Source organism: Bacteroidia bacterium (assembly GCA_026932145.1).
Taxonomy (GTDB): Bacteria; Bacteroidota; Bacteroidia; order J057; family JAIXKT01; genus JAIXKT01.
Genome location: JAIXKT010000054.1, coordinates 115,344 through 208,184, shown reverse-complemented (window position 1 = coordinate 208,184; position 92,841 = coordinate 115,344). Strand labels below are relative to the sequence as shown.

Annotated in this window: 91 protein-coding genes (1 of these 91 cut by a window edge); 25 read left to right on the top strand and 66 right to left on the bottom strand. The window is 38.9% G+C overall.

Going from position 1 to position 92,841, the window contains the following annotated elements; genetic code table 11:
* The 10 genes from LC115_12720 to LC115_12675 form a co-directional block, all read right to left on the bottom strand.
* Positions 1 to 2,494: PKD domain-containing protein (locus tag LC115_12720; GenBank protein ID MCZ2357530.1), on the bottom strand; the 2,494-nt coding region annotated here is incomplete at its 3' end.
* Position 2,495: 1 nt separating this feature from the next.
* Positions 2,496 to 2,804: a hypothetical protein gene (locus LC115_12715; protein ID MCZ2357529.1), complete on the bottom strand. Its 309-nt coding sequence runs from the start codon at positions 2,802 to 2,804 to the stop codon at positions 2,496 to 2,498.
* A gap of 142 nt (positions 2,805 to 2,946) precedes the next feature.
* Positions 2,947 to 6,117, bottom strand: a complete 3,171-nt coding sequence (locus LC115_12710; GenBank protein MCZ2357528.1) for a hypothetical protein — start codon at positions 6,115 to 6,117, stop codon at positions 2,947 to 2,949.
* 23 nt (positions 6,118 to 6,140) lie between these two features.
* Complete coding sequence (locus LC115_12705) at positions 6,141 to 7,685, bottom strand: NAD(P)H-hydrate dehydratase (protein MCZ2357527.1); 1,545 nt, start codon at positions 7,683 to 7,685, stop codon at positions 6,141 to 6,143.
* Positions 7,686 to 7,712: 27 nt separating this feature from the next.
* On the bottom strand, positions 7,713 to 8,825 hold the full coding sequence (gene mqnC, locus LC115_12700; GenBank protein ID MCZ2357526.1) for a dehypoxanthine futalosine cyclase: 1,113 nt from the start codon (positions 8,823 to 8,825) through the stop codon (positions 7,713 to 7,715).
* 113 nt (positions 8,826 to 8,938) lie between these two features.
* On the bottom strand, positions 8,939 to 9,988 hold the full coding sequence (gene rfbB, locus LC115_12695) for a dTDP-glucose 4,6-dehydratase (GenBank protein MCZ2357525.1): 1,050 nt from the start codon (positions 9,986 to 9,988) through the stop codon (positions 8,939 to 8,941).
* Positions 9,989 to 9,990: 2 nt separating this feature from the next.
* Entirely contained in the window at positions 9,991 to 10,554 is a 564-nt protein-coding gene (gene frr / locus LC115_12690; GenBank protein MCZ2357524.1) for a ribosome recycling factor, read from the bottom strand.
* A 32-nt stretch (positions 10,555 to 10,586) separates the two neighbouring features.
* Positions 10,587 to 11,195, bottom strand: a complete 609-nt coding sequence (locus LC115_12685) for a bifunctional nuclease family protein (GenBank protein MCZ2357523.1) — start codon at positions 11,193 to 11,195, stop codon at positions 10,587 to 10,589.
* An 11-nt stretch (positions 11,196 to 11,206) separates the two neighbouring features.
* Complete coding sequence (locus LC115_12680; protein MCZ2357522.1) at positions 11,207 to 12,178, bottom strand: electron transfer flavoprotein subunit alpha/FixB family protein; 972 nt, start codon at positions 12,176 to 12,178, stop codon at positions 11,207 to 11,209.
* Between the two features lie 14 nt (positions 12,179 to 12,192).
* The gene (locus tag LC115_12675) at positions 12,193 to 12,930 is read right to left on the bottom strand and encodes an electron transfer flavoprotein subunit beta/FixA family protein (GenBank protein ID MCZ2357521.1); all 738 of its coding nucleotides are present in this window, start codon (positions 12,928 to 12,930) and stop codon (positions 12,193 to 12,195) included.
* Positions 12,931 to 13,281: 351 nt separating this feature from the next.
* On the opposite strand from LC115_12675, the gene LC115_12670 reads away from it, so the two are divergent.
* Both LC115_12670 and LC115_12665 read left to right on the top strand, forming a co-directional pair.
* On the top strand, positions 13,282 to 14,856 hold the full coding sequence (locus tag LC115_12670; GenBank protein MCZ2357520.1) for a sodium-dependent transporter: 1,575 nt from the start codon (positions 13,282 to 13,284) through the stop codon (positions 14,854 to 14,856).
* 55 nt (positions 14,857 to 14,911) lie between these two features.
* Positions 14,912 to 15,451 (top strand): NifU family protein, encoded by a 540-nt coding sequence (locus LC115_12665; protein MCZ2357519.1) that lies wholly within the window; start codon positions 14,912 to 14,914, stop codon positions 15,449 to 15,451.
* Between the two features lie 145 nt (positions 15,452 to 15,596).
* Here the strand turns inward: LC115_12665 and LC115_12660 are convergent, their stop codons facing one another.
* From LC115_12660 to LC115_12625, 8 genes are all read right to left on the bottom strand, one after another.
* Entirely contained in the window at positions 15,597 to 16,037 is a 441-nt protein-coding gene (locus tag LC115_12660) for a hypothetical protein (protein MCZ2357518.1), read from the bottom strand.
* A 134-nt stretch (positions 16,038 to 16,171) separates the two neighbouring features.
* Complete coding sequence (locus LC115_12655) at positions 16,172 to 16,624, bottom strand: GNAT family N-acetyltransferase (GenBank protein MCZ2357517.1); 453 nt, start codon at positions 16,622 to 16,624, stop codon at positions 16,172 to 16,174.
* On the bottom strand, positions 16,625 to 20,359 hold the full coding sequence (metH, locus tag LC115_12650) for a methionine synthase (protein MCZ2357516.1): 3,735 nt from the start codon (positions 20,357 to 20,359) through the stop codon (positions 16,625 to 16,627).
* Positions 20,360 to 20,717: 358 nt separating this feature from the next.
* Positions 20,718 to 21,980 carry a PP2C family protein-serine/threonine phosphatase gene (locus LC115_12645; protein ID MCZ2357515.1) on the bottom strand — a complete coding sequence of 421 codons (1,263 nt, stop codon included), beginning with the start codon at positions 21,978 to 21,980 and terminating at the stop codon, positions 20,718 to 20,720.
* A complete protein-coding gene (locus tag LC115_12640; GenBank protein MCZ2357514.1) occupies positions 21,977 to 23,059 on the bottom strand; it encodes an ABC transporter permease in 1,083 nt (360 codons plus the stop codon). The genes LC115_12645 and LC115_12640 overlap by 4 nt, the downstream gene beginning before the upstream one ends.
* Positions 23,046 to 23,897, bottom strand: coding sequence for a transketolase (locus tag LC115_12635; protein ID MCZ2357513.1), 852 nt, complete (start codon positions 23,895 to 23,897; stop codon positions 23,046 to 23,048). The genes LC115_12640 and LC115_12635 overlap by 14 nt, the downstream gene beginning before the upstream one ends.
* A gap of 63 nt (positions 23,898 to 23,960) precedes the next feature.
* On the bottom strand, positions 23,961 to 25,427 hold the full coding sequence (locus LC115_12630; GenBank protein ID MCZ2357512.1) for a sodium:solute symporter: 1,467 nt from the start codon (positions 25,425 to 25,427) through the stop codon (positions 23,961 to 23,963).
* Positions 25,428 to 25,438: 11 nt separating this feature from the next.
* Positions 25,439 to 26,482, bottom strand: a complete 1,044-nt coding sequence (locus LC115_12625; protein MCZ2357511.1) for a DUF4249 domain-containing protein — start codon at positions 26,480 to 26,482, stop codon at positions 25,439 to 25,441.
* A 157-nt stretch (positions 26,483 to 26,639) separates the two neighbouring features.
* Between LC115_12625 and pyrE the strand changes: the two genes are divergently transcribed.
* On the top strand, positions 26,640 to 27,287 hold the full coding sequence (gene pyrE, locus LC115_12620) for an orotate phosphoribosyltransferase (GenBank protein MCZ2357510.1): 648 nt from the start codon (positions 26,640 to 26,642) through the stop codon (positions 27,285 to 27,287).
* An 84-nt stretch (positions 27,288 to 27,371) separates the two neighbouring features.
* On the opposite strand, the gene LC115_12615 is transcribed toward pyrE, so the two are convergent.
* Positions 27,372 to 27,815 carry a thioredoxin family protein gene (locus LC115_12615; protein MCZ2357509.1) on the bottom strand — a complete coding sequence of 148 codons (444 nt, stop codon included), beginning with the start codon at positions 27,813 to 27,815 and terminating at the stop codon, positions 27,372 to 27,374.
* A 369-nt stretch (positions 27,816 to 28,184) separates the two neighbouring features.
* Here LC115_12615 and LC115_12610 point away from each other — a divergent pair, with 369 nt between their 5' ends.
* Positions 28,185 to 30,443, top strand: a complete 2,259-nt coding sequence (locus LC115_12610; protein ID MCZ2357508.1) for a sodium-translocating pyrophosphatase — start codon at positions 28,185 to 28,187, stop codon at positions 30,441 to 30,443.
* A 146-nt stretch (positions 30,444 to 30,589) separates the two neighbouring features.
* Here the strand turns inward: LC115_12610 and LC115_12605 are convergent, their stop codons facing one another.
* Positions 30,590 to 31,897 carry a serine hydrolase gene (locus tag LC115_12605; GenBank protein ID MCZ2357507.1) on the bottom strand — a complete coding sequence of 436 codons (1,308 nt, stop codon included), beginning with the start codon at positions 31,895 to 31,897 and terminating at the stop codon, positions 30,590 to 30,592.
* A gap of 169 nt (positions 31,898 to 32,066) precedes the next feature.
* Positions 32,067 to 32,675 carry a YdcF family protein gene (locus tag LC115_12600; GenBank protein MCZ2357506.1) on the bottom strand — a complete coding sequence of 203 codons (609 nt, stop codon included), beginning with the start codon at positions 32,673 to 32,675 and terminating at the stop codon, positions 32,067 to 32,069.
* A gap of 420 nt (positions 32,676 to 33,095) precedes the next feature.
* On the opposite strand from LC115_12600, the gene LC115_12595 reads away from it, so the two are divergent.
* The 3 genes from LC115_12595 to LC115_12585 all read left to right on the top strand — a co-directional run bounded on the left by LC115_12595 (position 33,096) and on the right by LC115_12585 (position 34,526).
* Positions 33,096 to 33,299, top strand: coding sequence for a hypothetical protein (locus LC115_12595; GenBank protein ID MCZ2357505.1), 204 nt, complete (start codon positions 33,096 to 33,098; stop codon positions 33,297 to 33,299).
* On the top strand, positions 33,253 to 33,549 hold the full coding sequence (locus tag LC115_12590) for a transposase (protein MCZ2357504.1): 297 nt from the start codon (positions 33,253 to 33,255) through the stop codon (positions 33,547 to 33,549). The genes LC115_12595 and LC115_12590 overlap by 47 nt, the downstream gene beginning before the upstream one ends.
* Positions 33,550 to 33,770: 221 nt before the next feature.
* Entirely contained in the window at positions 33,771 to 34,526 is a 756-nt protein-coding gene (locus LC115_12585; GenBank protein MCZ2357503.1) for a DUF6348 family protein, read from the top strand.
* 354 nt (positions 34,527 to 34,880) lie between these two features.
* On the opposite strand, the gene LC115_12580 is transcribed toward LC115_12585, so the two are convergent.
* Both LC115_12580 and LC115_12575 read right to left on the bottom strand, forming a co-directional pair.
* Positions 34,881 to 36,116, bottom strand: a complete 1,236-nt coding sequence (locus LC115_12580; protein ID MCZ2357502.1) for an ATP-binding protein — start codon at positions 36,114 to 36,116, stop codon at positions 34,881 to 34,883.
* A 136-nt stretch (positions 36,117 to 36,252) separates the two neighbouring features.
* Positions 36,253 to 36,396, bottom strand: a complete 144-nt coding sequence (locus LC115_12575) for a hypothetical protein (GenBank protein MCZ2357501.1) — start codon at positions 36,394 to 36,396, stop codon at positions 36,253 to 36,255.
* 81 nt (positions 36,397 to 36,477) lie between these two features.
* Between LC115_12575 and LC115_12570 the strand changes: the two genes are divergently transcribed.
* Positions 36,478 to 36,681 (top strand): hypothetical protein, encoded by a 204-nt coding sequence (locus LC115_12570; GenBank protein MCZ2357500.1) that lies wholly within the window; start codon positions 36,478 to 36,480, stop codon positions 36,679 to 36,681.
* Positions 36,635 to 36,931 (top strand): transposase, encoded by a 297-nt coding sequence (locus LC115_12565; GenBank protein ID MCZ2357499.1) that lies wholly within the window; start codon positions 36,635 to 36,637, stop codon positions 36,929 to 36,931. The genes LC115_12570 and LC115_12565 overlap by 47 nt, the downstream gene beginning before the upstream one ends.
* A 46-nt stretch (positions 36,932 to 36,977) precedes the next feature.
* On the opposite strand, the gene LC115_12560 is transcribed toward LC115_12565, so the two are convergent.
* From LC115_12560 to LC115_12545, 4 genes are all read right to left on the bottom strand, one after another.
* Positions 36,978 to 37,985 carry a YihY/virulence factor BrkB family protein gene (locus LC115_12560; GenBank protein ID MCZ2357498.1) on the bottom strand — a complete coding sequence of 336 codons (1,008 nt, stop codon included), beginning with the start codon at positions 37,983 to 37,985 and terminating at the stop codon, positions 36,978 to 36,980.
* Positions 37,924 to 39,972 (bottom strand): tetratricopeptide repeat protein, encoded by a 2,049-nt coding sequence (locus LC115_12555; GenBank protein MCZ2357497.1) that lies wholly within the window; start codon positions 39,970 to 39,972, stop codon positions 37,924 to 37,926. The genes LC115_12560 and LC115_12555 overlap by 62 nt, the downstream gene beginning before the upstream one ends.
* 353 nt (positions 39,973 to 40,325) lie before the next feature.
* Entirely contained in the window at positions 40,326 to 41,084 is a 759-nt protein-coding gene (gene paaC, locus LC115_12550) for a phenylacetate-CoA oxygenase subunit PaaC (GenBank protein ID MCZ2357496.1), read from the bottom strand.
* Positions 41,081 to 41,569 (bottom strand): hypothetical protein, encoded by a 489-nt coding sequence (locus tag LC115_12545; GenBank protein ID MCZ2357495.1) that lies wholly within the window; start codon positions 41,567 to 41,569, stop codon positions 41,081 to 41,083. Before LC115_12545 ends, paaC begins: the two co-directional genes overlap by 4 nt.
* Before the next feature lie 156 nt (positions 41,570 to 41,725).
* On the opposite strand from LC115_12545, the gene LC115_12540 reads away from it, so the two are divergent.
* The gene (locus LC115_12540) at positions 41,726 to 44,626 is read left to right on the top strand and encodes a class I SAM-dependent DNA methyltransferase (GenBank protein ID MCZ2357494.1); all 2,901 of its coding nucleotides are present in this window, start codon (positions 41,726 to 41,728) and stop codon (positions 44,624 to 44,626) included.
* A gap of 7 nt (positions 44,627 to 44,633) precedes the next feature.
* Here the strand turns inward: LC115_12540 and LC115_12535 are convergent, their stop codons facing one another.
* The 7 genes from LC115_12535 to bioB form a co-directional block, all read right to left on the bottom strand.
* Positions 44,634 to 44,975, bottom strand: coding sequence for a hypothetical protein (locus tag LC115_12535; protein MCZ2357493.1), 342 nt, complete (start codon positions 44,973 to 44,975; stop codon positions 44,634 to 44,636).
* A gap of 16 nt (positions 44,976 to 44,991) precedes the next feature.
* Positions 44,992 to 46,557 (bottom strand): NADH-quinone oxidoreductase subunit M, encoded by a 1,566-nt coding sequence (locus LC115_12530; GenBank protein ID MCZ2357492.1) that lies wholly within the window; start codon positions 46,555 to 46,557, stop codon positions 44,992 to 44,994.
* A 390-nt stretch (positions 46,558 to 46,947) separates the two neighbouring features.
* Entirely contained in the window at positions 46,948 to 47,808 is an 861-nt protein-coding gene (locus LC115_12525) for a 3-hydroxybutyryl-CoA dehydrogenase (GenBank protein MCZ2357491.1), read from the bottom strand.
* Between the two features lie 2 nt (positions 47,809 to 47,810).
* Positions 47,811 to 48,929 (bottom strand): hypothetical protein, encoded by a 1,119-nt coding sequence (locus LC115_12520; protein MCZ2357490.1) that lies wholly within the window; start codon positions 48,927 to 48,929, stop codon positions 47,811 to 47,813.
* A 78-nt stretch (positions 48,930 to 49,007) separates the two neighbouring features.
* Positions 49,008 to 50,972 (bottom strand): T9SS type A sorting domain-containing protein, encoded by a 1,965-nt coding sequence (locus tag LC115_12515; protein MCZ2357489.1) that lies wholly within the window; start codon positions 50,970 to 50,972, stop codon positions 49,008 to 49,010.
* Between the two features lie 87 nt (positions 50,973 to 51,059).
* Positions 51,060 to 52,022, bottom strand: a complete 963-nt coding sequence (locus tag LC115_12510) for a transketolase family protein (GenBank protein MCZ2357488.1) — start codon at positions 52,020 to 52,022, stop codon at positions 51,060 to 51,062.
* 85 nt (positions 52,023 to 52,107) lie between these two features.
* Positions 52,108 to 53,082 (bottom strand): biotin synthase BioB, encoded by a 975-nt coding sequence (bioB, locus tag LC115_12505; GenBank protein ID MCZ2357487.1) that lies wholly within the window; start codon positions 53,080 to 53,082, stop codon positions 52,108 to 52,110.
* Between the two features lie 207 nt (positions 53,083 to 53,289).
* On the opposite strand from bioB, the gene LC115_12500 reads away from it, so the two are divergent.
* Entirely contained in the window at positions 53,290 to 54,885 is a 1,596-nt protein-coding gene (locus LC115_12500) for a glycosyltransferase family 39 protein (protein MCZ2357486.1), read from the top strand.
* 30 nt (positions 54,886 to 54,915) lie between these two features.
* Here the strand turns inward: LC115_12500 and LC115_12495 are convergent, their stop codons facing one another.
* The gene (locus LC115_12495; GenBank protein MCZ2357485.1) at positions 54,916 to 56,556 is read right to left on the bottom strand and encodes a S8 family peptidase; all 1,641 of its coding nucleotides are present in this window, start codon (positions 56,554 to 56,556) and stop codon (positions 54,916 to 54,918) included.
* Between the two features lie 84 nt (positions 56,557 to 56,640).
* Between LC115_12495 and LC115_12490 the strand changes: the two genes are divergently transcribed.
* From LC115_12490 to LC115_12450, 9 genes are all read left to right on the top strand, one after another.
* Positions 56,641 to 57,552: a M23 family metallopeptidase gene (locus LC115_12490; GenBank protein MCZ2357484.1), complete on the top strand. Its 912-nt coding sequence runs from the start codon at positions 56,641 to 56,643 to the stop codon at positions 57,550 to 57,552.
* 7 nt (positions 57,553 to 57,559) lie between these two features.
* Complete coding sequence (locus tag LC115_12485; GenBank protein MCZ2357483.1) at positions 57,560 to 58,195, top strand: MBL fold metallo-hydrolase; 636 nt, start codon at positions 57,560 to 57,562, stop codon at positions 58,193 to 58,195.
* A gap of 69 nt (positions 58,196 to 58,264) precedes the next feature.
* Positions 58,265 to 59,116: a leucine-rich repeat domain-containing protein gene (locus LC115_12480; GenBank protein MCZ2357482.1), complete on the top strand. Its 852-nt coding sequence runs from the start codon at positions 58,265 to 58,267 to the stop codon at positions 59,114 to 59,116.
* A 5-nt stretch (positions 59,117 to 59,121) separates the two neighbouring features.
* Positions 59,122 to 60,603: a cysteine--tRNA ligase gene (gene cysS, locus LC115_12475; GenBank protein MCZ2357481.1), complete on the top strand. Its 1,482-nt coding sequence runs from the start codon at positions 59,122 to 59,124 to the stop codon at positions 60,601 to 60,603.
* Positions 60,600 to 61,667, top strand: coding sequence for a tetratricopeptide repeat protein (locus LC115_12470; protein MCZ2357480.1), 1,068 nt, complete (start codon positions 60,600 to 60,602; stop codon positions 61,665 to 61,667). Before cysS ends, LC115_12470 begins: the two co-directional genes overlap by 4 nt.
* Positions 61,668 to 61,715: 48 nt before the next feature.
* A complete protein-coding gene (gene hydA / locus LC115_12465) occupies positions 61,716 to 63,083 on the top strand; it encodes a dihydropyrimidinase (protein MCZ2357479.1) in 1,368 nt (455 codons plus the stop codon).
* Positions 63,083 to 63,820, top strand: coding sequence for a 4-hydroxy-tetrahydrodipicolinate reductase (locus LC115_12460; GenBank protein MCZ2357478.1), 738 nt, complete (start codon positions 63,083 to 63,085; stop codon positions 63,818 to 63,820). Before hydA ends, LC115_12460 begins: the two co-directional genes overlap by 1 nt.
* Before the next feature lie 127 nt (positions 63,821 to 63,947).
* A complete protein-coding gene (locus LC115_12455; protein MCZ2357477.1) occupies positions 63,948 to 64,712 on the top strand; it encodes an IS5 family transposase in 765 nt (254 codons plus the stop codon).
* A 96-nt stretch (positions 64,713 to 64,808) separates the two neighbouring features.
* Positions 64,809 to 70,595 (top strand): PKD domain-containing protein, encoded by a 5,787-nt coding sequence (locus LC115_12450; protein MCZ2357476.1) that lies wholly within the window; start codon positions 64,809 to 64,811, stop codon positions 70,593 to 70,595.
* A gap of 78 nt (positions 70,596 to 70,673) precedes the next feature.
* Here LC115_12450 and LC115_12445 read toward each other — a convergent pair whose 3' ends face one another.
* Entirely contained in the window at positions 70,674 to 70,976 is a 303-nt protein-coding gene (locus LC115_12445) for a hypothetical protein (protein MCZ2357475.1), read from the bottom strand.
* A gap of 264 nt (positions 70,977 to 71,240) precedes the next feature.
* Here LC115_12445 and phaC point away from each other — a divergent pair, with 264 nt between their 5' ends.
* From phaC to LC115_12420, 5 genes are all read left to right on the top strand, one after another.
* The gene (gene phaC / locus LC115_12440) at positions 71,241 to 72,989 is read left to right on the top strand and encodes a class I poly(R)-hydroxyalkanoic acid synthase (GenBank protein ID MCZ2357474.1); all 1,749 of its coding nucleotides are present in this window, start codon (positions 71,241 to 71,243) and stop codon (positions 72,987 to 72,989) included.
* Between the two features lie 65 nt (positions 72,990 to 73,054).
* Complete coding sequence (purB, locus tag LC115_12435; GenBank protein ID MCZ2357473.1) at positions 73,055 to 74,422, top strand: adenylosuccinate lyase; 1,368 nt, start codon at positions 73,055 to 73,057, stop codon at positions 74,420 to 74,422.
* 57 nt (positions 74,423 to 74,479) lie between these two features.
* Positions 74,480 to 76,003 (top strand): GH3 auxin-responsive promoter family protein, encoded by a 1,524-nt coding sequence (locus LC115_12430; protein MCZ2357472.1) that lies wholly within the window; start codon positions 74,480 to 74,482, stop codon positions 76,001 to 76,003.
* Positions 76,004 to 76,006: 3 nt separating this feature from the next.
* The gene (locus LC115_12425; GenBank protein ID MCZ2357471.1) at positions 76,007 to 76,669 is read left to right on the top strand and encodes a DUF4159 domain-containing protein; all 663 of its coding nucleotides are present in this window, start codon (positions 76,007 to 76,009) and stop codon (positions 76,667 to 76,669) included.
* 4 nt (positions 76,670 to 76,673) lie between these two features.
* Complete coding sequence (locus tag LC115_12420; protein MCZ2357470.1) at positions 76,674 to 77,489, top strand: hypothetical protein; 816 nt, start codon at positions 76,674 to 76,676, stop codon at positions 77,487 to 77,489.
* 30 nt (positions 77,490 to 77,519) lie between these two features.
* Here the strand turns inward: LC115_12420 and LC115_12415 are convergent, their stop codons facing one another.
* The 30 genes from LC115_12415 to rplC all read right to left on the bottom strand — a co-directional run.
* Positions 77,520 to 79,058, bottom strand: a complete 1,539-nt coding sequence (locus LC115_12415) for a GDSL-type esterase/lipase family protein (protein MCZ2357469.1) — start codon at positions 79,056 to 79,058, stop codon at positions 77,520 to 77,522.
* Between the two features lie 76 nt (positions 79,059 to 79,134).
* Positions 79,135 to 79,605 (bottom strand): 50S ribosomal protein L17, encoded by a 471-nt coding sequence (gene rplQ, locus LC115_12410; GenBank protein ID MCZ2357468.1) that lies wholly within the window; start codon positions 79,603 to 79,605, stop codon positions 79,135 to 79,137.
* 2 nt (positions 79,606 to 79,607) lie between these two features.
* Complete coding sequence (locus LC115_12405; GenBank protein MCZ2357467.1) at positions 79,608 to 80,600, bottom strand: DNA-directed RNA polymerase subunit alpha; 993 nt, start codon at positions 80,598 to 80,600, stop codon at positions 79,608 to 79,610.
* A gap of 11 nt (positions 80,601 to 80,611) precedes the next feature.
* On the bottom strand, positions 80,612 to 81,217 hold the full coding sequence (gene rpsD, locus LC115_12400) for a 30S ribosomal protein S4 (GenBank protein ID MCZ2357466.1): 606 nt from the start codon (positions 81,215 to 81,217) through the stop codon (positions 80,612 to 80,614).
* Positions 81,218 to 81,234: 17 nt separating this feature from the next.
* The gene (rpsK, locus tag LC115_12395; GenBank protein ID MCZ2357465.1) at positions 81,235 to 81,618 is read right to left on the bottom strand and encodes a 30S ribosomal protein S11; all 384 of its coding nucleotides are present in this window, start codon (positions 81,616 to 81,618) and stop codon (positions 81,235 to 81,237) included.
* An 11-nt stretch (positions 81,619 to 81,629) separates the two neighbouring features.
* On the bottom strand, positions 81,630 to 82,007 hold the full coding sequence (gene rpsM, locus LC115_12390) for a 30S ribosomal protein S13 (GenBank protein MCZ2357464.1): 378 nt from the start codon (positions 82,005 to 82,007) through the stop codon (positions 81,630 to 81,632).
* A gap of 3 nt (positions 82,008 to 82,010) precedes the next feature.
* Positions 82,011 to 82,127 (bottom strand): 50S ribosomal protein L36, encoded by a 117-nt coding sequence (gene rpmJ, locus LC115_12385; GenBank protein MCZ2357463.1) that lies wholly within the window; start codon positions 82,125 to 82,127, stop codon positions 82,011 to 82,013.
* 4 nt (positions 82,128 to 82,131) lie between these two features.
* Positions 82,132 to 82,353, bottom strand: coding sequence for a translation initiation factor IF-1 (gene infA / locus LC115_12380; GenBank protein MCZ2357462.1), 222 nt, complete (start codon positions 82,351 to 82,353; stop codon positions 82,132 to 82,134).
* A 2-nt stretch (positions 82,354 to 82,355) separates the two neighbouring features.
* A complete protein-coding gene (gene map / locus LC115_12375; GenBank protein ID MCZ2357461.1) occupies positions 82,356 to 83,141 on the bottom strand; it encodes a type I methionyl aminopeptidase in 786 nt (261 codons plus the stop codon).
* A 13-nt stretch (positions 83,142 to 83,154) separates the two neighbouring features.
* Positions 83,155 to 84,495: a preprotein translocase subunit SecY gene (gene secY, locus LC115_12370; protein MCZ2357460.1), complete on the bottom strand. Its 1,341-nt coding sequence runs from the start codon at positions 84,493 to 84,495 to the stop codon at positions 83,155 to 83,157.
* A complete protein-coding gene (rplO, locus tag LC115_12365; protein MCZ2357459.1) occupies positions 84,492 to 84,947 on the bottom strand; it encodes a 50S ribosomal protein L15 in 456 nt (151 codons plus the stop codon). The genes secY and rplO overlap by 4 nt, the downstream gene beginning before the upstream one ends.
* A gap of 3 nt (positions 84,948 to 84,950) precedes the next feature.
* Complete coding sequence (gene rpmD / locus LC115_12360; GenBank protein ID MCZ2357458.1) at positions 84,951 to 85,130, bottom strand: 50S ribosomal protein L30; 180 nt, start codon at positions 85,128 to 85,130, stop codon at positions 84,951 to 84,953.
* A gap of 5 nt (positions 85,131 to 85,135) precedes the next feature.
* On the bottom strand, positions 85,136 to 85,687 hold the full coding sequence (gene rpsE, locus LC115_12355; GenBank protein MCZ2357457.1) for a 30S ribosomal protein S5: 552 nt from the start codon (positions 85,685 to 85,687) through the stop codon (positions 85,136 to 85,138).
* Positions 85,688 to 85,704: 17 nt separating this feature from the next.
* On the bottom strand, positions 85,705 to 86,061 hold the full coding sequence (rplR, locus tag LC115_12350) for a 50S ribosomal protein L18 (protein MCZ2357456.1): 357 nt from the start codon (positions 86,059 to 86,061) through the stop codon (positions 85,705 to 85,707).
* 6 nt (positions 86,062 to 86,067) lie between these two features.
* Positions 86,068 to 86,631: a 50S ribosomal protein L6 gene (rplF, locus tag LC115_12345; protein MCZ2357455.1), complete on the bottom strand. Its 564-nt coding sequence runs from the start codon at positions 86,629 to 86,631 to the stop codon at positions 86,068 to 86,070.
* A gap of 6 nt (positions 86,632 to 86,637) precedes the next feature.
* Positions 86,638 to 87,042: a 30S ribosomal protein S8 gene (gene rpsH / locus LC115_12340; protein ID MCZ2357454.1), complete on the bottom strand. Its 405-nt coding sequence runs from the start codon at positions 87,040 to 87,042 to the stop codon at positions 86,638 to 86,640.
* Positions 87,043 to 87,046: 4 nt separating this feature from the next.
* Complete coding sequence (gene rpsN, locus LC115_12335) at positions 87,047 to 87,316, bottom strand: 30S ribosomal protein S14 (protein ID MCZ2357453.1); 270 nt, start codon at positions 87,314 to 87,316, stop codon at positions 87,047 to 87,049.
* A 1-nt stretch (position 87,317) separates the two neighbouring features.
* Complete coding sequence (rplE, locus tag LC115_12330) at positions 87,318 to 87,872, bottom strand: 50S ribosomal protein L5 (protein MCZ2357452.1); 555 nt, start codon at positions 87,870 to 87,872, stop codon at positions 87,318 to 87,320.
* A 14-nt stretch (positions 87,873 to 87,886) separates the two neighbouring features.
* Positions 87,887 to 88,234 carry a 50S ribosomal protein L24 gene (rplX, locus tag LC115_12325; GenBank protein ID MCZ2357451.1) on the bottom strand — a complete coding sequence of 116 codons (348 nt, stop codon included), beginning with the start codon at positions 88,232 to 88,234 and terminating at the stop codon, positions 87,887 to 87,889.
* 4 nt (positions 88,235 to 88,238) lie between these two features.
* Positions 88,239 to 88,607, bottom strand: coding sequence for a 50S ribosomal protein L14 (gene rplN, locus LC115_12320; GenBank protein MCZ2357450.1), 369 nt, complete (start codon positions 88,605 to 88,607; stop codon positions 88,239 to 88,241).
* Between the two features lie 2 nt (positions 88,608 to 88,609).
* On the bottom strand, positions 88,610 to 88,900 hold the full coding sequence (gene rpsQ / locus LC115_12315) for a 30S ribosomal protein S17 (protein MCZ2357449.1): 291 nt from the start codon (positions 88,898 to 88,900) through the stop codon (positions 88,610 to 88,612).
* Positions 88,901 to 88,904: 4 nt separating this feature from the next.
* Positions 88,905 to 89,102 (bottom strand): 50S ribosomal protein L29, encoded by a 198-nt coding sequence (rpmC, locus tag LC115_12310; GenBank protein MCZ2357448.1) that lies wholly within the window; start codon positions 89,100 to 89,102, stop codon positions 88,905 to 88,907.
* A gap of 2 nt (positions 89,103 to 89,104) precedes the next feature.
* Positions 89,105 to 89,518, bottom strand: coding sequence for a 50S ribosomal protein L16 (rplP, locus tag LC115_12305; protein MCZ2357447.1), 414 nt, complete (start codon positions 89,516 to 89,518; stop codon positions 89,105 to 89,107).
* Positions 89,519 to 89,530: 12 nt separating this feature from the next.
* Positions 89,531 to 90,295, bottom strand: a complete 765-nt coding sequence (rpsC, locus tag LC115_12300) for a 30S ribosomal protein S3 (GenBank protein ID MCZ2357446.1) — start codon at positions 90,293 to 90,295, stop codon at positions 89,531 to 89,533.
* Between the two features lies 1 nt (position 90,296).
* A complete protein-coding gene (gene rplV / locus LC115_12295; protein ID MCZ2357445.1) occupies positions 90,297 to 90,734 on the bottom strand; it encodes a 50S ribosomal protein L22 in 438 nt (145 codons plus the stop codon).
* A 20-nt stretch (positions 90,735 to 90,754) separates the two neighbouring features.
* Positions 90,755 to 91,051, bottom strand: coding sequence for a 30S ribosomal protein S19 (gene rpsS / locus LC115_12290; protein ID MCZ2357444.1), 297 nt, complete (start codon positions 91,049 to 91,051; stop codon positions 90,755 to 90,757).
* Between the two features lie 7 nt (positions 91,052 to 91,058).
* Positions 91,059 to 91,883, bottom strand: a complete 825-nt coding sequence (gene rplB / locus LC115_12285; GenBank protein MCZ2357443.1) for a 50S ribosomal protein L2 — start codon at positions 91,881 to 91,883, stop codon at positions 91,059 to 91,061.
* Positions 91,884 to 91,890: 7 nt separating this feature from the next.
* The gene (gene rplW / locus LC115_12280) at positions 91,891 to 92,184 is read right to left on the bottom strand and encodes a 50S ribosomal protein L23 (GenBank protein ID MCZ2357442.1); all 294 of its coding nucleotides are present in this window, start codon (positions 92,182 to 92,184) and stop codon (positions 91,891 to 91,893) included.
* A 2-nt stretch (positions 92,185 to 92,186) separates the two neighbouring features.
* The gene (gene rplD, locus LC115_12275) at positions 92,187 to 92,813 is read right to left on the bottom strand and encodes a 50S ribosomal protein L4 (GenBank protein MCZ2357441.1); all 627 of its coding nucleotides are present in this window, start codon (positions 92,811 to 92,813) and stop codon (positions 92,187 to 92,189) included.
* 2 nt (positions 92,814 to 92,815) lie between these two features.
* Positions 92,816 to 92,841, bottom strand: the 3' end of a protein-coding gene (gene rplC / locus LC115_12270) for a 50S ribosomal protein L3 (protein MCZ2357440.1). Its footprint extends 592 nt past the window's final position; the window shows 26 of its 618 coding nt (coding positions 593-618); its start codon lies off the right edge, out of view; the stop codon is at positions 92,816 to 92,818.

Below are 92,841 nucleotides of genomic sequence, written 5' to 3'. Positions count from 1 at the left end.
AACTATAACTTGCACCCGCTACCGTAGTAGCCGTCATATTCAACGTACTGCCCGCACATACAGGACTGTTACTGCCTGCCGTAGGACTTGCAGGAATAGCATTAACAACAACGGTAGTCGTACCCACCAAACTCGTACAGCCGGAGGCTACTGTAAAGATGGAGTATATTCCTGCATTTGCAGACGTAGCCCCAGCAATTGAAACTGTATTTGAAGCAGCGGTAAATCCATTTGGGCCTGTCCATGAATAGGTTGTTCCAGAGACAAATGGCACTGATAAAGAGATTGTTCCCCCTTGGCAAACCGGAGAGTTGCTGGTAATGCTGGGTGCTGAAGGAGCACTGGAAATAACTACATTGGTAGATGCTACTAAAGATGTACAACTTCCAACAATCGCTATGCAAGTATAATTACCAGCCATTGCTAACGTTACACTTGGGCGCACCGGATTTTGGTTTGTAGAGGTATAACCAGATGGGCCTGTCCAACTGTATGTAGCTCCGGCAATCGTTGATGCGGTTAGAGTTAAGGTTTGTCCGGGGCACAAAGGACCGTTATTAGCTATGGTAGGAGTTGTAGGAGAAGGAGTTACGGTAATTTTGATAGAATCAGTATTAGAGCAACCTGCCGCATCTGAAACTGTTACAAAATATGTAGTAGTGGACGTGGGGGTAGCCACCGGATTTAAAATATTAGTAGCAGAAAGTCCCGCAGCTGGTGCCCAAGTAGTAGTAGAAATGCTATTGGTGATAGTATTGTTAAATGTAATACTCCAACCTAATAAGGTACCTTGGTCAACACCTACATCATCTCCAACTTCTAACAGCCAAGTACCATTTGCAGTGCAACCATTAAGGCCCCCAAATGTGTTTCCCCCTTCAGTCATAAAAGTTCCGGTAAAAGGGGCTGCTGCTATTGAAATGTCGTTTGTGGCTGTTGGAGATAAACATGTTCCTGTAAAATTATCACCAGATCCCCCAATATCATCAAACAACTTAATTCTTTGCCCAGATGGGCAAATCAAAAATACATCTAAATCATCATCCCATGCGTGTAAAATATCTAAACATACAGATACAATAGAGCTGGAATTAATGATAGTATTATTAATTCCCGAAACGGTTATGGGAGATAATAAAACATTGCCGGTATTAGCTCCACCGTCAGGGATAATCATCGGGGTGTTGTTTACAAAAGTAGGTTGAGAAACTACTGTACTACTGGATGGCGTTGCAGTTGCGTTAATCTGAACACTTTTGCCTGAACATATTGTTGTATTTCCGGGAGAGATCGTTATATTTGGGCCATTCGTAACTGTAACGGTTTTGGTAGCAGGCCTTGCAGGGCATCCTCCGGAGGTAGAGAATGCATTCAATACAGCGGTATAAGTACCGGGGCCAGGATAAGTATGAGTAATACTAGGAGAACTACCACTTGCTGAGGTTCCGTCTCCAAATGACCAGACGTAGTTATATGAGCCTGACATTAAACTGGTAAATTGGGTTTGAGTTCCCGCACATACAGTAGTTGTATTAAAGCTACATAACGGTGTTGCAAAAGTTGCCGTTCCAGACCAGTCTAATTGAAAACCATAAGTAGAACTTGCCGTAAACCTATCTATAATGATTGCATACGTTTGGCCGGCTGTAACATTAATCACTGGATCACATGCTAATCCATTAGTACACCCCAAACCGGTTACGCCAAGAGTTCCGGAATAGTTACAAATCAACTCAGTTCCAGGGCAGCCATTAGTAACGTTATACACCGCAAAGTCATAATCTATCATAGAGCCACTATTTGGGGTAACTGTAAATCCTAAGGTTCCACTTGCTCCAATCGTAAAGGTGTACCAATTAGAGGCGCGTTCTCCGGCACCAATTGTAAAACAAGATGGTCTTTCCTGAATAGCACCAACATTCATTGGCCCATTCGGAACATTAATAGAACTTTTGGTGCAGGCAAAAGTAGAGCCGACACAATCTTGGTTAGGTGCCGGTGGGCCCGGCGGAGTTACGTTTTCTACGCATATACCAAAAGTACCCGTTTGAGCGCCATTGCCATCTACTCGAATATAGTAATAATTATTTGTATTTAATCCATTTATTATCAAAATATTCGTTAAAATTGTGGGCGGTGCTGCGTCTTCTTGGCACGCTACCAAAGTTAAGGATGCGCAAGTTCCACTATAAACAGCTATTTGGGTATTGGCCAAAGTGCCTCCGCTAAAGTTCGTTGAGATAGATACCGAAGAGCTATCCGGCTTAAATTTAAACCAAACGGTATTATTGGCAAAAAGCGGTACCCAGCAGGGGGGAGCAGCCGGCTCTCCAGTAATGGTGGCTCCAACGTTGGTGTATAAAACGGAAGAGCAAGACCCTGTTGTGGTCGTTAGCGTAATAGCGTTGGTACAGAGGTCATTTGAAGGCTGAGCTATTGAAGCTAAAAAACTTATTGAAAATCCTATCCAGACAAGTAGTTTTTTGAAGTTCATATTATTCTGGTTTTGTAGGTGGAGTAACTTCGTTTCTTTCTGAATAATATTTAGTATAGTTAATCTCGGGATGTTCCGGCTTATCTTGAATAACATTAAACACTTCCCCTGCTTTAGCTTTTTCAGCTTGTAAGATAACCGGATTAGCCGGCCTGTCTTCCATCCTTTCAGCATTTACCGGCGCGTATGGGTTATTATTTGTGCCTACAAAAGTTTCAGGTGATTTTCTTTCCTGATTAAGAGCATCTTGGGCGTAAGAATTAATTGTAAAAATAAATACTAATAAGAACCCGGTGAGCAAAAATTTCATAAATACCATATTGAAATTATCAATCGGCAAAATTACAGGATTTATATCCACAACAAGCAAGTAGGGTTATTTAAGTAAAAAAATTTAAGTGAATGGTTATTTTTTTACCTAACCGGCTTCAAAATACAAACTTCACAGCCTTCTAAAAATCGTACCCGATGGTAAGCCCAACTCTGGGAGACAATAATGTATTGTCTTCTATTCCCCAGGCTACGTCAGCACGAAAAGAATATCCCAATATCAAAGCTCGCAGCCCTGTACCAAAACTTTGCAAAAATGGACTTTTTAGGGATTGAACGGACACTGTTAAGGGGGGGCGAACAACGTATTCTACGTCTATTGGGTTTCGTTGCGAAAAAGGATTCCCCGTTTTCCAAGCCGTACCAACATCATAGAAAGTAATCCACTGTAAATTGTATGGGAACTTATGGGGCAATCGGTGCAAAGAATTGCCAATCAAGGGAAGTCTTAGCTCAACATTTGCCAATAAATATTGTTTACCGTTACGAGCGTTAAATGGAAGCCCTCTAATTGGGGTAATTGCTTGGCTATAATAAAATTCCGGCACATCTTGGTCTATCGGAATATTACCTTCGTTTTGAAATTCACGATTTATCCAATTATCCCAGCCGCCTATGAAATATCGTTGTGGTTTCATGCCCATACTCACTCCGGCACTCATCCGCAAGGCTAACGTAAAAACCCTCAATAATGGGCGATAGTGGCGAATATCACCGGTAAGCGTAGTAAAATAGATAGATTTGTAGCTGGTGTTAAATTGTGTAACAGCTTCTACGTTAGCCTGTGTACCAGATAGTTGGAATTGTTTATTCCGAACGGTATTATCATGTTGAAATTTTAGTCTGGCACCGTATAACGTTGCTTTTCCATCTAATTGGCGGCTATCTTTAAGCCGTAAGTCTAATCTGTTAAAAAAAGTTGTTTCTAATGATAACCCAACCGATTCATAGGGACCTAAGATACGGTTTAGACCTGCCCAACCGCGTATTGCGTTGTAGCGTAGTGGTGCCGGGTTTTTAAAGAAACGGCTCATCTTGTCTGCTCCAAGTTGCCACGCCCAAAGTGATGAAAACCACGAGCCAGATACCGCCATATCGCTTGAACGAAAATCTATGTACGGCGTAAAAGACCCCTTAACCTCATAGCGCAACAACGGATCACGAATCTCCACAAAATTAGGCGACCTAAACTTAAAAAATGGATCCATTTCAAAAGTAGTACCTACAATAAACTTACTGGGATATGCTTGATAACGCTTAGGCGAAGCTATCTGAACAAAATTGGGATCAAATAAAGACTTTACTTTGGGCCCCTGTGGCTGATTTCTTTTCTTCTTCTTATTTATCGTGTATGTCCGTCTATCTTTACGGGTGGTGTCATTATCTTCCTCGTCAAAAACATAATATCGAGTATTAATTTTACGTACTGTATCTTGTATTTCTGGAGACGGTTGGGCGGCTATCATTGAATCTCGAACGGTTTCCAAAGAATCTTCTCGCTGTTTTAATACCAACGCATCTGCCTCTGACATTCTTTGTAGGGCAAATTTAGTAGGCTGAATCATCTGTACTCCTTTCGTAGAAAAGCTATCTTTTTGAAAAACAGACCATTTACCATCTGTAAAATTGGTAATTGCTATACGATTTGTGGTAGCAGAATACGATGCGCCAAAGAGCCCCTCTCGAATATTGGTAATAAAATTCCATGTTTTATCATTCAAGTTATATCGAATCAGTTGGTATAAGCCACTCGCATCTGAGCGTATTAACAAATCAGTTGCGGAAAGCATAGCTACCGGATATTCATTACTTAATGCTGCTGCCACAATGCAATCTATCTGAACTTCATTGTTATTTTTAAAACTTAGTTTAAAAATATCTGCATCTGCCCGAATTTGTTTCAGTGAAAAAGTATCTAAACTGCCTCGATTAGAGGCAAAAAAAACAGACTTACCATCTTGCGAAAATACTGGATTTGACTCCCAAAATAAATCCTTCGTTAACGGAACAACGGTTTCTGATTGCCAATTTAGGCGAAATAAATCTACTTGGCCATCTATGGAGGCAGTTATCACCAATGAACTTTTATCCGGAGAAACGGCAATATGGTTAATCCAATCTAACTGTTTCTTCAGAAAACTTCGATAGATTTCGTGCGTTGATGGCTGATAATAAAATACTTCCCATGAATTTCTGGTGGGTAAAGTGCCGATAATCGTTTTCCCGTCAGGAGACCACGTTAATGGAAAAGAAACTTTATCCTGAATAATCTTAGTTACGGGATTAAAGGTTGTAATAGCAGTCGGATTCCATTTATCATCTTCGCGGGAAGTCGTCCATAAACGGATTCTGCCTTTTGATTCTAACAGTGCAGCGATGGTGTTTCCGTCAGGGGAAAGGTTGCTAACTATTAAGCGACTATTTTTAGGAAGTGTATTTGTAGGTTTAAATTGCTGTAAAACAGGTTGTTCTGTATTATTTTGGCTATATTCATGGGTCAAGTAAGTTTCCCAGCGTTGGGTAAATTCGGCCATATTCAGCCCTAACACAGTCATAATTCCGGCTTCAACAGACCGAGCGACCATCGTCATATAGATAATATCTGGAGTCTTCGATACACCATATTGTTTTTCAATATATCGCCATAAAGATTTTCGGACGGTTTCTGCGGCAGGGGCATTGGGCTTTTGGAAGCAAATTCGAGTAGCGTTTTCTACGTTTATTCCACGAATAATCATTTCATCGGTGGATGTCCAACCTGCTCCAAGGTAAGCACTTAGACCTTCTAAGTACCAATCTGGTAAATAAAAAGTTAAATCATTGTGCAGGATATTTTGAACTAAGCCGCCGCTCATCAGTTGTTTTATATAAACGCGGATAATTTGTGTTTTTAGATTTGCATATAGTTGATTTTGTTGGTCATTAAAGCAAACGAAAGCGGTGGATTGTGGGGGGAGTGTAACGCCATTGTATTTGGGTGGATCTAATAAAGCGGCAGAAGTTCCCTGAAAGTAATCAAGGGTAGTGTTAAACAAAAAAACGCGCATTCGATTTTCCGGCAAAAAATCTAACCTTGTACTAAGTTCATAATAAGCTTGTTCACAAAGTCTTGCTATCTTATCACCAAAGGTTCGCGATCTACCATAATAATGAAGGTCAAAATGTGATGTAGTATAATATATCCAATCAAATGGTTTTTGGGGATGAACCGGATTACGCGCAGGTATCCAATGCTGGGAGTATCCATTCCCAAAAAGCATCCAAATACTTAAAATCAGCCCCAGTGTTCGCATAGATTTTGGCAAATTACAGGAATTTATGATGTGATAATTTGGTTAAACGTTTTAGCGCAGTTTTTCAAAATCTTATTAGCCGTAATTCCTTCTTGCCCAACAAATTGTACTAAATAATCTCCTGTTTTGGCATGTAGATATACACCTAAGCAAGTAGCTGTTGCGGGGGAGTATCCTTGTGCCAAGAATCCGGCTATCATACCTGCCAATACATCTCCGGAGCCTGCCGTAGCCATGCCGGGGTTTCCTGAAGAGTTAATCCAGGCTTGCCCGTCTGGGGTAGCTATAATTGTGCCGGCACCTTTTAGCACCACAATCACATTACGTTCTTTGGCAAAAGCACGGGCAGTTTCTAAGCGATTTTCTTGAATTTGGCGGGCTGTCTTTTTAGCCAATCGAGACATCTCGCCAGGGTGCGGGGTTACAATAGTCTCATTAGGGACAAACTCCCAGTATTCAGGAAATTCAGCTAAAATATTGAGCGCATCCGCATCCAAAATAAGTGGAACTTTGATCTTGGGTAATACTGTTTTTAAAAATTCACAAGTATCGGGTGTAACGCTCATACCGGGGCCTATCACTACGCAGGATTTTTCTGCAAGGTACTCCGAAATAACTTCCCCTGCCGTTTCATTAAGGCAAACAGTAGTAGGTCCGCCATAAGCAATAGACATATTCTCTAAGGTATTTCGATGAAAAGAGCAACTGCAACTTGCCGGAATGAATGCAGAGGCTAAGCCCGCCCCTACTTCTAAAGCGGCACTGGTACACAATGCTATAGAGCCGGCCATACCTTTGGAACCACCTACTAATAAGGCGTGCCCATAAGTTCCTTTATGGGTATCATTGGGGCGCGTTTTGCGCCAAGTTTTCACAATAGAATCCGTCAGTAAATAGGTCTGTATCCCTTGTTGAGCAATTAATTCAGGATAAATCTGGATGTCAATCACGATAATTTCGCCGCAATAATCACTTGCAGGAGTTACATAATGGCAAATTTTGGGTAACTGAAACGTAACTGTATAAGTAGCATGTAGCGGGCGTGTGGTTACAAAACCGGTATCCGCAGACAAGCCGCTTGGCAAATCTATGGCTATTACCGGATGTGCATAACCTCTTAAAATATCAATAATATCAGCTATATTTCCGGTAACTGCTCCAACGGTAGCTGTTCCTAATAAAGCATCAATAATTATGGTATCATCATGTAAAAAATACAAATTATCCCTGATTTCTTTAGGGTTGTATTGAATAAATGATATTGGTAGTTTGCTGGAAATTCGATAGTTAATGAGTGCATCTCCCTGAAATTCATCTGGTGATTCTGCCAGAAGCACGAATATTTTTTTTCCCAAAAAATGCAAATATCTTGCGATTACCAAGCCGTCTCCTCCGTTATTTCCTTTTCCAGTTGCGATTAGGAACTGGCGTGTGTTGGAAAATTTTTCAATAATTGCTGCTGCTGCTTGCCGGCCAGCGTGTTCCATGAGCAAAATACCGGGATAATGATACTTTGACATCATGAGTTCATCGCAGGTGCGTATTTGTTTAGCATTCGCAATAAGCATAGCTTTATTGAATTGAATTATGACTATTTAATTTGCGAGGGGTTCAATATTTCTAAACCCATACAGTTGATTACGGAGTTTGGGTTCAAATCCGGCTTCGCGGATGCATTTTTGTATTTCTTGGGCATTAAAGCGGTAGGGAGCGCCGGCTGCTGAAACCACATTTTCTTCTATCATAATAGAGCCGAAGTCATTAGCACCGGCATATAGGCACAGTTGAGCTATTTTAGGCCCTACTGTTAGCCATGAAGCCTGAATATTGAGGATATTTGGGAGCATAATCCTACATAGAGCTACCATCCGGATGTATTCAGCGGCGGTTGTGTTGTTGCGGATTCCCTTTACACGGTTTAGCAATGTGCCGTCATCTTGGTATGGCCATGGGATAAACGCTAAGAAACCGTATGCGTCTTGGGGTTTATCTTGCTGAACTTCCCGAATTCGGACTAAATGTTCAAAGCGTTCTTCTATGGTTTCAACGTGCCCAAACATCATGGTTGCGCTGGTAGTGATTCGCAGTTGGTGTGCTGCTCTCATTACGTCAAGCCATTCTTCACCAGAGCATTTTCCATTTGAAACGAGCCTGCGTACACGGTTATTTAGGATTTCTGCTCCTGCTCCGGGCAAAGAGTCTAAACCTGCTTCGTGGAGTATCCGTAAAGTTTCTTCAAATGTAGTGCCGCTAAGTTTGCTGATATGAACGATTTCCGGCGGCCCTAAGGCATGAAGCCGTAGGGTAGGAAACCAAGACTTCAACTTACGAAATAGGGACGCATAATATTCTATACCTAATTCTGGATGATGCCCCCCTTGGAGTAGCAACTGGTCTCCCCCTAAAGCTAAAGTTTGTTCTATTTTTTTCTTATATGTTTCATCATCAGTGATATAGGAATCCGGATGCCCCGGTACTCTAAAGAAATTGCAAAACTTACAGTTTGCTACACATACATTGGTTGTGTTAACGTTTCGGTCTATCTGCCAAGTTACGATACCGTTTGTATTCTTTTTATGGAGTTTTCGTAGCGTATCTGCTACCCACATCAAGTTTTCTGTTGGTGCGTGGTGGTACAGATAAACCCCTTCTTCTTGTGAGAGATGCTCAAGTGCCAACGATTTACGCAACAGTTCCTGTATATTCATAGCTAACTTAACGGTAAAGTTAAATAATCTTTTGTTTGGGTATTAAGGTTATATTAAGTTAAATAAGTTCTTTGCACGGCAACATAATTGCCGTGCAAATTAGTTTTGGGATATTATCTATTTTGATACTGCTTAGTATAGTAGTTTTGGTATTCTCCGGAGAGTACTTGGTTCACCCATTCTGTATTTTGGATGTACCATTCTACGGTTTTAACTAAACCGGTTTCAAATGTTAGTGATTGTTTCCAGCCAAGTTCTTTTTTTACTTTGTCGCAGTTGATGGCATAACGCAGGTCGTGGCCGGGTCTATCGGAAATGAATGATATTAATTGGGCTGATTCACCGGGCTTTCTACCAAGCTGTTCATCCATAATTTTGCAGAGATATTGAACAAGGTCTATATTTTTCCACTCATTTTCACCCCCGATATTAAAGGTTTCGCCATTTTTTCCCTGATGAAATATGGCATCAATGGCTGAGCAATGGTCTTCTACCCAGAGCCAATCACGGACATTTTCTCCTTTCCCGTAAACCGGTAGTGGTTTACGGTTGATGATATTCGCAATCATCAATGGGATTAGTTTTTCCGGAAATTGATATGGGCCGTAATTATTTGAGCAATTGCTGATTACGATTGGCAACTTGTAGGTGTGGGCATAAGCGCGCACAAAGTGGTCTGAACTTGCTTTGGAAGCTGAATAAGGGCTATTGGGGTCGTAAGGCGTTGTTTCGTAAAAGAATCCGCTATCTCCTAAGGAGCCATAAACCTCATCCGTAGATACATGATAAAAGCGAACGTCATTTTTTCCTGCCCAATATTTTTTGGCAACATTTAGTAAAGTTACAGTACCGATTACGTTTGTATTGACGAAGGCCATTGGGTCGTGGATAGATCTATCTACGTGGCTTTCTGCTGCTAAATGAATAACCGATGAAACATCATATTGCTCAAAGAGGGCTTCTATGGCTTGGGCATCGCAGATGTCTGCCTTGGAAAATACGTAGTTTGGGGCGTTCTCTATATCTTGTAAGTTAGCTAAATTACCGGCATAAGTAAGTTTATCTACATTTAAAATCCGGTAGTTTGGGTAGTTATTTACAAAACGCCGTACCAAGTGAGAGCCGATAAAGCCGGCACCACCCGTGATTAATATTGTCTTCATTATTAAACTTTCATGATTTCTACCTCTTTTTCAGATAGAACTTTGTCCACTTTTAGGATATTAGAATCTGTTAATTTTTGAATTTCTTGTTCACCGGTTTTGACAACATCTTCGGCTACTCCGTCTTTGGATGTTTTTTTGATTAAGTCGTTATGATCTCTACGGATAGAGCGGATGGATACTCTGGCCTCCTCTCCTACTTCTTTAGCTTGCTTTACGAGTTGTTTTCTTCGGTCTTCTGTTAGCTGTGGAATTAAGATTCGGATTATTGTTCCGTCATTTTGGGGGTTAAATCCGAGTTTTGCTTCTGCGATTGCCCGTTCAATAGCCTGAATCATTCTTTTTTCATAAGGCGTTATGAGTAAAGTTTTGGGGTCTGGTGCAGAGACATTGGCTACTTGGCTCAGCGGAGTCATGTTTCCATAATATTCTACGCGAATTCCGTCTAACATAACCGGCGAAGATTTTCCAGCACGGATTTTTACTAACTCACTCTCTAAATGACTGATTGCTTTCTGCATGAGAGTCTTAGCTTTTTCTATAATAGGCTTTATACGTTCGTCCATTGAAAAATAAATTAATTTATAGTTTAATTTTTTTAAGAATTCCCCAATTTTGACAGTTGGTCCCTTAGCTTTGCAGCTAATTCGTAGTCTTCATTGGTAATTGCTTCTTCCATTTGTTGTGTTAATTTTTTAATAAGTTCCTGCTTATTAGATTGTTCTGTACTTTGTTTTGCGGATTTAGGTGTAGGATTATTTTTCTCTGATTTAGAAATATTATCGGGATTTGAATCCTCTATATTAACGCCTCCCTTACTCAAAACGTGCTCATAGGTATAAATAGGAGCTTTAAAGCGCACCGAAAGTGCTATAGCATCACTGGGGCGAGAGTCTATTTCTATTATTTGGCTATCATTGGCGCGAAAAACTAACGTTGCAAAAAATATCCCCTCATTCAAATCTGAAATAATAACTTCTAATAATTTTATACCAAGTAAGTTAGCAATATTAAAGATTAAATCATGTGTCATTGGTCTATTGGGTTTTATCCCCTCCATCTCTAAGGCAATAGCTTGGGCTTCAAAGCCCCCGATAATTATTGGAATTCTTCGGGGGCCGTTTAGCTCGGAAAGCACCAAAGTGAATGAGCCAACCTGTGCTTGGCTGGAAGATAAACCCACAACGCCCAAGGATATTTTCTCCACAATTAGTTTGGCTATTTTTTGATTGCTTTGATTGCTTCTATTAATTTAGGAATTACGACAAATGCATCTCCAACGATACCAAAATCTGCTATTTTGAAGAACGGAGCTTCTGGGTCAATGTTGATGACTACAATGATTTTGGAGGCACTTATTCCCGCTAAGTGCTGGATTGCGCCTGAAATTCCTATTGCGAAGTACAGATTTGGGGCAACTTGGATTCCGGTTTGCCCTACGTGCTCATAGTGCGGCCTCCAACCTACGTCTGCAACCGGCTTAGAGCAAGCCGTAGCAGCACCCAACAAGCCAGCTAACTCTTCTATCATTCCCCAATTAGACGGATCTTTGAGGCCACGACCAGCCGAAACAACAATATCCGCTTCGGTAAGAGAAATTTTATCCGATGCCTTAATAATCTCCTTAGCTATAGCAGCAAAATCATTATTATCAGGCTCTCCTGTAAAGGGTTCTATGGAACAACTTACGAGATTATCTACAATTTGGTGAGAATTTGCCCGAACGGTGATGACCATAGGCAGTTTATCTGTAAATATTTCTTCTATTGCTTTTCCGGAAAAAGCTCCTCGGTTAGCTACAAAGCCATTGTCTTTGGAGGTAACTAAGGTCGTTACGCCGGAAAGTTGTGCTCCATTTAGCTTTACGGCTATTCGTGGAGCTACTGCGCGGCCATTATAGGTTTGGGATAAGACAACGGCGGTTGCATTAATAGACTTAGCAGCAGCGGCTATCACAGAAGCATAAGCCATATTAACAAAAGACTTTAAGCGGTCATTAGAAACATGAAGCACTTTACTCACGCCATATTTGCCTAAATGCTCTAACTCACTGTCGGGTACATCTCCTATTGAGATGGCCACGCAAGATGTGTTTAATGATTTAGCTAAATCTGAAGCATAAGTAACTGCTTCAAAAACAGTTTTTTTGAATTTTCCGCCACTATTTTCGGCATATACTAAAACTGACATATTTTCTTATTTTTTTAAATAGCTCCTTTTTGGGAAAGTAATGTAACTAACTGAGAAACGTTATCTGCCGGAACATACTGGCAAGCACTTTTAGCAGGAGGAAGTTCATAATGAAGTGTTTGTGTATAATTAGGGACGGGAATCGGTGGTATTACTTGCAGGGGTTTAGTTCTGGCGGCCATAATTCCACGAACATTCGGGATACGCCACTCGGATATTCCTTTTTGAACAGACAGTACAAGTGGTAAAGAAGACTCTAAAACCTCTGTTCCACCTTCGATTTCGCGCTGCACTGTTGCTTTACCGCCTTCTACTTCTAATTTTTTGCATAACGAAACAAACGGAATTCCTAATTTTTCAGCAACCATTCCGGCAACTTGGCTTCCATTGCCGTCAATAGATTCTTTACCGAAGAAAATCAGGTCATATCCTTTTCCTTTGGCATATTCTGCTATTTGGTGTGCCACAAAGTGAGCATCAGTAGAATCTGCATCAACCCGAACACTATCATCAGCGCCTACGGCTAGTGCTTTACGGATGGTGGGATCAACGTCAGCCTTTCCTACACATAAAATGGTGGTGCTACCTTGGCCGGTTTTCTCCTTAAATTCTAAACTGCGGGATATTCCGTATTCATCATAGGGATTTATGATGAAGGTAACTCCATTTTTGTTCAATTCTTTGCCAGAAGTATCAAATACAATTTTGGTTGTAGTATCCGGCACTTGGCTAATGCATACTAAGCATTTCATAACTACGGTATAATGATTTTAATTTGTTAATTTATTAACTAAAACGCAAAAGTAGCAAAAAGCCGCCTTGTTTAGCAAAAAAATCTGCGTTGCTTTCTTTTCCTTTCGGTAGCTTTGGGGAAAAATAACTACTTTACCCCGCAACCTCTTAGCAAAACCAAATCTTTCTCTTGGTCTTATGCGTAAGCTGGAGGAGAGTTTCAGCCTATTTACTACCAATAAAGATTGTATTCAGAAGATTTTCTTTTTTTAACTATTTGATTATCAATAAATATTTCAGAGTTGTTTCACAAAAAGAAAAATTTGTTCACAATGTCTATTATGTTTGTAAAAACATTACATACTGATTAGATGAGTACAAATAAGGAGTCTTGGGGAAGCCGTATGGGGCTGATTTTAGCGATGGCGGGTAATGCAGTGGGCTTGGGAAACTTTTTGCGCTTTCCGGTACAGGCTATTCAGAATGGTGGCGGAGCTTTTATTATTCCATATTTGGTTTGTTTTTTATTAATGGGCATTCCTTTACTCTGGGTGGAATGGGCAACGGGACGTTTTGGCGGAAAATTTAGCCATCATAGCACTCCGTTTATATTGGATTCTATGGATAAACGCCCTTGGTGGAAATACATAGGCGTTTTTGGTATTTTTACAAATTTAGCTGTAGCGGCATATTACTGCTACTTAGAGTCTTGGACTCTCTCTTATGTGTGGCATTCTATTGTAGGAACATTTTCAGGGAAAACGCCTGATCAGGTAGGTGATTTTTTTTCAAGCTATATTACATTGGAAAGCTGGCCTCAACCGGTCTTTTTTTGGATTTTCTGCTTGGTTTTAAACACTTGGATTTTATCCCGTGGTCTTAGTGGCGGTGTCGAAAAAGTAGCTAAAATCGGAATGCCACTCTTAATTTTATTTGGCCTCTTTTTAGCTATTCGTGGAGTTACTTTAACAGCCGGAAAAGAAGGTGCTATTTTTGACGGAACGGTAGGCTTAAACTTTCTCTGGACTCCCCGCTTTGATTCTATCTTAGACCCAAAAGTGTGGTTGGCAGCCGCCGGACAAATCTTTTTTACGTTGTCAGTAGGAATGGGGTCAATCCAATGCTATGCTTCATACGTTAGATCCCAAGATGACATCGCCTTAAATGCCATGAGCGCAGGCTGGATGAATGAATTTGTAGAAGTTGTGCTGGGAAGTTGCATCATTATTCCTATTTCAATTGGTTATTTAGGAATAGATAAAGTTGTAGAGCTTACCAAGAATGGTGGTTTAGCATTGGGCTTTAAAACTTTACCGTACCTATTTCAACAATGGGGCGGCTTTCTGGCTGCTGTTGCCGGAATAATGTGGTTCGGGTTGCTCTTTTTTGCCGGTATAACTTCTTCATTAGCAATGGGAACTCCTGTGATGGGGTTTTTACAAGATGAATTTAACTGGAAAAGAGAGCCTGCAGCTTGGGTATTTGGAATTTGTATCTTCTTATTAGGTCTTCCTACGGTACTTTTTTACAATTATGGTGTTTTTGATGAATACGATTACTGGGCTGGAACTGTCTCTTTGGTTGTGTTTGCCCTTGTTGAGGTGATTCTTTTTGCGTGGATATTTGGAATGGATAAAGGTTGGCGGGAAATTAATGACGGCGCAGACATCCGAATTCCGAAGATATTTCGCTATATAATTCAATACATTACTCCGCTGCTGTTAGGCTACGTTTTTGTTATGAACCTGCCGGATATTTGGAGTAAAATCACCCACCAAGATATAAATCAGCAAATTGCCAAAGCTACAGACCCAATACTTATTCAGCAACTTCAAGATACTAAACTCTATACCAATTTAGCAAGGCTTCTTTTGGTTGCTACCTTTGCCGGCATTGCTTACTTAGTATATTTAGCAAAACAGAACCGGATAAAAAAAATATCATAGCTACTTTTTAAGGAACTATTCTAATTTACAAAGCGTTTTTAGCCAGAGCATAGAAATGATTTACACAGAAATGACCCCCAATCCGGCATCGCTAAAATTCGTTTTAGACCGGATTATTTTGACCGGATCCGGCGTTGAATTTATAGATGTATCAACTACTGAAAGTTCCCCCATTGCTAACCAATTATTTTCTCTCCCTTTTGTAAAAAGTATTTTCATCGGAAGCCATTTTGTTACAATAACCAAACAAAGTGATGCCCGTTGGGAGGAAGTAATTCCGGCTGTTCGCCAAGAAATTCAAAACTACTTAGATACAGGCAAAGCATTTGTAAACCGGTCAGGAGACCAAGTTTTGAGTGAAGAAGATACTAATGCTGTTAAACGCATCCGGCAGTTATTAGACGAGCACGTTCGTCCGGCAGTAGCAATGGACGGCGGTGATATTGTCTTTGAAAGTTTTGAAGATGGAATCGTAAAACTACGAATGTATGGTTCTTGTTCCGGATGCCCCTCTTCTACCATGACCCTAAAAGCCGGAATCCAAAGCCTCTTAACCAGATTTATCCCCGAAGTGAAAGAGGTAATATCGGTTTAAAGAGCATTTTACCTTACGTTAAAAATAGGCGTAAAAACAGTATTCTAAACCTCAAAAACAAGTAAAGCGGTTATTAATCAATTGATTAATAACCGCTTCTTAGTTCTGGAAAAATTAAAAAAACTATCCTAAAAGATAGTCAGAATCAAAAGCCTAAGCTATTTACACCTAAGCCAATCAACTCAATTTTGTTGATGACGTTTTGTAAAAATAAGATAGAATCAATGATTTGCTTTTTATCGGCATAAGGAGTTAAGCCTCCCAGAGCGTCTTCTAAGGTAGCATTATGATCTTTTAAAGAAGAAGCTAACTTTTTCATATCCGATTCATTTGATTTAGTAGTTGGGATTTTTATATCCGAAGGGTTTTTAGGCTCTAACTTTAAGAACGGAACATAAATAATAATATTATTCAGGCGGCTTAATTTAGAAATATAAATTTTGGTAAGTTCCATTTTATCCATTTTTTCTAAATCACCGATAGCGTAACTAACAGTAGAAGTACTTGCGCCGGAAATCCCTGTACTCTCCTGAGCGTAAGATGCTAACCCAAGTAGCAAAAAACAACAAACAATCAGATTTTTCATAATTCGTTAATTTATATTCAATGTTCAAAATTAGCAGAATAGCTAATATAGTGATGATGAAGTTATGCTGTATTTGCCCACAGAGATATACACAAGAATAATAGTCAAAAATATCTTATCTATATGCTTCAATGTCAATTAGTTCCATTTTCATCAAGATGCCATGCCATAATGTATTCAACGTCATAAAATTCATTTAGGCGTTTGAAGCCGCTACTTTCAAATACACGGACTGCTTTGGTATTATCCACAGAAATACTGGCTCTGATTTCTGAAAAGTCTAATTGTTTGCGTCTGCAGTAGTGAATAACTTCTGAGATACTGGCTTTTCCCAGCCCAAGCCGTTGATACTGTTTATCAATCATAATTCGGGAAATCCACGTAACCCCACTCCAAAAACCTAAGCTAAGCATTCCTACGGGTTCTGAAACAGCTTCAATACCCAGTAAGTCTATTTTTTCAAATTTGGATTCCGCAATAATGAATAGATTATCCGGAATAAAGTTACGTTGGTTTTCATAAACCTGTAGTCTTGAAAACGGCTCCCAGTTATTTCGGGTTAGTGGAATCAGCTTAACATCAGTCATTTAAAGTGCTTTGGTTGTTTCGGGTTCATAGTTTAAGAGGGAAGCCAGCCAATGTTCTGTTTCTGGGATAGATAGTTTTTTTCGTGCGGCGTAGTCTGCAATTTGGTCTTGGGCTATTTTACCAACTCCAAAATACTTAGTTTGTGGGTGGGAAAAATACCAGCCACTTACTGAAGCTGCGGGAGTCATTGCCATAGCTTCCGTAAGACGAATAATGATTTCTTCTTCAACAGATAGCAGGTTAAATAGGGTTCGTTTTTCGGTGTGGTCAGGGCAGGCAGGATAGCCGGGTGCTGGCCGAATGCCCTGATATTCCTCCCGAATCAGCTCTTCATTTGTAAGATTTTCAGACGGGCAGTAACCCCAAAATTCCGTTCTAACTCGATGATGTAGATGCTCTGCAAAAGCCTCTGCCAATCTATCTGCTAAGGCTTTAAGCATAATTAGCTGATAATCATCATGGTTAGCTTCAAATTGATCTAATTTATGTTTAATATTTCCGCCGGCGGTTACGGCAAATCCTCCGATATAATCTGGTAGCCCTGAATCTACCGGTGCAATAAAATCTGATAAACACAAGCTGGAAACTCCCGTTCCTTTACCGGATTGCTGCCGTAGGTGGTGAAGTGTGCAGCGTACTTCTCTTCGGCTCTCATCCGTAAAAACCAAAATATCATCACCGGAAGAATTGGCCGGAAAGACCCCATAAATACCCTCCGCCAGAAGCCATTTCTCAGCCACAATTTTCCGAAGCATCTCCTGTGCATCCTCAAAAATCCTTTTAGCTTCTTGGCCAACTATCTCGTCATCAAATATCTGTGGATATTTTCCGGCTAATTCCCAAGTTTGAAAGAACGGTGTCCAGTCAATCACCGGAACCAATTTTTCTATCGGATAGTTTTTAAGCGAAAAAACACCTGTTTGTTTGGGTAGATAAATTTCAGATTCTTTCCAATTGATTTTCAGTGAATTATCACGAGCTTGTTGAAGGGTCAAAAAAGGTTTACGGGAGTTTTTGTTCAGGTGATTTTCCCGAATACTTTGATATTCTTGGCTAATTTTTTGGGTAAATACTGCTGAGGTTTCACGGTTTAGCAATGAGGCAACAGCCGGAACGCTCTTAGAGGCATCCAACACGTGTATAACTGGCCCGGAATATGCAGGAGCTATTTTTACAGCAGTGTGTATTCGGGATGTGGTAGCCCCGCCAATTAACAATGGTAGTGTAAAACCCATACGCTCCATCTCTTTACCAACGGTTACCATTTCATCTAACGAAGGCGTTATCAAGCCGGATAAGCCGATAATATCAGCTTTTTCTTCTTGGGCACGTTTCAAAATCACTTCCCAAGGAATCATTACGCCAAGATCAATCACTTCGTAATTGTTGCAAGCCAAGACTACGCCTACGATGTTTTTCCCAATATCGTGAACATCCCCTTTGACCGTAGCTAAGATAATTTTCCCATTACTACGAGTGTTGTCATTTTTTTCAGCTAAAATAAATGGCTGTAAATAGGCTACGGCTTTTTTCATAACCCTCGCAGAACGAACTACTTGCGGCAAAAACATTTTTCCGCTACCGAATAAGTCCCCTACTACATTCATACCGGCCATAAGCGGCCCTTCTATCACTAATAAAGGGCTTTGATATTTTACGCGAGCTTCTTCAGCATCTGCTTCGATGTATTCAGAAAGTCCTTTTACTAAGGCATATTTGATTCTTTCTTCAATGGAATTATTGCGCCAATCGTCTGTTTTAGCTGTTTCGGTAGTGTTTTTTTGTTGGTTTTTAACACTTTCGGCGTAAGAAACCAGATTTTCGGTAGCTTCCGGATTGCGGTTAAGCAACACATCTTCTACTTTTTCAAGAAGTTCTTTGGGAATATCATCATAAACAGCAAGTTGTCCGGCATTAACAATTCCCATATCTAAGCCTGCTTGAATTGCGTGGTATAGAAATGCTGAGTGCATAGCTTCGCGTACAGCGTTATTTCCCCTAAAAGAGAATGATACGTTGCTAATACCGCCACTGACTTTGGCTAAGGGTAAATTACTTTTTATCCAGCGAGTTGCCTCAATAAAATCAACAGAATAGTTGTTATGCTCTTCGATACCGGTAGCTACTGTGAGAATATTTGGGTCAAAGATAATGTCTTGTGGAGAAAAGCCGTTTTGAACCAACAAGTTGTATGATCGTTGGCAAACCTCGATGCGTCTTTGGAAAGAATCTGCCTGCCCTTTTTCGTCAAAGGCCATAACAACGGCTGCTGCTCCATATTTTTTGATTTTAAGGGCTTGTTCTAAAAACTTTTCTTCTCCCTCTTTGAGGGATATAGAATTAACGATTGATTTTCCTTGTAGGCATTTTAAACCGGCTTCCAGTACGTCCCATTTAGAGGAGTCAAGCATCACAGGGATTCGGGCAATATCCGGCTCGGCAGCAATGAGGTTCAAGAAGTGAACCATTGCTTTTTCGGAATCCAGCATCCCTTCATCAAAGTTGATGTCAATGATTTGTGCTCCGTTTTCAACCTGTTGGCGAGCTACTGAAACGGCCTGCTCAAAGTCTCCGGATAAAATGAGCCTAGCAAACTTTGGTGAGCCGGTAACGTTGGTTCGTTCACCTATATTGATGAAGTTAGATTCTGGCCTGACTACCAATGGTTCTAACCCTGATAAGCGGAGGTAAGGTTCTATTTTGGGGATGTTTCTGGGGCTAAATTGTTTGGCTACTTCGGCTATAGCTTTAATGTGGTCCGGTGTAGTGCCGCAACAGCCTCCGGCAATATTAACAAAGCCTGACTGCAAGAAGTCTGTTAGCTGACTTTGCATTGAATTGGGAGTTTCATCATATTCTCCAAAAGCATTTGGTAAGCCGGCATTCGGATATACGCTCACATGAACCGGACATTTTGCGGAAAGTTCTTGCAGAAACGGGCGCATTTGCTTGGCCCCTAAGGCACAATTTAGGCCAACCGACAGTAAGTTAGGCGCGTGTAGTATAGAATACAAAAAAGCTTCGGTAGTCTGGCCGGATAGCGTTCTGCCGCTGGCATCAGTAATCGTGCCGGAAATCATTACCGGAACTTGTATCTTTGTGTTATCTATGTATTGTTGAATTGCATAGATAGCGGCTTTGGCATTTAGCGTATCGAAGATGGTTTCTACTAAGAGTATGTCTGCACCGCCTTCCATTAAACCTTGTATTTGGGTATAATAGGCTGAAACAAGTTCATCAAAGGTGATTGCCCGAAAAGCAGGGCGGTTAACATCCGGTGAAAGGGACGCTGTTTTGTTGGTAGGGCCAATAGCACCGGCTACGAAACGCGGTTTTTTTGGATTTTGACGTGTAAAAGCCTCCGTAGCAGCTTTTGCAATTCGGGCAGAAGCATAGTTTAACTCATAGGCTAAATAACTCATGCTATAATCAGCCATAGCGATAGAAGTTGAACTAAATGTGTTTGTTTCAATAATATCTGCACCGGCAGCTAAATATTGATTATGGATTTCTGCGATGATATTGGGTTGCGTGAGCGACAATAGGTCGTTGTTTCCTTTCAAATCGTTTGGATGCAGAGAGTCTCCGGGTTGAGGTATGCCCTCCTTTAAAAAACGGTTTCCTCGATAATCTGAATCTGTTAAGCCATAACGCTGAATCATAGTGCCCATAGCACCATCCAATATTAAAATTCGCTTACCTAATATATCTGTAAGCTCTTGATAACAAGACATTAGAAAAATAAAAGAAATTTGTGGGTTAAACTGCAAATTTAACGTGATTTCTAAGTAATAAGTTCGTTTAGCAACGTAAATTTACCATAAACGTTAAATCCCTTCGAGATTTCAAAAGCAAACTATAAAAGAATAGGTTGTGGCTCAGAAACCTGTATTTGGGGGCGAAAATCATCCTATAGACAAGCATTTAACGAAAGAAACAAAAAGCGTAAAGATCTCATTACAATCCAGAAACAGAAGATTTGTCAGGAATACTACTGGCTTTTCTAAGAAGCCGGAGATTCATAACACCATGATGGCAATCATGATTCACCAAAGAAATTACAAATTTCATACTCTCTGAATCGCAGTCTATCTATCTTGGGGTTTCGGGTTGAGCAAGGTTATTTTGGTATCGAAGGGCTAATAGGGTTACGTCATCTACTGAGGTCTGTTTATTCGCAAAATCATTGAGGACTTTGTATAGGTTATGGACAATTTCTTTTGGTGAGAGGTGGTGGTTTTGGAGTAAAGAATATTCTAAAAATTGAATTCCTAACTGATCTCCTTTGTCATTTTCTTGTTCTAAAATACCGTCTGTGTACAAGAAGAGTAAGTCATTGTTAGAAATTGTTTCGATACCTGTTTCAATGTTAATTTTAGGCATAATTCCTACGGGGATTGCACCGGTAGAAAGTTCTTTGATTGTTTTGTCTGGCTGCACCAGCATAGGCGGGTTGTGCCCGCAGTTTACGTACTCTATGGTATTGTGAGTTGTGTTTATTTTCGAAAGAAATAGTGTAACAAATTTTTCTCCGGAAGTTATCCCGTAGAGGATTGTGTTTATTTTTTCTACGATTTTGGCAATTGTGGGTTGGATAAGAACTTGTGCGCGGATGTTAGCCTGTAAGTTTGCTACTAAAAGTGCTGCCGCAACTCCTTTTCCGGAAACATCTGCCATAACCACAAAAAATTCATCTTCAGAATGAGGGATTAAATCATAAAAATCGCCCCCTACTTTGTGGTGGGCAATGTTTAGAGCAAAAATATCTACTGCCGGATGTATTATAAAGCTGCTGGGAAGTAATTGTTTTTGAATGCGTTCGGCAACTTCCAACTCTCTTTGGATAACTTCTTGTCTTATTTTTTCATCAAACAAGCGAATATTTTCTAAGGAAACGACCAAAATGTTTCCAACTGTTTCGATAAAAATAATGTCGTTTAGGGCTTCGGCATCGCTATCTGCGAAGTCAGCTATCAGAAACCAAGCCGTTGGAGCATCTTTAACTCCTAACGGAATAACGTATTCGATAGGTAGCTCTTGCTGCCATATTTCATGTTGGGTAGGGATGATTTTGGTTGTTTGGGTAAAAGCATTTAGCAGCTCAAGGGGAAAGATAGCCTCTTTAAGAAATCCGTAATTATAGGCAATTTGGTAATTATCATTAAGTTCAGAAGTTATAAAACGAAGTTTACGGACACCCAATTGTGCTTTAATTGTATTAACAACAATAGTGATAAGGTTTTTGGTCGGTAAGTTTGGGTTTAATGAGCGCACTATTTCCAGCATAGCCTGCGCCTCTTGTCGTTTAAGGCTCAGTAGTTTACCGGGGTCAGTAGTGTTGTAGGCGTTTATCATAAAGGTCGTTTTTGAGGGTTCATAAAGTCTCGTAGTTCATTACCTAATACAGTAAAAGCAATGATATTAGCCATTAACACACAGCCGGGTATAATTGCCAGCCATTTTCCTTGCAGTAAGGTCAAGTAAGCGTAGCCTTCGTATATCATTGCTCCCCAACTGGGTGTTGGAGGCTGGATTCCCATTCCCAAAAAACTTAGCCCCGCCTCCATTAAGATTGCAGTAGAAAAATTTCCAGCCGCTAAGATAAGAATTGTTCCCCAAATATTGGGCAAAATATGCCTAAAAAATATCCGAAAATGTGAAAAAGAGAGCACCTTCCCTGCAACAACATAATCATAAGACCGTATAACCAGCGTTTGGCTGCGTACTATACGGGCAATCTCTACCCAAGCGGTAAGCCCAATAGAAAAGCTCATTTGCCAATAGCCTTTTCCCAGCACAAAAGCTAAGCTCATAGCCAGCATAAGCGTTGGGATAGCCCACAAAATAGAAACCATTCCCATCAGTGTTTTATCCAAAATACCGCCAAAGTAACCGGCAGCCAAGCCAACCGGCACACCAATCATCAAACTGATGAGTACTGCCCAGAAGCCGACACTCAAGCTTATCCTGGCTCCTAAAAATAAACGACTTAATACATCACGCCCAAGCACATCGCTTCCTAACCAAAAAGTATGCCGATAATGCCTCACTGTATTCTGCTTCGGATCAAATGAAATGCTACGAACTAAGCCTGAATGACTTGTAAAATGAATAAATTCTTGTTGAATACTTAGGCTTCCTTCTTTAAAGCTGAAAATTCGTTCACAGTGGGCAGGTTTTCCGAACCAAAAGTCATACCAATGGCTGGCACATTCGGAGCTATTTTGTTGAGATATTATCAAAACGTTTCCGGAAAAGCCGGGGGGAGCTTTGGCGTATTCAGGGAGTTGTGAATTTGCATCTTGGGTTGAGTCTGGAATAACAAGATAACCTAACAGGATAACTAATATCCAAAACGCAAGCCATAATCCGGCTATTCGAGCTGTATAGCTTTTCCAGAGGTAGCGAAAAAGTCGGTTGTTAATAGTCTCCAAAAGTTTCAGGAAGCTGTTCTAATGCTCGGGCTGCTTCTGCATCTTTCGGGGGTTGTCCATGCCACTTATGGGTACCTTCCATAAAGTCAACACCTTTACCCATAGTGGTTTGCATGAGCAATACTACCGGCTTTTGCTGGTTCATTGCTCCCAACACTGTTTGAAAAGATTCATTCAATATCGAGAAATCATTACCATTAGGGCAAGTTACTACTTTCCAACCAAAGGATTCCCACTTAGCTTGTAGGTTACCCATATTCATCACATCTTGGGTTGTTCCGTCAACTTGCTGGCCGTTCCAATCTACTGTAACGAAGATATTGTCAATTTGGTGGTGTGCGGCAAATAGGATAGCTTCCCATATTTGTCCTTCATTAAGTTCGCCGTCTCCTAACAAGGCAAAGACGCGGTTGGGGTCGTGATTTATTTTTTTGGCGAGTGCAGCTCCTATAGCTACCGAAAGCCCTTGGCCAAGAGAGCCGGAGGCTACTCGGATTCCGGGTAGTTTTTCATGTGTTGCCGGATGCCCTTGTAGGCGAGTGCCTAATTTCCGAAAAGTTGATAATTCTGTAATCGAAAAATAACCCGAACGGGCTAAGGTACTGTACCACACCGGCGATATATGGCCGTTTGACAAGAAAAAAATATCCTCACCAATACCATCTAACGTAAAGGCATCAGGGTTATGCTTTAAGTATTTGAAATACAGTAATACAAAATACTCGGTGCAGCCCAAAGACCCGCCCGGATGCCCTGATTTCGCCCCATGAACCATCCGAATTATATCCCGCCGAACTTGGCTCGCTAATGCCCCAAAATCGGATTCTGCTACTTTCATACCCGCAAAGTTCGTATATGTTCCTTTAATTATACCAATATCTGTAAACTATTTCATAAAAAATTAATTCTTAGAAACATAATCTACCGGCGTAGATGCCATCCAGCAACCCAAGTAGGTAAAACAAGCATTTAACATCAACAATTCATTCCCCCAAGTGTATCCTAACCAGCGGCTAAACCCAAACTGAACTAATAAACACAAAACGGGACTAAGTATTGCCACCCAAGGGATAAAACTATCTTGACACTTGCGCTTACTGAATAAGCCAAAGGCAAATAAGCCAAGCAAGGGGCCATAAGTATAAGTAGCTAAATCCAATACCAACTGAATAACACTAAGTTTGGCCTCCGGCGGCTTAAAACTTTCATAGAAATAAATTCCCAGTATTTGTAGATAAATAGCTAAGCAAACTAAACCATAAATTTTCTGTTTTAATTGTAATGATTTTGATTCTGAAAATGATTGGATATTAAAAAAATCAACGGCAACACTTGTTGTTAGTGCAGAGATGGCTCCGTCTGCTGACGAAAAAGCAGCCGCAATTAACCCCAATAAAAATAGCACGCCGATAGCCTTCGGCAAGTAGTTCATGGCCAACAAGGGAAATAACTCATCAGTCCGTTTCGGGATTGGTATATCCCGAAAATCTGCATAGGCATAGAGATAAGCTCCTAAAAAGACAAAAGCAGCATTCACAAAAACCAACGTTGTTGCATACGAAAGCATATTTTTCTGTGCCTCAAATAGGTTTCGGCAGGCCAAGTTTTTTTGCATCTGGTCCTGGTCTAACCCAGTCATAGAAAGACTGATAAGCGCGCCGGCTAAAAATTGTTTCCCGAAGAAATTAGGCAATCTCCAATCCCAGAAAAAAAACTGATTGTGCGGAGAATTTGCCAAAGTAGAATACCAACTGCTGGGTAACTCATTAGCAATGACTATCATCGTGCAAATAACGGCTATCAAAAAGAAGGCCGTCTGAAAAGTATCTGTATAAACAATTGTCTTGATACCTCCTTTTGAGGAATAAAGAACAATCATCAGTATTAAAATAGCTATACTAACCGGAAAGGGTATGTTCCAATAGTCAAACATTAACTTTTGGAGCACAATAGCTATTAAAAAAAGTCTTGCCGCAGACCCAAGCGAGCGGGAGAGTAAGAAGAAACTGGCTCCTGTTTTATAGGTATTTTTTCCAAAACGCTGCTCAAGGTAAGAGTATATAGACGTGAGTTGCAGTCGGTAGTATAATGGTAATAAAACAAAAGTGATCGCGATATAGCCCACAAGGTATCCCAGCACAATTTGCATATAGCCAAAATGCTGGCTGCCAACTGTTCCCGGTACAGATACGAAAGTTACACCGGAAATGGAGGTGCCAATCATTCCGAAAGCTACCAAATACCAAGGGGCTTTGCCGCCGGCCTTGAAGAAGTCATTTAGGCTTACTCCGCCGCGGGTCGTCCACCAACTTATTCCCAATAACAGCAAAAAATAAGCTATTAGGGAAATGGGTACTAATAGTGCCACAAATATTAAGATTACTCTTTGCAGCCTTCCGGCTTAAATGTATTGTTGAGGCGCATTAAATATTCTGAGCAAGGCGTTATACTGGCTTCCCGCCAAGCACTGGTTCGGGAACCTAAAATCCCTAAACCATTTTCAACATTAGAATATTCCGGCTTTATGCCGTTGAAATCTATAAAAGCGGGGTTATTTATGTAAATATAATTATACAGAAAAGTATCTAAGGCAGTAATTTCAAACCGTAAAGCCTTCGTTCTCTTGCTGTTATTGTACACAAAATTAGATTGATTAGCCGGTTGGTTCGCAACGACTAATTGAGTTAGTGATTTTTCCGGCAGTTGGATACATAGTTCAGAACTTGATTTATCGCAGTTACTTTCATTAAAGGGTTTAGTTGGTCCAAAGATTACTGGGGGTAGCCAGAGGGTATCTCCAGGCCCGCGATATTGTCCGTAGGTAAAGTGCGCCCGCATCTCATACGCCCGCCCGGGACGCTTGCTGCTACGAGCATTAGAACGATTGAACCGAACATAATACGCTTTTTCGATACCGGCAATATCATTAACGGTATCCATACCTAAATTAGTTGGATACGGAGGTAACGGATTGGTAATAGCCGGGGTATCTGGAATGGTTGTATGAGATTTTGCCCAAAGAGCTGGATTATCTGCAACAGAAACCGATAAATAATAGGTTTTTCCGGGCGTTAATCTCTTTGTTGTGTAATAAACAGTTTGTTGCGGTGCAAAAGTACCCTGATTTTTGGGATGTGTAGTATCTGAAACCAGCGTAATAACTTCTGGAATGCCCCCTACGCCAGTTAATGTAACAACGGCATTCTTTAAGCTAATATCGTTATTTGCTGCATATTGAATAGCATCTCCCGAAGTTAAAAATGCTTTTGAAACACGGATAAAGTTGGTATCTGCGGAAGCATCTAAGACACTATAAATAACCAAAATATCTTTTGAAGGTGCATTAACATCTATTTGAGTAGAGCAGGAAAGCAAAAGAGATATAGACAAAATGCTAACCCCCCAAAAATATCTGAAAATCATAGGGCAAAGTTACACAAAGCCATAAAATCACTTCATAATTTAATCGAGAAACCAGCGAGTTTTGTCGGTAATCTTCCGATATTTTAAGACTTTGGTTGATGGCTTCTATTCCCAAACGATAAAAGTTATGTAGGTTTGTGGCGTTTTATAAAAAGTTATGATTGAAGTTAATCCACAAACAGTCAATCAAATAGCCAAATGCTTATTACAATACGAGGCTGTAAAGATTCAGATAGAGAAGCCTTTTGTTTGGAGTTCCGGCTGGTTATCCCCAATTTATTGTGATAATCGGCGGCTTTTGTCTTTTCCGGAAGCCAGAAAATTGATTATTCAGGGATTTATAGATACTATCGAACGGGATAAAATCTCTTTTGACGGAATTATTGGGGTGGCTACGGGAGCTATTGCCTATGGTGCGTTATTAGCTGATTATTACAATGTTCCTTTTGCGTATGTGCGTTCAAGCCCCAAAGGACACGGGCTTGGAAACCAAGTTGAAGGAGTTATTCCGCCTAATAAACGGTATTTATTGATTGAAGATTTGATTTCAACGGGGGGGAGTAGCTACAAGGCTATGGAAGCTGCGTGTGCAGCAGGAGCAATAATTCCCAAAGTTTATGCGATTTTTACGTATGATTTTTTAGCTGCGCAGCAAACCTTTGCAACTGCCTCAGTTACTTGCTTATGTGATTTTCAGCATTTACTGACTGTCGCTGCTGCGAATGGCTATTTCCATGAATCCAAAATCCCAAATCTACTAACATGGCGCTCAGACCCAGAAAAATGGGAAAAAGAACAGCAGTAACCTACACTTATTTATGAATAGGTAACGTATCAGACAGTATTTTTCTACCTGATAACCAGTAACTTGCAAATAAATTACTTATTCTTAGTTATTGTTATTTGGTAAAAATTCGTTTAGCTCACTTAATAGCTGGGTGTCATTTCGGTAGCCGAGTATCCTTTTTTTCTCTTTTCCGGTTGCATCAATTATTAAAACTAAAGGATGAGCAGTAACTTTATATTTTTTAGAAAAATCAATTCCTTCGCCTTCTTCGGCATTGATGTCAAGATTGATAAACCGTGCATTTACGGCATCAGCAACTTTTGAGGACTTAAAAGTCTTGTTTTTCAATTCCTTACAGGGAGCACACCAAACTGCATAAACATTGACAAACAATAACTTATTTTCCTGTTTTGCTTTTTGAAGGGCATTTTTGAAACTGATATTTTCAAAAATGATTTCACTATTTACATCTTTTTTCTGAATCGTTTTATTAAACGAAGCACCGAAAAGAAACGTTATTAATGTGATGATACTTAAAGTTTTCATTTTATTTTTATACAAATTCTTTACACAAAATTATGCAGTATGGTTCTATTTATTAGCTATAAATTTCAAAATTAAGTTAATTTGGGCTTTTTAGAGTATAAAATTTTCCTTTAAAAAAGTACCATATCGGCTTTGTTTCTATTTAATTGCAGCTTAAATAGATATTTTTTTGTTCAAGCTAAAATAAAAATAAGTTAGAAAAAAAAATCACAATAAACTGATAATGATTGATTTATGATATTTTAGCGGTAATTATTGTTTTCCTTTTCTAAATTGTGTACCAACAATTTAGCAGTATAACAGGATTCATTGAAATCTTATTTCAACTTTTTTATACTTTCGCAGCCTCAATAACAGAAGAAATTCTTTATGGATCAGATTGTTTATGTAATTCCTGCTTTGGGAGTTTTGGCTTTGTTGTATATGTTTTTAAAGGCTTCGTGGGTGAACAAACAGGATGCTGGAGATCAGAATATGCGTGAATTAGCCGGCCACATTGCAGATGGAGCGATGGCTTTTCTTAAAGCTGAATGGAAGATATTAGGCTACTTTGCTATCATAGCTGCCGTATTGTTAGCTTATTCCGGTACTTTACAAGGTACGGCAGAGCATCCGGTACATTCCAGCCCAATTATTGCGATTGCCTTTATTATCGGTGCTATTTTTTCGGCTGTTGCCGGTTATATTGGGATGAATATTGCTACCAAAGCGAATGTACGTACGGCACAAGCCGCCCGCAGTAGTTTGGCACAAGCCTTAAAAGTCTCTTTTACCGGTGGTGCTGTGATGGGTCTTGGCGTTGCCGGCCTTGCCGTTCTGGGCTTAGGATCGTTATTTATCGTATTTTATCAACTATTTGTTCCTCCCGGATCTGCCGTTACAGGTGTTGAGATGAAAAAAGCTATCGAAGTATTAGCTGGATTTTCTTTGGGGGCTGAGAGTATTGCTTTATTTGCTCGTGTAGGCGGCGGGATTTACACCAAAGCTGCTGACGTTGGTGCTGACCTTGTGGGTAAAGTAGAAGCAGGCATCCCTGAAGATGACCCGCGTAATCCCGCAACAATTGCGGATAACGTAGGTGATAACGTAGGTGACGTAGCCGGTATGGGGGCAGACTTATTCGGATCTTATGTAGCTACTATCCTTGCTACAATGGTGCTGGGGCAGGAAATTGATGCTTCATCAGATAAATTCGGGGGGCTTTCTCCTGTGCTATTACCCATGCTGATTGCCGGCTTAGGTATTATTTTCTCTATCATCGGAACATGGTTTGTTCGTATTAAAAACGAAACAGACAGTGTACAAAATGCGTTGAATATGGGAAATTGGTCTTCTATTATCTTAACAGCTATCGCCAGTTATTTCGCAGTAACGTATCTTTTACCTGAAAAAATGATCATTCGAGGCTTTGAATTTACACCTATGAATGTTTACTTAGCTATCATCGTAGGCTTAGTAGTGGGTGCTTTGATGAGTATCATTACGGAATATTATACAGCTATTGGTAAACGGCCTGTACTTTCTATTGTAAAACAAAGTTCAACGGGTCATGCTACCAATATCATTGGGGGCCTTGCTGTTGGTATGGAGTCAACTGCCATTCCGATTATAGTATTGGCAGGTGGGATATTTTTGTCGTATTCGCTTGCTGGTTTATACGGTGTAGCCATTGCTGCTGCGGGGATGATGGCTACCACTGCGATGCAGTTAGCTATTGACGCTTTTGGCCCTATTGCAGATAATGCCGGAGGTATTGCCGAGATGAGTCAATTACCCAAAGAAGTGCGCCAACGTACTGATAATCTGGATGCTGTGGGAAATACTACTGCCGCTACCGGAAAAGGATTTGCTATTGCCTCAGCGGCATTAACGTCATTGGCTTTGTTTGCTGCCTTCGTTGGTGTTGCGGGCATCAGCCATATAGATATTTACAAAGCTAATGTTCTGGCCGGATTGTTTGTTGGAGCCATGATACCTTTTATTTTTTCTTCTTTGGCTATTGCTGCCGTAGGGCGTGCTGCTATGAGTATGGTAGAGGAGGTGCGCAGACAGTTCCGCGAAATACCCGGTATTATGGAATACAAAGCCAAACCGGAATATGAAAAATGTGTAGCTATTTCTACCGAAGCTTCTATCCGTGAGATGATTGCTCCGGGAGCGTTGGCACTAACAGTTCCTGTAATTGTGGGCTTCGCTTTTGGCCCGGAAGTTCTGGGAGGGCTTTTGGCCGGTGTAACCGTTTCGGGAGTGCTGATGGGTATGTTTCAAAGCAACGCAGGAGGAGCATGGGATAATGCGAAGAAATCTTTTGAAAAAGGAGTGGAAATTAATGGCCAAGTTTACTATAAAGGCTCAGAACCTCACAAGGCTTCTGTAACCGGAGATACCGTAGGCGACCCTTTTAAAGACACCAGCGGCCCTTCCATGAATATCCTCATCAAACTGATGAGCATCGTTTCTTTGATTATTGCGCCGCATATTGCTTCTATTGGCACACAAGATGGCTTTGGCGATGCACAACCTCCCAAAACGGAGAAATCTACCACAATTTCATCCACAAAAAACATTTCCGAAGCTACTGTAATCCAGAAAAACACAACTATTCCACTTTATTTTAACTCAAAGTAAATATCAAGTTTTTTTAACTTTGATAGAAAAAACTCCGCAGGTTATATTCTGGATTTTTTTATCAAAATATAACCTGCGGAGTTTTTATTTCTGTTTTTTATTAAAAAGACTATTCTGTACTTTTGGGTTCAGTTAGGTTTTGCGGTTTATTTCTGGATCTTTCCTATCCATATTTTACCGTTAGCTAAGATTACCTTTACAAAATATAATCCGTTAGGTAGTTCGCTAACAGAAGTACTTAACTCACTGTTTTGGGCAATGATGGTTTTTATGGTTTGTCCGTGAATATTTAAGATTTCAATATTTGAGATCGGCTCGTTGGATTTTATATTGAGTACATCGCTACTTGGATTTGGGAATATTTTAACGACATTATTTTGGGAAGATATTGTATTTATTTCGGTTGTACCACATCCTAAATCATTGATATATTCCCATATTTTGTCGTTCATTAAAAATGGGACGAGAGCCCCATTGGGAGAATTGCCCATTCTTAGCCAAACTAAGTTTTGACTTGGGACGATATTCAAGAATTGCCCGTCTTTTCCCATTGCGGCAAACATATCTGCTGGGGCATTTGGGCAGAAGTATCCATTAAACACAATTTGGCTTTGTGGAACCATATAAGAAGATTTTCCATTGAGCCACCAAAGGTATCCGTAGGCTTGATTTAAGGGTTGAGAGGTATTTACCATTTGGTGGAAGTAGGCAGTATCGGTCATTATTGCGGTTCCGTTCCAGTTTCCTTTGTTCAGTATTAGCAGTCCAAATCTTGCCATACTTCTTGCGTTGCTAAAAAAGATATTGTTGTAACCGGTAGTAATGAACGAGCCGGTCATTCCTATTGGGGTTTTCAGTTTTTGGGTTGTATAGGTATTTAGTGTTGTTCCTGTTGCATTTTTTATTATGCTATCAAGGAGTGTATAGGGGCCGTTGTGATACGCCCAGCGTGTTCCTGGATCTGCCTTGTAAATCAGGCAGGTATCTAAGGTGCAAAAGGGATCTGATACGCCGTCATCAAGGCCGGAAGACATCGTTAGTTGATGCCGAATCGTTATCTTAGCTTCCTGCGCAGGTGTGCAGCTTGTCCAGCCCTGACCCAGATATTTTGAAGAAGTATCCATAATAGATAAATGGTTTTCTTGCTGAGCAATTCCAACCATAAACGAGGTAATAGTTTTACCCGCTGATGCCCATTGCCAAGGACTTGTTGCTGTATGGGTGTCAAAGTATTTTTCAAGGACAATTTTCCCGTCTTTGAGCAGGATAAATGCTTTGGTATCATTGGAATCTAAGTAAGCATACAAACTGTCAATTTTGTTTTGGCACCAGTTGAGTGATTGAGGCGGAATCGTATCCCATACGGTTCCGGTTTTGGGCGGAAAATACAGCGACTGTGCATTAACGCACAATGCTGTAATGAACATGATTAGCAAAATGCCTGACTTTTTCATCGTATTTTGGTTAAAAAGTTAATGGTTTTTATTAGATTGAGGGTTGCGTAGATACGGCTATCTTACCGGCTAATTTAACAACAAAGAATCCCACAAACAATTTATTCTTAAATAAAATATCAATTGAAAATCAGATACTTATGGTTTTTAAAATTGCTCATTTTGAGGATCAATGTTTGGCTGAAGAGCAGGTATTATGTTGGGTTCGAGTTTCTTTACGGAGTTGGTCATAAGCTAATATTGCCTTTTCTCTTAGTTTCCAAATAAAAATCTTTATTCGGGGCAAATCAGCCGGGTTTTCACAGAAAAACATATTGTACTGAATATTATAATGGCTGAAAATACAACAGGCTCGTTTTACATGAAATTGTGAAGTAACAATAGCTGCTGTAGTCAAGTTATTAGCTTTCATGTATAAAACTGAATAGAAAGCATTTTGGTACGTATTTTGGGCTTTATCTTCCACAATTATGGCACTATCGGGGATACCGCTTAGAATAGCATATTCTTTCATTACGGCTGCTTCATTGCAATTATTTTTGATAGCCCCTCCTGTAAACAAAATTCTTGTTGCAGTTCCCTTCTTGAATAATTCAACTCCGGTTTTAACCCTTTCCCGCATTATCGGAGAGGGCTTGCATGAGTCATTTGCAGGATTTCCCAAAACAATTATGAGGTCATAATCCCGCGCATCGTTATTGTTTTGGGCAAACAACGAAATAGAACTTACCGTAAATAAACAACTAAGAATGAATATTATACCAAATAGAGAAGCCATCGGTTAGGAATATAGAAAAATGCTTTGTTTGTGCTGAACGGGAGTATAATCTTTTAAAGTTTTGGTTAGTACGTTGGTTTATATGATTTTGGATTACTGTTAATTCCTACATTTTCAACACCTCTCTCAAAACCTGTTACGGCGTAGTTTTTCATTTTGCTATTCTTTTTTTTCGGAATCTAATTTTAGTTGTGGCTTAGAAAGCATGATAAAGTTTTTGGCAATAAAGACTAAGCTTTATCGTCTATGCCAGCAGTCAAACCAAGGGTTACTTATCCTCATTGTCAAAGCACAAAAATATCTAAAAATGAGCGGAAAAGGAACGAGGCTCAGAATTACTTATAGTGGGTTCTATAATTTAAGTCATTGTTATTCAAGTAATTATACGTATATTTGCGTATAATTTAACACGAAAACAATATGACATCACAAGAGTATAAAACCAATGGCCAAAAAGGATTATTTGACGAGCAATTTACTATTGAACGTTTGTCTGCAATTGGCAACCCATTAGAAATAATAAGCGATGTTGTTGATTTTGAGGCATTTCGCAACACATTAGCATCTAACTTATTAAATACAGAAAAGAAAAACCAAAAAAATAATCCGAAAATACCGGCTTAAAAACCAAATACACAAAAAAGGATACAGAGGTAACCCTTTGACGGATAAACAAAAAGCAAAAAATAAGATAAAATCTAAAACAAGGGTAAGAGTAGAACACGTATTTGATTTTATGGAACAAAGCATGAACGGGCTTGCTGTTAAATCTGTAGGAATAGCAAGAGCAACAGGTATAATCGAACTCATCAATCTTACCTACAACTTATTCAGGCTTGAACAAGTTCAAAGATTAAACTTATTTACACCGTAATATGCTATTAGTTAGTTAGTTAGTTAGTTAGTTAGTTAGTTAGTTAGTTAGTTAGTTAGTTGTGGATTATTGAATAAAAAAATAAAAATTTTGTATGTGAATTAAAAAAATAATTTGTATAATTACTTACTTTTTCAGCCCAGATTTTAAAAGGATTCTGATTTGTTTCTGAAAAAAATAAAAAAACTAATTTTTAGAACCCACCTATAGGCAAACAACAAATGGGACTATTTGACTTTTTCAAAAAAAAATCCTCTGATAGCAAGCAAATTGACAGGCAACAACCAGAACCAACTGACAACAATTCGTATTTACTTGAAACTTTAAGAAATAGACTTATAGAGTTAGGTTATCAGGTTGACAAAAATCCACAATATCTTGCATTAGTCGTTAATTCTGAAATTGAGATTGCAACTGTTATTGTTGACAATCCAAATAATCATCCGAGCATTTTACATTTGATGATTTTGACTATTCATCCTAAGTATTTCCCAAATGGTATTGAAGAAAATATTGTTGGTATTGGAACAAATATTCAAGACAAAGTCAATTCTGTAATCGACAATTACATTAACACGACTTTTCTACCAATAATTGATAGCTTCTCTGACAGCCATAATCCCGACTTGGACTTCTCTATAATTATGAACGACAAAGAAGTTCTTTGGCATCCAAAATTGGGCAATCTGACACTTCAGGGACAATGGAATGACCAACCTGAAAACGAATCACTCTTTGAAATCATCAAAGACAAACTAAAATATAAACTGACATCAAATAAATTAAATTGGTTGAAAATTTATATTTCAAAACGAGCAGACGGAACAATAATCGGAGAAAGTCTTTTTAACAATGAACCTTGGGAAGAAGGTTTGGCAGACATTACAGAATATGCAAAATCGTGGAGATTGAAAAGCGACTTTCAAGGACTTAAACAATTTATAATGTTCAGAAAATGTGATGTTTATGATAAATAAAAACCCTACCGCCAACATCGGTTTGACAATAGAGCCGGTGACGTGCTTCGTATGACGGTTCTTTGTATAATTGTAGTGCGGTTCTTCGTATGAAGTTTAGTGGTTAAAATCGCCACCTTCGTCAAGCGTTCCGATGTGGCGGAAGCCCGAAAGGATTTCGCCACATCGGAACGGGGCTTCACGCACCAGCTATGCGAAGCCCTACGGGACTTCGCATAGCTATCGATGGCTTTGCGAGAGCGGCATTTTAGCCGAAATTTTCAAGCGAAGACCGAACTTCAAATATACGAAAAAGTTTCAATCGGAGATGTTTCCTGCCGCTCTTGCAAAGCCACTTGTTATAGCCAGTGGTTATTATTTTCTGTCTGTGTTTAGCAACCAATTAAATACGTTTAAATGCTGTATTCCACTTCGGTTTTGCGTAAATCCATCAGTTGTGAGCAAATATTTAGGATAGTTATCATTTATTTTTTCTAATGCCCCAAATTCACGTTCTACGGTACTTTCGTTAGTCATCTGCCAAGCTACTTGATAATACTCAATATCTCCAGTTTTGGTTTTACAAACAAAATCGACTTCGCTGTTTCTACTTGTTCCTGTCCAGATTTTATTACCTCTGCGAAGTAGTTCCAAGTAAACAATGTTTTCTAAAATATGCCCTCTGTCGTTAGTACGTTCTTTACCCATAAAAATATTTAGCAGTCCCATATCTACCAAGTAATATTTCTCCTGTGTAGCTAATTGTTTTCTGCCTTTTAGGTCAAAGCGGTTTACTTTATAGAATACAAAACTTGCTACCAAATATCCCAAATATTTCTCAACAGTATCTCGATGAATGCTTTGCCCATCTTGTTTCAAAATAGTTGAGATATTATTTGGAGAAAGAGCATTTCCCACATTTGAAGCCATAAATTTAACAATGTTTTCAAATGCTCTTTTATCGTTTATTTGGTGTCGTTGTGTAATATCTTTTTCTACAATAGTCGTATAAATAGCTTCCAGATATTCGTAAATTTTATCATAGCCGTCTTTACGCAATGCTACGCCTTTGGGCAATGATGTTTCATTTACATAATCAAAAAATAAAGGTTCGTAGTTCAAGTATTTGTTACTAATGTCAATGCCTCGTGCCGTTAAATATTCATTGAATGAAAAGGGTAAAATTGAAATTTCGATGTAGCGACCGCTTAACAAAGTGGCTAATTCACTTGATAATAGAAAGGCGTTTGAGCCTGTGATATAAACGTCCACATTTTTGGATGCGAACAGTCCGTCCACCAATTTTTCAAACAATGGAATGTTTTGTACTTCGTCCAAAAATATATAGTTAGGCTTATCTGCTTGTAACTTCTTTTTGATGTCAAAATAAATGTCGTCCCAATTTTTTCCTACAAAATTTTCGGGTAACTCAAAATTGTAGAACTGAATTTGTCGTTTACCAACACCTGCTTTAAGTAACAGCTCCCAATACAATTCCAAAAGTGTCGATTTGCCCGACCTACGTAAACCGCTAACTACTTTTATAAGGTCTTTATCCTTATATGACAGCAGTTTTTCTATATATTCCTTACGGTTAGTATAATTTTTCATAATACAAAAGTGCAAAATAAATTAGCGAAACTTGCGTTTTTTACAAGTTTTGCTAATTTATTTAAGGATGGCAGCTGTTTCTTAATCCTCATTTATAGGGATATGCTTTTCTTTGCAATAATTTTCTACATCTGTATCATTTGCAAAGTAGCTGTCGCAAAATTAGCTTCGCTGCTACTTCGTGGTCGTCAAGTTCCTTTTCTGCTCCCGAAACATATTTTTCACTTGCAGTCATTAATTTTTCTGTTTGTTCGATAAATTTTTCAAACTCTTTATTCATTTTAGGTGGCTTCTATAATTTAAATCATTGTTATTCAAGTAATTATACGTATATTTGCGTATAATTTAACACGAAAACAATATGACATCACAAGAGTATAAAACCAATGGCCAAAAAGGATTATTTGACGAGCAATTTACTATTGAACGTTTGTCTGCAATTGGCAACCCATTAGAAATAATAAGCGATGTTGTTGATTTTGAGGCATTTCGCAACACATTAGCATCTAACTTATTAAATACAGAAAAGAAAAACCAAAAAAATAATCCGAAAATACCGGCTTAAAAACCAAATACACAAAAAAGGATACAGAGGTAACCCTTTGACGGATAAACAAAAAGCAAAAAATAAGATAAAATCTAAAACAAGGGTAAGAGTAGAACACGTATTTGATTTTATGGAACAAAGCATGAACGGGCTTGCTGTTAAATCTGTAGGAATAGCAAGAGCAACAGGTATAATCGAACTCATCAATCTTACCTACAACTTATTCAGGCTTGAACAAGTTCAAAGATTAAATCTATTTACATCGTAATATGCTATTAATTAGTTGTGAATTATCGAATAAAGAATAAAAAAAACTAATTTTTAGAACCCACCTCTAATAATTCCGTAAGATTTGTACCTTTTCGGGCAGCTCTTTCGATACTTGCATTTAACTCAAAGCCAATTAAAAGAACAATAGAAACCCAGTAAAACCATACCAACAAAATGATAACGGCGGTTAAACTACCATACACTTTGTTGTAATTGCCAAAGTTGGAAATAAAAAAACGAAACCCAATGGTAGCTAACATCATCAGTAATCCGGCTAAAAACGAACCGGGGCCTGTCTTATGGAATTTTTTATCAACTGAGGGAACTGCCCAGTAGATAAATGAAAGAACGCCAAATAACAGTAGTAAATTGATTAGCCAATTAAGTAGATGTAATAAAAAATAAGGGACTTTTCCGCCTATAATGTGCTGTTTTCCTAAATAACTGATGCCAAACTCGCCAAAAATCAAGGCTGCGGCTCCAATAATTAATAAGAGAAATAACACAAAAAAGATTCCGACTGCTAAAAGTCTTTCTTGAAAAACGTTTCTGCGATAAAAATACCGCTTATTGAAGCAAGCCATCATCGTGATGATGCTTCGGGTAGAGCTATACAAAAGCAGCAAAAAACTGATTGAAATAACTCCCCATCCGCGTTTTTCAAAACTGGTGCTTATGATACCGTTTATCAGAGAAATCCCTTCTTGGGGCAAATAAGTAGAAAGCCATTGATGAACGGTTTCCCGAAAATTGGGTATCGGGATGTATGGAACTAATGTGAAAATAAAAATAAGGGAGGGAATCAAGGCAAAGAAAAAGTTGTAAGCCATTGCGTTAGCCCTTAAAACAAAGGCCGGATCCCTAACGTCTTTCCAAAATAACTTAATCACATAAAACAAGCCTACACCGCCGAAGCCCGGCGGCTGAAAGTTCTTTAGCCCTACAACAGTCTTTTTTACGAGTGCGTGCTTATGCCAAGAGTTTATTATCTTAGGAATCATCTCGGTGCGTTTGGTGGTGATGTCTATTGGGAATATGTGTAATATAAACATCAGAGGACTGTACTGTATTTATGGTGTTTTCTTCATAGTTCTTTTTATTAGTTCCCTGATAACCAGTTTGTTCTACTTTTTCTTCTATGATAAGGCTCTCTGTAAAGATGCTTTCCGGATGTGGATAGTTGTAGTATAAAGTAGGTTTAAAGATAATATTAGGGATGGTTTCCGGTAATACATTTTTGCTTTCTCCCGCCCATTGTTGCATATTATCTGTATTTTTTTCGGGTGTGCTATCCCAGTTAAAAAATGTTGGGTCTTGGCTCCAATGTACCCAAGTGGGAACTCCATCTTGCACGATTTTATGGATACGAACTTTTACGGGCTGTTTCGTATTCACTTTTTCAATAGTTGACTTTGAAGCCCATACACTTATTTTTTTCCCTGCGGGATGTCTTATCTGCAATATTTTGGCTTTTTCTCCCAGATATTGTCCACTAAAATAGCAGTACCAATCTTCTTTATGGGTAAGTAGTAATAAGCTGATTACAAGTTCATTAGAATCCTTTCCTTCAATAAACTGAATAGGTTGCTCATTAAATTTTTCCCAAATAGAATCTAACTTAGCAAAGTATTTTGAGGCATTTTGGGTTCTTTGCGCTGCATTATTTTCAAACTGCCATACTTCTCGAATGGAGTTAAAAGCTATTTTGAATAATAATAATAACTGATTACGTTCCCTTTCAGGGATAAGAAGCATTTTTTCTGTGAGTTCTGCTGGAATAGGTAATTCTATTTCTGTATGGTTGAGCGCATATACCTTTGAGGGTTCTGATGATAATTTTAATTTACGTTTGTAAGCTATAATGAACACTACGATGAAAGCGGCCGCTATGAAGGGCACATAACTCCAGATAATTGGTTCATGGAGTTGGGCTTTTTCAAAAGCAGATAATCGCCTGCCTACTAATAGTTCGTTACGGGAAAACTTGCATTCACTTTCTTCGGGTTCTTGGTTAGCTAATAAGGAACCGCTATATTCTTCAAAATCCAAACGATATGCGTTTGAGTAGGCTTTGAAGGCTTCGGCACAATTTCTAAGTTTGACATAGGTTTGAGCAAGTGTTACAAAAGTTCTGATTCTCAATTCTGTATTTATACAGACTTCGGCAGCTTGGGCAAAGATAACTGCCGCAGAATCATATTGTTGCTTTTCTAAAAGATTGTTTCCGATGCGCATCAAGCCATTATAATCCGGTGTTATTTCAAGGCTGTTAGATGTTTCTGTTTCGTTATTATCTAAATTGTCATTTACTTGAAAAACGGGTTCATTGGATTTCTTCAGGTCATCTACGGTAAAGTGGCAATAGGTTAAAAATTCTTGAAATTTTTCTGCTGAACTTGCGCCGCCTTTATCGGGTTCGATTTTTTGGGCTTTTGCTAAAAATGGTTTCGCAGAATTACAGTTTTTTTGTTTTTTATAGCATAAAGCAATTTGATAACAGGCTTTGGCTCCATATTTCGCAGTATCAGACAAATAGGCCAGTTGAAAATAATTTATGGCTTGGGGATAGTTTTTTTGGTCATAGGCAGTTTTTCCTCTTTGGAACCATTGTTTAGCAAATGTAGGGTCTATGTTTTTGGGGGGCGGAGTGATTTGGGGCTGATTACCTGATTCTATTTTTAAGTCGTTGATAGTAAAGTTACACTTAGATAGTTGCTCTATAAACTTATCTTTGGAGCTTGCCCCGCCTGCAACGGAATCTTGTTTGAAGGCTTTTGTGAAATATTCTTTGGCATCTAAGCAGTTTTTTTGCTTTACATAGCTCAGCGCAATATGGTAGTTTCCCTTGCCGCCGTATTGCTTAGGGTCTTTATTAACAGCATCTTGAAAATATTCTCGTGCTTTGCTATATTTTTTTTGCTCGTATAGACTCTTTCCGGTTTCAAATAATTCTTTAGATTGGCTTTGGCCAAAAGTTTGCAGTTGTGGAAAGCACCATAAACCGAGTAAAAAGAATACATATAAACGGGAAAAAAACATAGCGTTAATAAAATTTTAAAAAAATATTCTGATAGTGAAAACTTAAAGCACGTAATACTTTGGATGTTTAAATTAGGATAAATTGAAATAATACCTATATTTTAGATTGCTAAGTTACTAAGAATCGTTGGCTACGGTTCAGAATGAATAATAAAAAAAGTAAGAAAAAATAACGCTATTGTTTTACTGTCAAGCCAATATAACAGTTATTTAACTTCATTACCAAAACGCAAAAATAAGTTATCTATGGCTAAAATAGCCATAGATAACTTATTACAAATCAGGAACAGGCACAGCTACGTTTATCAGCGAAACTATGGTTTATATCCTTTCGGGAGTTGTAAGCGGCATTTTTACCACTTTGCATTAGGCTCTAAGCGAAATACTTCTGTCATTTCCTCTATTAGTTGGTAAAAGTCTTTGGTGTGATTTCCTGATCTGCCTCCGTAATGTTCTTCTATTGATAGGTGCTTAGGGATGGTTAAATTAGCTTGGGTGATTATTTTTTGGGTTGCGTGTTGCCAGCGTTCGGTTAGTTCTTTTAGAGCGGGCAATATGTTCATGGAGCAGAGCTGATTAATGTATTCTGTGGGTTCAAATAAGCTATATGCTTTTGGGTATATTTGATTAATAGCGTGTTGCAGCCGTTCGTTACTTTCGGTATTGGCTTTTCCTAATTGAAGTATCCAAGTATTTGCATGCAGTAAATGGTATTTCATTTCTTTCAGGATTCTGGATGCAATTCCGGCTATTGCGGGGTTTTGTATTTTTTGTACTGCTTCTAACCAAATTATTTTTCCGTAGTCATACAAAAATTGTCTTATTAGAGCATCTTCGTATTTGTCTGTATAAAACTGGGTTAGGTGGCAGCATTGGTATTCGGTAGGGTTTCGGGCAAAGGCCATGATGTCTGGATTTTCAAATCCTGATTCTTCGTGAAGCCATGTGAACCATGCAAGCGCATGGCCTAACTGGTCTTGTGCCATTGAAGAAAAAGCGATGTCTTCTTCTAAAATCGGGCCTAAGCCAGTCCATTCAGAATTACGATGCCCCATAAATAAATCGTCATCAGCAAATTGAATTATTAGTCGGCTAAGTTCGGGTGTTATCATGGTTTCGGTTGTTTGGGCTTTAGCTTAAATTTCTTATCGTTCGTGCTTTCCGGCTGGTTATCTGTCTTGGCAGATGTATCTGAAGTCTTGGTCGCTTTATTCAGTTGGTTTTCCTTTTTAAACTGGTTAATCGTTTCTCTTACTTTATAGCCGGAGGCTTCTCGATAGCTTTTGTCAAAGGTTTGTTCAAATAGAGATTGGTCGTCATAATCAGTAGCGTATATGTCTTGGGTTTTTACGACCCATAAATTGACACATTTTTGCCGCCTTGCATATTGTTCTTTGGCAAAAACCATAGCCATTTCCGGAGAAGGAGCGTGTATAATGCCAACGTGGGTGTGCTGATCCCCCCTGCTCTTTTGGTGAAAAACCTCATAGGTTTGCCATTGGTCCATATCTTCTAATCGCTCTATATCGTCTAACAAAGAGACTCGGTTAATTCTGGGATCTAATGAAGCCATATACAAAAGTAAGAATTTATACATGATTTTTAGTTTTTTCTAAAAATTATAGCTTGTAGCTCTGAAAGTATGATAAAAAGATAGGAACGAAAAGTAGCTTTTTATTATCTTTGGTACTAAAATGAAAATCAGAACGGACTATCATTGGGTAGCGTTATTAGAAATTTATCTAAAAAGTAAATGGCATTAAGCTGGAACGAAATAAAAGACAGAGCATTATCATTCTCAACAGAATGGGCGGGCACTTCAAACGAAGAAGCAGACGCAAAACCATTTTTAGTTGAGTTTTTTAACGTGTTTGGCATTAGCAGTAAACGTGTTTCGACCTTTGAACACAGAGTAAAAAAACTTGACGACAAGGACGGCTATATTGACCTGCTTTGGAAAGGAACGATTTTAATTGAAATGAAAAGCCGAGGCAAAAACCTTGACAAAGCCTACCAACAAGCAAAAGAATATACACACGGACTAAAACAACACGAGTTACCGAAATACATTCTTATTTCCGACTTTGAAAACTTTAGGCTTTACGACCTTGATGAAGATAAAACCGTAGAATTTAAACTCAACGACCTTGTAAATAATGCTCAGCATTTCGGTTACATTTTAGGTTATCAAAAAAAGGTTTACAAAGAGCAAGACCCTGCAAACATTAAAGCAGCGGAGTTAATGGGTAAACTTCACGACAGACTTGAAGAAATCGGCTACAGAGGACATCCATTAGAAGTTTACTTGGTTCGTATTCTGTTTTTACTGTTCGCAGAAGACACAACAATTTTCAACAAACAACAATTTCAAGAATATATTGAACAACGCACGAACGAAGACGGAAGCGACCTTGCAGCTAAATTGCAAGAGTTGTTTCAAGTATTAAATACACCCAAGGAAAAACGTTTTAAAAATCTTGACGAGCAACTTGCCGACTTTCCGTATGTAAACGGAAAACTTTTTGAAGAAAACTTGCCTACGGCAAGTTTCGACACAAAAATGCGGCAATCTTTATTGAATTGCTGCTATATGGATTGGAGTAAAATATCGCCAGCGATATTTGGTTCAATGTTTCAAAGTGTAATGAACCCAAAAGAACGTAGAAACTTGGGGGCGCATTACACAAGCGAAACCAACATTTTAAAACTTATCAAACCGCTTTTCTTGGACGACCTTTGGAAAGAATTTGATACTTCAGCAGGCTCAGCACCCAAATTAAGAGAGTTTCATAAAAAACTAAGCACACTCAAATTTCTTGACCCTGCGTGTGGTTGCGGAAACTTCCTTGTAATTACATACAGAGAATTGCGTTTGCTTGAAATTGAAATTTTAAGAGCACTCAATAAATCAGGACAAAGAGTAATTGATGTAAGAGATATTATTTGGCTTGACGTTGATATGATGCACGGAATTGAATATGAAGAATTTCCTGCACAAATCGCGCAAGTTGCCATGTGGCTTATTGACCACCAAATGAATATGCAAATTAGCAACGAGTTTGGGCAATACTTTGTGCGTTTGCCTCTGAAAAAAGCAGCTAAAATTGTTCACGGTGATGCTTTAAAAATAGATTGGACTACACTTAAAACACAAGAAGTAACTTACATTGTTACTGATGATTTGAATTATAAAATTGTGCAAGAACCACAAGCTACTTATGGCACCGTAAATGTGATTACAAAAAACGTAAACCAAGTTTTATCTAATGAAAATTTTCCTGAATCAAGAAAAACCGAACACATAAACTACAGCTATATTTTAGGAAACCCGCCTTTTATTGGTTCTAAAATAATGAAGCAAAGTCAGCGTGACCAAATTGTAAAGTTGTTTGACAATGCAGACGGGAGTGGAGTTTTAGACTATGTAACAGGTTGGTATATCAAAGCAGCAAAATACATACAAGACACAAAAATTAAAGTTGCCTTTGTTTCCACAAATTCCATTGTTCAAGGAGAGCAAACGAGTATTCTTTGGGGACAAATGCTGAACAAATACAATATTAAAATTCATTTTGCACACCGCACTTTTAAATGGAGTAACGAGGCAAAAGGAAATGCGGCTGTTTATTGTGTTATTGTTGGCTTCGCCAATTTTGACACTAACGAAAAACGAATTTTTGAATACGAAGACATAAAAGGTGAAGCCCACGAAATAAAGGCAAAAAACATCAATCCGTATTTGGTTGACGCAAAAGATTTTCTAATAACAAAAAGATCTTCTCCCCTTTGCAATGTTCCTAAAATGAGTTTTGGAAATATGCCTTTGGACGGTGGTAATTTGCTGTTATCTGACGAAGAGAAAAATGAATTTATTTTAAAAGAACCCAAAGCAAAGAAATTTATTAAGCCATTAATTTCAGCTTATGAATTTTTAAATGGGCAAAAACGTTGGTGCTTATGGCTTATAGATGCTGAACCAAATGAATTGAGACAAATGCCAGAGATATTAAAACGCGTTGAATCAGTTAAAAAATTTAGACTTGACAGTGTTAGAAAACAAACTATTGAAAAAGCAAATCAACCAACTTTATTTGGTGAAATAAGGGATTTTGGCAAATCATATATTTTAATTCCAAGGGTTTCATCTGAAAACCGCAAATACATACCATTGGCTTTTTTTGACAATACCAATATTGCAAGTGATACTTGTATGACCGTACCTAATGCAGAGTTATTTCATTTTGGAATTTTAATGTCTGCAATGCATATGGCTTGGGTTAAATCTGTTTGCGGAAGATTAGAAAGCCGATACAGATATTCTAAAGATATTGTTTACAACAATTATCCTTGGCCAGAAAATCCATCGGAAAAACAAATTAAAGCCATAGAAACAGCAGCACAAAAGGTTTTAGATACAAGGCTTCAATTTCCAAACAGTTCACTTGCCGACCTTTACGACCCACTCACAATGCCGCCGGCTTTAGTAAAAGCTCATAATGAGTTAGATAAAGCCGTTGATTTGGCATATAGACCGCAAACGTTTACAAGTGAGGCCAACAGAATGGTGTTTTTATTTGAACTATATGAAAAATATACAGCAGATTTGTTCACCAAAGAAAAAATGAAGAAACCCAAAAAGAAAAAGACAGAATAAGAAACAGCTACTTTTGTAGCATAGATTTAATTGCTGAACCTGTAGCACCTGCCAAGCCGGTTATGATTCCGCCGATAAGAATCGTTATTGCCAATGTAAGCGCAGGGTGTGGAAGTGAAAACATTTCAGCAATACGGATAGGAAGTTTTCCCTGAGAAAATAGATACAGATAGGTTGCCGGCAATCCCCAGACAAGTATTCCCGTTAAAGTCGCCCACAGGTAATCCCGAAACACTGCACTACTACCCAGCATCAAAAATACCAGAAAAGCTATTATTGCCGTACCCCAAAACGGCAAGACCCAACCCAGTAGTAATGATAATATTAACGCTATTAAAAAAGCTTTCATTGAAAGGATTTAACGCTTATTTCATGGTTATTTGTTGGTTAATATTAACAACAAAGTCCACGATTCTATCGGAAGACTTTCCGATTTCTTGTAAAAATGGGGTTGCATGAAACCCAATTACAAACATCAATATAACTAACGGCATGAGTATCAATACTTCATTGCGCGTTAAATCTGTTAATTCTTTGTTTTCTTGTTTATCTAATTCGCCGAACATCACTCGTCTAAACATCCAGAGCATATAAATTGCAGCGATAATAACTCCCGTTGCAGAAATTATGGCAAAAGATTTACCGATAAATGTAGATTGGAATGAGCCGATTAGCACCAAAAATTCTCCTACAAAGCCATTAAGGCCCGGCAAGCCGATTGATGATAATGTAGCAATCATAAAAAACAGTGTAAATATAGGTATTTGCTTTGCAAGTCCTTGAAAATCTTTGATTTCGCGTGTATGGCGACGGTCATAAATCATCCCGATAATGAGGAATAATGCGCCGGTGGAAATACCGTGATTGACCATTTGCAAAACAGCTCCGCTCATTGCGTCCGGGTTCATCGAAAAAATTCCTAAAATAATGAATCCCATGTGTGCTACCGAAGAGTAGGCTATCAGTTTCTTAATATCCGTTTGAACCATGGAAACCATTGCTCCGTAGATAATACCGATTACCCCTAACGTACATAAGTAAGGAGCAAACATAACTGATGCTTGTGGGAAAAAGGGTAAACAAAACCGGACTAAGCCATAAGTACCCATCTTTAAAAGTACCCCCGCCAAAATAACAGATCCGGAGGTTGGAGCCTGAACGTGCGCATCCGGTAACCAAGTGTGTAACGGAAATAAAGGCACTTTAATGGCAAAACTCAATGCAAAACCTAAAAACAACCACGACTGAATATCCGAAGGTATCTTGAGATTGATTAACTTATAAAAATCCGTAGTAAAAATCCCCGCATTATCTTGAGCGGCTAAGTTGCCAATGTATAAAATAGCAACTAACATCATTAAAGAACCAACCAGTGTATATAAAAAGAACTTTACCGCTGCGTAAATTCGGTTTTTACCCCCCCAAATCCCTATCAATAAATACATTGGTATTAAACCAAGTTCAAAAAACAGATAGAATAAAATCAAGTCTAAGGATACAAATACACCTAATACTCCACAGAACAGCAAAAGCAACAACATATAGTATTGCTTTTCTTTTTCATGTACCGAAGACCATGAAAACCAAATAGATAAAGGAAATAATAGGGTAGTAAGCAGCACTAAGTAAATGGAAATGCCATCCACACCGGTCATAAATTTAATATCAAAACGAGTGTACCATTCAGGGCCTAAGTGGCCACCAAACCAATTCCATGTTGTTTGTAGAACCATCCCGTCAGTAGCAGCTTCCACAGTACTAAACCTCAGGTACTGAAAATAAAGAACCCAAGATAATAGCATCGGTATTACTGAAAAGAATAAGGCTGCATATTTAACCTGTTTATCTTTCATTGCCCAAAGCACCGGAATACCTATTAAAGGTAAAAAGATAAGGACATTGAGCAAAGCACTAGCTGTTTCTTTCTCCATGATGGTAAAAATCGCCCAAAGATAGCGCAATTTCAACTACTTGTCCAAATTTAATACACAATTTCAGGCCATTTTTTTACCGTTATTGAAGCCCTAAATAACTACATAACTTTTTTTGTATTCCTAACCGACAGCTAAAGCACTACCATGACTCAAAAAATACAGCAATAAAGCTATATCAATCTTTAAATATGGGTTCGGTTATGTGTCAAGAACATTTATTTTAAAATATAACAACCTAAATATCAACTATTTAATTTTTTTTGTGTACTTAGCTTAATTATAACTGAATTCAAATAAAACACCCGCTACTGTAATCCGATTTTGAAAAATACAGTAGCGGGTTATGTGATAAAGTTATAAATTTGATACGAAGTTGTTTCGCTGTGGTTAGGCGTATGTATAAAATCCTTTTCCGGTTTTTTTACCTAAATGGCCTGCTGCAACCATATTTACCAATAGGGGACATGGGGCAAATTTCGGGTTTCCAAAACCTTCGTATAAAACTTTTAAGATAGCTAAAACTACATCTAAGCCGATAAAGTCTGCTAAGGCTAAGGGGCCCATTGGGTGCGCCATGCCTAACTTCATTACCGAATCAATAGCTTCTTTGGTAGCAATTCCCTCATATAAAGTATAAATAGCTTCATTAATCATCGGGATTAAGATTCTATTGGCTACAAATCCCGGATAGTCGTTTACTTCTACCGGTTCTTTTCCTAAGTCGCGGCTTATTGTTAATATTGTTTCTAAGCAGGAAGCACTGGTATCATAGCCTTTGATGATTTCAACGAGTTTCATCATTGGCACGGGGTTCATAAAGTGCATTCCGATTACGGATTGGCTACGCTTGGTTACGGCAGCAATTTGGGTTATTGAGATAGAGGAGGTATTGGAAGCTAAAATGGCATTCGCCGGAGCATAGGTATCTATTTCTCTGAATATTTTGAGTTTTAGTTCCATATTTTCAGTGGCGGCTTCTACCACTAAATTGCTGCTGGAAACTCCTTCTTGTAATGAAGTAACAGGTTTAATATTGGCTAATGTCTTAGCTTTAGCTTCTTCGGTGATAGTTCCTTTTTTTACCTGCCGGTCTAAATTTCCGGAAATTGTACTGAGTGCTGCGCTTAGCCTGTCTTGGCTGATGTCAATAAGTGTTACAGAATAGCCGGATTGGGCAAATACGTGTGCAATACCGTTTCCCATAGTTCCGGCACCGATTACGGATACATTTTGGTAGCCTTGAATCATTTTTATTTAGGTTTATTAGTAGAATTATTGTTGCTGTTTGGGTCTGACTTGGGTTTATTTTTCTTCAAGTCAAGGTTATATTGTTTAAGGCGTTTTGCCTCTTCTTCATATTGTTTTTGGATGACTTTGGGGTCATATTTTTTGAGTGAAGGATCATAAACGGTTACATTTTTTTGGAATACAAAAAAACCTTTTCGTTGGTCATGATAGCGGTTCACAAAGCGAAGTGCGTCATAAGACCCGTCTGCGCCGTAGTCCCATGAGTTTGAGGTAGGGTTGGTTTTATTGGATTTTGCTAAATGGTCAAAAACAATTGCTAACTTCTTCTTTTTAGATTTTTTTCCTTCTATAAATGCTTGATTACAAGAAAAATTTGCATTATCAGAATACTCAAAAATGATACGATGTTTGGGAATTCCTGTTCCTGCATAGAATATAGGTGCTCCAAAATAGATTTTGGAACTGTCTTCGCGGGGGAAAATTATTACGTCTATAACTTTATATTGGGTGGCGTTATCATGGCCGTTCCAGCCAAGAAGTACGTAAAATTTTACTTTTTCTTTCTTTAAGCCGGGAGTCAAGGCTTTTTGGCGAAAAAACGTTCCCGTATAAGTCAAAACGCCATAGTCAGAATATCTGGGTTTGTAATATATCGCGCCAAACCACTCTCCTTTGGTAAGTGGTGTAGATTCTAAAGCTACATTGTAATCAACGTTATCTCGTAATTCTGTTACTATTATTCTGTGCTGATTTTTGCCAAAAAAGTGCTTTCTTTGGATAATTCCATAGTAACGGCAGTTTTTTTCTTTATCTACAATTTGCCAAGTAAATATCCGAAAGGAGTTATCTGCTGGGCTGATTCGTGAAACCGTTATGAGGGAATCGAACGGATAGTCATAACTATCTGCTCTCTTTAATACCGTTTTCAATCTCTGGATAAAGCGTTCATTCAGTGCTATTTTGTATTCAATTGAATCATGGGTTAGGATGTCTGTTCCCCATACTTTCAATTCTTTTTCGATGTCCGCTAATGGACGTGCTTCATCTCCGTCTAAGGCAAATCCACGAAAGGATAGCAAGAAAAAAAAGGTTCCTAAAACTACTAATAACTTCTTCTGCACAACTTTGTTGATTTTGCGCCCAAAGTTAATATAATTTTGCTTACTAAGACCTTTTTAACCAGAATAAAGTTTTAACAACTATGGCATTAACACCAACTTCTGTGTTTGGGAATAGGATTGGTTTTTTACTTCTACAAGATACGTCCCGGGAGGTATATCATCTAAGGGGATGATGGTTTGGAGTTCATTTATCGGTGTTTTTTTTATTATTTTTCCGGTTAAATCATGTATAATCATTTGGGTTTCAGGTTTTAGCTGAATAAATTCTAAGGTGCAGTAGTTTTTTGCCGGATTCGGGAAAATACGCCAATTTAGCCAGCTATCTGCCTCTCTTGAAGTTATTCCAAACGAAGGATCTATGTAAAAGCCTTCATTTTTGTCCAAAATCCATTGTTTGGGATCTGTTGTAATCTGGCTCACAGTGCCCTGAAAAGGAATTTTTAAAATGGTAGTTGGAACGGCTGCATGGTGAATGCGGACTATTGTATCCGGTTTAGAAGGGCTGCTTAGGCGTAATTCTAAGTCAGTGTCAAAAAAATCAGGGTTTATCGTTGAGCCAAATTGGTTTAATTCTATCCATAATGTATCTGCTACGCTATTCCAACGTCCGCTATAACTTGGATAACCTTCTCCATAAATCCATTGCTGAAAAAATGTTTGCCAAGACTTAGCGGTCATTTGTTCTACTAACTGAATAAAGTCTTCTGTGGTAGCCACAGAATGGCGAAATTGTTGTTGATAATTTTGCAGCACCGCGAAGAATAGAGAGTCGTTATTGAGCATAAACCGTAATGTATGGATTACGGCTGAGGCTTTGTTGTAGGTTAAACGGGAAGAAAACAGTCTATTTTGGCTTAAAGTATCTGTTACATAAACGCTCCCGTCCGGCTTAGATATGGCATTATCAAAAACATCATTCAGTTTTGTAGTTAAGTTTGCTGGTGTAAAGTGTTCATTATAAAGAATTTCTGCATAGCTTGCGAATCCTTCATTAAGCCATAGGTCTATCCAAGAGGCGCAGGTTACTTGGTCTCCAAACCATTGGTGCGCTAACTCGTGGGCAACTAACTCAGCATCAAAGAAACCTAAGGTCGTCATGGTTTGGTGCTCCATGCCGCCGGATATTGGAGCCATTTTGTGCCCGTATTTTTCTGCCGAAAAAGGATAAACTCCAAAAATATCCGAAAAATAACGCAACATAGCCGGCGTTTTGTCAATTTCAGATTGAAACTGAATTAAGGTCTGCGGGTTATCATAGATAAAATTCTGAAACAACACGGAATCCGGATAACCATTGATTTTCACTTTTTGGCTGTATTCAACATATTGCGCTACGGCAAAGGAAACTAAATAATAATCAATCGGATAGCGGCATTTCCATTCGTATCGAACTTTATTGGCAGGTAATGGAACTGTTGCTGTTAGGGTGCCATTTGAGCCAACTTTGTTGATGTTGCTGGTTGTGATAAAGACATACACAGAATCCAATTTATCATGTAAGATTTGCTTGCTTGGCCACCATTCAAATGCGCCGTAGGGTTCGCTTAGGGTGTAGGTTACTTGGTTTTGCCAAGTAGGGGAAGTCTCATTGAAGATACCGGAGCCAAGTGTAGGCGTTCCATGATAGTAAATTTGAAAATCCGCAGTTTGGCCTACCGAAATTATGTTGGACAAAAAAACCTGACTTTCGTCATTACTATGAAAAAAATTGCTCTTAACTCCATTAACCAACACAGAGTCAATTGTTAATTCAGCAGAAAGTTGAAATGCGAAAGTATCTAAGGCTTGTAAGGCAGTGGCGCGCAGCAAAGTATTTCCGGATATAGTTGTGGCGGTATGCTCTACCGATAAATTTAGCCATGCAAATCTTAAATCATAGCGGTTCATTAGGTCTATCTGTGCTTCAGAAGCCAATTGTGTTTTGTTAAAACGGTGGGGAGATAATCCGTTTTTAGGTTCATACTTACATATTTTCTGGCAATATCCGCCAATACAATATCCCCAAAACAATAGGAATATTGCTTGTGTGTAGAAAAGTCTCATCTTAAATGGTAGCTTAAAAAAACGGTTAAGTTATTATATTGATGTGTTTTATCAGCTATTTTGGAGTATTTTATTATTAGGCAGCAGCTATCTATTCAAAACTGTATTTACTGCTTCAATGATGTTTTGGCTGTCAAGTTTATATTTTGTCATTAGTTCGGTTGGGGTTCCGCTTTCGCCAAATGTATCTCGGACGGCTACTGTTTCTATCGGTGTTGGTAGTTTTTGGGATAGCACTCTGGCTATGCTTTCGCCCATACCGCCGGCTTCTTGATGCTCTTCGGCAGTAACCACCCGCCTTGTTTTAGCAGCACTTTTTAGAATTCCGAAAATATCTAATGGTTTGATTGTATGTACGTTAATAACTTCACAAGAAATCCCTTGTTGGTTTAAAGTGTCTGCTGCCTCTATTGCTTTCCATACAAGGTGACCGCAGGCAAAAATGGTTACGTCTTTTCCTTCCGTTAGTATCTGAACTTTTCCGATTTCAAAATTTGGGTCATTTTCTGTGGTGAAAATTGGCCATGCGGGTCTTCCGAAGCGTAAATAAGCTGGGCCGTAGTGCTTTTCTAAGGCTATGGTAGCCAATCGTGTTTGGTTATAGTCGCAGGGAACAATAACGGTCATGTTAGGCAGCATTTTCATCAGGCCGATGTCTTCTAAGGCTTGGTGGGTTGCGCCGTCTTCTCCGAGGGTTAAGCCGGCATGGGAAGCACAGATCTTAACATTCTTTTCAGAATAACACACCGATTGGCGAACTTGGTCATATACTCGACCGGCTGCGAAAATGGCAAATGTACCCACAAAGGGGATTTTTCCGCCAATAGTTAGTCCGGCGGCTACTCCTATCATATTGGCTTCTGCGATTCCGCACTGAAAAAACCGATCCGGATGCTGTTTTTGGAATGCTTCCATTTTCAAAGAGCCTGTTAGGTCTGCACACAAGGCTACTACGTTAGGATTTTTGTTTCCTAATTCTAACAATCCTGCTCCAAATCCGGAACGGGTGTCTTTTTGCCCGGAAACTGAAAAATGAGCCAAAATACTCATACTTTTATCTTAGGTAATGGTGTTTTTTTTAAATAATAATGCTGCGCTTTATGCTAATTTAGTATCTTATGAATGAAGAACTTAATTAATGGGAATGTGTTTCTATCAGTTGTGGTAAAGGCTCTAAACCAAGTAGTTGAAATAATTCTTGGTCTTCTATTTGTGATTTATTGGGCGTTGTCAGCAGTTTTTCGCCGGCGAAAATGGAGTTAGCACCGGCCAAGAAGCATATTGCTTGTTCTACGGTGCTCATGGTAGCTCTTCCGGCTGATAACCGTACCTTAGCTGCCGGCATGATGATGCGAGCCGTTGCCACCATTCTAAGTATGTCCCAAATCTGCACTCGGGGCTGATTTTCCAAGGGAGTTCCGGAAACGGGCACCAAAGCATTTACCGGCACTGAATCTGGGTAAGGATTTCGGTTCGCTAATATTTGTAGCATCCTAATTCTATCGCTATCGGATTCTCCTAAGCCGATAATACCTCCGCAGCATAGGGAAATACCTGCTTTCTGAACATTTTCCAACGTTCTTAATCTATCTTCATAGGTTCGGGTAGTGATTATTTCGCTATAATATTCCGGTGAGGTATCTAAATTATGATTATAGGCATCTAAGCCGGCTTCTTGAAGCCTTTTAGCCTGTTCTTCGGTCAACATTCCTAAGGTGCAGCAAACCTCTAAGCCGCGTTCTTTTACTTTACTGATTATATCTAAAATCTTATCAAAATCTTTATTATCACGTAGTTCACGCCAAGCAGCACCTAAGCATAAACGAGTTGAACCATTTTGCTTAGCTTCATCAGCCAAAGTTAATACCGTTTCAACGTCCATTAATTTATGAACTTCAATATCTGTTTGATACTTAACTGATTGAGAGCAGTAAGCACAGTCTTCGGTACAGCCTCCTGTTTTAATGGAAACTAAAGTACATACCTGAATCTGGTTGGGGTTATTATATTGACGGTGAACTGTTGCTGCCTGAAATACTAAGTCTAATATAGGTTGATGATAAATAGCCTGAATTTCTGCAAAACTCCACTCTTTTTGATTTTCTGACATATTTTATTTTGAATGGACAAAGTTAATTAGCCTTGCTTTATGAATCAATATAAAATAAACCATATCGTTTGAATCAGAGATTTTTCATCTTTTTTTGTAGCTCTTTATGTACCTTTGCAATCACTTAGCATTTGTATCTAATTTGCTGATAATCAATAAGAATTATTTTTTAGGTAAAATAATCAAACGTTTCTCTGTTCAGTTAAAATGAAAAATATATTTTCACTTGATGGTTTCTTTTTACTTATCTTGTTGATATTATTTACATTTCTGCTGCATTTGCCGTCATTGCACCTTAACTATTTTGCCAGCGATGAATCTATTTATTATCTGATAGCCCAAAAATTAAGCCAAGGAAAATTGCTCTACTTGGATATATGGGATCATAAGCCCCCAATGTTGTACTGGATTTATTGGCTTTATTATGAAGCGTTTGGGAGCAGTTCTTTACTCTTTATGCGAATAACAGGATGTTTGATTATACTGATATTAGCAATATACTTTAACGTAACCCTGTATAACCATAAGTTTATTTCCCAATATTCTTCACGAGCTTCTTTTTTGGTTATACTATTATTATCTGTGCCATTTCATATTCAGGAGACTAATGCTGAACTATGGATGCTCTCCGTTATTTGTATGGCTGAATTTAGCCTTTGGAGGCTGGTTACAGACGAAGGTTCAAATAGAAATAGCCAACTATTTTGGATAGGGGTAGCCTGTGGCTTTGCCATTACGTTAAAATATCAAGGGATATTTTTATATGCTGCGATTTTATTTGGCTATCTATGGGCAAGTAAATTTTCTTTTTCAGAAGTTATTTCCTTTCACATAGGTTCTTTGATTTTTCCGGTTATTGTGGTCATTATTTTGCACATACAAGGTGTACTGCCCAGTTTTTGGGAAATTGGGATTATTTATAATCTTGATTACATTCTGGATGGGGTATATTCCGGCAGCAAAATGGGTTGGGGAGATAATTTATTTGAAGTACTTAAATTATTTGGGTCTTTTTTGTTACTCGCCGGAATTGGGCTTTTATATTATCGCAATCGAATATTTTCTTTCAATACAAAGCAACGAAAGATAGAAATTTTGATGCTCTCATGGTTTATATTCGGATTATTTTCTGTATTGGTAGGGGGGAAACGTTTATATCCTCATTATTTGTATCTGATTGTGTTTCCAACTGTTTTTTATTTGATGATTTTTCATCACTCAAAAATTATGCCTCTCTTTAAAAGAACCGGTTTTGCTTTGTCCATACTATATCCCATTTTTACTTATTTGCTATTCTTGGTAGCTTATTCAGATACATTATTTGAAAAGGCAAGACCTTTTCTAAAAAAAGGTGGCTGGACAGAACATTGGCATGATGTTTATTCCCGAAATTCAACTATAGAACCACTAAAAAGCTGGTTACAAAGCCGTAGTATTCAGGAAGTATGGATTACAGATCAGCAGCCGGAACTATATTTACAGTTGAATCAGGCTTGTGCCGTAAAGTATGTAGATCCCGTTATGCTGAAAACAGTCTTTTATTGGGCAAGTCAAAATCCCGTGCCAATTATTGCCGATAAAAGTTTTACCATAACTCCTGAAGAGTTTTTCCTAACCTTCCAAAAAGAATTTCCAACTTGTATTATTGAAAAAGATGGTTTTTTTAGCACCATTAAGGAAAAACTACCCTTATTATTATCTGCGTATCAAAAAACCTATATTGCCGGATACTCTGTATATTACTTAGGGGCTGCACAGCGGCCAAACGTAGCTACATCCAAAATTGAATGTGCCTTAAATTAAATGAAGTTTTCGCTACCGAGAATTGCATCATTATTGGATAATGATAGCTTGCTCTAAGGCCGTTTTCTCATTAATTCGGAGCTTTAATAGATAATATCCTTGATTCAAACCCGCTAACTCATTGTTTTTCAGCAGCAAGATAGCTCCATAGGTTTGAGAGAGGTTGTATTGTTGTTCAAAAACGCATTTTCCGGTAGTATCATAGATTTGGCATACAGCCGTTCCGGTAGTATCGGTTTCGTGGAGGGCGATACCTAAAAAGGTAGTTGTAGGGTTGGGAAATACATAACGTTGGGGTGGTGGTGAAGCTGCTTTAAATAATATTCCGTAAGATTTGAGTGCATTTGGGATTCCGTAGCCATACAGGCTGTCGGGAGTTTGAAAGCGGTCTGCGGCACGTAATAAGGCATCTTTGATGCACCACGCAGGTTGATTAGGTGCAACTTGCCATAAGCAGGCAGCTAAACCGGCTAATAACGGGCAAGAAAAGGACGTTCCGTTAGCTGTTGCTATTTGGCCAGAGGGCGTAATCACGGAAGTTCTTTCGCCCATAGTCATCAAATCCGGTTTAATTTGCCCATCTATATTGTTGCCTACGCTGCTAAAAGAAGAACGAACTCCTACAGAGTTTACTGAACCCACGGCAATCACGCTGTCGCCGTCAGCAGGCGGAGTAATATAACGCCAGCTTTTATTACCTTCATTACCAGCACTATTGATAACCAAAATACCTTTTCGGGCGGCTATATTAGCAGCTTGTGTAATAGGAGCAGTATTTCCATCTAAGGTCTCACGGGTATGATTACCGATAGCATCATCAAAAGTAGTGTAACCCAATGAAGTTGAGAATATCATAGCACCTGCGCTATCAGCACGTTCCGCAGCAAGTACCCAGTTAAATTCCTCTGTTATCGTTTCTGAATAGTTATTTTCCGTAACATATAGCGCAAAGTTTGCTTGATATGCAGCTCCAGTTAAGCCACTTGAAGGATTGGCGGCAATAACAGAAAGCGTTTGTGTGCCATGTGAACCTTCATTATAAATCTCCGATGAGTTTGTAACAAAATTATAAGAATCTACAATGTCTATGTGTGAAAAAGCCGCTATCTTAGAAACATTTTCAAAGCCATTATCAAAGACGGCTATCAGAATATTGTTTCCTGTATAGCCAAGTTGATGCAGTTTATTGATATTCAATTGATTTAGCTGTGTATCGCTGGCTTGTTCAAGATTATTCGTTTTCAGGTGGTTTGAGATATTATCCGGTTTTTTGGCACGGCGGGTGCTGTCCCGAATAAAACCCTTTAAAGGGTTAATTTTTTGAATAAACCCAAGTTGTTTTACTTGGCTAAGTGTAGCGGAATCTAAGCGGCAAAAAGCACTATTCAACCAACGAGAAACGCCGGCAGGCTTAACTCCAACATCAGCTAAGGTTTGAAGATAACCCGAAAAAACCGGAAAATCAGCACTATCTAAAGGGATTTTGTGCAACATACGGCGTTTCAGTGCCTGAGCTGATAATGCCGGCTGAGAAACAGATTGTTTATCGGTAAATATTAACTGAAACCAACTGCCCGACTCTTGAGCATATAGCATATTCCCAACCCCCAGAATTAACACAAGCACCCAAAAACGATGGTTTATCTTAAACTTTTGCCCAATAAAACACATAAGTATTGAAGTTGTAAACTTTTATACAACATTTTTTTTACAAAAATACGACAAAACAACCTAACTTTGTGTTCTCTCTTAACCATGAAAGGTCTTCTTGATAAAGACTTACGTCCCAAAATAACACGTTGGCAAAAAATAAAACGCTTTTTAAAGCGTCCTTATCGTTTTTTGGTCATTAATAATGAAAATATAGAAAACGTTGGAGATATGACGGTTTCCTCCGGAGCCATTATTTTCTTTAGTAGTTTAACGATATTCCTGACGTTCTTTATCACCGCTATTTTGATTGTTTTCACCCCCATTCGAGAACTCATACCGGGCTATACAAATACTGAAATGATGAACAAAATCAAAGAGATGCGTGAAAAGGTCTTAGATATGGAAGTTATTATTGCTCAGCAAGATTCATTGATAGAAAACGTTAAGCGAATGGCAAACTTTACGGCTCAGGACTCCATCAAGGCACAAGGGAACACTCAAACGCAAGTTACGGCCAAGCCTGCTGAAAAAGAGCCACCGGTAGTAACTCCACCAGCACCCTCATCTGAATCGGCCACTCCTCCCAAAGCTGTATTAGCTTCGTATTCAGCGCAGCCTAAAAATATTTCTGACGTAGTTATCTCCTTGCTTCCTCCCGTTGACGGGGTTTTGACAAATAGCTACAATGAACAAGAACAACATTTTGGGATTGATATTGCGGCACAAAAAGATGCCTTAGTGCGGGCTGTTACTGCCGGAACAATCATTTTTTCAGAGTATTCCTACGAAACCGGCCACGTTATCGCCGTCGCTCATGCCAATAACTTAGTATCTTTTTACAAACACAATAGTTATGTTTTCAAAAAAGCCGGCAGCTACGTAGCCACCGGAGAAGCTATTGCTGTATTGGGTAATTCCGGCGAACAAACCACAGGCCCACATCTACACCTTGAACTCTGGAAAGACGGCAAACCCATCAACCCGCTACTATTCCTAAATTATTCACAAAAATAAAACTGCCATGAGTATAGCACCATTTTGCTTCAATCCATTTTCAGAAAATACCTATTTAATTTGGGATTCAAATAAACACTGTATTATTATAGATCCCGGCTGTAGTAATCAAGAAGAAGAACGTGAATTGGTATCCTTTATTTCTGATAAAGCGTTAAAACCGGTTCTTTTGCTAAACACCCATTGCCATATTGACCATATTTGGGGGAACTATTTTATTACCCAAAAATATCAGATTCCACTGCAAATACATTTAGACGATTTAAATTTGCTCCGTCAGGGTCAGATGCAGGCAAAGCATTTTGGGCTTTCATTACCGGCTTCTCCAGAACCCAATAGCTTTATAGATCCACAAAAACCAATTCAAGTTGGGGAGATAATATTACAAGTATTGCACACACCCGGGCATTCACAAGGGAGCGTTTGCTTCTGGAATCAACAAGAAGGCTATGTTTTATGCGGAGATGTATTATTTGCCGGAAGCATTGGCCGAACAGATTTACCCGGAGGGTCGTATCCAGTATTAATGCAAAGTTTAAATATCCTAACCAAAACATTGCCGCCAGAAACCATCGTTTATAGCGGGCACGGACAGGAAACTACTATCGGGAATGAGATTAAACATAATCCATTCCTAAATTAGTTACTGTAATTTTAGCATAACATCGCAGTTTATAGACAGTAGTCTATTAATTTTCATCAATTTTGCCGAATGATTCGTCTGTTATCGTTCCTTGGGGTATTTCTACTGTTGAATAACGTTGTAAGCGGGCAGCTTCTTTCCGAAGAGCAATTGAAGAAAATGCCAACCTGCCAGCGGGTTAAAGATGCCTTAGCCCAGCCGACTTTAATTTACAAATTGGACCTAAGCTACCACGAACTTACGTGGTTAGTTTCCGAAATTGGCATTTTACAAAAATTACAATGGTTAGACATCAGTAACAACAAAATTTCAATGCTCCCTAAAAATATCCGTAATCTAAAAGAACTACAATATTTTTATGCACAAAAAAATAAAATTGAAGATTTCCCGCCGGCATTAGCCGAATGTATTAGTTTAAACTACCTAAATCTTAGTAGTAATAAAATCCCCAAAGTTCCCTCCAATATATCTAATTTAACAAAACTCACTTGGCTTGACCTAAGCTGGAACGAACTTTCTTACTTGCCACCGGAATTTGGCGCACTTAAAAGCCTGCGTTATTGTGATTTACACCTTAGCGGCGTTAAAGAACTCCCTGATGAGTTTGGAAATCTGACTAACTTAGAGAACCTCAATATTGCCTCTAACCGTCTTACTAAACTTCCGGAAACGTTACAAAAACTACATAACCTCAGCATCTTAAATGTGGCTTACAATCAACTCACAACGTTCCCAATCTTTTTAGCAAAACTTGAAAAACTTGAAGTATTAAACCTTCGTAACAACCAAATTTCCTCCCTTCCCTCAGATTTAAAAGGTTTATCTCACCTAAAAGAACTTAACCTAAAAAACAACCCAATAGAAAAAACTGCTATTGAGCAGTTACGGCAAATGCTTCCACAGACTAAAGTTATCTTTTAGCCGTGATAAATCATCCTTTATTTCTATACAATTCTTTAACCAAGCAAAAGGAAAAATTTACCCCGATAAACAGCCCGTTTGTTGGGATATATTTATGTGGCCCTACTGTTTACGGAGACCCTCATTTGGGTCATGCAAGGCCGGCAATATGCTTTGATATATTATTTCGTTTTTTGAAATATTTAGGTTATCGGGTGCGCTATGTGCGAAACATCACTGATGTTGGTCATTTGGTAGGAGATGCTGATAGCGGCGAAGACAAGATTGGCCAGAAAGCAAAGCTGGAACAATTAGAACCTATGGAGGTTGCACAATACTACATTGACCGCTACCATAAGTTCATTGATTCCTTAAATGTTTTGCGCCCAAGCATTGAACCGCGTGCTACCGGCCACATTCCGGAGCAAATCAAGCTGATAAAGAGTATCTTAGACAATGGTTTTGCTTATGAAGTAAATGGTTCTGTTTATTTGGATGTTCCGAAATATGCGGCGCATTATGCTTACGGGTTACTTTCTGGGCGGGAATTAGATGACCTGATGAGCGGCACTCGGGAATTAGCCGGAGGAAGTGAAAAACGGCATCTAAGCGATTTTGCACTATGGAAGCGCGCAGAACCAGAACACCTGATGCGCTGGGAATCTCCCTGGAGTATTGGATTCCCCGGATGGCATATAGAGTGTACTGCAATGAGTACCAAATACTTAGGAAATCAGTTTGATATTCATGCAGGTGGTATAGACCTGCTGTTTCCGCACCATGAAGCCGAAATTGCCCAAGCTAATGCTTGCTCGCACCCTCACCCTCCTTCAAACGAAGCTAAATTTTGGCTGCATTGCAATATGATAACCATCAGCGGCAAAAAAATGGGAAAATCTCTCGGCAACTTCATCACCTTAGATGAATTTTATACCGGAAAGCATACCCTCTTATCACAATCCTATTCCCCGCAAACTATCCGCTTTTTTATCCTTCAAGCACATTACAGAAGCACTTTAGACTTTAGTAATGAAGCACTTATAGCCTCCGAAAAAGCCCTTAAACGGATCCAAACTGCATGGAAATTACTCCCTAATTTACCAACTGCCCCAAACTCTACCCTCAACATCAAGCAACTTCAAGAAAATTTGCTTTCAGCATTGTATGATGACTTAAACACAGCCATTGCCATAGCACACATTTTTGAAGCCGTATCTTGGATTCATGCAATACAGCAAGGTGTAGAAACTATCTCCCCACAGGATTTACAAGAGTTTCAGGAAACAATGAATATTTTTCTCAGCGAAGTTTTAGGAATACAACCTGATTTTCAGCAAAATACAAATACCCAATCTCTATCTGCGGCGATGAACCTTTTAATAGAAATCCGCCAACAGGCACGCTCCCAAAAAGACTTCAAAACCTCCGATAATATACGCGATAAATTGAAAGAAGCCGGAATTTTACTCAAAGACGGCAACAATACCACTACTTGGGAACTCCTATGAAACGGCATCCCCTGTGGATTCTAATCATCTGTTTATTGTGGGAAGCCTGCCAAACATCATCCACAAAAAAAGAACAAATAAATGAAAATCAAGATTCTACAAAGATAAATTGGCAAAAATATGTAGAAGGCTTGAACGAACAAATCAAAAAAAACCCGAATAACGCAAATACCTACTACGAACGGGCAATGGCTTACTACCGCACCAATGACTCTGCCCGCACCTGGAATGATATTCAACAAGCAGTTTTATTAGACTCCACCCAAGCCGATTACTTTTATTTTCGGGGCTTTTGCCAATATGTGTGGCAGCACAATGACTTCGGTATGGCTGATTTCCAAAAGGCCGTCGAACTAAAATCAGATAATCCCGAAACATATTACCAAATCGGGAATATCTATATGCTTCAAAATAAACCCAAAGAATCACTCAAATGGTATGACTTAGCCATCCAAAGAGACTCTCTTGACCCCGCCTACCCTTTTGCCAAAGGCTTTGCTTACGACAAGCTAAATCAGCTTCCGGCTGCTAAGCAAAACTACGAGCATTCCTTAACCTTAGATAGTTTGTATTCAAAAACAATTGGTGCCTATTTTGAATTACTACTTTATAAAGAAAAAAACTTTCAACAAGGGTTAGCTCTAAACAAACGATTATTGCGTCAAAATCCAAATCATCCTTTGGGGAAATACAATGTTGGAAATTATTATCTGTGGGAAGCACTTCGCACGCCGAACAGCAAATCCCACGAGCGAGAAACATTTGTCCGGTTAAGTATTGATGAATACGAAACAGCCATCATGGCGGATACAAATTTCACCAAAGCATTTTATCAACGTGGGTACGCTTTTTTCATGTTGCAGGAATTTAACCAAGCGTTATTAGATTTCCGGCGGGTAAGCCAATTAGACCCCAAAGATGAACGCGCTTACTTTATGCAAGCATCTATTTATGAGCATTTTCAAGATTATTCACAGGCATTGTCTTTGTATGAAAAAGCATTACAGTTAAAGCCAAACTGGAAAGACGCACAAGAAGCCGCACAAGAACTTCGTCAAAGGTAATAGTATTAACAAAATCTCGTAGATTTGTGCATACAATACCGGTAAGCTATGGATAGTATTTTGATTCGGAATGGGCGCATTGTTACAGCAGAAGCTGATTTTTTCGCAGATATTTATATCGTTGGAGAACATATTGCCGCTATTGGCAAAGATTTACCGTATTCTGCTACACAGACGATAGATGCTAACGGACTTTATGTGATTCCGGGCGGAATAGACCCCCACGTTCACTTAGAAATGCCTTTTATGGGAACTTTTTCCAGTGATGACTATTACACCGGAACCCGTGCCGCTTTATTCGGAGGTACTACTACTGTCATTGATTTTGTGCTGCAAACACAAGGCAGGCCACTTCATGAAGCCTATCACGCATGGCAAAATCGCGCCAAAAATAACGTAGTAGGCGACTACTCCTTCCATATTGCCGTTACAGACTTTAACCCAGAAACAGCCAATGAAATCCCCGATTTAATTCAAAAAGAAGGAATAACATCTTTCAAAACCTTTATGGCTTACAAAGGTGCGCTGATGATTGACGATCGCCAAATGACCGGGCTCATGCAGTTAATCAAACCTCATAATGCCTTAGTAACCGTTCATGCCACCAATGGCGATATGATAGATTACTTAGTGGCTAAATTTCGCTCTGAAGGAAAACTTTCTCCCTTGTATCATTACTTATCACAGCCAGAAATTACCGAAGCAGAAGCCTCCGGACGGTTCGCAGATATGACCTACTACACCGATACGCAAGGCTACATTGTGCACATGACTTGTGAAGGTGCGCTCAACCGTGTGCGAAAAGCAACATTCCGAAACCAAAAAATATTCGCAGAAACCTGCATTCAATACCTAATGCTTGATGCTTCTTTGTATGATAAAGGTTTTGAGTCTGCAAAATGGGTGATGTCGCCTCCACTACGGGAAAAGAAAGACCAAGAAGCACTGTGGGCAGGAATCAAGCAAGGGCTTGTACAGGTTGTAGCAACAGACCATTGTCCCTTTACATGGGATAAAAAACTGCTTGGTGAAAAAGACTTTTCCAAAATACCGAACGGGCACCCCGCTATAGAACACCGCATAGAACTACTGTTTTCAGAAGGAGTAGCCAAAAAACGAATTACTTTACAGGAGTTTGTGGCTCTCAGTGCAACCAATGCAGCCAAAATATTTGAACTCTATCCTCGAAAAGGAACGTTAGCCATTGGCAGTGATGCTGATATAGTTTTATTTAACCCCAATACAAAGCATATTATTTCGGCAAAAACACACCACATGAATGTGGATTATTCTGCTTATGAAGGAGTTGAAGTTACCGGAAAATGTGAAACAGTTATTTTAAGAGGCCAAGTAGTTGTTCAAAATAACGAATTTTTAGCACATCGAGGATACGGAAAATATCTGAAACGCAGATAATGAAAATTGCATTAGTCGGTTACGGGAAAATGGGGCAAAAAATAGCCGCTATTGCTGCTGAACGTGGGCACGAAATAGTAGCTATTGTAGATCCCGCCCACAGTTTACAAACTATTGCTGATTTCCCAAGAGCAGAGGTTTCGGTAGCCATTCAGTTCTCTACCCCCGAAGTATGTATCGGAAACATTCAAAAAATCATTGACTTAGGAATACCATTGGTAGAGGGTACTACCGGCTGGCAAAATTCCCTGCATCAGATAACTCAGTTGGTTACACAAAAAAAAGGTTCATTGGTGTGGGCCTCAAATTTTAGTGTAGGAGCATTACTATTTAGGCATACCATTCGCCACTTAGCGCAACTAATGGCCAAGCAGCCTCAATATGATTGTTTTATAGAAGAGAGGCATCATCGTCATAAATTAGATGGCCCAAGCGGAACCGGCCAAACAATTGCCCAAGATTTACTGGATATTCTTCCGCAAAAATCTTCCTTATCAGGAAACTCGATTTTAGCCAATCGAGCACCTATGGATACGGAGTTAAGTATTTCTTTTACACGTGCCGGGGAAATTCCCGGAACGCATATAGTAGGCTTTACCTCAGAAATAGATACCATAGAAATCCGCCATGACGCTCATAACCGTAATGGTTTTGCATTAGGGAGCGTTTTGGCAGCAGAAAAAATAATTTCCCAAGAAGGTATTTTTACCTTTGAAGAGCTACTTCTTAGATCCTAAAATATTGCATATTTGGCTAAGAGGTTGTTTAAAAATGGTGTAAAAATTGTTAAATTATTTAATATCACATGGTTAAATACATATTTATTTGTATATTGCTGATTATTAATCAGATAATTAAGCAAGTATGAAAGCCTACCCAACCAACCTAACTGATATTCAGTACGAAGCTATTGAAAAAATAGTAAATGATAACAGGAAAAGAAAGCATCCTTTAAGATGTATTGTAGACGCATTATTGTACATCACCAAAACTGGTGTTCAATGGAGATTGCTGCCTAAAGATTTCCCTAAGTGGCAACTCGTTTATTATTATTTCAGAAAATGGACAGCAGAAGGGCTTATTGAAGAAATACATGATTTTTTGCGTGATAAGTTAAGAAAGGAAAAAGGAAAACATGTTTCACCAAGTCTTGGATTAATTGATAGTCAAACTGTTAAAACTTGTTCTTTCTCGTTATCAAACGGTTATGACGGAAACAAGAAAATTAAAGGAAGAAAAAGACATATTATTACTGACACATTCGGATTTATTATAGCTATTGTGATTCATAACGCTGATATTCAGGACAGAGAAGGAGCTAAATATGTTCTTGAAGAATTAAGATATAAGTACCCTAGATTGACAAAAATATTGGCAGATCAAGGTTATACCGGTAACTTAGCTGAATGGATTTTAAAAAGTTTGAATTACACTTTGGAAATTGTAAAAAAAGTGGCAGGAATTAGTGGATTTAATGTCTTACCCAAGAGATGGATAGTTGAACGAACTTTTGGATGGCTTGGTTTTCAACGAAGATTGGTTAATGACTATGAATTCCACCCCGAATGCAGTACAAGCTTTGTGCACTTAGCTATGATTAGAATTATGCTTAACAGAATAAAAAAATAAATTTTAAACAACCTCTAAGTGGAGCAATATTTTTAACCAAATTCAAGAATTAGTTGTAATTTTCCCGACTTTTTTAGTGTTTTAGTATATTCTGCTATGCAACGACAAATAAAATTTATCAGCGCATTATTTTTGACTGTGCTCTTGGGGTTTGTGGGGAGGTTTACCGTAGAGGCACAATTTTTTGTGATTGGTACCGGCACGGCCTCCAATAATAACGCCACTTATCCGGCTCCGTACGGAAATAGTTTTTTTGGCGCACGCCACCAATTTGTGTATCGTGCACCAGAACTTCTGGCCGCCGGTATGAGTGCCGGCCAGCTTACCCAATTGGGCTTTAATGTTACGGCTCTTAATAACGTAGGGACTCTAAATGCCTTTAGCATCAAAACCGGCACAACCAGCCAAAATGACGTTCCCGCAGCTCTTTTTACCGGCTTAACCACTGCTTATGGTCCGGTAAATATTACTCCCATTATGGGTTGGAATATGTACACCCTCTCTAATCCAATTTGCTGGGACGGAATCTCTAATATCGTTGTAGAAGTTTGTTTCAATGTTCCGGGTATCGGTACGTTCAATGCTTCTACGGAATGGACAACTGGTTTAGCTGGCACCCCCACACGCTACACCGCAGATGACGCTCTGGATATTTGTACCGGTAACTACCCCCGTACTGCATCTACAAATCGCCCAAATATCCGATTCTTCCGGCAAACCGGATCTATCGCCCCAAACGCCTCTTTCACAGGACCTACCACTGGTTTTGTAGGCTCTCCAGTAAGTTTTACTAATACTTCAACAGGAGTTTTTGGGGGCACAACCTATTACTGGGATTTTACCAGTGATGGTACTATTGATGCTACCACAGCGGATGCAACAAATATTTTTTCAGCTCCCGGAAACTATGTCATACGCTTTATAGCCAGTAACTGCGGAGAAAATGATACGGCTACAGCTTCCATCAATATTATTAACCCGCCTTCTCCTCCCACACCTTACTTTAAAGCTGTACCTACCAGTGTACTCATTGGGCAAACTGTAACGTTTACGGATTCATCTACCGGAGGGCCAACCCAATGGTCTTGGGATATGGATAACAACGGAACTGTTGATAGAACTACCCAGAATCCGACTTACTCTTACGGTACTTCCGGCTTAAAGACAGTGAAATTAGTTGTGTGTAATTCAGCCGGCTGTGATTCTCTCATTAAAGTAAATTACATTGATGTAGCACCAATTTATTGTAATTCAACAGCGTCATCATCTTTTGATACAGAGGTAGATAGTGTTGTTTTTGCGAATATTGCCAGCCGAACGCCAGGGGTTTGTGCCAAATACACAGACTTTACTAATCTTGTTTGTTTTGTAAAGCAAGGGCTAACTTATAAATTAAAAGTAGGCTCAGGATCCTGTGGAGGGTTTTATCAGCGCTCTGCGGCAGCCTTTATTGACTGGAATCGTGATGGTGATTTCAACGATGCCGGTGAGCGCATTATGAATGCAGGCCCTACCACAACTCCTCACAATGGCACTGCACACACCATTCAGATAACAATACCTCCAACGTCCTCTTTGGGACTTACTCGGCTACGTGTCATTGTCAGTGAATCGAGTACTCCTACCAGCATCCAGCCTTGCGGTACCTATTCCTATGGAGAAACGGAGGATTATGGCGTTATGATTTCTCCTATTACCGGTACAGATGTTAGTGCCAATGCCATTGCTTCGCCAGCATCTTTTGTTGTGGGAAATAACACATTAGTATTTCAAATGGGAAATATAGGTGCCTCAACCATAACAACTGCTGATGTAGGATTTCAGTTATTGAATAGTTCCGGCGGGGTTTTATCAACCATATTAGAAACATTTAATGGCTCAATTGTTTCCTTAGGTAACGGAAATCATACCTTTGCTGCACCCGTTAATATTCCCCTTAGCGGAGATTATACTTTAAAAGTATGGGCACGCAGACCAAACGGTGTTTATCCCGATAATGACATAACCAATGATACGCTAACATTTTCATTTTGTACCGGACTTAGCGGAAACTATACCATTAGCCCGCTTCTTTCAGGCCCAAATAACTTCACTACATTTAACAGTGCTGTCCAAAAAATGATTGCCTGTGGAATCGTTGGCCCTGTTGTGTTTTCAGTTGATTCAGTGAGTTTTACAGAGCAATTTGTAATACCGGCCTTACCGGGTGCTTCAGCAGTTAATACGATTACCTTTAGAGGTTTGCATCGGAATAAATCTATTATTCGTTTTGGAGTCAATGCCGCTACCCCAAATACACCGGCAATTATTCGGATGGAAAATGCTAAATACTTACGATTTGAAAACATGACCATAGAAAACGTTTCTAACCAAGGGTTTAACTTTCAATTTGCATTAAGTTCTGATAGTATTATCATTAAAAATTGCACACTTCGAGCACCAGCTAATTCCACAAACTCCAGTAATATTGTTGTTTTTGGGGGCGGAACTGGTAATTCGGCCACTTCAACAGGAACTTTTGGTAACAATATTCAGCTACTAAACAGTAGAATTATCGGTGGAAACTACAATATAAGATTTAATGGTAATTCTTCTAACCCTGCAAATCAATTACTTATATCAAACTGTGTGTTAGATAGTGCTAACGTTGTTTGTGTGGGAATACAATATGCAAATGCTCCCGTGATACGGAACTGCCAAATGAAATTGAGTACCTTTCAACCCAGCAGTAGTGGTAAAGCCATTGATTTCAGTAATGTAAACCAAGATTTTGTTATCGAAGGAAATAAAATTACGGACGTTACACACCAAGGAATTGTTATCAGTTTAGGAAATAATAGTTCTATCGGTAGAGCTAAAATTGTGAACAATATGATTGGGGGCGGTTTCACTGGCTCTAACACCTTATCTGCTTGTATTTCATTGTCTTCGGTACGGAGTACAGATATTTATTTTAACAGTGTCTTAATGGATAACTCTTCCAATGGACGAGGAATAGCCGTTCTTTCCGGCTGCTTAACGTTAAATATTGTGAACAATAGTTTTGTTTACAATGGTGGTTTTGGAGGAGTTGCTTTTGATGCTTCGGCTACTAGCGGAATAACCACCATGAACTACAATAACTTTTACGCTAGTCCCGGCAGCACTTTCGCTCGTTTTGCCGGCCTGAATTACAATACATTAGCGGCAATACAAGGTGCTTTTGCAGGCCAAAATGCAAATTCAAAAATAGGAAACCCAAATTATTATTCTAACCGAAACCTACACTTTTACGGCTCCCAGTTAGATAATTCAGGTACTCCCATCGCCGGAATTACAACAGATATTGACGGACAAACCCGTAACGCTACTACACCGGATATAGGTGCAGATGAAAAAAGTATCTTTTCCAATGATTTAGCCGTTTTACAGCTACTAACACCAATATCTTCTCCTTGCGCACTTACAAGTTGCGAACAAGTAAAAATAAAAATACTAAATACAGGAACAAATCCTGCTTCGGGCTTTAATGTAGGCTATCAAATAGGAAGCGGAGCTTTTGTTACAGAAAACGTAGGTTCTTTAACGATAAACCCCGGCCAAACTGTGGATTATACATTCAGCACCGCTAACTGCGCAAACTTATCTACACCTAATTATTACTTCTTCAAAATATTTACAGCGTTGGGCTCTGACCAAGACCGGTTTAATGATACCTTAATTGCTGACCCCGTTCAATCTGGCCTAACCGTTAAAACGTATCCCTACAAAGAAGACTTCGAGATCGGCTTTGGAGGCTGGTCGTCTGGCGGAACAAATAGCTCTTGGGCCTATGGAACTCCACAAAAAACGAGTATTATGGGTGCCGGAAGCGGTTATTTCTGCTGGGTAACAGGTGGTGTTGGAACAGGTAGTTACAATGGTAGTGAGCAAAGCTATGTAATTAGCCCTTGTTTTGACTTATCTTCGTTAGTAGATCCGGTAGTAGGGCTAAAAGTATTCTGGGATGCAGAGTTTGGTTGGGACGGAGCCGTTTTGCAAGCTACTACCAATAATGGCGCTACATGGAAATTAATAGGAGCATTTGGAGATCCCGGCAACTGGTATAACGGAAATAGTATCAACTCCAACCCCGGCAACCAAACTACTTCCCCAAAAGTTGGCTGGACAGGTAGTATTGCCGCAGGAAGCTCCAGTGGACGCTGGGTATTTGCCAGAAACCAACTCACAAGCCTAATTGGTCAATCTTCGGTTAAGTTTAGAATAGCATTTTCTTCAGATGCCTCAATTAACTATGATGGTATTGCCTTTGATGATTTTGTAGTAAAAGAACGCCCCAAAGTAAACTTAGGTGCTGATACCACCATTTGTAAAGGCGCCGGTTATACGCTAAATGCGGGTACATTCGCTCGCTACAAATGGTCAACCGGAGATACAACCCCAACTGTTATCCCCAAAATAAGTGGCAGATATACTGTAAAAGTAACTGATTCTGACGGTTTTGAAGCTGCTGATACAGTTATGATTACAGTATCAGCACCCGTTGCTGATGCAGGAAAAGACACTACGGTGTGCCCGGGCACACAAGTTTCACTGAATGCCTTACAAAGCCCCGGAGTAACCTATCTTTGGTCAACAAGTCAAACAACCCCAAATATTACGGTATCAGATTCAGGAAGCTATATTTTGGCTGTCCAAAATAGCTTTGGCTGCATCATCAAAGATACTGTTTTGGTTAAATGGGAGCCGATTCCGGTTATTCCGTTAGGTGCCGACACTTCATTCTGCGCCGGTGGATATATGCTCTTAAATGCCGGTGGAAACGTTGAAAATTCTACTTATATCTGGAGTAACGGTGTTACTACTCAGGCACAAATAGTAACTGCCTCAGGCACTTATTCGGTTGAAGTAATAACTCCAGCTGGCTGCACCCAAAGGGACACCATCGTACTAACGACCTATCCTGCTCCAATCATTAATTTAGGCCCTGATATAGTCGGTTGCAGTAGCTCTATAGATGTTACTTTAAATGCAACTTTCCCCGGTAATAATACCTATAGCTGGTCAACTGGCGCAAATAGCCCTACAATTCGCGTAACTAATCCGGGCATCTATTTTGTTACAGTTACCAATCCATTAGGCTGTTCCTCTTCTGATACTATCCTTGTGGGCGTAAACTCAGTGCCGTTGGTAGAACTTGGGCCAGATATTGTTGTTTGTGAACCTACCGTAACCTTAGATGCAGGTAACTTAGCTACAAACTATTTGTGGTCAAACGGGCATACCGGTAACCAACTCGTAGTTACCAGAAGCGGGCGTTATTTTGTTCAAGCAAGCAATACTCTTGGTTGTATTAGCTTAGATACTGTCAATGTTACCATTAACGACCCGATTTATGCAGGTATTTCAGCACCGGATACTGTTTATGTGAATATGCCGGCACAATTTGCTGATGCTTCAATTCCTTTAGCAGATTCTTGGCAGTGGTCATTTGGCGATAACCGCCCCGGCTCTACAAACCAAAATCCTACCCATACTTATATTTTCACCGGAACCTATACCACCCGCTTAGTTGTAACTAAAAACACCTGTTCTGATACGATTACCAAAACCATAGTAGTTGTTAACCAGCCGGTTAATATTGCTGATAACTTGGAAGCGAAGCTTCGTTTGTATCCAAATCCAGCATCAGACTTTGTGGTTATCGAGGCAGACTGGAGCTACCCAACAGAAGCAACTGTGATAATTCGTGATTTAACTGGACGCGAAATGTTTTATGAAAAATTACCTAAAAGCCAAAGCCATAAAACACAGCTATCACTTAACAGCCTACCGCGTGGTTTGTATCTTCTGGAGTTAGTAGCCCCTAATAAACGAATAGTTACTAAGTTAATGCTGAACTAATTAGCCTAACTACTAAATGCAGAGAGGCTGCCCAAATTTGGGCAGCCTCTCTGCATTTAGTAGTCTTCTGAAAAGTTTTTAGCGGTCGTTTATTATACTTCTGATTACTTCCATTTGTAGTTTATTTCCGGCAGATTCTTCATACAATTTTAGTGTAGCATACAATTTCCTAAGTTCATCTGTTGAAAGTATTTTTAAGTAATCCGTTTTAAGATCATCTTTAACCACCTCAATAATTTTCCTTATAGGAACGTTAAATCGTTTGGCTAAGTCGCTGATTTTAAATTCGTCATAATCATCTTTTGAATATACGTTTAACCACAAAGAGTAAATATCATTTTCGATATTTTCGTTAATATCACCTGAATATGCTTCTTCCATTTTTAGTTAAATTATTGAAATTAAATAGTTTAAAATAGAATTAGTAGATTTTTTCACCAATAAAAATTCAGTGAAAACTAATCTTCAAATTTAATGAAAGGTATCTCAATAATTTATTTTATAGCTCCAGTTCGGTATTTTTTTATTGGCATATATTTCAAACTTTGGAGAAGAAACTTCCTCTCGTTATAATAGAAATTTGTTTTTAATCAAGTTCTTGTGTTTTTGTCAAGTGAAAAAATCCTAATTTTGCGCCTTAATTTTATGAGTCAGCAAGTAAATACTCCTTTTGATTATACTCAGATTTTAGAAAATTTTTCGGAGCAAAATCGTCAATGGATAGAATATTTCACGCTTAACTTTGGTTCTGCCTACCAAAAAGAGGTATCGGTAGCTTATCAAGAGTTGATTTCTTCTATTTTAAAAGATCCGGCTAAGTGGGTGGAGCTACAAACTAAATTTGTGCAAATGCAAACGAGTTTGTTGGCCAATTTTTGGGGAAAAGCTATGGGAACGACAGTTTCTCCGGTTATTGCACCCGAAAAAAGCGATAAGCGTTTTAATGCCCCAGAGTGGGAAGAAAACCCCATATTTGACTTTATCAAGCAATCATACCTGCTTACCTCCCAATGGATGCTTGAGATCTTAGAGTCTTTTCCGACTTCTCAAAAGTACAAACAGCAGTTGAATTATGCTTTTCGTCAATATATTGATGCAATTTCGCCTACAAACTACTTTATGACAAACCCTGAGGTGCTGAACTTAGCTATGCAAACCAAAGGAAAAAGTTTAGTTGATGGCTTCCAAAATATGCTGGAAGATATGAAAAAAGGGCGTATCAGCATGACTGACGACTCTTATTTCAAAATCGGAGAAAATATCGCCGTTACTCCCGGATCTGTTGTTTTTGAAAATGATTTGATACAACTTATTCAGTACAAGCCAACTACTGAAAATGTATATGATACTCCGTTAATTATTGTTCCTCCGTTTATCAATAAGTTTTATATTCTGGATTTAAGTCCGGAAAATTCTTTTGCTAAGTTTATTGTGGAGCAAGGATTTACGGTGTTTATGGTTTCTTGGAAAAACCCTAAGCCTAACGAAACTCCTATTTCTTGGGATGATTACGTTAGCGAAGGGGTTCTTAAAGCTACCGAAGTAGCAAAAAGTATCTGCAAAAGTAGTAAAGTAAACGCATTAGGTTTTTGTATCGGTGGCACAGCCTTAGGGTGTGCGTTGGCTATTCAGGCAACCAAACGGGCCAAGCCAATTCAATCTGCAACCTTTTTAGCTACAATGCTTGACTTCAGCGATACCGGAGAAATATCCGTTTTTGTAGATGAACAGCAAGTAAAACAACGGGAACACAAAATACCCGATAACGGTGTGCTTTCCGGAAATGAATTAGCATCTGCTTTTGCCTCTCTTAGAGCCAATGATCTTGTTTGGAACTATGTAGTTACCAATTACTTAAAAGGTGAAAATCCACCACCTTTTGATTTATTATATTGGAACGGAGACCCTACCAACTTACCCGGAAAAATGTATAATTATTACCTGCGAAATATGTATTTGGAAAACAACTTAGTGAAGCCGGATTGCTTAACTATGTGCGATACCAAAATAAATTTACGCAAAATAGATACGCCAACCTACATGATAGCCACCAAAGAAGACCATATTGCCCCCTGGAGAACCGTTTATAAAGGTGCTCAATTATTTTCCGGGCCTATGGAATTTGTTTTAGGCGCAAGCGGCCATATTGCAGGAATCGTAAATCCAGCTTCTAAAAACAAACGAAACTTCTGGAAGAACCCTAACGGCATTCAACAAAATTCAGATTCTTGGCTTGAAACCGCAGAATCCGTACCCGGCTCATGGTGGAAACATTGGATTGAATGGCTAAAAAACTACGGCGGAAAAACAATCCCCGCAAGAAAAGAATTAGGTAACGAAAATCATCCAGAAATAGAACCTGCCCCCGGCAAATACGTTAAGGAAACTATTTAACCTATTTAATTATCGAGACCCAAAACCCCGATAAAATCGGGGTTTTGTTATTTAGCTATAATACTATGCAAGAACTTTCAGCGATTTCTCCCTTAGATGGCAGATACTACCACAAAACGAACCAACTAAGAAAGTATTTTTCCGAAGCTGCCCTTATTCACTATCGTATTAACATAGAACTTCTTTATTTAGAAGAACTTACAAAAATACAACATCCAAAAATCCCACAACTCCCCTTAGAACTTCGTGCTGTTTTGCATAAACTAAAAGAAGAAACCACAGATAGTGATTTATTAGAAGTCAAGCACATCGAGAAAAAGCTAAACCATGATGTTAAAGCTATTGAATATTTTTTACGAAAGAAAATCACAGAATGGGGAAGCCATAACCGATACGACTGCACCGCAATCATAGAGCTTGTTCATTTTGGCTTAACCTCACAGGACATCAACAATACCGCTATTCCATTAAGCCTAAAATATTGTTTACAAGAGGTTTACTATCCTTTATTGGGAAGTTTATTGGTAGATATTCAGGATATTATGGAGAAATTTCGTTTTTTACCGATGCTTGCACACACGCACGGGCAGCCCGCTACCCCCACCACATTGGGAAAAGAATTTGCAGTATTCTATTTTCGGGTTACTCGTGAATTAGATATTCTAAAAAAACTACCATTTCCGGCTAAATTTGGAGGAGCTACCGGAAGTTTAAATGCTCATTTTATAGCTTTTCCAGATATAGACTGGCATCAATTTGCCCAAAATTTTGTAGAAAATACACTTGGCTTATCCAGAACCTACCCAACCACACAAATAGAACCTTACGACGGACTTGCTGCTATTTTTGACTCACTGAAACGAATCAACAATATTCTAATAGATTTTTCCAGAGATTGTTGGCAATATATTTCCATGAACTATCTAAGCCAAAAGATTTTACCCGGTGAAGTTGGTTCAAGTGCGATGCCACACAAAGTAAATCCCATTGACTTTGAAAATGCAGAAGGAAATCTTGGCTTTGCAAATGCTATTTTTGAGTTTCTAAGCAGCAAATTACCTGTTTCCCGCTTGCAACGAGACCTTACAGACTCTACCGTGCTACGTAATCTCGGAGTACCCTTCGGGCACACCTTAGTTGCTTTCTCTTCCTTAAAAATCGGATTAAGCAAAATTAGACCCAACCAATCCGTAATACAAAAAGATTTATCCGAAAATTGGTTTGTTATTTCAGAAGCTATCCAAACTATCTTACGGCGAGAAGGATTTCAAAATCCTTACGAACTCCTAAAAGAACTTACCCGAACTAATGATAAGCCAAGTTACGAACAGTTACATGATTTTTTAAGCCAACTCCCTGTTTCTGAATCTGTCAAAGAAGAGCTTTTGCAAATAAAACCAGACACTTACTTAGGAAATGCTTCGTTTTTTTGAAACATATTTTTCCCTATCATTTCTTTATTTACAAATCGTAATGTAACTTTGTAGGCAATGCTTCTACAAGCGATTCATTATCTTGCAGATAGTTGGCTGAAAATACGCTATTCTCGTATAGAGAAGCAGTTAAATTTTGCCTTAGATTGTCAGCAAAATGTTTTTATTCAATTGCTTACGCGGGCATCTCATACTGCCTATGGCCGAGAATATAACTTTAAAGAAATTCGGAGCTATGAAGATTTTGCCAGACGGGTACCTTTATGTACCTACGAAACGTTTTTTCCATACATAGAGCGAGTGCTGCGTGGTGAGCCGGACTGCTTATGGCCGGGATTACCGGCTTGGTTCGCAAAATCATCCGGCACAACCAACGACCGGTCTAAATACATACCACTTACCGAAGAATCATTATTTGAATGCCATTACACTGCCGGGCAAGATATGGTTGCAAGCTACCTTCATTTTCGGCCAAATTCTAAGCTATTTACCGGAAAGGGGCTGGTTATTGGCGGAAGCCACCAATGCAGCCAGCTAAATGCAGGAATCCGAGTGGGAGACCTATCTGCCGCCTTGATAGAAAATATGTCATCCTTTTACAGTTGGTTCCGTACTCCCGATAAATCCGTTTCTTTATTAGCAGATTGGGACCAAAAACTGAACCTAACGCTAAAACAGGTTGCGCAGGAAAACGTTACTTCCATATACGGAGTTCCCACTTGGATTGTCGTCTTAATCAAAAAGTTACTTACTGATAATCACTTAGAAAACCTTAACCAAATTTGGCCAAATTTAGAGGTCTTTTTTCATGGAGCTGTAAACTTTGAACCCTATCGTATTCCTTTTCAGCAGTTTATCCCCAATCCGTCAATGACTTATTTTGAAACCTATAATGCCTCAGAAGGTTTTTTTGCGTTTCAATATAACCCGGACGAACCGGGGATGTTACTTTTAACGGATTATGGCATTTTTTACGAATTTATCCCCACATCAGAATTGGAAAATACAGACCCTAAAGCCATTCCCTTAGCTGACGTTCGTCTAAACGAAAATTATAGCTTGGTAATATCTACTAACGGAGGTTTGTGGCGTTATCAAATTGGAGATACCATCCGTTTTACTAATCTAAGTCCCTACAAAATCGAGATTTCAGGGCGTACTAAGCTGTTTATCAACGCTTTCGGAGAAGAATTAATGATTGATAATGCCGAAAAAGCGGTTGCAGTAGCTTGCCAAAAGACCGGTGCACGTGTGCTGGAATACACGGTTGCCCCCATTTATCTGCAACAAGAAACGCGCGGCTGCCACGAATGGCTCATCGAATTTGAAATATTACCGGATAATATGGACGTATTTGTGGATCAATTAGATACAACACTTCGGCAGTTAAACTCAGATTATGATGCGAAACGCTCCCTCAACTTAGCCATGACACCTCCACAGGTTAGGGTGATGCCCAACGGTATTTTTTACGAATGGATGCGCAGACGAAACAAATTAGGCGGCCAAAACAAAATCCCCAGACTCGCCAATTTTCGTAAATATGCCACTGAACTTATTGAAATAGCTGATTCACTGTAACTTATGACAAAAAAACTGCTAACCCTTGTGCTACTTTCTGCCTGTTTTTGGATAAGCTATTCCCAACAGCTAACGGGCTTTAAAGTAGGAAAATTAAAATATAACGGCGGCGGCGATTGGTATGCCAACCCATCTTCACTCAAAAACCTGTTTACTTTTATTGCTAAAAACACCCGTGCATCCATTTACTTAGAAGAAGAAGTCGTTGACCCCGGAAATTCTGCCATCTTTCAATATCCGATGCTTTATGCAACGGGGCATGGTAATATATTATTTGATGAAGCAGAGGCTACTAACTTACGAAAATATCTGCTCTCCGGTGGCTTTCTACTCATTGATGATAATTATGGATTACATCAATTTGCCAAACGAGAGATGAAAAAAGTATTCCCTGAATACGATTTTAAGGAAATTCCTTTTTCGCACCCAATCTATAAGCAGCATTTTCTATTTCCTAAAGGCCCGCCCAAAATTCATGAACATGACGGCAAACCTGCGCAATTTTTTGGTATATTCCATGAAAACCGTCTGCTGTGCATCCTAACTTATGAATGTGATTTAGGAGATGGCTGGGAAGACCCAGAAGTTCACCACGACCCGGAAGATATACGCCTAAAAGCCTTACAAATGGGAACAAACATTATACTCTATGTGATAAGTCGCTGATTATATGAATACTAACAGTATTTCACTATGCTGCCCGGCAAAAGTTAATTTAGGTCTATTCATCAAAGGAAAACGACCCGACGGCTATCACGAAATAGAAACAATATTCCTAAAAGTACCGGATTTATATGACACTTTAAGTGTTCAGCTATCCGATAACCCCGAATGCCAAATTCGTATTACGGAAGATTTACCGTTTAAAAATTCATTTGAAATAGCTGATTTAGAGCGAAATAACATTATCAAACGTGTTTGGGAAGGAATGCAATCTTGGAATAAAACACCTTTTTTAGGAGTTAATGTTCAATTAGTTAAAAGAATACCGTTGGGTGCAGGCTTAGGAGGAGGTTCAAGTAATGCGTATTCGATGTTTGATGCCCTTAAAAAGTTATACCAAATTCAGGAAACGGAAGAATTTTGGGACTTTGAGCGTCATTTTTTAGCAAGTCTTGGTGCTGATGTTCCCGCTTTTGGATTCCAAACACCTGTATTGGCCACCGGAATTGGTACAACTTTACAGCCAATCCAACTTACGATACCGGGTAAAATAACTATTTTTCCGCAGCATTTTCATTCGGATACAAAATCTGCTTATCAAAATTTAGACTTAACTAACTGCACCACAACACATTCTTTATCAGAACTCGTTAATCTTCCGGTTAATACTTGGCAGCAAAATATTATTAATGATTTTGAAGTATCTGTTTTTGAACGTTTTCCAAAACTTCATGAAGCAAAAGAGGCCTTATTAGCACAGGACTTTTTATATGTATCTATGAGTGGTAGTGGTTCAGCATTATTTGCAATAGAATCTTATTAGATTCATAATCAATATTATAAAATGTATCTTTTATAGTGTTGGTTTTTTAATTTGTGAACTTTCTTCTATTTTCTTTCTTTTCAAGAAAAGTTCATATTCATTCATAAGTGCTTTAAATAGCCAACCACTTACTTTTTTTTGCCCATAGTAGGATAAATGCGCATAATCTGGTGCTGCCAATGGAGTGGGGGAATTTACCCATTCCACGATTGTATTCTTCCCTCCCATAGTTTCATACAAATCCCAGAAAGCAACACCTGTTCTTTGGGCAGCTCTTCTTTGGGCATCCCGAATTTTTTCAACAGAAGGATAGCTTTCATAGGTATCTCCAACTTTTCGTGCCATATCTCCCACCCCAACAATCAATATACTTACACCGGAATGCGCTTTCTTAAAACGCTCTATCATCTTTACAATATCTTCTTCTAAGAATTTGAAATTAGCTACTTCATAGGGAACTATATTTCCACCATATTGAAAAATTATTAACTTGGTATTCAGGACGGTAAGCCATTCATGAAGTAGTGTAAAATCTATTAGTGATAAGCCATTCCCTGAATGCCCCCGCAAAGAATAGTTATCAACTTGCACCCCTTTTTTTCCTTCCAGAAAAACTCCAGCAACGTATGGGCTCGAGGTACTATTAAAGGTAATTTTAAACGGCTTTTCGGTTTCCGGTATAGAAAAGGATGTTTTTTCTATACCGGACTTAGGCGGAATAATCTCACTATAATACTGTTCATTTTGCTTTATCGTTATTTCTACCGGCGCAAAATGCCTTAGTGTTAGTATTTGCAAAGAATCGTAATGAATGTTTTTTTTGATAGTTAATTTCACCCAAGCTTCTTCCGCAGTTGTTTTTTCCTGTGCTTCTTTCACAATTGCATCAAATAAGCTATCGCTTTTGTAACGTGCTTTAGTATCTTGCTTTAATGGAGGCTGAAATCGAAAAACGGTGCCCCCAAGTCCATATAATCCATTATTAATTCGGTCATGAAAAACCGTATGGCGATGCCAGTTAGAACTCTGCTGACGGATATAAGCATGATGAGAAGCCGGTTCATCAATTGGAATGAAGCCAAGTCCAGAGCCGCCAAAGCGGTGCTGAAAATTAGCCCGTAAAAATTGTGTTATTCTGTCTCCTTCTATTTGAGAATCCCCATAATGTGCAATCCGAACCGTTGTTGAGTCTTTTTTTAAGCGATATAAGGCTTCAAAAAAATCATCCAATGAGTATTTTCCCTCTATTTCAGGGTTTTCTATGTAATTTGTCTGTATTTGGGTAGAATCTGGAATGGTATCCGATGCTACAACAGTAGTATCAATAATTGTTTGAACGAATGTATGGATAGCCTGCTTTTTCTTTTTTTGAGCGTCAGTCAATTTCTTGGAATTATTTTGGTCATTTAGTGGCGTTATCCAAGATTCCCAACTTACAAATGTCCACTTTTTTCCCTCTTCTGTGAGAGCTACTCCTTGCTGGGGAAAAATTAACGTTAATAGTATTAATAAAAAATCCGCGCATATCAAAGAAATAAAAATCTTGATATACGCGGATTTTATAGGCATAGCCATTGCTTAGTCCAAATATAATAAAGACAAAAAATAGGCTATTGTAGAATAAACTGCGGTTTGTTTTTATTCTTTAGTTAGAAGTAGTGCTGTTTTCCGTATCTACATTTGGTGCTGCATTATCTTTCTTTTTTTTGCGGCCTCTTCGTGTAGATTTACGCTTAGCAGTTGTTGGGTCAATAAATTCGTTAAAATCAACGAGTTCTATTAAAGCCATTTCTGCATTATCGCCAAGTCTTTGTCCGATTTTTAAGATTCGGGTATAACCTCCCGGGCGGGAAGCAACTTTATCGGAAATAATAGAAAATAGTTCTTTTATGGCTTCTTTATTTTGCAAATACGAAAATATTACTCTGCGTGAATGGGTAGAGTCTGTTTTTGACTTTGTAATCAATGGCTCTACGTATTTACGTAATGCTTTAGCTTTTGCCAAAGTAGTAGTAATCTGTTTGTGTAGTAAGAGCGAAGATGCCATATTTGATAGCATTGCAGCACGGTGTGGTGCTGTTCTCCCTAAATGGTTATTTGTTCTTCCGTGTCTCATATTTAAATATCTTCATCAAGGCGGTATTTCTCTACGTCCATTCCAAACGTTAAGTTTTTAGTGGCGACCAATTCTTCTAATTCTGTTAATGATTTTTTCCCAAAGTTACGGAATTTAAGCATATCTGCGATATTGTAGCTTACTAAGTCTGCGAGGGTTCGGATTTCGGCAGCTTTTAGACAATTATAAGCTCTAACGGATAAGTCTAATTCGCTCAGTGGTGTTTTTAAGAGTTTTCTGATGCTGAGCCAATTTTCATCCATTTCATTTTTGCGTAAAGGCATTTCTTCACGCTTTAATTGGAAAGTGGAGTCTGTAAATAGGCTAAAATGACGAATTAAAATATCTGCCGCTTCTTTAAGTGCGTCTTCAGGGTCTATAGTTCCGTCAGTAGTAATTTCAATTGTTAACTGCTCATAATCAGTACGTTGCTCAACACGAGTATTCTCTACATAATAGCGAACGTTCTTTATTGGTGTAAATATCGCATCTATTGCAATATCTCCGATAGCCATATCCGGTGTTTTATTTTCTTCGGCTGGCACGTATCCTCTCCCTTTTCCGATAGTTAATTCAATATCAAATTGAATATCTGGGCTAAAATGGGCTATTACTAGTTCCGGATTTGCTACACTAAATACCGAAGTATGTTTTACAATATCTTCTGCTGTAAAGGTAGATTTTCCCTTAACGGAAACGAAAATTTTATTTTCAACAAACTCGGAGCAGCGAATCCTCACTTGTTTTAGGTTTAAGATAATATCTACGATGTCTTCAATTACTCCCGGAATAGTTGAAAATTCATGTAGAATAGATGGAATTTTGATAGCAGTAATCGCATATCCCTCTAACGAGGATAAGAGTATTCTACGAAACGCATTTCCAACAGTAATCCCGTAACCAGGCTCAAGTGGCTTAAGAAGAAATTTGCCAAAGTTCGTGTTGTCTTTCTCCATGACAACTTTTTCCGGTATTTGAAATTGCAATATTGGCATGTGTGTTTTTTTTAACGTGAATATAATTCAACAATAAGTTGTTCGCGGATATCCTCTGGTACGTCTGATCGTAGAGGTAAGTGTAAAAACTTTCCGGAACAAAGGCTTTTATCTAAGGTAAGCCATGAATAGCGATTTTCCTTAGCACTTGTTAAAGAACCGGTTACTACTTCCAATGACTTACTTTTTTCCCGAACAGTTATTACATCTCCTGGGCGCAGGCGATAAGAGGGAATATTAACAACTCTATCGTTTACCGTAATATGTGTATGAGAAACAAGTTGTCTCGCTTGGCGGCGTGTAGCTGCAAAGCCAAGTCTATAAACGGTGTTATCTAAGCGGGACTCTAATAATTGTATTAAAATCTCGCCGGTTACACCTTTTCTACGGGTAGCTTCAAAAAAGGTATTCCTGAACTGGCGTTCCTGAACTCCATAAATGTATTTAGCCTTTTGTTTTTCATTCAACTGCAAGGAATATTCGGATTTTTTAGCTCTTCGGGTTTTTCCATGCACTCCCGGAGGGTAATTTTTTCGCTCTAATGCCTTAGAGAATCCAAGAATATGGTCTTTGAAGCGTCTGGCTATTCTAGATTTAGGGCCTGTATATCTCGACATAAATTGTATATTTTAAATTAAACTCTTCTACGTTTGGGGGGACGGCAGCCATTATGGGGAATTGGAGTAAAATCTTGGATAGAAGTTACCTCAATACCGGCAGCAGCTACTGCTCTGATAGCAGATTCTCTACCGGCACCCGTTCCTTTTACAAAAACACTAACTTTACGTAATCCAAGTTCGTATGCTTCTTTAGAGCAAGAGGTAGCGGCGGTCATACCGGCATAAGGCGTATTTTTCTTGGAACCTTTAAATCCGGATTTACCTGCAGAACTCCACGAAATTGTATTCCCTGCATTATCTGTAATCGTAACAATAATATTATTGAACGTAGTTGAAATATGAACCATTCCTTCCGGCTCAACTTTAATTTTTTTCTTAGTTTTTGTTGATTTTGCCATGATACTAATGATTATTTAGCTGCCTTTTTCTTTCCTGCCACTGTCTTTTTCCTGCCTTTACGTGTACGTGCGTTTGTACGGGTGCGTTGTCCCCGCACGGGTAGCCCTTTTCTGTGGCGCAATCCGCGGAAGCAACCAATGTCCATTAACCGCTTAATGTTTAACTGAATCTCTCCACGTAATTCTCCCTCAACTTTAATGTTGTCATTAATATAATTCCGTATTTGAGAGGTCTCATCGTCTGTCCACTCATGAACTTTTTTGTCATAAGAAATCCCTAAGTGGCTCAAAATTTTTCGAGCAGAAGATCTTCCTACACCGTATATATAGGTAAGACCTATTTCTCCCCGCTTGTTTTTCGGTAAATCAATACCTGCTATCCTCGCCATAACTTAACCTTGTCTTTGCTTATATTTTGGATTTTTTTTGTTAATAACGTAAAGTTTGCCTTTTCGTCTGACAATTTTGCAGTCTACGCTGCGTTTTTTAATAGATGTACGAACTTTCATAATCTTAACTCTTAAATCTGTAAGTAATTCTTCCTTTCGTGAGATCATAAGGAGATACTTCAATACTGACTTTATCTCCCGGTAAAATTTTAATATAATGCATTCGCATTTTACCTGAGATATGGGCAAGTACAATGTGCCCGTTCTCAAGCCTTACTTGAAAAGTTGCGTTCGGTAACGCCTCTTGAATAATTCCATCTAATTTGATGGAGAGTTGTTTCGCCATATTTAGTTCAAAATGTATTCAAAAGTAGTTAATAATTCTGCACGCCCCTTTCGTACTACAACTGTATGCTCAAAATGAGCGGATGGTTTGCCATCTTTAGTCAAGATTGTCCAGCCATCTTTAGCTAATTGCACGCCATAATGCCCCATATTTATCATAGGTTCTATCGCAATTACGAGACCTTCCTCCAATTTAATTCCATTTCCACGCTTCCCAAAGTTAGGAACTTCGGGGGGTTCATGAAGTTTTTTTCCTACTCCATGTCCTACTAAGTCCCGTACTACGCCGTACCCATAATTTTCTACGTAACTCTGAACGGCATAAGAAATATCGCCGATACGATTTCCCGAAACGGCGTTTTCTATTCCTTTTTGCAGAGATTCGTAGGTTACGCGAAGTAACTGTTCTTTTTCTGGGGTCGTATCACCAACTGTGAAGCTATAAGCAGAGTCCCCATAATAACCATTCATCAGGACACCACAATCAACCGATACAATCATCCCTTCTTTGAGGGGTTCATCGTTTGGAAGTCCGTGTACTACAGCGTTATCACAAGAAACACACAAGGTATAGGGAAATGGATCTTGGTCTTTTGAGCTACGATAATTTTTGAACGCAGGGATCCCACCATTATCTTGAATAAACTCTTCTGCCAACTTATCCAACTTTCGTGTAGAAGTACCCGGTTGAATATATGGCTTCAGCATCCCAAGTGCCTTACTTACGAGTAAGGAACTTTGTCTAATCAGTTCAATTTCATCTTCCGTTTTTAGGATGGGTCTGCTCATCTGTGTAAAAGTATTAACCAATTGGGGTTACTGGTGTTCCACGTCCTTTGATGCGTCCTGTTTTCATAAGACCATCATAATGACGCATTAGTAAATGACTTTCAACTTGCTGCAAAGTATCCAAGACTACCCCTATCATGATGAGTAAACTTGTTCCACCAAAGAAGTGCGCAAATTGAGTTGAAATTCCAAAACTTGTGATAATTGCTGGCATTAATGCCACCATAGCTAAGAATATAGAACCAGGCAGAGTAATCCTTGTTAATACTTCGTCAATATATTCAGAGGTTGGGCGACCTGGCTTTACATTAGGTACAAATGCCCCATTACGCTTCAGTGATTCTGCAATGTCATTTGGATTTACAGCTATTGCTGTATAAAAATAGGTAAAGACAATAATTAACACAGCGAAACAGATACTGTAAGGAATACTCGTAAAATTAGCAAACCAAGCACCGGTAGATGTCCAAAAGTCTGATTCCGGAAAAAACTGCGCAATGGTAGCCGGAATAAACATCAATGATTGGGCAAAAATGATGGGCATTACACCAGAAGCATTTAGTTTTAAAGGAATACTGGATCGGGTAATGTTGTTCATTGAGCCTCCCATCATTCGGTTTCCCATCATTCTACGGGCATAATTTACCGGTATTTTTCGTGTTGCCTGCGTAATCAAAATTACGCCCATAATAACAAGTGCTAAAGATAACAACTCAATATAGAAAATCATTGGTGCGTTTGACTGGGATTCATTAATCAAGGCTACCGGTAATTCGGATATAATCCCTATCATAATAATCAACGAAACTCCGTTTCCTATCCCATCTTCGGTAATACGCTCACCTAACCAGACCAAAAACATTGTACCTGCGGTCAAGACAGCCATAGTAGAAAGCGTAAAAGTCGCCGTTTCTACTATGGCCTCTGCATATTGAGATTTTAAGTTTACAACATAACCGGAGGATTGAGCCAATGTAATAAATATTGCCAAAAAGCGAGTATATTGGTTAATCTTTCGCTGACCAGACTCTCCCTCCTTTTGAAGTTTCTGAATCTGCGGTAGCACAGCTCCTACCAACTGTATAATAATTGAAGCCGATATATAGGGCATAATCCCCAAGGCAAATATTGACCCGCGAGAAAATGAGCCTCCTACAAATGTATTCAATATCCCCAATATACCGCCTCCTTGTGAGCGAGAAAATAGTTGCTCGAGTATTTCGGAGTTTATACCTGGAAGAATAATATAGGAACCTAAGCGATAAACGGCTAATAATATCAGCGTAAACAGTATCCGAGAACGTAGTTCCGGAATACTCCAAATATTCTTAAGGGTCTTAATTAAGCCTTTCATGATTCAATCGGATGAACAGTACCACCTGCTTGTTTGATAGCTTCGATGGCTGTTTCGCTAAACTTATTTAAGTGAACTGTAACCGGTATTTTAATCTCGCCTCTACCCAATAATTTAACTAAAGTCTTAGTTGTAGAAATAATTCCATTACTTTTTAGATATTGGTGATCCACAACTGCTGTCGGTTTTCTATCCAAAAGTTCTTGAAGAGTATCCAGATTAATAACTTCGTATTCAACTCTAAAAGGATTTTTAAAGCCAAACTTTGGTAATCTTCTTTGAAGTGGCATCTGACCTCCTTCAAATCCTTTTTTTCTGGAATAACCTGAACGAGATTGTTGGCCTTTTGTTCCTCTGGTCGCAGTTCTGCCTTTCCCAGATCCGGGGCCTCTTCCAATACGCTTACGTTCAGATATAGATCCGGAAGCCGGTTTTAATGTATGTAATTTCATAGTTTATACCTCCTCTACCAAAATTAAGTGACTAACTTTTTTTATCATTCCTAAAATCTGAGGTGTAAGAGTATGTTGAACAGACGAGTTAATTTTGCCCATTCCTAGCGCATATACAGTCGCACATTGAGATTTTTCTCGTTTAATTAAACTTTTCTTTAGGGTTATTTTTACGGTACGCATCGTATTTATCCATTAAAAACTTTTGATAATGAAACTGAACGAACTTTTGCAATAACTGATGGGTCTTTGAGAAGTGCAAGTGCTTTTAAGGTAGCCTTAACTACGTTATGCGGGCTGGAAGAACCGAGCGATTTTCCTAAAACGTCTGTAATCCCTGCACTCTCTAAAACTGCGCGCATAGATCCGCCGGCTAATACCCCAGTTCCTGAAGCTGCTGGGCGCAATAATACCTTCGCAGATTTATACTTTACTAATACAGGATGTGGAATCGTGTATTTCTGAGCTGTAGATCCTTCATCCTTAATCTTCTTAAGAGTTACTTTAATCAGATTTTTTTTAGCATCATCAAGTCCTTTGGCTATAGCACTAGTAACTTCATTAGCTTTTCCTAAACCGTGCCCAACTACACCTTTTTGGTCTCCAACAACAACTATTGCGCTAAAGCCAAATCTACGACCTCCTTTAACAACTTTAGCAACTCTATTGACGGCTACCAAGCGATCAGATAATTCTGAATCGGTTGGCTTAACTCTTTTTGTATTTACTCCTAATGACATGTAAATCGTATTAACAATTAAAACAATAAACCTCCTTCACGGGCACCTTCAGCTAATGCTTTTATACGCCCATGATACTTGAACCCGTTTCTATCAAAAACAATTTTGGTAATACCTGATGCAGAAGCTCTTTCAGCCAATGCTTTACCCACCTGCATACTAATCTCTGTTTTTGTTCCGGTATGTTCCAATAAAGATTTGGTATTTGAAGAAGAGGAAACTAAGGTTTTGCCAGTAGTATCATCAATAATTTGTGCGTAAATATGATTATTGCTGCGAAAAACAGAAAGTCTTGGACGTTCAACCGTACCTAACATACGCTTACGTATTCCTTGTTTTATGCGCACTCTACGAAGTTCTTTTTGATTTGACATAAAATTTTATTTTTTACCCCCTTTACCTGATGTTTTTCCAGCTTTACGACGAATCACTTCTTTTACAAAACGAATACCTTTTCCTTTGTAAGGCTCTGGTGGACGCAAAGTTCGTATTTTAGCTGCTACAAAACCTAAAAGTTGTTTATCAATTGATTTTAGCGTTATTTTGGGTGGTTGTCCCTTAAGGGTTTCTGTAGCCACAGTAATACCTTCGGGCATAACAAACTGAATACCATGAGAAAACCCCAAAGACATCTCTAAAATCTGGCCTTTGGCTTCTGCCTTATAACCCACACCAATTAGTTCCATTTCTTTTGAAAATCCTTCTGTTACACCGGTAACGAGATTATTTAACAAACTTCTATAGAGGCCGTGTAATTCACGGTGGCGTTTTTGGTCTGAAGGCCGTTGCACTTGCAAATCACCGTTTTCAAGTGTATAAGTAATATCTGGGTGGACATACTGGGTAAGAGTTCCCTTAGGACCTTTAACAGTTACCATTCCGCCTACCCTTGAAATTGAAACACTTGCGGGAATTTTTATAATAGCTTTACCAATTCGGGACATATAACTTTAATAAATAGTACACAAAACTTCCCCTCCAACATGATTGGTACGGGCTTGTTTATCACTCATAACTCCTTTTGAAGTAGAGACAATGGCTATTCCAAGGCCGTTCAATACTCTTGGGAGTTCTTCACAATTTTTATAGATTCTTAATCCGGGTCTGGAAACACGTTTGATGTGTTGGATTGCCGGTTCACGAGTTATTGCATCATATTTAAGTGCAATCTTTATTACTGGAAACTTATTTTCGGTATCTTTATCAAATTTCTTAAAATTCGATATGTAGCCGGAGTCACACATTACCTGCAAAATAGCCAATTTTATATTGGAGGCTGGTACTACAACAAGTCTGTGTTTTACAGCACTTGCATTTCTTATTCTTGTGAGCAAATCTGCTATAGGGTCTGTCATAAAATTACCAACTTGCTTTTGTTACACCTGGGATTTTGCCGGCGAGGGCTAATTCTCTAAATTTAATACGTGATAGGCCGAACATACGAATATAGGCTTTGGGGCGGCCGGTTAGTTTACAGCGATTCTTAAGCCGAACAGGACTTGAATCCCTCGGCAGTAGAGCAAGTTTTTGATACTCACCTGCTTCTTTTAGCGCTTTACGTTTAGCTGCATACTTAGCTACCAACTTTTCACGCTTAGCTTGACGTGCAATTATAGAACGTTTAGACATATTATTTATTCTCTTTAAAGGGCATTCCGAACGCTTTTAGTAAAGCATAAGCCTCAGCATCCGTCTTAGCTGTAGTTACAATTGTTATATCCATTCCCATAATTTCGTATATTTTATCAACGTCAATTTCCGGGAAAATAATTTGCTCACGAATACCTAAGTTATAGTTTCCTCTGCCGTCAAAGCCTTTACTTTGTAAGCCTCTAAAATCGCGAGTTCTTGGTAAAGATATATTTATAAGTCTATCTAAAAACTCATACATTTTGTCCCCACGCAAAGTAACTTTGCAACCTATCGGAACTCCTGCACGCAGTTTAAAGTTTGATATATCTTTCTTAGAGCGGCATATTATAGGTTTCTGACCAGCTATTTGTGCAATTTCATTTACTGAATGCTCTATTAACTTCTTGTCTGCCACTGCCTTTCCCATTCCACGAGATAAAACTACTTTCTCGATACGGGGAATCTGCATAATATTTTTATAGCTGAATTGCGTTTTTAATTCTCCGGCAATTCTTTCTGTATAATCTTTTTTTAATCGAATTATGTAAGCCATAATGAAATCAGAATTTAAATTGGCTGTTTAGTTTTTTTGCTGACACGAATTAATCCCCTTCCATTAGGGTTTCTAACTCTTCCAATCCGAGTGCTTTTGCCGGTTTTGGGGTCAATTAGCTGTAGTTTGCAAACTCGTATTGGAGACTCCATTTCTAACACCCTTCCGTTAGGGTTCTGTTGATCTGGCTTCATACGCTTTTTGATAATATTAACTCCCTCAACAATAGCTGTCTGCTTTGTTGGATACATTCTAACAATTCTTGCCTCAACACCTTTGTAATCTCCTGACAAAACCTTTACTAAGTCCCCTGTTTTGACGTGTAATTTTTTGTGTTTTGGATATAAAGTATTCTTAATCATTATCTTATATAACTTCTGGGGCTAAAGAAATAATTTTCATAAACTGTTTTTCTCGGAGTTCTCTGGCAACAGGACCGAATATGCGCGTACCTCTTGGTTCGTTCATCGCATTGATTATAACGGCTGCATTTTCGTCAAAGCGGATATAAGAACCGTCTTTTCTACGAACTTCTTTTCTGGTGCGAACTATCACTGCCTTAACGACATCTCCTTTTTTTATGGCAGCGTTTGGCATAGCCGATTTTACCGAACAAACTATCTTATCGCCAAGCGTAGCATAACGGCGTCTAGTACCTCCCAGTACTCGGATACAAAGTAACTCTTTAGCTCCGCTGTTATCTGCGGCTTTTAGTCGTGATTCTTGCTGTATCATAATTACTTAGCTCTCTCTAAAATTTCAACTAATCTCCAACGTTTCGTTTTGCTCAATGGGCGCGTTTCCATAATGCGGACAGTGTCACCAATATTCGCATCATTATTTTCGTCATGGGCAACAAATTTTGTTGTCCGCTTAATGTATTTACGGTAAATAGGATGTTCTATTTTTCGCTGAACAGAAACAACAATAGATTTAGCCATTTTATTGCTAGTTACTTTGCCGATTCGTTCTTTTCTATGATTTCTATCAAGGGGTTTTTCTGCTTGATTTTCTGAAGTAACTTCCATAATATTAGCGAATTCCTTTCTTTCGTTGTGTTAAAATTGTTTTAATGCGTGCTATTTTGCGGCGCAGTTGCATGATTTTTGCCGGATTTTCTATTCCGGATACGTAATGGGCAAACTTGAGTTTATCTAATGCAGCTTTATCTTCTATTACCATATTAGTCAAGTCGTTATCAGAAAATTCTCTTAGTTCAATATTAGTCATAATCAGAGATCTCTACGGGTTACAAATTTCATTTTACCGGGAAGTTTTTGTGCTGCTAGGCGCATAGCTTCTTTAGCTGCATCTGCGGCGATTCCGTCTGCTTCAAATAATATTGTACCGGGTTTCACTACTGCTACCCAGAATTCGGGGCTTCCTTTACCTTTTCCCATACGTACTTCTGCAGGTTTTTTGGTAATTGGTTTATCTGGAAATATTCGAATCCAAACTCGACCTTCGCGTTTTAAATAACGTGTTAGGGCAATACGAGCTGATTCTATTTGGCGACTGGTTATCCATAGTGGGTCTAATGATTTAAGACCGTAGGAACCAAACGCTATTTCCGCACCGCGTGTTGCCATTCCTTTTACGCGGCCTTTTTGTTGCTTACGGAATTTAGTTCTTTTTGGAAGTAACATTTTCTTGCTTAATTATTTTCGTTTCGGGCGGCGTTCTCTATTATTATCTCTTTCCCTAAATTGTCTCTTTTCGGGACGATTTTCTCTATTGGCATTATTAGCCGATCTATTATTAGATTGGTTGGTAGCAGCAGTAGGGGCTAAATCAACTTTTCCGTAAATTTCACCACGGAAAACCCATACTTTAACGCCTATAATTCCGTAAATAGTTAGGGCTTCTGATAAAGCATAATCAATATCTGCGCGTAAAGTATGCAGCGGTACACGGCCTTCCTTGTAAGACTCTGTTCTCGCCATTTCTGCTCCACCTAAACGTCCGGAACATATCACCTTAATACCTTCTGCACCAGCCCGCATAGTCGCAGTAATCGCTGATTTCATTGCTCTTCTAAATGAAACCCTTGACTCTAATTGTTGTACGATATTATCGGCTACTAATCGGGCATCTAACTCCGGCCTCTTAATTTCAAAAATATTCAACTGAACATCTTTTTGAGTCATTTTTTTGAGTTCATCTTTCAACTTATCTACTTCAGATCCACTCTTTCCAATAACAATACCAGGGCGGGAAGTATGCACAGTTACGATGACCCTTTTTAAGGTTCTTTCTATGGCAATTTTAGAAATTCCAGCTCTTGGAATGCGTTTTCTAATATAGTTGCGAATTTTTTCGTCTTCAATAAGTTTTTCAGCATATTTTGTGCCGCCAAACCAATTTGATTCCCAGCCTTTTATGATTCCTAAGCGTAGTCCAATAGGGTGTGTCTTTTGGCCCATATTAATTCTTTTCGATTATCTGATTTAAAACAACTGTAACATGGTTAGATCTTTTTCTGATTCTGTGGCCACGTCCTTGAGGTGCGGGGCGTAGTCTTTTCAGCATTGGTCCACCATCTACCATAATTAGAGATACAAAGAGTTCATCTTGCTCTAACTGCTCAAATTTTTGGATATATGAATGATAACCATTTAAAAGCAGTTTTCTAAGCGGGGTTGAAGCGTGTCTTGGGGAGAGTGCTAAAAAGTTAAGGGCATCGGATAATTTTTTCCCTCTGATAGCATCTGCCAACAGACGCATTTTACGCGGGGATGTCCGTTCATCTGATAGGAATACCTTGCATTCAGATTTTTTTGCACCCTTATACTTAGCTTGTATGCGTTTATTTTTTTTAATTGGCTTTTCTATACCTGCCGCAATTTTTTCTTTGCGGGTCATTTTAGTTGCACTTGCTTCCATTAGCTTTTTTTCCCTTTACTGTTACCTTTGGCGTTTTTAGAGCCTGCGTGACCTTTAAATGTGCGTGTTGGGGCAAACTCACCTAACTTATGCCCTACCATATTTTCTGTTGCAAGTACAGGAATAAAGCTCCTCCCATTGTGAACAGAAAAAGTATGACCTACAAAATCAGGTGATATCATAGAGCGGCGAGACCATGTCTTGATAACTTTTTTCTCACCCTTTTCATTCATTTTTAGAACTTTCCGTTCTAAAGTAGGCTCTATAAATGGGCCTTTTTTTAGTGAACGTGGCATAAATTAATTACTTTTTGCGACGAGAAATAATCAGTTTTGATGAAACTTTCTTTTTATTACGTGTTTTTTGGCCTTTTGCCTTGATTCCATTTCTGGAACGTGGGTGGCCACCGGAGGCTTTTCCTTCACCTCCGCCCATTGGATGATCTACCGGGTTCATAGCGACTCCTCGTACGCGTGGACGACGCCCCAACCAACGGTTTCTACCAGCTTTACCCAACAATATATTCATGTGGTCAGCATTTCCAACAGATCCAATAGTTGCTAAACAGTCATTTAGTACTAATCTTGTTTCTCCGGATGGTAATTTTAAGGTGGCATAACGTCCTTCCTTTGCACTCAACTGGGCATGAGTGCCGGCACTACGTGCCATCGCTGCACCTTTTCCGGGCTGTAGTTCAATATTGTGAATAATAGCACCTAATGGAATCTCTTTTAATGGTAAAGCATTTCCGACTGAAGGTTCGCTACCCGTACCAGATACTACTGTCTGCCCAACTTTCAACTTATCTGGTGCAATAATATAACGTTTTTCACCGTCTTTATAGAAAAGTAATGCTATCCTTGCGGAACGATGTGGATCATATTCTATAGTTTTAACTACTGCCGGAACACCATGTTTATTGCGCTTGAAGTCAATAATACGATACCGTTTTTTATGACCGCCTCCTACATAGCGTACAGTCATACGGCCTACACCATTTCTTCCGCCAGATTTTGAAATAGTTGTTAATAAGGAACGTTCTGGCTTATCTGTGGTGATTTCTGAGAAATCAGACACAGAGCGGAAACGTTGACCGGGAGTTAAGGGGCGAAGTTTACGAATACCCATTTTTTGCTTAGCTTAAATTTTCGTTAAAATTAATTTCCTGACCCTCTTTTAAGGTTATTGTTGCTTTTTTTCTGTTAGAAGACTTCCCTTGAATGAAGCCACGTTTAGACATTCTACTTCTGCTTTTACCTATAGTGATATTTGTCTGCACAGATTCCACAATAACCCCAAACATAGTTTCGATTGCCTTACGTATCTCTATTTTATTAGCACTAAGACCAACCTCAAAAACATATTTTTTATGTTTTTGCCCTATCTTCGTAGTTTTTTCTGTCTGAATGGGTTTTATGATAATTGACATAGTTATGCTAATAATGTATTTAATTGATTAACAGCATCTTTAACTATAATAAGCTGGTCACAATGTAATACATCTATTGTTGTAAATTGTAACGCAGGTTGTACCTGAGCTGTCGAAATATTTCTGGCTGACAAGTGCACGTTTTTGTTTTGGGACGGCAAAATTAATAAAACTTTTGAACTTTCAAGGTTAAAGTTTTTTAATATTTTTATAAAATCTTTTGTTTTGGGTTTTTCGATGGAGAAACTTTCGACTATAATGATTTTACTTTCCCGTGCTTTATAGGTTAATGCGCTTTTTCTGGCCAGTTTCTTTACCTTTTTGTTAATAGAAAAGGAGTAATCTCTTGGGCGAGGGCCAAAAATCGTTCCACCTCCTTTAAAAAGTGGGCTTCTTCTTTGTCCTTGCCGGGCATTTCCAGTGCCTTTTTGTTTGAATGGCTTTTTAGTACTTCCTCGTACTTCTGAGCGATCTTTAGTTTTGTGTGTGCCTCTACGTTGATTTGCCTGAAGCATCCGAACGTCCAAATATATCGCGTGATCATTTGGTTCTATTGCAAAAATAGAGTCCTCTAAAACAATAGAAGCACCGGTAGTCTTTCCTTGAACCGAATAAACTGGTAATTCCATACTTAATTTTTTATCAATACATAAGAAC

What these genes read in the sequence shown, in the direction of transcription:
- LC115_12715 (MCZ2357529.1), bottom strand. Translation starts at nt 2,804, where the DNA reads ATGAAATTTTTGCTCACCGGGTTCTTATTAGTATTTATTTTTACAATT.
- LC115_12710 (MCZ2357528.1), bottom strand. Translation starts at nt 6,117, where the DNA reads ATGCGAACACTGGGGCTGATTTTAAGTATTTGGATGCTTTTTGGGAAT.
- LC115_12705 (MCZ2357527.1), bottom strand. Translation starts at nt 7,685, where the DNA reads ATGCTTATTGCGAATGCTAAACAAATACGCACCTGCGATGAACTCATG.
- mqnC (MCZ2357526.1), bottom strand. Translation starts at nt 8,825, where the DNA reads ATGAATATACAGGAACTGTTGCGTAAATCGTTGGCACTTGAGCATCTC.
- rfbB (MCZ2357525.1), bottom strand. Translation starts at nt 9,988, where the DNA reads ATGAAGACAATATTAATCACGGGTGGTGCCGGCTTTATCGGCTCTCAC.
- frr (MCZ2357524.1), bottom strand. Translation starts at nt 10,554, where the DNA reads ATGGACGAACGTATAAAGCCTATTATAGAAAAAGCTAAGACTCTCATG.
- LC115_12680 (MCZ2357522.1), bottom strand. Translation starts at nt 12,178, where the DNA reads ATGTCAGTTTTAGTATATGCCGAAAATAGTGGCGGAAAATTCAAAAAA.
- LC115_12675 (MCZ2357521.1), bottom strand. Translation starts at nt 12,930, where the DNA reads ATGAAATGCTTAGTATGCATTAGCCAAGTGCCGGATACTACAACCAAA.
- LC115_12670 (MCZ2357520.1), top strand. Translation starts at nt 13,282, where the DNA reads ATGAGTACAAATAAGGAGTCTTGGGGAAGCCGTATGGGGCTGATTTTA.
- LC115_12665 (MCZ2357519.1), top strand. Translation starts at nt 14,912, where the DNA reads ATGATTTACACAGAAATGACCCCCAATCCGGCATCGCTAAAATTCGTT.
- LC115_12660 (MCZ2357518.1), bottom strand. Translation starts at nt 16,037, where the DNA reads ATGAAAAATCTGATTGTTTGTTGTTTTTTGCTACTTGGGTTAGCATCT.
- LC115_12655 (MCZ2357517.1), bottom strand. Translation starts at nt 16,624, where the DNA reads ATGACTGATGTTAAGCTGATTCCACTAACCCGAAATAACTGGGAGCCG.
- metH (MCZ2357516.1), bottom strand. Translation starts at nt 20,359, where the DNA reads ATGTCTTGTTATCAAGAGCTTACAGATATATTAGGTAAGCGAATTTTA.
- LC115_12645 (MCZ2357515.1), bottom strand. Translation starts at nt 21,980, where the DNA reads ATGATAAACGCCTACAACACTACTGACCCCGGTAAACTACTGAGCCTT.
- LC115_12635 (MCZ2357513.1), bottom strand. Translation starts at nt 23,897, where the DNA reads ATGAAAGTAGCAGAATCCGATTTTGGGGCATTAGCGAGCCAAGTTCGG.
- LC115_12625 (MCZ2357511.1), bottom strand. Translation starts at nt 26,482, where the DNA reads ATGATTTTCAGATATTTTTGGGGGGTTAGCATTTTGTCTATATCTCTT.
- pyrE (MCZ2357510.1), top strand. Translation starts at nt 26,640, where the DNA reads ATGATTGAAGTTAATCCACAAACAGTCAATCAAATAGCCAAATGCTTA.
- LC115_12615 (MCZ2357509.1), bottom strand. Translation starts at nt 27,815, where the DNA reads ATGAAAACTTTAAGTATCATCACATTAATAACGTTTCTTTTCGGTGCT.
- LC115_12610 (MCZ2357508.1), top strand. Translation starts at nt 28,185, where the DNA reads ATGGATCAGATTGTTTATGTAATTCCTGCTTTGGGAGTTTTGGCTTTG.
- LC115_12605 (MCZ2357507.1), bottom strand. Translation starts at nt 31,897, where the DNA reads ATGAAAAAGTCAGGCATTTTGCTAATCATGTTCATTACAGCATTGTGC.
- LC115_12600 (MCZ2357506.1), bottom strand. Translation starts at nt 32,675, where the DNA reads ATGGCTTCTCTATTTGGTATAATATTCATTCTTAGTTGTTTATTTACG.
- LC115_12595 (MCZ2357505.1), top strand. Translation starts at nt 33,096, where the DNA reads ATGACATCACAAGAGTATAAAACCAATGGCCAAAAAGGATTATTTGAC.
- LC115_12585 (MCZ2357503.1), top strand. Translation starts at nt 33,771, where the DNA reads ATGGGACTATTTGACTTTTTCAAAAAAAAATCCTCTGATAGCAAGCAA.
- LC115_12580 (MCZ2357502.1), bottom strand. Translation starts at nt 36,116, where the DNA reads ATGAAAAATTATACTAACCGTAAGGAATATATAGAAAAACTGCTGTCA.
- LC115_12575 (MCZ2357501.1), bottom strand. Translation starts at nt 36,396, where the DNA reads ATGAATAAAGAGTTTGAAAAATTTATCGAACAAACAGAAAAATTAATG.
- LC115_12570 (MCZ2357500.1), top strand. Translation starts at nt 36,478, where the DNA reads ATGACATCACAAGAGTATAAAACCAATGGCCAAAAAGGATTATTTGAC.
- LC115_12560 (MCZ2357498.1), bottom strand. Translation starts at nt 37,985, where the DNA reads ATGTTTATATTACACATATTCCCAATAGACATCACCACCAAACGCACC.
- LC115_12555 (MCZ2357497.1), bottom strand. Translation starts at nt 39,972, where the DNA reads ATGTTTTTTTCCCGTTTATATGTATTCTTTTTACTCGGTTTATGGTGC.
- paaC (MCZ2357496.1), bottom strand. Translation starts at nt 41,084, where the DNA reads ATGATAACACCCGAACTTAGCCGACTAATAATTCAATTTGCTGATGAC.
- LC115_12545 (MCZ2357495.1), bottom strand. Translation starts at nt 41,569, where the DNA reads ATGTATAAATTCTTACTTTTGTATATGGCTTCATTAGATCCCAGAATT.
- LC115_12540 (MCZ2357494.1), top strand. Translation starts at nt 41,726, where the DNA reads ATGGCATTAAGCTGGAACGAAATAAAAGACAGAGCATTATCATTCTCA.
- LC115_12535 (MCZ2357493.1), bottom strand. Translation starts at nt 44,975, where the DNA reads ATGAAAGCTTTTTTAATAGCGTTAATATTATCATTACTACTGGGTTGG.
- LC115_12530 (MCZ2357492.1), bottom strand. Translation starts at nt 46,557, where the DNA reads ATGGAGAAAGAAACAGCTAGTGCTTTGCTCAATGTCCTTATCTTTTTA.
- LC115_12525 (MCZ2357491.1), bottom strand. Translation starts at nt 47,808, where the DNA reads ATGATTCAAGGCTACCAAAATGTATCCGTAATCGGTGCCGGAACTATG.
- LC115_12515 (MCZ2357489.1), bottom strand. Translation starts at nt 50,972, where the DNA reads ATGAGACTTTTCTACACACAAGCAATATTCCTATTGTTTTGGGGATAT.
- LC115_12510 (MCZ2357488.1), bottom strand. Translation starts at nt 52,022, where the DNA reads ATGAGTATTTTGGCTCATTTTTCAGTTTCCGGGCAAAAAGACACCCGT.
- bioB (MCZ2357487.1), bottom strand. Translation starts at nt 53,082, where the DNA reads ATGTCAGAAAATCAAAAAGAGTGGAGTTTTGCAGAAATTCAGGCTATT.
- LC115_12500 (MCZ2357486.1), top strand. Translation starts at nt 53,290, where the DNA reads ATGAAAAATATATTTTCACTTGATGGTTTCTTTTTACTTATCTTGTTG.
- LC115_12495 (MCZ2357485.1), bottom strand. Translation starts at nt 56,556, where the DNA reads ATGTGTTTTATTGGGCAAAAGTTTAAGATAAACCATCGTTTTTGGGTG.
- LC115_12490 (MCZ2357484.1), top strand. Translation starts at nt 56,641, where the DNA reads ATGAAAGGTCTTCTTGATAAAGACTTACGTCCCAAAATAACACGTTGG.
- LC115_12485 (MCZ2357483.1), top strand. Translation starts at nt 57,560, where the DNA reads ATGAGTATAGCACCATTTTGCTTCAATCCATTTTCAGAAAATACCTAT.
- LC115_12480 (MCZ2357482.1), top strand. Translation starts at nt 58,265, where the DNA reads ATGATTCGTCTGTTATCGTTCCTTGGGGTATTTCTACTGTTGAATAAC.
- LC115_12470 (MCZ2357480.1), top strand. Translation starts at nt 60,600, where the DNA reads ATGAAACGGCATCCCCTGTGGATTCTAATCATCTGTTTATTGTGGGAA.
- hydA (MCZ2357479.1), top strand. Translation starts at nt 61,716, where the DNA reads ATGGATAGTATTTTGATTCGGAATGGGCGCATTGTTACAGCAGAAGCT.
- LC115_12460 (MCZ2357478.1), top strand. Translation starts at nt 63,083, where the DNA reads ATGAAAATTGCATTAGTCGGTTACGGGAAAATGGGGCAAAAAATAGCC.
- LC115_12455 (MCZ2357477.1), top strand. Translation starts at nt 63,948, where the DNA reads ATGAAAGCCTACCCAACCAACCTAACTGATATTCAGTACGAAGCTATT.
- LC115_12450 (MCZ2357476.1), top strand. Translation starts at nt 64,809, where the DNA reads ATGCAACGACAAATAAAATTTATCAGCGCATTATTTTTGACTGTGCTC.
- LC115_12445 (MCZ2357475.1), bottom strand. Translation starts at nt 70,976, where the DNA reads ATGGAAGAAGCATATTCAGGTGATATTAACGAAAATATCGAAAATGAT.
- phaC (MCZ2357474.1), top strand. Translation starts at nt 71,241, where the DNA reads ATGAGTCAGCAAGTAAATACTCCTTTTGATTATACTCAGATTTTAGAA.
- purB (MCZ2357473.1), top strand. Translation starts at nt 73,055, where the DNA reads ATGCAAGAACTTTCAGCGATTTCTCCCTTAGATGGCAGATACTACCAC.
- LC115_12430 (MCZ2357472.1), top strand. Translation starts at nt 74,480, where the DNA reads ATGCTTCTACAAGCGATTCATTATCTTGCAGATAGTTGGCTGAAAATA.
- LC115_12425 (MCZ2357471.1), top strand. Translation starts at nt 76,007, where the DNA reads ATGACAAAAAAACTGCTAACCCTTGTGCTACTTTCTGCCTGTTTTTGG.
- LC115_12420 (MCZ2357470.1), top strand. Translation starts at nt 76,674, where the DNA reads ATGAATACTAACAGTATTTCACTATGCTGCCCGGCAAAAGTTAATTTA.
- LC115_12415 (MCZ2357469.1), bottom strand. Translation starts at nt 79,058, where the DNA reads ATGCCTATAAAATCCGCGTATATCAAGATTTTTATTTCTTTGATATGC.
- rplQ (MCZ2357468.1), bottom strand. Translation starts at nt 79,605, where the DNA reads ATGAGACACGGAAGAACAAATAACCATTTAGGGAGAACAGCACCACAC.
- LC115_12405 (MCZ2357467.1), bottom strand. Translation starts at nt 80,600, where the DNA reads ATGCCAATATTGCAATTTCAAATACCGGAAAAAGTTGTCATGGAGAAA.
- rpsD (MCZ2357466.1), bottom strand. Translation starts at nt 81,217, where the DNA reads ATGTCGAGATATACAGGCCCTAAATCTAGAATAGCCAGACGCTTCAAA.
- rpsK (MCZ2357465.1), bottom strand. Translation starts at nt 81,618, where the DNA reads ATGGCAAAATCAACAAAAACTAAGAAAAAAATTAAAGTTGAGCCGGAA.
- rpsM (MCZ2357464.1), bottom strand. Translation starts at nt 82,007, where the DNA reads ATGGCGAGGATAGCAGGTATTGATTTACCGAAAAACAAGCGGGGAGAA.
- rpmJ (MCZ2357463.1), bottom strand. Translation starts at nt 82,127, where the DNA reads ATGAAAGTTCGTACATCTATTAAAAAACGCAGCGTAGACTGCAAAATT.
- infA (MCZ2357462.1), bottom strand. Translation starts at nt 82,353, where the DNA reads ATGGCGAAACAACTCTCCATCAAATTAGATGGAATTATTCAAGAGGCG.
- map (MCZ2357461.1), bottom strand. Translation starts at nt 83,141, where the DNA reads ATGAGCAGACCCATCCTAAAAACGGAAGATGAAATTGAACTGATTAGA.
- secY (MCZ2357460.1), bottom strand. Translation starts at nt 84,495, where the DNA reads ATGAAAGGCTTAATTAAGACCCTTAAGAATATTTGGAGTATTCCGGAA.
- rplO (MCZ2357459.1), bottom strand. Translation starts at nt 84,947, where the DNA reads ATGAAATTACATACATTAAAACCGGCTTCCGGATCTATATCTGAACGT.
- rpmD (MCZ2357458.1), bottom strand. Translation starts at nt 85,130, where the DNA reads ATGCGTACCGTAAAAATAACCCTAAAGAAAAGTTTAATTAAACGAGAA.
- rpsE (MCZ2357457.1), bottom strand. Translation starts at nt 85,687, where the DNA reads ATGTCATTAGGAGTAAATACAAAAAGAGTTAAGCCAACCGATTCAGAA.
- rplR (MCZ2357456.1), bottom strand. Translation starts at nt 86,061, where the DNA reads ATGTCAAATCAAAAAGAACTTCGTAGAGTGCGCATAAAACAAGGAATA.
- rplF (MCZ2357455.1), bottom strand. Translation starts at nt 86,631, where the DNA reads ATGTCCCGAATTGGTAAAGCTATTATAAAAATTCCCGCAAGTGTTTCA.
- rpsH (MCZ2357454.1), bottom strand. Translation starts at nt 87,042, where the DNA reads ATGACAGACCCTATAGCAGATTTGCTCACAAGAATAAGAAATGCAAGT.
- rpsN (MCZ2357453.1), bottom strand. Translation starts at nt 87,316, where the DNA reads ATGTCTAAACGTTCTATAATTGCACGTCAAGCTAAGCGTGAAAAGTTG.
- rplE (MCZ2357452.1), bottom strand. Translation starts at nt 87,872, where the DNA reads ATGGCTTACATAATTCGATTAAAAAAAGATTATACAGAAAGAATTGCC.
- rplX (MCZ2357451.1), bottom strand. Translation starts at nt 88,234, where the DNA reads ATGATTAAGAATACTTTATATCCAAAACACAAAAAATTACACGTCAAA.
- rplN (MCZ2357450.1), bottom strand. Translation starts at nt 88,607, where the DNA reads ATGATACAGCAAGAATCACGACTAAAAGCCGCAGATAACAGCGGAGCT.
- rpsQ (MCZ2357449.1), bottom strand. Translation starts at nt 88,900, where the DNA reads ATGGAAGTTACTTCAGAAAATCAAGCAGAAAAACCCCTTGATAGAAAT.
- rpmC (MCZ2357448.1), bottom strand. Translation starts at nt 89,102, where the DNA reads ATGACTAATATTGAACTAAGAGAATTTTCTGATAACGACTTGACTAAT.
- rplP (MCZ2357447.1), bottom strand. Translation starts at nt 89,518, where the DNA reads ATGTTACTTCCAAAAAGAACTAAATTCCGTAAGCAACAAAAAGGCCGC.
- rpsC (MCZ2357446.1), bottom strand. Translation starts at nt 90,295, where the DNA reads ATGGGCCAAAAGACACACCCTATTGGACTACGCTTAGGAATCATAAAA.
- rplV (MCZ2357445.1), bottom strand. Translation starts at nt 90,734, where the DNA reads ATGACCCGCAAAGAAAAAATTGCGGCAGGTATAGAAAAGCCAATTAAA.
- rpsS (MCZ2357444.1), bottom strand. Translation starts at nt 91,051, where the DNA reads ATGCCACGTTCACTAAAAAAAGGCCCATTTATAGAGCCTACTTTAGAA.
- rplB (MCZ2357443.1), bottom strand. Translation starts at nt 91,883, where the DNA reads ATGGGTATTCGTAAACTTCGCCCCTTAACTCCCGGTCAACGTTTCCGC.
- rplW (MCZ2357442.1), bottom strand. Translation starts at nt 92,184, where the DNA reads ATGTCAATTATCATAAAACCCATTCAGACAGAAAAAACTACGAAGATA.
- rplD (MCZ2357441.1), bottom strand. Translation starts at nt 92,813, where the DNA reads ATGGAATTACCAGTTTATTCGGTTCAAGGAAAGACTACCGGTGCTTCT.